Source organism: Uliginosibacterium sangjuense (genome assembly GCF_059132465.1).
Genome location: NZ_CP101132.1, coordinates 4,292,396 through 4,403,173, shown reverse-complemented (window position 1 = coordinate 4,403,173; position 110,778 = coordinate 4,292,396). Strand labels below are relative to the sequence as shown.

111 protein-coding genes (2 of these 111 only partly in view) are annotated in these 110,778 nt (G+C 66.2%); 50 read left to right on the top strand and 61 right to left on the bottom strand.

Features of this window, described 5'->3' with window-relative positions; genetic code table 11:
• From atpD to NMB43_RS20360, 9 genes are all read right to left on the bottom strand, one after another.
• Nucleotides 1-147 carry the 5' portion of a F0F1 ATP synthase subunit beta gene (gene atpD / locus NMB43_RS20400; RefSeq protein ID WP_494350013.1) on the bottom strand. Its footprint begins 1,257 nt before the window's first position, so the window shows 147 of its 1,404 coding nt (coding positions 1-147); the start codon lies at nt 145-147; its stop codon lies off the left edge, out of view.
• Nucleotides 148-171: 24 nt separating this feature from the next.
• Complete coding sequence (atpG, locus tag NMB43_RS20395; RefSeq protein WP_494350012.1) at nt 172-1,041, bottom strand: F0F1 ATP synthase subunit gamma; 870 nt, start codon at nt 1,039-1,041, stop codon at nt 172-174.
• Nucleotides 1,042-1,060: 19 nt separating this feature from the next.
• Complete coding sequence (gene atpA, locus NMB43_RS20390) at nt 1,061-2,599, bottom strand: F0F1 ATP synthase subunit alpha (RefSeq protein ID WP_494350011.1); 1,539 nt, start codon at nt 2,597-2,599, stop codon at nt 1,061-1,063.
• Between the two features lie 11 nt (nt 2,600-2,610).
• A complete protein-coding gene (locus NMB43_RS20385; RefSeq protein WP_494350010.1) occupies nt 2,611-3,147 on the bottom strand; it encodes a F0F1 ATP synthase subunit delta in 537 nt (178 codons plus the stop codon).
• A gap of 3 nt (nt 3,148-3,150) precedes the next feature.
• A complete protein-coding gene (locus tag NMB43_RS20380; protein ID WP_494350009.1) occupies nt 3,151-3,624 on the bottom strand; it encodes a F0F1 ATP synthase subunit B in 474 nt (157 codons plus the stop codon).
• Between the two features lie 47 nt (nt 3,625-3,671).
• Nucleotides 3,672-3,914: a F0F1 ATP synthase subunit C gene (gene atpE, locus NMB43_RS20375; RefSeq protein WP_345533349.1), complete on the bottom strand. Its 243-nt coding sequence runs from the start codon at nt 3,912-3,914 to the stop codon at nt 3,672-3,674.
• A 61-nt stretch (nt 3,915-3,975) separates the two neighbouring features.
• The gene (atpB, locus tag NMB43_RS20370) at nt 3,976-4,863 is read right to left on the bottom strand and encodes a F0F1 ATP synthase subunit A (protein ID WP_494350008.1); all 888 of its coding nucleotides are present in this window, start codon (nt 4,861-4,863) and stop codon (nt 3,976-3,978) included.
• Between the two features lies 1 nt (nt 4,864).
• The gene (locus tag NMB43_RS20365; RefSeq protein ID WP_494350007.1) at nt 4,865-5,206 is read right to left on the bottom strand and encodes an ATP synthase subunit I; all 342 of its coding nucleotides are present in this window, start codon (nt 5,204-5,206) and stop codon (nt 4,865-4,867) included.
• A gap of 289 nt (nt 5,207-5,495) precedes the next feature.
• Entirely contained in the window at nt 5,496-7,139 is a 1,644-nt protein-coding gene (locus NMB43_RS20360; protein WP_494350006.1) for a pectinesterase family protein, read from the bottom strand.
• Nucleotides 7,140-7,280: 141 nt separating this feature from the next.
• Between NMB43_RS20360 and NMB43_RS20355 the strand changes: the two genes are divergently transcribed.
• From NMB43_RS20355 to NMB43_RS20325, 7 genes are all read left to right on the top strand, one after another.
• On the top strand, nt 7,281-7,610 hold the full coding sequence (locus NMB43_RS20355) for an ArsR/SmtB family transcription factor (RefSeq protein WP_494350005.1): 330 nt from the start codon (nt 7,281-7,283) through the stop codon (nt 7,608-7,610).
• A gap of 69 nt (nt 7,611-7,679) precedes the next feature.
• On the top strand, nt 7,680-8,345 hold the full coding sequence (locus NMB43_RS20350) for a YiiX/YebB-like N1pC/P60 family cysteine hydrolase (RefSeq protein WP_494350004.1): 666 nt from the start codon (nt 7,680-7,682) through the stop codon (nt 8,343-8,345).
• Nucleotides 8,342-10,480 (top strand): bifunctional acyl-ACP--phospholipid O-acyltransferase/long-chain-fatty-acid--ACP ligase, encoded by a 2,139-nt coding sequence (gene aas / locus NMB43_RS20345; protein WP_494350003.1) that lies wholly within the window; start codon nt 8,342-8,344, stop codon nt 10,478-10,480. The genes NMB43_RS20350 and aas overlap by 4 nt, the downstream gene beginning before the upstream one ends.
• A 16-nt stretch (nt 10,481-10,496) precedes the next feature.
• Complete coding sequence (gene rhlP, locus NMB43_RS20340; RefSeq protein WP_494350002.1) at nt 10,497-11,357, top strand: rhombotarget lipoprotein; 861 nt, start codon at nt 10,497-10,499, stop codon at nt 11,355-11,357.
• Between the two features lie 15 nt (nt 11,358-11,372).
• Nucleotides 11,373-11,981 (top strand): rhomboid family intramembrane serine protease, encoded by a 609-nt coding sequence (locus NMB43_RS20335; RefSeq protein ID WP_494350001.1) that lies wholly within the window; start codon nt 11,373-11,375, stop codon nt 11,979-11,981.
• Nucleotides 11,978-12,376: an endonuclease domain-containing protein gene (locus tag NMB43_RS20330; protein ID WP_494350000.1), complete on the top strand. Its 399-nt coding sequence runs from the start codon at nt 11,978-11,980 to the stop codon at nt 12,374-12,376. Before NMB43_RS20335 ends, NMB43_RS20330 begins: the two co-directional genes overlap by 4 nt.
• Nucleotides 12,373-14,253: an MFS transporter gene (locus tag NMB43_RS20325; protein WP_494349999.1), complete on the top strand. Its 1,881-nt coding sequence runs from the start codon at nt 12,373-12,375 to the stop codon at nt 14,251-14,253. The genes NMB43_RS20330 and NMB43_RS20325 overlap by 4 nt, the downstream gene beginning before the upstream one ends.
• Nucleotides 14,254-14,306: 53 nt before the next feature.
• Here the strand turns inward: NMB43_RS20325 and ggt are convergent, their stop codons facing one another.
• On the bottom strand, nt 14,307-16,094 hold the full coding sequence (gene ggt / locus NMB43_RS20320; protein WP_494349998.1) for a gamma-glutamyltransferase: 1,788 nt from the start codon (nt 16,092-16,094) through the stop codon (nt 14,307-14,309).
• Nucleotides 16,095-16,275: 181 nt separating this feature from the next.
• Nucleotides 16,276-17,070, bottom strand: coding sequence for a sulfite exporter TauE/SafE family protein (locus NMB43_RS20315; RefSeq protein ID WP_494349997.1), 795 nt, complete (start codon nt 17,068-17,070; stop codon nt 16,276-16,278).
• Nucleotides 17,071-17,334: 264 nt separating this feature from the next.
• On the opposite strand from NMB43_RS20315, the gene NMB43_RS20310 reads away from it, so the two are divergent.
• From NMB43_RS20310 to NMB43_RS20275, 8 genes are all read left to right on the top strand, one after another.
• Nucleotides 17,335-18,114, top strand: coding sequence for a GntR family transcriptional regulator (locus NMB43_RS20310; protein WP_494349996.1), 780 nt, complete (start codon nt 17,335-17,337; stop codon nt 18,112-18,114).
• Nucleotides 18,115-18,205: 91 nt separating this feature from the next.
• Nucleotides 18,206-19,936, top strand: coding sequence for a fumarate reductase/succinate dehydrogenase flavoprotein subunit (locus tag NMB43_RS20305; protein WP_494349995.1), 1,731 nt, complete (start codon nt 18,206-18,208; stop codon nt 19,934-19,936).
• Nucleotides 19,937-19,955: 19 nt separating this feature from the next.
• Nucleotides 19,956-20,189, top strand: coding sequence for a 4Fe-4S dicluster domain-containing protein (locus NMB43_RS20300; RefSeq protein ID WP_345533239.1), 234 nt, complete (start codon nt 19,956-19,958; stop codon nt 20,187-20,189).
• A gap of 66 nt (nt 20,190-20,255) precedes the next feature.
• A complete protein-coding gene (locus NMB43_RS20295) occupies nt 20,256-21,215 on the top strand; it encodes a HEAT repeat domain-containing protein (RefSeq protein WP_494349994.1) in 960 nt (319 codons plus the stop codon).
• A gap of 77 nt (nt 21,216-21,292) precedes the next feature.
• Nucleotides 21,293-22,717 carry an ABC transporter substrate-binding protein gene (locus NMB43_RS20290; RefSeq protein WP_494349993.1) on the top strand — a complete coding sequence of 475 codons (1,425 nt, stop codon included), beginning with the start codon at nt 21,293-21,295 and terminating at the stop codon, nt 22,715-22,717.
• Between the two features lie 63 nt (nt 22,718-22,780).
• Nucleotides 22,781-23,716 (top strand): ABC transporter permease, encoded by a 936-nt coding sequence (locus tag NMB43_RS20285; protein ID WP_494349992.1) that lies wholly within the window; start codon nt 22,781-22,783, stop codon nt 23,714-23,716.
• A 1-nt stretch (nt 23,717) separates the two neighbouring features.
• Nucleotides 23,718-24,599 (top strand): ABC transporter ATP-binding protein, encoded by an 882-nt coding sequence (locus NMB43_RS20280; RefSeq protein ID WP_494349991.1) that lies wholly within the window; start codon nt 23,718-23,720, stop codon nt 24,597-24,599.
• Nucleotides 24,596-24,901, top strand: coding sequence for a gamma-butyrobetaine hydroxylase-like domain-containing protein (locus NMB43_RS20275; RefSeq protein ID WP_494349990.1), 306 nt, complete (start codon nt 24,596-24,598; stop codon nt 24,899-24,901). The genes NMB43_RS20280 and NMB43_RS20275 overlap by 4 nt, the downstream gene beginning before the upstream one ends.
• Here the strand turns inward: NMB43_RS20275 and NMB43_RS20270 are convergent.
• Nucleotides 24,891-26,867: a UvrD-helicase domain-containing protein gene (locus tag NMB43_RS20270; protein ID WP_494349989.1), complete on the bottom strand. Its 1,977-nt coding sequence runs from the start codon at nt 26,865-26,867 to the stop codon at nt 24,891-24,893. The genes NMB43_RS20275 and NMB43_RS20270 overlap by 11 nt on opposite strands.
• A gap of 401 nt (nt 26,868-27,268) precedes the next feature.
• Here NMB43_RS20270 and NMB43_RS20265 point away from each other — a divergent pair, with 401 nt between their 5' ends.
• From NMB43_RS20265 to NMB43_RS20250, 4 genes are all read left to right on the top strand, one after another.
• On the top strand, nt 27,269-27,781 hold the full coding sequence (locus NMB43_RS20265; protein WP_494349988.1) for a hypothetical protein: 513 nt from the start codon (nt 27,269-27,271) through the stop codon (nt 27,779-27,781).
• A gap of 141 nt (nt 27,782-27,922) precedes the next feature.
• Nucleotides 27,923-28,867 carry an NAD(P)H-dependent flavin oxidoreductase gene (locus tag NMB43_RS20260; RefSeq protein ID WP_494349987.1) on the top strand — a complete coding sequence of 315 codons (945 nt, stop codon included), beginning with the start codon at nt 27,923-27,925 and terminating at the stop codon, nt 28,865-28,867.
• Nucleotides 28,868-28,944: 77 nt separating this feature from the next.
• Nucleotides 28,945-29,619: a response regulator transcription factor gene (locus tag NMB43_RS20255; RefSeq protein ID WP_494349986.1), complete on the top strand. Its 675-nt coding sequence runs from the start codon at nt 28,945-28,947 to the stop codon at nt 29,617-29,619.
• A complete protein-coding gene (locus NMB43_RS20250) occupies nt 29,600-30,946 on the top strand; it encodes a sensor histidine kinase (RefSeq protein WP_494349985.1) in 1,347 nt (448 codons plus the stop codon). Before NMB43_RS20255 ends, NMB43_RS20250 begins: the two co-directional genes overlap by 20 nt.
• Before the next feature lie 171 nt (nt 30,947-31,117).
• Here the strand turns inward: NMB43_RS20250 and NMB43_RS20245 are convergent, their stop codons facing one another.
• From NMB43_RS20245 to NMB43_RS20230, 4 genes are all read right to left on the bottom strand, one after another.
• Nucleotides 31,118-31,939, bottom strand: coding sequence for a mechanosensitive ion channel family protein (locus NMB43_RS20245; protein WP_494349984.1), 822 nt, complete (start codon nt 31,937-31,939; stop codon nt 31,118-31,120).
• Nucleotides 31,940-32,081: 142 nt separating this feature from the next.
• On the bottom strand, nt 32,082-32,582 hold the full coding sequence (locus tag NMB43_RS20240) for a putative toxin-antitoxin system toxin component, PIN family (RefSeq protein ID WP_494349983.1): 501 nt from the start codon (nt 32,580-32,582) through the stop codon (nt 32,082-32,084).
• Between the two features lie 78 nt (nt 32,583-32,660).
• Nucleotides 32,661-34,472, bottom strand: a complete 1,812-nt coding sequence (gene phaC, locus NMB43_RS20235; RefSeq protein WP_494349982.1) for a class I poly(R)-hydroxyalkanoic acid synthase — start codon at nt 34,470-34,472, stop codon at nt 32,661-32,663.
• A gap of 76 nt (nt 34,473-34,548) precedes the next feature.
• Nucleotides 34,549-35,598, bottom strand: coding sequence for an MBL fold metallo-hydrolase (locus tag NMB43_RS20230; protein WP_494349981.1), 1,050 nt, complete (start codon nt 35,596-35,598; stop codon nt 34,549-34,551).
• 149 nt (nt 35,599-35,747) lie between these two features.
• Between NMB43_RS20230 and NMB43_RS20225 the strand changes: the two genes are divergently transcribed.
• From NMB43_RS20225 to NMB43_RS20210, 4 genes are read left to right on the top strand one after another with little or no spacing between them, the layout of a single operon-like run.
• A complete protein-coding gene (locus tag NMB43_RS20225; RefSeq protein WP_494349980.1) occupies nt 35,748-36,425 on the top strand; it encodes an SDR family NAD(P)-dependent oxidoreductase in 678 nt (225 codons plus the stop codon).
• The gene (locus NMB43_RS20220; RefSeq protein ID WP_494349979.1) at nt 36,370-36,681 is read left to right on the top strand and encodes a DUF1289 domain-containing protein; all 312 of its coding nucleotides are present in this window, start codon (nt 36,370-36,372) and stop codon (nt 36,679-36,681) included. Before NMB43_RS20225 ends, NMB43_RS20220 begins: the two co-directional genes overlap by 56 nt.
• 54 nt (nt 36,682-36,735) lie before the next feature.
• Complete coding sequence (rapZ, locus tag NMB43_RS20215) at nt 36,736-37,575, top strand: RNase adapter RapZ (RefSeq protein WP_494349978.1); 840 nt, start codon at nt 36,736-36,738, stop codon at nt 37,573-37,575.
• 1 nt (nt 37,576) lies between these two features.
• Complete coding sequence (locus tag NMB43_RS20210) at nt 37,577-37,963, top strand: NusG domain II-containing protein (RefSeq protein ID WP_494349977.1); 387 nt, start codon at nt 37,577-37,579, stop codon at nt 37,961-37,963.
• 15 nt (nt 37,964-37,978) lie between these two features.
• On the opposite strand, the gene NMB43_RS20205 is transcribed toward NMB43_RS20210, so the two are convergent.
• Both NMB43_RS20205 and NMB43_RS20200 read right to left on the bottom strand, forming a co-directional pair.
• A complete protein-coding gene (locus NMB43_RS20205) occupies nt 37,979-38,353 on the bottom strand; it encodes a hypothetical protein (protein WP_494349976.1) in 375 nt (124 codons plus the stop codon).
• Nucleotides 38,354-38,502: 149 nt separating this feature from the next.
• Nucleotides 38,503-39,753 (bottom strand): BaiN/RdsA family NAD(P)/FAD-dependent oxidoreductase, encoded by a 1,251-nt coding sequence (locus NMB43_RS20200; RefSeq protein WP_494349975.1) that lies wholly within the window; start codon nt 39,751-39,753, stop codon nt 38,503-38,505.
• A gap of 239 nt (nt 39,754-39,992) precedes the next feature.
• Here NMB43_RS20200 and pta point away from each other — a divergent pair, with 239 nt between their 5' ends.
• Nucleotides 39,993-42,041, top strand: a complete 2,049-nt coding sequence (pta, locus tag NMB43_RS20195) for a phosphate acetyltransferase (RefSeq protein ID WP_494349974.1) — start codon at nt 39,993-39,995, stop codon at nt 42,039-42,041.
• A gap of 132 nt (nt 42,042-42,173) precedes the next feature.
• Here the strand turns inward: pta and NMB43_RS20190 are convergent, their stop codons facing one another.
• A complete protein-coding gene (locus NMB43_RS20190; protein ID WP_494349973.1) occupies nt 42,174-43,553 on the bottom strand; it encodes an MATE family efflux transporter in 1,380 nt (459 codons plus the stop codon).
• 59 nt (nt 43,554-43,612) lie between these two features.
• Entirely contained in the window at nt 43,613-44,221 is a 609-nt protein-coding gene (locus NMB43_RS20185) for a YitT family protein (protein ID WP_494349972.1), read from the bottom strand.
• 406 nt (nt 44,222-44,627) lie between these two features.
• Between NMB43_RS20185 and NMB43_RS20180 the strand changes: the two genes are divergently transcribed.
• Complete coding sequence (locus NMB43_RS20180) at nt 44,628-45,803, top strand: hypothetical protein (protein WP_494349971.1); 1,176 nt, start codon at nt 44,628-44,630, stop codon at nt 45,801-45,803.
• Here NMB43_RS20180 and NMB43_RS20175 read toward each other — a convergent pair.
• A complete protein-coding gene (locus tag NMB43_RS20175) occupies nt 45,800-46,207 on the bottom strand; it encodes a ribonuclease HI family protein (RefSeq protein ID WP_494349970.1) in 408 nt (135 codons plus the stop codon). The genes NMB43_RS20180 and NMB43_RS20175 overlap by 4 nt on opposite strands.
• A 115-nt stretch (nt 46,208-46,322) precedes the next feature.
• On the opposite strand from NMB43_RS20175, the gene NMB43_RS20170 reads away from it, so the two are divergent.
• Nucleotides 46,323-47,246, top strand: coding sequence for a DMT family transporter (locus NMB43_RS20170; protein WP_494349969.1), 924 nt, complete (start codon nt 46,323-46,325; stop codon nt 47,244-47,246).
• 42 nt (nt 47,247-47,288) lie between these two features.
• Here the strand turns inward: NMB43_RS20170 and NMB43_RS20165 are convergent, their stop codons facing one another.
• Both NMB43_RS20165 and NMB43_RS20160 read right to left on the bottom strand, forming a co-directional pair.
• Entirely contained in the window at nt 47,289-48,266 is a 978-nt protein-coding gene (locus NMB43_RS20165; protein WP_494349968.1) for an MBL fold metallo-hydrolase, read from the bottom strand.
• 104 nt (nt 48,267-48,370) lie between these two features.
• Nucleotides 48,371-49,204 carry a helix-turn-helix transcriptional regulator gene (locus tag NMB43_RS20160; RefSeq protein WP_494349967.1) on the bottom strand — a complete coding sequence of 278 codons (834 nt, stop codon included), beginning with the start codon at nt 49,202-49,204 and terminating at the stop codon, nt 48,371-48,373.
• A 172-nt stretch (nt 49,205-49,376) separates the two neighbouring features.
• Here NMB43_RS20160 and NMB43_RS20155 point away from each other — a divergent pair, with 172 nt between their 5' ends.
• Nucleotides 49,377-50,837, top strand: a complete 1,461-nt coding sequence (locus tag NMB43_RS20155; protein ID WP_494349966.1) for a sensor domain-containing diguanylate cyclase — start codon at nt 49,377-49,379, stop codon at nt 50,835-50,837.
• Nucleotides 50,838-50,859: 22 nt separating this feature from the next.
• On the opposite strand, the gene NMB43_RS20150 is transcribed toward NMB43_RS20155, so the two are convergent.
• From NMB43_RS20150 to NMB43_RS20105, 10 genes are all read right to left on the bottom strand, one after another.
• Nucleotides 50,860-51,306, bottom strand: coding sequence for a hypothetical protein (locus NMB43_RS20150; protein ID WP_494349965.1), 447 nt, complete (start codon nt 51,304-51,306; stop codon nt 50,860-50,862).
• A gap of 26 nt (nt 51,307-51,332) precedes the next feature.
• Complete coding sequence (locus NMB43_RS20145) at nt 51,333-52,742, bottom strand: M12 family metallopeptidase (RefSeq protein ID WP_494349964.1); 1,410 nt, start codon at nt 52,740-52,742, stop codon at nt 51,333-51,335.
• Nucleotides 52,743-53,049: 307 nt separating this feature from the next.
• Entirely contained in the window at nt 53,050-54,870 is a 1,821-nt protein-coding gene (locus tag NMB43_RS20140) for a DUF6600 domain-containing protein (RefSeq protein WP_494349963.1), read from the bottom strand.
• A gap of 277 nt (nt 54,871-55,147) precedes the next feature.
• Nucleotides 55,148-55,558 (bottom strand): GFA family protein, encoded by a 411-nt coding sequence (locus NMB43_RS20135; protein ID WP_494349962.1) that lies wholly within the window; start codon nt 55,556-55,558, stop codon nt 55,148-55,150.
• 28 nt (nt 55,559-55,586) lie between these two features.
• Nucleotides 55,587-56,210 carry a LysE family translocator gene (locus NMB43_RS20130; RefSeq protein WP_494349961.1) on the bottom strand — a complete coding sequence of 208 codons (624 nt, stop codon included), beginning with the start codon at nt 56,208-56,210 and terminating at the stop codon, nt 55,587-55,589.
• The gene (locus NMB43_RS20125) at nt 56,207-56,500 is read right to left on the bottom strand and encodes a YciI family protein (RefSeq protein ID WP_494349960.1); all 294 of its coding nucleotides are present in this window, start codon (nt 56,498-56,500) and stop codon (nt 56,207-56,209) included. The genes NMB43_RS20130 and NMB43_RS20125 overlap by 4 nt, the downstream gene beginning before the upstream one ends.
• A gap of 89 nt (nt 56,501-56,589) precedes the next feature.
• Nucleotides 56,590-57,105: a GFA family protein gene (locus NMB43_RS20120; RefSeq protein ID WP_494352173.1), complete on the bottom strand. Its 516-nt coding sequence runs from the start codon at nt 57,103-57,105 to the stop codon at nt 56,590-56,592.
• Between the two features lie 19 nt (nt 57,106-57,124).
• Nucleotides 57,125-57,613 (bottom strand): pyridoxamine 5'-phosphate oxidase family protein, encoded by a 489-nt coding sequence (locus NMB43_RS20115; protein WP_494349959.1) that lies wholly within the window; start codon nt 57,611-57,613, stop codon nt 57,125-57,127.
• 63 nt (nt 57,614-57,676) lie between these two features.
• Entirely contained in the window at nt 57,677-58,519 is an 843-nt protein-coding gene (gene fghA, locus NMB43_RS20110) for an S-formylglutathione hydrolase (RefSeq protein WP_494349958.1), read from the bottom strand.
• A gap of 10 nt (nt 58,520-58,529) precedes the next feature.
• Nucleotides 58,530-59,654: an S-(hydroxymethyl)glutathione dehydrogenase/class III alcohol dehydrogenase gene (locus tag NMB43_RS20105; RefSeq protein ID WP_494349957.1), complete on the bottom strand. Its 1,125-nt coding sequence runs from the start codon at nt 59,652-59,654 to the stop codon at nt 58,530-58,532.
• Nucleotides 59,655-59,777: 123 nt separating this feature from the next.
• Here NMB43_RS20105 and NMB43_RS20100 point away from each other — a divergent pair, with 123 nt between their 5' ends.
• Nucleotides 59,778-60,680 carry a LysR family transcriptional regulator gene (locus tag NMB43_RS20100; protein WP_494349956.1) on the top strand — a complete coding sequence of 301 codons (903 nt, stop codon included), beginning with the start codon at nt 59,778-59,780 and terminating at the stop codon, nt 60,678-60,680.
• Nucleotides 60,681-60,730: 50 nt separating this feature from the next.
• On the opposite strand, the gene NMB43_RS20095 is transcribed toward NMB43_RS20100, so the two are convergent.
• From NMB43_RS20095 to rnk, 8 genes are all read right to left on the bottom strand, one after another.
• Nucleotides 60,731-61,441 (bottom strand): class I SAM-dependent methyltransferase, encoded by a 711-nt coding sequence (locus NMB43_RS20095; RefSeq protein ID WP_494349955.1) that lies wholly within the window; start codon nt 61,439-61,441, stop codon nt 60,731-60,733.
• 338 nt (nt 61,442-61,779) lie between these two features.
• Complete coding sequence (locus tag NMB43_RS20090) at nt 61,780-62,394, bottom strand: hypothetical protein (RefSeq protein WP_494349954.1); 615 nt, start codon at nt 62,392-62,394, stop codon at nt 61,780-61,782.
• A gap of 268 nt (nt 62,395-62,662) precedes the next feature.
• Nucleotides 62,663-63,409 carry an SAM-dependent methyltransferase gene (locus NMB43_RS20085; RefSeq protein WP_494349953.1) on the bottom strand — a complete coding sequence of 249 codons (747 nt, stop codon included), beginning with the start codon at nt 63,407-63,409 and terminating at the stop codon, nt 62,663-62,665.
• A gap of 142 nt (nt 63,410-63,551) precedes the next feature.
• Nucleotides 63,552-64,475 (bottom strand): AbiTii domain-containing protein, encoded by a 924-nt coding sequence (locus NMB43_RS20080; protein ID WP_494349952.1) that lies wholly within the window; start codon nt 64,473-64,475, stop codon nt 63,552-63,554.
• 52 nt (nt 64,476-64,527) lie between these two features.
• Nucleotides 64,528-66,363: a hypothetical protein gene (locus NMB43_RS20075; protein WP_494349951.1), complete on the bottom strand. Its 1,836-nt coding sequence runs from the start codon at nt 66,361-66,363 to the stop codon at nt 64,528-64,530.
• A gap of 144 nt (nt 66,364-66,507) precedes the next feature.
• Nucleotides 66,508-67,149, bottom strand: coding sequence for a hypothetical protein (locus tag NMB43_RS20070; RefSeq protein ID WP_494349950.1), 642 nt, complete (start codon nt 67,147-67,149; stop codon nt 66,508-66,510).
• A 709-nt stretch (nt 67,150-67,858) separates the two neighbouring features.
• The gene (gdhA, locus tag NMB43_RS20065; RefSeq protein WP_494349949.1) at nt 67,859-69,199 is read right to left on the bottom strand and encodes an NADP-specific glutamate dehydrogenase; all 1,341 of its coding nucleotides are present in this window, start codon (nt 69,197-69,199) and stop codon (nt 67,859-67,861) included.
• Between the two features lie 259 nt (nt 69,200-69,458).
• The gene (gene rnk, locus NMB43_RS20060; RefSeq protein WP_494349948.1) at nt 69,459-69,770 is read right to left on the bottom strand and encodes a nucleoside diphosphate kinase regulator; all 312 of its coding nucleotides are present in this window, start codon (nt 69,768-69,770) and stop codon (nt 69,459-69,461) included.
• 187 nt (nt 69,771-69,957) lie between these two features.
• On the opposite strand from rnk, the gene NMB43_RS20055 reads away from it, so the two are divergent.
• On the top strand, nt 69,958-70,854 hold the full coding sequence (locus tag NMB43_RS20055; RefSeq protein WP_494349947.1) for a LysR family transcriptional regulator: 897 nt from the start codon (nt 69,958-69,960) through the stop codon (nt 70,852-70,854).
• Nucleotides 70,855-70,867: 13 nt separating this feature from the next.
• On the opposite strand, the gene NMB43_RS20050 is transcribed toward NMB43_RS20055, so the two are convergent.
• Both NMB43_RS20050 and NMB43_RS20045 read right to left on the bottom strand, forming a co-directional pair.
• A complete protein-coding gene (locus tag NMB43_RS20050; protein ID WP_494349946.1) occupies nt 70,868-72,427 on the bottom strand; it encodes a diguanylate cyclase in 1,560 nt (519 codons plus the stop codon).
• Nucleotides 72,428-72,653: 226 nt separating this feature from the next.
• Entirely contained in the window at nt 72,654-73,553 is a 900-nt protein-coding gene (locus NMB43_RS20045) for a LysR family transcriptional regulator (protein WP_494349945.1), read from the bottom strand.
• A gap of 132 nt (nt 73,554-73,685) precedes the next feature.
• Here NMB43_RS20045 and NMB43_RS20040 point away from each other — a divergent pair, with 132 nt between their 5' ends.
• The 6 genes from NMB43_RS20040 (at nt 73,686) to NMB43_RS20015 (ending at nt 77,790) form a co-directional block, all read left to right on the top strand.
• The gene (locus NMB43_RS20040; protein ID WP_494349944.1) at nt 73,686-74,780 is read left to right on the top strand and encodes an NADH:flavin oxidoreductase/NADH oxidase; all 1,095 of its coding nucleotides are present in this window, start codon (nt 73,686-73,688) and stop codon (nt 74,778-74,780) included.
• Nucleotides 74,781-74,999: 219 nt separating this feature from the next.
• Nucleotides 75,000-76,022, top strand: a complete 1,023-nt coding sequence (locus NMB43_RS20035; protein WP_494349943.1) for a zinc-binding alcohol dehydrogenase family protein — start codon at nt 75,000-75,002, stop codon at nt 76,020-76,022.
• 260 nt (nt 76,023-76,282) lie between these two features.
• The gene (locus tag NMB43_RS20030; RefSeq protein ID WP_494349942.1) at nt 76,283-76,774 is read left to right on the top strand and encodes a helix-turn-helix transcriptional regulator; all 492 of its coding nucleotides are present in this window, start codon (nt 76,283-76,285) and stop codon (nt 76,772-76,774) included.
• The gene (locus NMB43_RS20025; RefSeq protein ID WP_494349941.1) at nt 76,771-77,178 is read left to right on the top strand and encodes a VOC family protein; all 408 of its coding nucleotides are present in this window, start codon (nt 76,771-76,773) and stop codon (nt 77,176-77,178) included. The genes NMB43_RS20030 and NMB43_RS20025 overlap by 4 nt, the downstream gene beginning before the upstream one ends.
• Before the next feature lie 16 nt (nt 77,179-77,194).
• Nucleotides 77,195-77,407 carry a hypothetical protein gene (locus tag NMB43_RS20020; RefSeq protein WP_494349940.1) on the top strand — a complete coding sequence of 71 codons (213 nt, stop codon included), beginning with the start codon at nt 77,195-77,197 and terminating at the stop codon, nt 77,405-77,407.
• Nucleotides 77,404-77,790, top strand: a complete 387-nt coding sequence (locus NMB43_RS20015) for a class I SAM-dependent methyltransferase (RefSeq protein WP_494349939.1) — start codon at nt 77,404-77,406, stop codon at nt 77,788-77,790. The genes NMB43_RS20020 and NMB43_RS20015 overlap by 4 nt, the downstream gene beginning before the upstream one ends.
• Here NMB43_RS20015 and NMB43_RS20010 read toward each other — a convergent pair.
• A complete protein-coding gene (locus NMB43_RS20010; protein ID WP_494349938.1) occupies nt 77,787-78,698 on the bottom strand; it encodes a LysR family transcriptional regulator in 912 nt (303 codons plus the stop codon). The genes NMB43_RS20015 and NMB43_RS20010 overlap by 4 nt on opposite strands.
• A gap of 142 nt (nt 78,699-78,840) precedes the next feature.
• Between NMB43_RS20010 and NMB43_RS20005 the strand changes: the two genes are divergently transcribed.
• The 6 genes from NMB43_RS20005 to NMB43_RS19980 all read left to right on the top strand — a co-directional run bounded on the left by NMB43_RS20005 (nt 78,841) and on the right by NMB43_RS19980 (nt 85,706).
• Entirely contained in the window at nt 78,841-79,776 is a 936-nt protein-coding gene (locus NMB43_RS20005) for a DMT family transporter (protein WP_494349937.1), read from the top strand.
• A gap of 91 nt (nt 79,777-79,867) precedes the next feature.
• The gene (locus NMB43_RS20000; protein WP_494349936.1) at nt 79,868-80,365 is read left to right on the top strand and encodes a GNAT family N-acetyltransferase; all 498 of its coding nucleotides are present in this window, start codon (nt 79,868-79,870) and stop codon (nt 80,363-80,365) included.
• 105 nt (nt 80,366-80,470) lie between these two features.
• Nucleotides 80,471-80,992, top strand: coding sequence for a sigma-70 family RNA polymerase sigma factor (locus NMB43_RS19995; RefSeq protein ID WP_494349935.1), 522 nt, complete (start codon nt 80,471-80,473; stop codon nt 80,990-80,992).
• Nucleotides 80,989-81,972 (top strand): FecR domain-containing protein, encoded by a 984-nt coding sequence (locus tag NMB43_RS19990; RefSeq protein ID WP_494349934.1) that lies wholly within the window; start codon nt 80,989-80,991, stop codon nt 81,970-81,972. The genes NMB43_RS19995 and NMB43_RS19990 overlap by 4 nt, the downstream gene beginning before the upstream one ends.
• 69 nt (nt 81,973-82,041) lie before the next feature.
• A complete protein-coding gene (locus NMB43_RS19985) occupies nt 82,042-84,504 on the top strand; it encodes a TonB-dependent siderophore receptor (RefSeq protein ID WP_494349933.1) in 2,463 nt (820 codons plus the stop codon).
• On the top strand, nt 84,504-85,706 hold the full coding sequence (locus NMB43_RS19980; RefSeq protein ID WP_494352172.1) for a PepSY-associated TM helix domain-containing protein: 1,203 nt from the start codon (nt 84,504-84,506) through the stop codon (nt 85,704-85,706). The genes NMB43_RS19985 and NMB43_RS19980 overlap by 1 nt, the downstream gene beginning before the upstream one ends.
• 40 nt (nt 85,707-85,746) lie before the next feature.
• Here the strand turns inward: NMB43_RS19980 and cowN are convergent, their stop codons facing one another.
• Together cowN and NMB43_RS19970 are read right to left on the bottom strand one after the other, a co-directional pair.
• Entirely contained in the window at nt 85,747-86,070 is a 324-nt protein-coding gene (gene cowN, locus NMB43_RS19975; protein ID WP_494349932.1) for a N(2)-fixation sustaining protein CowN, read from the bottom strand.
• 64 nt (nt 86,071-86,134) lie between these two features.
• Nucleotides 86,135-86,818 (bottom strand): Crp/Fnr family transcriptional regulator, encoded by a 684-nt coding sequence (locus NMB43_RS19970; protein ID WP_494349931.1) that lies wholly within the window; start codon nt 86,816-86,818, stop codon nt 86,135-86,137.
• Nucleotides 86,819-87,163: 345 nt separating this feature from the next.
• Here NMB43_RS19970 and NMB43_RS19965 point away from each other — a divergent pair, with 345 nt between their 5' ends.
• Both NMB43_RS19965 and NMB43_RS19960 read left to right on the top strand, forming a co-directional pair.
• Entirely contained in the window at nt 87,164-88,801 is a 1,638-nt protein-coding gene (locus NMB43_RS19965) for a methyl-accepting chemotaxis protein (protein WP_494349930.1), read from the top strand.
• 119 nt (nt 88,802-88,920) lie between these two features.
• The gene (locus tag NMB43_RS19960; protein ID WP_494349929.1) at nt 88,921-89,856 is read left to right on the top strand and encodes a right-handed parallel beta-helix repeat-containing protein; all 936 of its coding nucleotides are present in this window, start codon (nt 88,921-88,923) and stop codon (nt 89,854-89,856) included.
• 43 nt (nt 89,857-89,899) lie between these two features.
• Here NMB43_RS19960 and arfB read toward each other — a convergent pair whose 3' ends face one another.
• Both arfB and NMB43_RS19950 read right to left on the bottom strand, forming a co-directional pair.
• Nucleotides 89,900-90,304: an alternative ribosome rescue aminoacyl-tRNA hydrolase ArfB gene (arfB, locus tag NMB43_RS19955; RefSeq protein WP_494349928.1), complete on the bottom strand. Its 405-nt coding sequence runs from the start codon at nt 90,302-90,304 to the stop codon at nt 89,900-89,902.
• A gap of 1 nt (nt 90,305) precedes the next feature.
• A complete protein-coding gene (locus NMB43_RS19950) occupies nt 90,306-90,785 on the bottom strand; it encodes a cupin domain-containing protein (protein ID WP_494349927.1) in 480 nt (159 codons plus the stop codon).
• A 143-nt stretch (nt 90,786-90,928) separates the two neighbouring features.
• Between NMB43_RS19950 and NMB43_RS19945 the strand changes: the two genes are divergently transcribed.
• The gene (locus tag NMB43_RS19945; RefSeq protein WP_494349926.1) at nt 90,929-91,702 is read left to right on the top strand and encodes a M48 family metalloprotease; all 774 of its coding nucleotides are present in this window, start codon (nt 90,929-90,931) and stop codon (nt 91,700-91,702) included.
• A 95-nt stretch (nt 91,703-91,797) separates the two neighbouring features.
• Nucleotides 91,798-92,706, top strand: coding sequence for an EamA family transporter (locus NMB43_RS19940; protein ID WP_494349925.1), 909 nt, complete (start codon nt 91,798-91,800; stop codon nt 92,704-92,706).
• 237 nt (nt 92,707-92,943) lie between these two features.
• On the opposite strand, the gene NMB43_RS19935 is transcribed toward NMB43_RS19940, so the two are convergent.
• The 9 genes from NMB43_RS19935 to NMB43_RS19895 all read right to left on the bottom strand — a co-directional run bounded on the left by NMB43_RS19935 (nt 92,944) and on the right by NMB43_RS19895 (nt 103,181).
• Complete coding sequence (locus NMB43_RS19935) at nt 92,944-93,894, bottom strand: glycoside hydrolase family protein (RefSeq protein WP_494349924.1); 951 nt, start codon at nt 93,892-93,894, stop codon at nt 92,944-92,946.
• Nucleotides 93,894-96,101, bottom strand: coding sequence for a di-heme oxidoreductase family protein (locus NMB43_RS19930; RefSeq protein WP_494349923.1), 2,208 nt, complete (start codon nt 96,099-96,101; stop codon nt 93,894-93,896). Before NMB43_RS19930 ends, NMB43_RS19935 begins: the two co-directional genes overlap by 1 nt.
• Nucleotides 96,102-96,640: 539 nt before the next feature.
• The gene (locus NMB43_RS19925) at nt 96,641-97,552 is read right to left on the bottom strand and encodes an SMP-30/gluconolactonase/LRE family protein (RefSeq protein WP_494349922.1); all 912 of its coding nucleotides are present in this window, start codon (nt 97,550-97,552) and stop codon (nt 96,641-96,643) included.
• Nucleotides 97,549-99,069 carry a tripartite tricarboxylate transporter permease gene (locus NMB43_RS19920; RefSeq protein WP_494349921.1) on the bottom strand — a complete coding sequence of 507 codons (1,521 nt, stop codon included), beginning with the start codon at nt 99,067-99,069 and terminating at the stop codon, nt 97,549-97,551. The genes NMB43_RS19925 and NMB43_RS19920 overlap by 4 nt, the downstream gene beginning before the upstream one ends.
• Before the next feature lie 12 nt (nt 99,070-99,081).
• Complete coding sequence (locus NMB43_RS19915; protein ID WP_494349920.1) at nt 99,082-99,588, bottom strand: tripartite tricarboxylate transporter TctB family protein; 507 nt, start codon at nt 99,586-99,588, stop codon at nt 99,082-99,084.
• Between the two features lie 108 nt (nt 99,589-99,696).
• Nucleotides 99,697-100,662, bottom strand: coding sequence for a Bug family tripartite tricarboxylate transporter substrate binding protein (locus tag NMB43_RS19910; protein ID WP_494349919.1), 966 nt, complete (start codon nt 100,660-100,662; stop codon nt 99,697-99,699).
• 73 nt (nt 100,663-100,735) lie between these two features.
• The gene (locus tag NMB43_RS19905; protein WP_494349918.1) at nt 100,736-101,383 is read right to left on the bottom strand and encodes a 2-dehydro-3-deoxy-6-phosphogalactonate aldolase; all 648 of its coding nucleotides are present in this window, start codon (nt 101,381-101,383) and stop codon (nt 100,736-100,738) included.
• Nucleotides 101,380-102,363 carry a 2-dehydro-3-deoxygalactonokinase gene (locus NMB43_RS19900; protein ID WP_494349917.1) on the bottom strand — a complete coding sequence of 328 codons (984 nt, stop codon included), beginning with the start codon at nt 102,361-102,363 and terminating at the stop codon, nt 101,380-101,382. Before NMB43_RS19900 ends, NMB43_RS19905 begins: the two co-directional genes overlap by 4 nt.
• Entirely contained in the window at nt 102,360-103,181 is an 822-nt protein-coding gene (locus NMB43_RS19895; protein ID WP_494349916.1) for an IclR family transcriptional regulator, read from the bottom strand. The genes NMB43_RS19900 and NMB43_RS19895 overlap by 4 nt, the downstream gene beginning before the upstream one ends.
• 194 nt (nt 103,182-103,375) lie before the next feature.
• Here NMB43_RS19895 and NMB43_RS19890 point away from each other — a divergent pair, with 194 nt between their 5' ends.
• The 3 genes from NMB43_RS19890 (at nt 103,376) to NMB43_RS19880 (ending at nt 106,793) form a co-directional block, all read left to right on the top strand.
• On the top strand, nt 103,376-104,152 hold the full coding sequence (locus tag NMB43_RS19890; protein ID WP_494349915.1) for an SDR family NAD(P)-dependent oxidoreductase: 777 nt from the start codon (nt 103,376-103,378) through the stop codon (nt 104,150-104,152).
• Nucleotides 104,153-104,602: 450 nt separating this feature from the next.
• Entirely contained in the window at nt 104,603-106,105 is a 1,503-nt protein-coding gene (locus NMB43_RS19885) for a CoA-acylating methylmalonate-semialdehyde dehydrogenase (RefSeq protein ID WP_494349914.1), read from the top strand.
• Nucleotides 106,106-106,181: 76 nt separating this feature from the next.
• A complete protein-coding gene (locus NMB43_RS19880; protein ID WP_494349913.1) occupies nt 106,182-106,793 on the top strand; it encodes a glutathione S-transferase family protein in 612 nt (203 codons plus the stop codon).
• A gap of 66 nt (nt 106,794-106,859) precedes the next feature.
• On the opposite strand, the gene NMB43_RS19875 is transcribed toward NMB43_RS19880, so the two are convergent.
• Complete coding sequence (locus tag NMB43_RS19875) at nt 106,860-107,204, bottom strand: hypothetical protein (protein WP_494349912.1); 345 nt, start codon at nt 107,202-107,204, stop codon at nt 106,860-106,862.
• A gap of 271 nt (nt 107,205-107,475) precedes the next feature.
• Between NMB43_RS19875 and NMB43_RS19870 the strand changes: the two genes are divergently transcribed.
• Nucleotides 107,476-108,075: an NADPH-dependent FMN reductase gene (locus NMB43_RS19870; RefSeq protein ID WP_494349911.1), complete on the top strand. Its 600-nt coding sequence runs from the start codon at nt 107,476-107,478 to the stop codon at nt 108,073-108,075.
• 12 nt (nt 108,076-108,087) lie between these two features.
• Here the strand turns inward: NMB43_RS19870 and NMB43_RS19865 are convergent, their stop codons facing one another.
• Nucleotides 108,088-108,363 (bottom strand): metal/formaldehyde-sensitive transcriptional repressor, encoded by a 276-nt coding sequence (locus tag NMB43_RS19865; protein WP_494349910.1) that lies wholly within the window; start codon nt 108,361-108,363, stop codon nt 108,088-108,090.
• A gap of 77 nt (nt 108,364-108,440) precedes the next feature.
• Here NMB43_RS19865 and dmeF point away from each other — a divergent pair, with 77 nt between their 5' ends.
• Complete coding sequence (gene dmeF, locus NMB43_RS19860; protein WP_494349909.1) at nt 108,441-109,370, top strand: CDF family Co(II)/Ni(II) efflux transporter DmeF; 930 nt, start codon at nt 108,441-108,443, stop codon at nt 109,368-109,370.
• Between the two features lie 10 nt (nt 109,371-109,380).
• Here the strand turns inward: dmeF and pncB are convergent, their stop codons facing one another.
• Both pncB and NMB43_RS19850 read right to left on the bottom strand, forming a co-directional pair.
• Complete coding sequence (gene pncB / locus NMB43_RS19855) at nt 109,381-110,598, bottom strand: nicotinate phosphoribosyltransferase (RefSeq protein WP_494349908.1); 1,218 nt, start codon at nt 110,596-110,598, stop codon at nt 109,381-109,383.
• A 22-nt stretch (nt 110,599-110,620) separates the two neighbouring features.
• Nucleotides 110,621-110,778, bottom strand: the 3' portion of a protein-coding gene (locus NMB43_RS19850; RefSeq protein ID WP_494349907.1) for a cysteine hydrolase family protein. Its footprint extends 703 nt past the window's final position; 158 of the gene's 861 nt are visible here — the last part of the coding sequence; its start codon lies off the right edge, out of view — the gene reads right to left on this strand; it ends in the stop codon at nt 110,621-110,623.

Here is a 110,778-nt window from a genome sequence, read left to right as displayed (position 1 = left end):
CACTTCGAACGTCAGGCCAGCTTCGACCAGGGCGTTCTCTTCCGAGGCGTCGAGCTTCAACGCTTCATACACTTTCGGCATCGCATCGCGCGGGAACTGGATGTCCACCACGGCGCCGATACACTGAACAACGGATCCTTGACTCATTGTCATTTCCCCAATAGCTAAAACTTAAACCGCGGCGGCGCCGCCGACGATTTCCGAAATTTCTTTCGTGATCGCGGCCTGACGGGTCTTGTTGTAGACCAGCTGCAATTCCTTGATGACGTTGCCGGCGTTGTCCGACGCGGCCTTCATCGCCACCATACGCGCACTCTGTTCCGAGGCCATGTTTTCGGCCACGGCCTGGTACACCAGGGTTTCGAGGTAGCGCAGCAGCAGATCGTCGATGACCGACTTGGCGTCCGGTTCGTAGATGTAGTCCCAGGACGTGCTGGGCGTGCCCAGCGAGTCGCCCGCGAGGGGCAGCAGTTGCCGCAGCTTGGGCTCCTGCTTCATGGTGTTCACGAACTGGTTGTAGGCGATGTAGATGGCATCCACGCCGCCCGCCAGATATTCGTCGATCAAGGCCTTGACCGGCCCCACCAGGCGTTCCAGGTGAGGCGTGTCGCCGAGATGCGTGACGCTGGAGATGACCTTGGCACCCATGCGCTGCATGAAGCCGAGCCCCTTGTTGCCGATACAGGTCAGCTTGAGCTCGCTCACGCCCGAGTCTTGCCACTCGCGCATGCCATTGACCACCACGCGCAGCAGGTTGGTGTTCAACCCGCCGCACAGCCCCTTGTCCGTCGTGATGAGGATGATCCCGATCTTCTTGGGATTCTCCACATGCTTCAGGAAGGGGTGGGTGTAGTCGGTGATCTGGGCGTGCGCCAAGTGGGCCGCCAGGCGTGCCAGGGTCACTGCGTAGGGACGCCCGGCGCGCATGCGGTCCTGTGCCTTGCGCATCTTGCTAGCCGCGACCATCTCCATGGCCTTGGTGATCTTGCGCGTGTTCTGCACGCTCTTGATCTTGGTACGGATTTCCTTTCCACCAGCCATGCTGTGGTCCTCCGTCCGATTAGGCCCAGGTCTTCTTGAACTCTTCGATGGCGGCGGCGAGTTGCTTTTCGCCATCCGCGTCGAGGTCCTTCGACGTTTCGATCTTGTCCGCCAGCGCCGCGTACTTGGTCTTCACGAACTGTTGCAGCGCGGACTCGAAAGCCAGGGCTTTGGCGACAGGCACATCGTCAAAGTAACCCTTGTTGACGCTGAACAGCGTGACGGCCATGTCGGCCACCGACAGCGGGGCGTACTGGGCCTGCTTCATCAGCTCGGTCACCAGACGGCCACGCTCCAGTTGCTTGCGGGTCGCTTCGTCGAGGTCGGAGGCGAACTGCGCGAAGGCAGCCAGCTCACGGTACTGGGCCAGGGCCAGACGGACACCGCCGCCAAGCTTCTTGATGACCTTGGTCTGCGCCGCACCCCCCACCCGCGACACCGAGATACCGGCGTTGATGGCGGGGCGGATACCGGCGTTGAACAGGTCGGTTTCCAGGAAGATCTGGCCGTCGGTAATCGAGATCACGTTGGTCGGCACGAAGGCGGACACGTCGCCAGCCTGCGTTTCGATCACGGGTAGCGCGGTCAGCGAACCGGTCTTGCCCTTGATTTCACCGTTGGTGAACTTCTCGACGTACTCCTCGTTCACGCGGGCAGCGCGTTCGAGCAGACGGGAGTGCAGGTAGAACACATCGCCCGGATAGGCTTCGCGGCCCGGCGGGCGGCGCAGCAGCAGCGAGATCTGGCGATAGGCCCAGGCCTGCTTGGTCAGATCGTCATAGACCACCAGGGCGTCCTGGCCGCGGTCGCGGAAGTATTCGCCCATCGTGCAGCCGGCGTACGGCGCGATGTACTGCATCGCGGCGGAGTCGGAGGCCGAGGCGGCGACGACGATGGTGTATTCCATCGCGCCGTGTTCCTGCAGCTTGCGCACCACGTTGGCGATGGTCGAGGCCTTCTGGCCCACCGCCACGTAGATGCAGATCATGTTCTGACCCTTCTGGTTGATGATCGCGTCGACAGCGACGGCGGTCTTACCAGTCTGGCGGTCACCAATGATCAGTTCGCGCTGGCCACGGCCGACCGGCACCATGGAGTCGACCGACTTCAGACCGGTCTGCACCGGCTGCGACACCGAACGACGCCAGATCACGCCCGGCGCGACCTTTTCGATCTTGTCGGTCAGCTTGGCGTTGATCGGGCCCTTGCCGTCGATGGGCTGGCCCAGCGTGTTGACCACGCGACCGATCAGTTCCGGACCCACCGGCACTTCCAGGATGCGACCGGTCGTCTTGACCTTGTCGCCTTCCGAAATGTGCAGGTAGTCGCCGAGCACCACCGCACCGACGGAGTCGCGTTCGAGGTTCAGCGCCAGACCGAAGGTGTTGTTGGGGAACTCCAGCATTTCGCCTTGCATCACGTCGGTCAGACCGTGTACGCGGCAGATACCGTCGGTCACGGAGACCACGGTACCTTCGTTGCGGGCGGTGGCCGACAGTTGCAGGTTCTGAATGCGACTCTTGATGAGATCGCTGATTTCAGAGGGATTGAGTTGCATTTTGAATGCTCCTAATTCTGTAGGGCGGCGGCCATGGCGGCGAGCTTGCCACGCACCGAGGCGTCGATCACTTCGTCACCCACTGCGACGCGCACGCCACCGATCAGCTCGGGATCGAGCTGGACGACCAGGCGAAGCTTCGATTCGAAGCGCGCCTCGAGGTCGGACTGCAGGCGCGAAAGCGCCGCGTCATCGAGGGCGAAAGCAGAGGTCACGATGGCGTCACGAACACCTTCGTGCGCGTTCTTGAGCTGCTTGAACAGGTCGCGGATCTCGGGCAGGACGGCGGCGCGCTGGTTGGCCACCAGGACGCGCACGAGGTTGTCTTGCTCGGGGGCGAGCGTGATACCGACCGACTCGGTCAGCAGACGGATTGTCTGCTGGTCCGACACGTCGGGGTTGGCGATGCACTCGGCGGCGGCCGGGTCGATGACCACGGCAGCCAATCGCTCGAGCGCGGCCATCCAGGCATCCAGCGTGCTGTTCTCGCACGCCAGGGCAAACACCGCCTCGGCGTAGGGACGCGCGAGGGTGACGTTTTCAGCCATGGCTTACTTGAGCTCCTGTTTGAGGGTACTCAGCAGCTCGGCATGGACCTGGGCATTGATCTCGCGGCGCAGGATGCGCTCGGCACCGGCAACGGCCAGCTCGGCTACCTGGGCGCGCAGGGCGTCCTTGGCTTGCTGGGCTGCCAGCGCGGCTTCGGCTTCGGCAGCCTTGCGGGCTTCCGAGACGATGCGAGCGGCTTCGGCACGGGCGTCCTCAACCAGCTGGGCGGCTTGCTTCTCAGCGCCAACACGCAGCTCGGCGCCGGATTCGCGGGCCTTGCGCATTTCTTCCACCACCTTTTTCTCGGCGATGGCGAGATCCGTCTTTGCCTTGTCCGCCGCAGCGAGCCCGTCAGCGATCTTGCTTGCACGTTCGTCGAGTGCCTTGACGATCGGTGGCCACACGAATTTCATCGTGAAGAACACGAACGCCAGGAACACCACGATCTGCGCAATGAAGGTTGCGTTCAGATTCACGGCAGGTTCCTTTCCTGATATTTGAGTGTGAAACGTTCAGGAAAGGCTTACTTCAGGAACGTGGAGGTCGCGAACCACAGAGCGATACCGGTACCGATAATGAACGCGGCGTCGATCAGGCCAGCCAGCAGGAACATCTTGACCTGCAGGGCGTTCATCAGCTCGGGTTGGCGAGCGGAGGACTCCAGGTACTTGCCGCCCATCAGCGCGATACCGATACAGGCACCGATAGCACCCAGACCGATGATCAGACCGCAAGCCAGCGCGACGAGACCGTAAACTTGTTCCATGACAGCTCCTAAGTAAGTAGTGAGTAAGTGAAAAAGTGGGGGTTGAAACGAGACCGGTGAATCAGTGACTTTCGTGGGCCTGGCCGACGTACACCAGCGTCAGCATCATGAAGATGAAGGCTTGCAGCACGACCACCAGGATGTGGAACACCGCCCAGGCGAAGCCGGCGACGAAGTGGCCGAAGAACAGCAGGATGCTGGGCAGGTTGGCGCCGGTCCAGGCCGCGCCCATCAGCGCGATCAGCATGAAGATCAGTTCGCCGGCAAACATGTTGCCGAACAGACGCATGCCGTGCGAGATCGTCTTGGCGGAGAACTCGATGATCTGCATCGCGAAGTTCACCACGCCCAGCACCACGGCCAGCAGCGGGTTCTTGCTGGAGCCGAAGGGAGCGCTGACCAGCTCGTGTGCCCAGCCGCCGGCACCCTTGATCTTGACGTTGTAGTACAGGCAGATCAGCAGCACCGTGAAGGACATGCCCATGGTGGCGTTGATGTCGGCGGTCGGCACCACGCGCATGTAGGCGTGGTGGGGGTCGTGGCCCATGGCGCCGTAGATGGCGGTCCAGGCGTTGGGGATCATGTCCAGCGGCAGGAAGTCCATGGCGTTCATCAAGAACACCCACAGGAACACGGTCAGGGCCAGCGGGGCGACGAACTTGCGCGACTCGGCGCTGTGGATCAGGCCCTTGGCCTGGTCGGCGACCATCTCGACGAGGATTTCGACCGCAGCCTGGAAACGGCCCGGCACGCCGGCTGAGGCACGGCGCGCGGCCAGCCACAGCACGAAACCGCCCAACACGGCCAGGAAGGCGGCCCAGAAGACGGTGTCGTAGTTGATGAGGCTGAAGTCGATCAGATTCTTCTGAGCGGCCCCAGTGCCGTTGAAGAAAGTCAGGTGGTGGGCGATGTATTCGCCGGCACTCAGCGTGTGCTGTTCAGCAGCCATGTCAGGGTTTCACCAAAAAAGCCAAGAAATTCGCTTGCAGGGTGATGAACAGACCCATCACCACCGCACCCCAGTGAGCTTCGGGATACAAAAGCCTCACTGCGATAAGTATTCCCACCACTGACAGCACCTTGACCGCCTCGCCAAGCACGAAGGTGCTCACGTGGGTCGGTTCCGCACGGTGCGAGACCAGGCTCAAGCGCCATGCAAACCAGGCTGTCGGTACTACACAGGTCGCGCCTCCCAGCACGGCCGACAGGGCCGCTCCGCCACCCCACAATGCACCGCACAAAAGACCTGCAAGGCCAGCCAGGAAGAACTGGAGCTTTATTACCTTGTACATAGGGTCTTGGGGGCACGGAGGGGCACAGCAAAAAGCCCCGGGATATTAGTGTTCCGAGCGTTTTCCGTCAATCATTTGCGTACCGTCAAGGCGCGCTCTGCGGGATTTCCTGGAGCGCCTCCTTCAAGCCTGACAACTACTCATTTGTATGACGCAAAACATATCGCATTGCAGCAGGCACGGGAGGACTTTGGGCGTGGTAGAGCGGCAAGTCTTGACCTGAAGCAAGCGGGCAAACAACGAGGGCCCCTCAAGGGGCCCTCGTGTGTACCAAGGCGCAAGTACTGGTTCAGTTGGACACGGTGTTGTATTCCGCCAGGAAGGGCTCGACGGGGTTCTTCTGGCCACCGGGGTACAGCGTGGCCGGGTTCTTGCCTGCGTTGGTCAGAGCCGTCCAATAGGTCGCCGAGCTGTAGTGCACCAAACGATATGCGGCGGCCGTGGTGGTGTTACCCCAGTCAGCCCAGGGTGTGGTCGGGTTGATGTGGGCACCGATGCGGGAGTTGAGAATGATGACCTTGCCAACCGTCTCCAACGTCACCAGTTTGACGCTGCCGCCCGCTGGACTGCTGGGGTTGGTGCAGGTCGTGCCGCCCGATGCGATACCGCAGTCACCCGTGGTCGGAGAGTTGGTCGAGCTGTTGGTGGCGTCGATGACGACAGAAGCGCCATAGCTCGGGGAGTACGGACTGGCCCGTACGCCCTCGAACCATTGGCGGCCCAGGAAGGTGCCGGCCGTGCCGGAGGCGGCTACGCCCAGGCCGTCGCTGGTGAAGTCACAGTCGTTGAACACGAAGCCGTAGGTGGTGTTGTAGTTGGTGCTGGGTGCGGTGGCGTACACCGAGCTGCTGCGTGCGCCGAGCGACTTGATCGTGCTCTTGTTGAAGTAGATCGTGGCGCGCCCGAAGATGAAGTCCACGTCGCCCTCGATGTGCGACTTATTGACGAAGGCGCGCACCGTCTTCGCGGCAGCCGAGGACTTCGAATAAAACGTGTCCTGGTGGCCCAGGAAGCGGCTGTTTTCGATCTGCACCTTGTCGGCGCCATCAATCAGGAAGGCGACCGCCTGGTGGTTGCCGGTCGGGCATTGGCCGGCGCTATTCAGCGTGCCGGAGCAGGTGCCACGGTTTTCGTTGTAGGTGTTCTCCAGCGTCAGGTTCTTGAGCTGGAAGCCCGCATTCTTGGTCCACACCATGGCCGAGCCGCTGGTCCCGATGGTGCCGGTGCCGCGTACCGACTGCACGTCGTACATGGCCTTGATGCTGGCGTCTACGCCGGCATAGGCGGCGCCGAATTTGGTCACGTACTCGTTGCCAGGCATCCCGGCGTCGATGGCGGCGGCGATCTTGGTGTTGGCGGCGTTGCTGTCCTTGGAGAAAAGGGTGATCGGTGCGCCGAGGGCGGGCACGTACACCAGCTCGTTGTAGGTGCCGGGCTTGACCTCGATGTAGATGCGCGCAGTCGAGCCCGATGCCGTGGTGTCGACGACGGCCTGGTTGATGGCGGCCTGGATGGTTTTGAATGACTTGGCCGTGTTGGCGCCGAGTGCTGCATCTACCGTGTAATTGGCGGTGCCGGAGATCGTGCCGGTCATGCAGGTGTCGGCCAAGGGATCCCAGGGGTCATTGGTTTCCGCTCCGGCCGTGCCGGTCTTGGCCAGTACCTTGGCATAGGTATAGTCGGCGGCCTGGGTGCCAGTCAGCACGGGGCGCGTGGCTGATCCGGTCACCGCCGTGCCGCCGCTGGAGCTGGAGGAACTGGAGGAGCTGGCGGCTGCGCAGGTGATCGTATTGAGCGGCGTGCTGCCGCCGGAGGAGGACGAACTGCTGGCCGCCGTGTCGTCATTACCGCTGCCGCCACAAGCGGTGGCGAGGAAGGGAAGGACCAGCGCGGCCAAGAGGCCGGGCAGGGCGAGGCGAGGATGTTGGCGCACGACTTTGTCTCCTAGGAATGTTATTTGAAATATCTTGCTGCCGCCGCATTCTGGGAAGCGTGCCGGAGAATGCATAGTTCTGTATCGCTTTTCTCGCTGTATGTGATTTATGAACAATAGACGCTTGACCAAAGAGACGAAGTGTCTAAACATATCGACATGAGAAAGACATACTCACGCGCGATTCCGGCCGAGTGGCGGGCCATCTCCAAGGTGTTTGAAGCCCTGGGCGATGAGCACAGACAGCGCTTGCTGCTGAGTTTCGAGCCAGGAGAGCGACTCAACGTCGGGCAACTGGCGGAGCTGTCGACGCTGGCGCGATCCACCGTTTCACATCACCTGAAGGTGTTGCGAGAGGCCGGAGTGCTGCGGCAGGAAAAAATCGGCAAAGAGGTGTACTACTGGGTCAACAAGGCTTTTCTGCAGGAGGCCTTGGGTAATGTGCTGCAGTACCTGCGGGACCAAGCCTGAGTGACGGAACCTAGCGTTCCGTTTTCTTTCACCCAACGCGTCGAAGTTCATCGAAATGAGGAGAGCGCAATGAGAGGGAGAGCCCGTGTCCTGGCCCTGGTGGCATGGCTGGCCTGCAGCTTGTCGGTGGCGCCGGTGTGGGCCTTGCAGCGGGCCGAGCGAGCGGAGTTGGCGCGCACGCTGCAGGTGGGTGACGTGGTGTTCATCCAGGTGCCCTGGCTTCTGTTCCGCAAGGTGGGCGAGGCGACCGGGAGTTGGACCAATCATGTGGGCATCGTGGTGGACACCTCGGGTGCCGAACCCGTCATCGCGGAGAGCCGCTTGCTGCGTGCGGGAACCGCTCCCCTGTCCGATTTCGTGGAGCGCTCGCAGGATGGCCGATTGGCCGTGCGCCGCCCGACAGTCGCGTTGACGCCAGGACAGCAGGGCGCCATCGTGCGCGCAGCCCGGGCCCGCTATGGCCGCTGGTATGACACGGGCTTCGATCTGCACTCGTCGCGTCAGTTTTGCTCGCGCTTTGTGTACGAGGTGTTGCGGGAGGGAACGGGCCGCGAGGTCGGGCAGGTGCAGCGCTTCTCCGAACTGCTCGCGCAACGCCCGGCAACCGATCAGCAGTTCTGGCGCGTGTGGTTCTTGGGCCGCATTCCTTGGGATCGGCAGACCATCACGCCGGCCAGCCAGTTACACAGCCCAGCTCTTGAAACCTATTTCGATGGTTACGCCACCCAATCATGAAAGCCTTGTTCAAGCTTGCTCTGCGCCAGATCGCTCGCCTGCTGTTCCGCATTGAGATCAAGGGGATTCCACGGGTCGATGCCGCGCGCCTGCTGGTGATCGCCAATCACGAGTCCTTCCTCGACGGCCTCCTGCTGGGCCTGTTCCTGCCCCTGGATGCGGTCTTCGTGGTGCACACCACGGTGGCGCGCAATCCCCTGTTCCGTCTCGTGCTGTCCCTGGTCGACTACCTCGCGGTGGAACCAGCCAATCCGATGGCGATGAAGAAGGTGCTGCGTCTGGTCGAGTCCGGTCGGCCGGTGGTGATCTTCCCCGAGGGGCGGCTGACGACAACCGGAAGCCTGATGAAGGTATATGACGGGCCCGCCTTCATCGCCGCGCGGACCGGCGCCACCTTGTTGCCGGTGCGCCTGGACGGCGCTGCACGCAGCTATTTCTCGCGCGTGTCGGGGCGCTACCCGCGCGCCCTGTTCCCCCGCATCAGCTTGCACTTCCTGCCGACGACGGCATTGCCGATGCCGGAGGCCGCCACCGCCAAGGAGCGCCGCCGCAAGGCGGGTGAGCGCCTGCGTCGGTTGATGCAGGAGATGATCTTCGCGTCGCGCCCGGAGCACACGCTGTTCGACGCGCTGCTCGATGCGATCGAGATCCACGGCCGGTCGCAACTGCTGGTCGAGGACATGAAGCAGGTCGAGTACAGCTATCGCGACCTCTTGAAGATGGCCTTGATGCTGGGCCGCCTCGTGGCGCGTGAGAGCGTGGCCGGCGAGCGCGTCGGTGTGCTCCTGCCCAATCTGGCGCCGACCCTGGGCATGGTGTTCGGCCTCACGGCTCAGGGGCGCGTGCCAGCCATGCTCAACTACACCGCCGGTGTGGATGGCATGCAGGCCGCCTGCACGGCGGCGCAACTCAAACTGATCGTCAGCTCGCGCGCCTTCGTGGCGCAGGCCAAGCTCGCCGACAAGCTGGACGCGCTGCAAGGCGTGCGTATCGTCTATCTCGAGGATTTGCGCGAACAGGCCACGCTGGGCGACAAGCTGTGGCTCATGCTGTGGGCGCTGCACTTCCCGCGCTGGGCAACCCAGCATGCCGACCCGGAAGAGGCGGCGGTGGTGCTCTTCACCTCGGGCTCCGAGGGCAAGCCCAAGGGCGTGGTGCTGTCGCATCGCGCCTTGCTGGCCAACGTGGCGCAGATCCGCTCGGTCATCGACATCTCGGTAGACGACAAGATGCTCAACGCCTTGCCGCTGTTCCACTCCTTCGGCTTGACCGGCGGCGCCTTGCTGCCCGTGCTGAGCGGCGCCAGCGTGTTCCTGTATCCCTCGCCGCTGCACTACCGCGTGATTCCCGAGCTAGCCTACGACCGCGGCTGCACCGTGATGCTGGGCACCAGCACCTTCCTCGGCAACTACGCCAAGTTCGCTCATCCCTATGACTTCCACCGCCTGCGCTATGTGATCGCGGGCGCCGAGAAGCTGTCGGATGCGGTGCGCGGCACCTGGTTCGAGAAGTTCGGCATTCGCATCTTCGAAGGTTATGGCGCGACCGAGACTGCGCCGGTGCTGGCAGTGAACACCCCGATGGCCTATCGCACCGGCACCGTGGGTCAGCTCCTGCCGGGCATCCAGTCAAGCCTGGCACCTGTGCCGGGTATCGAGGGCGGCGGCATCCTGCATGTACGCGGCCCCAATCTCATGAGTGGCTACCTGCGTGTCGACAACCCGGGTGTGCTGCAGGCGCCGTCTTCCTCGGTGGGCGAGGGCTGGTACGAGACCGGCGACGTGGTCAACATCGACGCAGACGGTTTTGTGCGCATCGTCGGCCGCGTCAAGCGCTTCGCCAAGGTAGCCGGCGAGATGGTGTCGCTGGAATCGGTCGAGAAGCTCGCGGTGCAGGCCGCGCCCGGCGCGCAGCATGCCGCCAGCACGCAGCCAGATGCGGCGCGCGGCGAGGCCGTGTTGCTGTTCACCACCGATGCCACGCTCACCCGCGAAGCGCTGCAGAACACTGCACGCAGCGGCGGCTGGCCGGAGATTGCCGTGCCGCGCAAGATCGTCGTCGTGCCGGCGCTGCCGCTGCTGGGTACCGGCAAGACCGACTACGTCACGCTCAAGCAATGGGCCGAGCAGGCCTGATCCACCGGAGTCATTCATGGACATGCAACACCGATTGCACACGCGCTTTGCTGCCCTGTGCCTGATCCTGGCGACCAGCCTGCTGGCCGGTTGCGCGAGCTGGAACCAGAACGCCAACCAGAAGCAGACCGGCAGCATGGTGGAGTACCTGTTCCCCAACAACAGCAACGCCAGCATGAAGCCGGAGGCGAGCACCACGCTGCGACTGCCGCTGCGGGTCGGGCTGGCATTCGTGCCGTCCAGTAATTGGTCGCGTGACGCACTGCCGGAGGCCGAGCGCATGCGCATGCTGGGCCGCGTGCGCGATGCCTTTGCCTCGCAGACCTTCATTGCGGGCATCGAAACCATTCCCACGAACTACCTCGCGCCCAAGGGTGGTTTCGCCAACCTCGAACAGGCGGCGCGTATGTTCAACGTCGACGTGATCGTGCTGCTCTCCTACGACCAGGTGCAGTTCGCCGACAACAACATGTTCTCGCTGCTGTACTGGACCATCGTCGGTGCCTATGTGGTGCAGGGCGACCGCTACGACATCAGCACCATGCTGGACGCCGCCGTGTTCGACGTGCAGAGCCGCAAGCTGCTGTTCCGCGCGCCCGGCGTCAGCCAGGTCAAGGGATCGGCAACCTTGAACAACTTCAGCGAGCAGGCGCGCAATGCACGCCTTGAGGGCTACTCCAAGGCGCTTGATGCGCTGATCCCGGAGCTGGATCGGCAACTGGCGGACTTCAAGACACGCGTGAAGAGCGGTGCGGAGAAGACGGTCAAGGTCGAGTACCGCGCGGGCTCCGGTGGCGGGGCGCTGGATGCGGTGGGCCTGCTGGGCTTCGCGCTGCTGGGCGGCGTGGCGATGGTTCTGCGTCGTCGCCTGCGCTGAGCGTTTGAGACGGCAATGTCCTGCTCACGCCTGCCCTGGATCGGGCTGCTCCTGTCCCTGGCCTGCCTGCTGCCGCTTGCGGGCGGCGAGGCCGGGCAGCACGCGCTGGCCTTCGTGCGGGTGCGGGACGGTATCGGCGGGGCGCTGACGGCGCAGTTCTCCCATTGGGGCACCTGGCATGCGCTGGGCAACGCCATCGTGTTGCTCGCCTGCGGTTGTTACCTGGAGCCGCGCCTGGGGCATGTGCGCCTGGCTCTGTTCAGTGCGCTGGTGGCCCTGCTCGGCGCGGCCTGCGTGCTGTGGTGGGCGAAGGATCTGGGCGAATACCGCGGCGCCTCGGGTCTGGCAAGTGGCTGGCTGAGCATGGCCCTGATCGAGTTCAGCCACGTGCGCTCGCGCGGGGGGCGTTTCGTCCTCGGGTTGTGCGCAGGCCTGCTGTTCAGCCTGTCGGCCTGGCTGGGTGTCGGCTCCGGCGTGCTGCCGACCGGTGTGCGCCCGGTGTGGGAGCTTCATCTGCTGGCGGCTGTGCTGGCGGGGGGGATGGCTGGGCTGTGGCACAGGATGAGCGTACCGGCTTCCCCTCTCCCACTTGTGGGAGAGGGGCCAGGGGAGAGGGCGAAGTGAGCGAGGTGCTATTGCGAGCGAAGTCGTTGCGACGTCGTTCCACTGACGCTGAAAAGGCGCTTTGGTATCACTTGCGTGCCCGTCGTTTTATGGGCTTGAAGTTCAAACGGCAGAAACCGTTCGGTCCATATATTGTTGATTTCGCTTGCGTCGAGTACGGTCTGATCATTGAACTAGATGGCGGGCAGCACGCGGAGCAAACCGAGTATGACGAAGCGAGAACGGCAAACCTGAATCAGTCTGGCTTTACGGTACTGCGGTTCTGGAATCACGAAGTTCTGCAGCAAATGAGCGAGGTGCTGGAGCGAATACGCATGTTCGTTATCGAGCAGCCCTCTCCCCCCGCCCCTCTCCCGCATGCGGGAGAGGGGAGCAATCTTTCTGACTACCCATGAGCACCGCTTCCTCCAATCTGCTGTCCCAGCGTCGCTTCGGTCCGTTGTTCCTGACCCAGTTCCTCGGCGCCTTCAATGACAACGTCTTCAAGAACGCCTTGGTGCTGATGGTGGCTTTCCACAGCGGCAAGATCCTTGGCATGGAGCCCGCCGTGGTGGTGCAGTTGGCGGCGGGGCTGTTCGTGTTGCCCTTCTTCCTGTTCTCGGCCATGGCCGGGCAGATCGCCGACAAGTTCGAGAAGACGCGCTTGATCCGCCTCATCAAGCTGGTCGAGATCGGCATCGCCACGCTGGGGCTGGTCGGCTTCGCCACCGCACATGCCGAGATGCTGTTGGCCGCGCTGTTTCTGCTGGGCTTGCATTCCACCTTCTTCGGGCCGATCAAGTACTCGATCCTGCCGCAGCATCTGCACTCGGACGAGCTGGTGGCGGGCAATGCCTGGGTGGAGAGCGGCACCTTCGTCGCCATCCTGCTGGGCTCCATCCTGGCGGGCGTGCTGATGGCCATCAAGCCCTGGGGCGCAACGCTCTCCGGCATCGCCTGTGTGATCGTCGCGGTAGCGGGATACCTGGCCTCGCGCTCCATTCCGCTCGCGCCGCCCAGTGGCGAGCAGCCACCGATCAACCTGAATCCCTTCAGCGAGATCTCCGCCAACCTGCGCATGGCCTACCAGAACCGCACCGTCTTCCATTCGATGATGGGCATCTCCTGGTTCTGGTTCTACGGCGCGATCTTCCTGTCGCAGTTCGCGCCCTTCGTGAAAGAGGTGCTGGGTGGCAACGAGCTGCTGGTCACCGCGCTGTTGGCCACCTTCATCATCGGCATCGCCCTGGGCTCTTTCCTGTGCGAACGCCTGTCCGGCAAGCATGTGGAAATCGGCCTGGTGCCGCTGGGCTCCATCGGCCTGACCGTGTTCGGCGTTGACCTGTGGTGGAACTGCCCGGCGGCGCCCATGCCCGGCATCGGGGTGATGGCCTTCTTCGCCGACCCGGCGCACTGGCGTCTGCTGCTGGACCTGGTGCTGATCGGCGTGGCGGGCGGTTTCTACACCGTGCCGCTCTATGCGCTGATCCAGGAGCGCGCGAAACCGGAGGAGCGCTCGCGCATCATCGCCGCCAACAACATCCTGAACGCGGCATTCATGGTGGTCTCGGCCATCTTCGCGGGCGGCGCTTTGGCGGCAGGCGTGACGATTCCGCAGATCTTCCTGATCACCGCGTTGATGAACGTGGCCATCGCGCTCTACATCTACAAGCTGGTGCCCGAGTTCCTGATGCGCCTGATCGTGTGGGGCCTGATGCATCTGGTCTATCGCCTGCGCACGCGGGGTCTGGAACACATTCCGCAGAGCGGCCCGGCAGTGCTGGTGTGCAATCACGTGAGCTATGTCGACGCCCTGCTGATCATCGCGGCGTGTCGGCGCCCGATCCGCTTCGTGATGCACCACAAGATCTTCAAGCTGCCGGTGCTGAACTTCGTGTTCCGCGAAAACCGCGCCATCCCGGTCGCCTCGGGCAATGAAGATCCGGCGCTGCTGGAGCGCGCTTACGACGAGATCGCGGCCGCGCTGGCCGAGGGCGAGCTGATCGGCATCTTCCCCGAGGGCGAGATCACCTATGACGGCGAAGTGGCCTCGTTCAAGGGTGGCGCCACCAAGATCGTGCATCGCACGCCGGTGCCGGTGGTGCCCATGGCCTTGCGCGGGCTGTGGGGCAGCTTCTTCTCACGCAAGGATGGGCCGGCCATGCGCAAGCCTTTCCGCCGCGGGCTGTGGAGCCATGTCGAGCTGGTCGCCGGCGAGCCGGTGCCGCCGGCCGACGTGTCACCCGCCGTGCTGCGTGAGCGGGTGATGGCCTTGCGGGGGGATATGCGCTGAAGTGTTGAGGGGGCGGCGCAGTTCTCACTGCGCCCTACGCTGACACACACGGCTCAATCGCCCATCGCCACGCCTTCACGGCGCGGGTCGGCGCCGCCGAACCAGCCAGCCGGTGTGCGCTGGATCGCTTGCAGGCCGCTGGTCTGCACGATCACACGCACCTCATGGCCACGCGCCTTGAGGGCTTCGATCAGCTCGGGTGAGGTGCGATCCTGCTCCAGTTCGGTGGGGCCGTTGCGTGAGCCGAAGTTGGGCAGGCTCACCGCCTGCTGCGCATCCAGCCCCCAGTCCGTCATCGCCACCAGGGTCTTGGCCACGTAGTTGATGATGGCGGAGCCCCCCGGCGAACCCAGCGTCATGACCAGTCGCCCGCTGTCGCGCTCGAACACCAGCAGCGGCGACATCGAGGAGCGCGGGCGTTTGCCGGGCTCCACCCGATTGGCGACCGGGCGGCCATTCTCTTCCGGCACGAAGGAGAAATCGGTCAGCTCATTGTTGAGCAGGAAGCCGGCCGCCATGATCTGCGCGCCGAAACCGTTCTCGATGGTGGTGGTCATCGAGAGCGCGTGGCCCTGCGCATCGACGATCGAGATATGCGAGGTGGAGGGCAGCTCCGGGCTGCGGTCATCCGCCCAGGCCATGCGCGTACCGATAGGGTCACCCGCATCTGCCCGCCCCATGCTGCGCGGCCCGATCAGGGCGGCGCGCTGGCGCAGATAGGCGGGCGCCAGCAGGGCGGCCCCGCTGCCGCCGGGCAGCGGGGCGAAGTCCGGGTCTGCCACGTAGCGTGCGCGGTCGGCGTAGGCCAGGCGGCCCGCCTCGCTCAACAGGTGCACCGCGTCCGGCGCCGGCTCCAGCCCGAAGCTGCGCATGATGGGCCGCTGCTGCTCAAGGCCGGATGCCGACAGCATGCCCAGCATCTGTGCGATGGCCAGCGGCCCGGACGAGGGCGGCGGCATGCCGCAGACGCGCCATTGACGGTGATCGAAGCACAGCGGTTCGCGCTCTTTCGCGCGGTAGTTCGCCAGATCCTGCGTGTTCAACAGCCCGGGGTTGCCTGCGTGGTTGCGCACGCGGGCCACGATCTGGCGGGCGAGCTCGCCGCTGTAGAAGGCCTCCGCGCCCCCCTTGGCGATGGCCCGCAGGCTCGCCGCGTAGGCGGGATTCTTCAAGCGCGTGCCGGCTGCCACCGGCTGGCCATCGGGCTGGAAGAACAGCGCCGCCGCCTGCGGATCTTCACGCAGCCGTTTGCTGTCCGCCCCGCGTAGCAGTGTCGCCAGCCGCGGGCTGACCACGAAACCTTCTTCCGCCAGTTGGATCGCCGGTTGGAACAGGCTCGCCCAGGGCAGGCGGCCGTGCTGGCGATGCACGAGCTCCAGCATGCGCAGCACGCCCGGCGTGCCCACTGAGCGCCCGCCCACCACGCCGTCCATGAAGGCCATCGGCTTGCCATCCTTGAGGAACAGCGTCGGCGTGGCCTCGGCCGGCGCCGTCTCCCGCCCATCGAAGGCCTGCACGCGGCGGCCATCGTGATGCAGCAGGAAGGCGCCGCCGCCTATCCCCGAAGACTGTGGTTCCACCAGCCCCAGCACCATCTGCACCGCGATCGCGGCGTCCACCGCCGAGCCGCCGGCCTTCAGTACCTGGTAGCCCGCGTCGGTCGCCAGGGGGTTGGCGGCGGCGACCATGAACTTCGTGGCAGACCAGCCCGGCTTGGGCGTGTAGCCGCTGGCGGCCTCGGGCGGCAGCTGAGCTGCAGGCGGGGGCTGGTAATGGAACGAGGGGCTGCTGACGCAGGCGGCCAGCAGCAGGATTATCAGGAAGCGGGGCAGGCGATGCATCGGTCATCCCTCATGCAGAGCCGCCCTGCGGCGGCTATCGGTTCAGCATAGCCGGCAAACCCAAGCAAGCACATCACCCCATTGGAAAGGGGGCTCGCCAGAATTCCCGCCCAAGATCGCTGAAGCCGGTAGGGGGCGCGTGATGCCACTGGCCGGGATCGGCACGCAGCGGTCACCTCGCTCAGTGGCGCAGCCCGGCAACCAGCATGGTGCAGCTCATCAGCAGTACCAGGGCGGCGAAGGTGCGCTGCATGAGCGCCGAGGGGAGTTGGTGTGCCAGGCGTCGCCCGACGACGAGTCCGAGTGTCGTTGACAGCGCAAAGCTGGCCGTCAGCGGCAGCGGAAAGTGAATGCCGTGTGCCAATGCGGCCATCGCGCCACCGCCGCTGACAAGCGCCATCACCAGGAGCGATGTGGCCACGGTGCCGCGTATCGAAAGGTGGGTGAGGCGGCGCAGCATGGGCACGATGACAAAGCCGCCGCCTACCCCGAACAGTCCCGTCATCATGCCGCTGGCGGCGCCCACGCAAGCCATGATGAAGGCGGTGGCCGCGGACCACAGGAAGCGCCCGGTCTGCGGATGGATGAGGCCGACGTTGCGCAAGGTTGGCGTGCCGTCGTCACGCATCGGCGCGAGCAGCATGCGCAGCGCCGAGACCAGGCAGATCAGCGCGAAGCCGAGCATCAAGGTGGTTTGCGACAGTCCCTCGGCCCAATAGATGCCCAGCGCCGAGAAGGGCAGGCTGGCCAGCGCGATCAATATGGCAGCCCGGTAGCGCGCGAGGCCTTGCCGCAAGCCATCGATGGCGCCGAGCGTGCAGCTGCTGCAGATGGCGATGAGGGAGATCGGCGCGGCTTCCTGCATGCGCAGGCCCAGGGTGGCGACCAGCAAGGGCACCGTGAGGATGCCACCCCCGGCGCCGCAGGTACCCATCAGCAGGCCGATCAGAAGTGCGCCGCACAGTGCGCTCAACATGATTGCGCCTCTCCGGGACTCACCCTCGATGCACGGAACTGGTGTGCACCCTGCACGAAGATCAGCGCTGCGGTTGAAATCGGTGCAGCGGATGGCGATCTGCCTGGCGCGTCGATTTCGACGTAAACAATTGTCTGCAATGGGTTTTTGGCAGAGCGGCGAAGCGGCGAAGTTGGTGGCATGGGGTTTGCTCGTCCTGACTCGTCATAACAAGTTGTCGTGGACGCAAGTTGCGTACCGCGACCGCACCCGACAGAGAGCTATATGAAGCAAACCAAGCCCAAGGCGCTTGGTGCGCAGGCGATCACACGTCTGTCGCCCCAACCCATGTACGCCCAGATCAAGGATGAGCTGCGTTCGCGCATCCTGGATGGCCGCTACACACCGCATGAGCGCCTGCCTTCCGAGAGCGAACTGATCGCGCTTTTTGGCGTGAGCCGCATCACCGTGCGCCAGGCACTGGGCGACCTGCAGCGCGAGGGCCTGCTGTTCAAGATCCACGGCAAGGGCACGTATGTATCGAAGCCCAAGACCTTCCAGGAATTGGGCCAGCTCGAAGGCTTTGCCGAGGCCATGAACAAGCGTGGCTTCGAGACCTTCAACCGTGTCGTCGCGCAGCGCACGGTGAAGGCGGCGCGCGATGTGGCCAGTCATCTGCAGCTTCCACTCAACACCAGCGTCACCGAGATTCGTCGCGTGCGCTTTCTCAACCGCGAACCGATCTCGCTCGACGTCAGTTGGTTCGAACGCGAACTGGGCGACCGCCTGCGCCGCACCGACCTCGCAAACCGCGACATCTTCTCGCTGATCGAGAACGAGTTCGGCATTCCGCTGGGCCGCGCCGAACTGCAGATCGAAGCCATGCTCGCCGACGAGACACTCGCCGGTCTGCTGCTTGTCGAGGAGGGCGCGCCCATCCTGCGCATGGAGCGTCTCACCTTCAGCGCAACCGGCAAGCCGCTCGATTACGAACACATTTACTACCGGGGCGATGCCTTCCAGTACCGCATGCACATTGAAAGACGCGCCGAGCGCTCACCCTGAGACAAGGCAGTCCGGCATATCGATAGACAGATTTCTTGGTTCGGCAACACGCGTCGCGACAGCAGGATGTCGGCGCAAAGGAGAAAGCCTCATGAACACTGTGGAATATGAAGTGGATGTGCTCATCGTCGGTGGCGGCACGGCCGGCCCGATGGCCGCTGTGAAGGCCAAGGAGCGCAACCCCAAGCTGCGCGTGATGGTGCTGGAGAAAGCCAACGTCAAGCGCAGCGGCGCCATCTCGATGGGCATGGACGGACTCAACAATGCGGTGATCCCCGGCCACGCCACGCCCGAGCAATACACCAAGGAAATCACCATCGCCAACGATGGCGTGGTGAACCAGGAAACGGTGTATGCCTATGCGAAGAACAGCTACCGCACCATCGAGGAGCTGGACCGCTGGGGCGTGAAGTTCGAGAAGGACGAGACCGGCGACTACGCCGTGCGCAAGGTGCACCACATCGGCACCTATGTGCTGCCGATGCCTGAAGGCCACCACATGAAGAAGGTGCTCTACCGCCAGCTCAAGCAGAAGCGCGTGGAGGTCACCAACCGCGTCATCGCCACGCGCGTGCTGCTCGACGAGAACGGCGCCGCAGCGGGCGTAATGGGCTTCGACTGTCGCACGGGCGACTTCGTGCTGATCCGCTCCAAGTCGGTGATTTTGTGCTGCGGCGCAGCCGGCCGTCTCGGCCTGCCGACCTCGGGCTATCTGTTCGGTACCTACGAGAACCCGACCAACGCCGGCGATGGTTACGCCATGGCGTACCACGCCGGTGCCGAGCTGGCGAACCTCGAGTGCTTCCAGATCAATCCGCTGATCAAGGACTACAACGGCCCTTCATGCGCCTACGTCACCGGCCCCTTCGGCGGCTACACCGCCAACAACAAGGGCGAGCGCTTCATGGAGTGCGACTACTGGTCGGGCCAGATGATGATGGAGTTCTACAACGAACTCTCCAGCGGCAACGGCCCGGTGTTCCTCAAGATGGACCACCTCGCCGAGGAAACCATCCAGACCATTGAGACCATCCTGCACAGCAACGAGCGGCCAAGCCGTGGCCGTTTCCACGAAGGGCGCGGCACCAACTACCGGCAGAAGATGGTCGAGATGCACATCTCCGAGATCGGCTTCTGCTCGGGCCACAGCGCATCCGGCGTGTGGGTGAACGAGAAGGGCGAGACGACGGTGAAGGGTCTCTATGCCGCTGGCGACATGGCCGCCGTGCCACACAACTACATGCTGGGTGCCTTTACCTACGGCTGGTTCTGCGGCGAGAACGCGGCGGACTATGTGGGCACGCTGGGCGAGCAGGTCGTCGACCCGGCGCAGATTGAAGCCGAGCGTGCGCGCATCGCGGCACCGCTGGGGCGCGTCGACGGCCTGCCGCCAAACCAGGTCGAGTACAAGCTGCGCCGCGTGGTCAATGACTACCTGCAACCGCCCAAGGTCACCCGCAAGATGGAACTGGGCCTGGAGCGCATCGCGCAGATCCGCGAGGACCTCGAACACATGTCGGCGCGCAATACGCACGAGCTGCTGCGCGCGATGGAGGTCTATCACATCGCCGACTGCGCCGAGATGGCCGCCAAGGCATCGCTGTTCCGCAAGGAAAGCCGCTGGGGCCTCTACCACTACCGTGTCGACTACCCACAGAAGAACGATGCCGAGTGGTTCGTGCATTGCCATCTGAAGAAGGGTGCGAATGGCGAGATGGAACACCTCAAGCGCGCCATCGAGCCCTATGTCGTGCCGCTCGAAGAAAGCGAGAAGAACGCCTACGACAAGCTCCGCATTCCGCGCCAGGCCGTCGCGGCCTGAACAGACGAAAGGATTGATCATGCCTCTTGCCGCCACCCTCACCAGCGTTCCCGTCGTCATCGACGAAGAGAAGTGCATTGCTCACAAGGGCTGCACGGTCTGCGTCGATGTCTGCCCGCTCGATGTGCTCGCCATCGACCTTTCCAAAGGCAAGGCCTTCATGAAGTTCGACGAGTGCTGGTACTGCATGCCCTGCGAAACCGACTGCCCCACCGACGCGGTGAAGGTGAGCATTCCCTACTTGCTGAGATAGCCCATACCCCGTCATTCCCGCTTCCGCGGGAATGACGGAGTCGAGACAAGACTGAGAGACCGGAACATGAGCCATCCATTCACCGAACCCAACAGCCTGCGCGCCCGCCTCGCCGACCCCGATCCCGAGGTGCGCCGCGTCGCCGTGCTCGACCTGCCCTACGGTGACGACGACGACTACATCGAGCTGCTCACCGCCGCACTGGCCGACGAGGCTGCCAGCGTGCGCGCCGAGGCCGCACATGCACTCGAAGGCGTGGAGGAAGAGCCTGTCGTTGCCGCGCTCGTGCCCATGCTCAAGGACCCGGACCACGCGGTGCGCCAAGCCGTTGCCGACACGCTGGCCGAACTCAAGGATTCGCGCTGGGGCAGCCTGCTGCTGGACATGGCCAGCGACGCCGAGCCAGGCGTGCAGGCCTCGGCCCTGCGTGCCCTGCGGGCCTTGCGCGTGCCCGAAGCCTTCGCGCCCGCGCTCGCCGCCAGCGCGTCGGACGATGCCGGCGTGCGCCGCGAAGCCGTGGGCGTGCTGGCCTACCTCAAGAACCCCGAGGCGCTGGGCCGCCTCATGCAGTTGGCAACCGCTGACAGCGAGGCCGAGGTACGCAAGGCCGCCGTCGGCGCAATGGGCTTTGCCGGCACCAGCGATGTCAGCCGTGCCCTTGAGGCGGCGCTGGCTGACAGCGTCTGGCTGGTGCGCGAAGAAGCGGCGCACACCCTGGGCAAGCTCAAGGCGGGCAGCGCCGTGGCCATGCTCATCACCACCATGCAGGACGACTACTGGCAGGTACGCGTCGCGAGCGCGCGTGCGCTCGGAAAGATGAAGGCCGTGGAGGCGCTGCCGGTGTTGTTGCAGGCACTGGGCCACGAAATGAGCAATCTGCGCAAGGAGGCGGCGATTGCGTTGGGCGGCCTGGGCGATGCGCGCGCGCTGCCGGCGCTGGAGGCGGCGTCGAATGACCCGGACCCCGATGTACGCAAGCTCTCACGACTGGCGGTGGCGAGCATTGCAGCGGCGCAAGGCGCCTAGGAATTCAAGTCCGCATCAATGCCGATGCGGAGGTGTGGCTATCAAGGTTGGTAGCGTGTTGGCAAAGGGAGAGTGTCATGGTGAGCAAATGGATCAAGCGTGTGAGTTGCGGGCTCACGCTGGTGCTGATGGCGGGCCTGTCAGTGAGCACGCAGGCGCAGCAGGAAGTCGTGGTGGGCATCGGTACCCAGAACACCACGACCAATACTGTGACGGGTGGCATCGTGCTCGAAAAACTGGGCCTGCTCGAAAAACACATTCCCAAGACCGGCAAGTACGCCAACATCAAGTTCAAGATCGACTGGCAGAACTTCACCTCCGGCCCCCCCGTCACCAACGGCATGGTCGCCAACAAGCTGCAGATCGGCATGATGGGTGAGTATCCCTTGCTGGTGAACGGCGCCACCTTCCAGGCAGGCACTGAAACGAAAAGCCGCTACATCGCCACGCTCGCATACAACCAGTTTGGCGCGGGTAACGGCGTGGTGGTGCACAAGGACTCGCCCTACTACCAGCTCTCCGACCTGAAGGGCAAGAAGGTCTCCGTGCCCTTCGGCTCCGCCGCCCACGGCATGATGCTCAAGGCCATGGAAGACCGGGGCTGGAAGGAAGACTTCTGGGAACTCTTCTCGCAATCGCCCGAGGTGGGCACCACCAACCTGCAGGAGAAGAAGATCGACGCCCACGGCGACTTCGTACCCTTCGCCGAGCTGCTGCCCTTCAAGGGTTTCGCGCGCAAGATCTTCGACGGTGTCGAGACGAAGCTGCCGACCTTCCACGGCGTGGTGGTGCGCGAGGACTTCGCCAAGCAGTATCCGGAATTCGTGGTGGCCTACCTCAAGGCCGTGATCGAGGCCAATGAGTGGGTGAACAAGAACCCCAAGGAAGCCGCCGAGAAGATTGCCGAGTGGACCAAGATCGACAAGGAAGTGGTCTACATGTTCCTCGGCCCGGCCGGCATCCATACGCTTGACCCGACGATCAAGCCCAAGTGGATCGAGACCATCAAGTACAACACCGGCGTGCTGCAACGTCTCGGACGCGTGAAGACCTTCGATGCCGATGCCTGGGTCGACGAGACCTACATCCGCCAGGCCTTCAAGGAGCTTGGTGGCGACTATGACAAACAGAAAGCCAGCTTCGCCGGCACCGAGGTCAAGGGCACCGATGCCTTCTGCAAGAAGCCCATCGCCAAGAGCATCGAAGCCGGCGAGGTGTGGCTCAAGAGTGGTGAGCTGACGGCCTACAGTTCGGCCGCCTGCACGCTGGGCGCGGTCAAGGCATTCCAGGCGGCGGGCAAACCCATCGGTGTGGCCTTCCTGTTCGACCAGAACCTCAACATCAAGCTGTTTGCCGAGCATGCCTTCTTCGCGGTCAGCGACAAGGATCCGAAGAGCCTGGTCATCGAACCCTTCCTGCTGAAGAAGGACGCCGAAGCGCACGCGACGAAGATCGGCGGAAAGGTTCTTGGGTACGACCAGGTATTGGCAGTGTTGAAGTAGCAGCGCGCTCGCGCAGCACCTGTCGGTGCTGCGCGAAGCCTGCAGGCAGACAGGGAGCACACGATGCTGATGGCACATCGAATCGAACAGGACGTCGCCGATACGGTGACGCAGTTGGCGGCACCGCCGATCGCAGCGCAGATCGGCACCACCCCGCCCGCAAGCGCGGCACAGAAGCTCAGTCAGCCAGTGCCGCGCAAGCTGCCCCTCATCCCACCACGCATGCTGCTGACCTGGTTCTTCGCTGCACTCTCGCTGTGCATCCTGATCACGGCGTGGCACTTCGCGGTCAAGTACCGACTGGACTTCTACATCCGTTTCAACAACATCCCTGCGCCGCAGGCCGTGCTCGAAGATGCCATGGCACTGTTCAGCAACTCGCGCTTCCATCGCCATATCGGGCTGAGCCTGCAGCGCATCCTGACCGGTTTCACGATCGCCGCCTTGCTGGCCATTCCGCTGGGCATGCTGATGGGTCGCAACCGCGTCGCGCGAGAGCTGGTGTTTCCCACGCTGGAAGTGCTGCGCCCCATCCCAGCCATTGCCTGGGTACCGATGTCCATCATGCTGTGGCCGACCAACGAGGTGAGCATCATCTTCATCACCTTCCTCGGCTCCTTCTTTCCCATCCTGCTCAACACCATCCACGGCGTGCAGGCGTTGGACAAGGTGCTGGTGCGCGCCGCGCGCTGCCTCGGCGCCAACCAGCTCGCCCTGTTCTGGCACGTCGTGCTGCCCGGTTCGCTGCCGCACGTCTTTACCGGGCTCACCATCGGCATGGGCGTGGCGTGGGTTTCGCTGATCGCGGCGGAGATGATCTCGGGCCAGTTCGGAATCGGCTACTTCACCTGGGAGGCCTACTCACTGGTGCGCTATTCGGAGATCGTGCTGGGCATGATCGTCATCGGCTTGCTGGGCCTTGCCTGCTCCGGCGTGATCCGCCTCATCGGCGGCTGGCTGATGCCCTGGGCTCACCGCACACAAATGGAGAACGACTGACATGAACGCCGCTGCTGTTGAAGCCGCACAGACAGGCTGGATCCGCGTCGAAGATCTGGTGGTGAAGTTCGCCACGCGCAGTGAGGAAGTGCTGGCTGTTGATCACGCTTCCATCGATGTCAAACCCGGCGAATTCGTCACCCTCATCGGTCCTTCGGGCTGTGGCAAATCCACCCTGCTCAACGTGGTGGCGGGCTTCCTCAAGGGCAGCGCGGGCAGGGTCACCGTCGATGGCGAGCCGGTCGACGGGCCCAGCGTCCAGCGCGGCGTGGTGTTCCAGCAATACTCGTTGTTCCCCTGGCTGACGGTGCGCAAGAACGTCGAGTTCGGTCTCAAGATGAAGGGTGTCGGCCGCTCGACACGCGAGGCCTCGGCCCGCACCCTGCTCGGCCTCGCCGGGCTGCTGGCCTTCGAGAATCACTATCCCGATCAACTCTCCGGCGGCATGAAGCAGCGCGTCGGCATCGTGCGTGCGCTGGCCACCTCGCCGCAGGTGCTGCTGATGGACGAGCCCTTCGGCGCACTCGATGCGCAGACACGCGTGGTGATGCAGGAGATCCTCACCAACATGTGGCAGAAGTTCCGCCTCTCGGTGCTGTTCATCACCCACGACATCGACGAAGCCGTGTTCCTCTCCGACCGCATTTACGTCATGACCGCGCGCCCCGGCCGCATCAAGGCCGAGATCAAGATCGAACTGCCGCGCCCGCGTACGGCGGCGATGACCTCATCACCCGAATTCATCGCTTACGTGCAGCGCCTGCGCCAGTTGATCCGCGAAGAGAGCCTCGCCGCGATGGGCTCGGAGCTGCAGCACGGCGGGCTCGGTGGCTTTGGCGCCGAGGTGGGGCCGGATGGTGTGCGCAGCATCGTCAGCGCATGAACCCGGCGCGCATCGCCTCAATTGAAAATCTCAGGCACGACGGCGAACTCGCTGTGGTGCTGGATGACGGCAGCCGTTACGCGCTGCCCTGGGCCAAGCTCCGCACGGCTTGCCGGTGTGCCGAGTGTGCGGCGGCGCGGTTGCGTGGCGAGGCCGCAGCAGATCGCTCTGGCGTCGAGCTGAGTCATATTGCGGTGCTCGGCAACGGGGACCTCAACCTGCATTTTTCCGACGGTCACCGGCGCGGTATCTACCCCTTGGCCTTCCTGCTCGAACTGGCCGGGGTGGCAATCAGCGCTTGAGCATCGCCCGCAGGCTGGCCAGTTTGGCCTTGGCGTCTTCGGCGCCCAGCGGCGGGGCGTCCTTGCCGGCGCGCTTGAGGCCGTCACCCATCTCCTCGATGAAGCGCGAGGGTTCCACGGTGTGCACCTCGCCCGCCATCTTGCGGCGCTCGCAGTAGGTGATGGTCAGGCTGCGCTTGGCGCGCGTGACGCCGACGTACATCAGGCGACGTTCTTCTTCGACGGTGTCGGCGTCGATGCTGCTCTGGTGCGGCAGCAGGCCTTCTTCGACTCCGACCAGGAATACGTGCGGGAACTCCAGCCCCTTGGAGGCATGCAGGGTGGCGAGCTGCACCGCGTCGGCGTCTTCATCGCCCTTGTCGAGCATGCTGATCAGCGCGACGGTCTGGGTCAGCTCCAGCAGGTTCTTCTGGTCTTCCTCGCCCTTGCGCGACAACCAGTTCACCAGGTCGCGCACATTGCTCCACTTGGTCTCGGCCTCGCGCTGCTCGCAGGTCTCCATCAGGTGCGCCTCGTAACCGATGCTGCGTAGCAGGTCTTCGAGGATCACGCCGGCCGGCTCGCGCGTGGCGCGGTGTTCCAGGCCGTGGATGAATTGGCCGAACTGGCGGACGATTTCGAGTTGGCGGTGTGGCACATGTTCATCTGCCCCATGCTCGAAGGCCGCCGCGAACAGGCTGATGTGACGCATGCCGGCGTACTTGCCCAGCGCTTCCAGCGTGGCGCCGCCGACGCCGCGCTTGGGCGTGGTGACGGAGCGGATGAAGGCCAGGTCGTCGTCGCCATTGAGCAGCAGGCGCATGTAGCTGAGGATGTCCTTGATCTCGGGCTTCTCGAAGAAGCTCTGGCCGCCGGACATGACATACGGGATCTTGTGGTTGCGCAGGTACTGCTCGATCAGGCGCGCCTGGTGGTTGCCGCGGTAGAGGATCGCGTAGTCGCGGAACTCGGTGCGGTGCTCGAACTTGTGGGTGGAGATCTTCATCGCCACCAGCTCGGCCTCGTGCTCGGCCTCGCGCGCGGCGACGATGCTGATCGGCTCGCCCATGCCGTGCTCGCTCCACAGCTTCTTCTCGAACAGCTTCTCGTTGTTGGCGATCAGCGTGTTGGCGGCGTTCAGGATGCGGTTCGAGCTGCGGTAGTTCTGCTCCAGCTTGATGACCTTGAGCTTGGGGTAGTCAACCTGCAATTGGCGCAGGTTCTCCACATCGGCGCCGCGCCAGGCATAGATGGCCTGGTCGTCGTCGCCCACTGCGGTGAAGGCGCCACGCACCCCGGCCAGGAGGCGCAGCAACTTGTACTGGGCGCGGTTGGTGTCCTGGTACTCGTCGATCAGCAGGTAGCGCAGCTTGCTCTGCCAGCGCTCCAGCGCCTCGGGCTGCGTCTCGAAGAGCTGCACCGGCAGCGCGATGAGGTCGTCGAAGTCGACCGCCTGGTAGGCGCGCAGGGTCTTCTCGTAGTCCGGGTAGAGCTTGGCGGCCAGCGAGCTGGCTTCGTCCTTGACCAGCTTGACGGCTTCGTCGGGCGTGATCAGCGCGTTCTTCCAGCCCGAGATGGTCCACTGGATGCTGCGCGTGGTGGCCTTGTCGGTATTGCCGGCGATCTCGTTGATGATGGCCAGCACGTCGGAGGAGTCGAGGATGGAGAACTGCGGCTTGAGGCCGACCAGCTTCGCTTCCTGCCGCACGATGCGCACCCCCAGCGCGTGGAAGGTGCACACGGTCAGCCCCTTGGAGGCGCCCCCTTCGAGCAGCTTGCCGACGCGCTCTTCCATCTCGCGCGCGGCCTTGTTGGTGAAGGTGATGGCGGCGATGTTGCGTGCTTCCATGCCGCATTCCCGCACCATGTAGGCGATCTTCTGCGTGATGACGGCCGTCTTGCCGCTACCGGCACCGGCCAGCACCAGACAGGGACCATCGAGATAGCGCGCGGCTTCGCGCTGCGGCGGGTTCAGCTTGGACAGCATGCGTGTGGGGGCGTGGGCGTTCTGGGGTGAGTCTGGCGGGGCGCCGGGGGCGAGCGGAAAGATTTTACCGGAGCACTCCGGGGGTCGCCCGTTCGTCCGCCTGTCGGATGGCGGATGGAATTTATCCACAGGCTCCCGCTGTTTATCCACAGCTTATGCGCAAAGTTATCCCGGCTTGCCGATTGTTGCGTAGGAAGTCGTCCGACACATGCTGCGGTGCAGCGCACGACAAGCCAATAAGGTCGATAAATTCATCAAAATCGGCCTGGCGTGGTGTGGATAAATCCCGGCTGGACGCGTCTGGCTGGCCTTTTCGGGCAGGTGCACATCGGGGCAGGACTTCTAAAGTAAAGCCATGTTGCGCCGCAATCCCCTCTCAATAACCCCGAGGGAGAAAAACGATGTTCGAATCGCCCATCAGCCGCACCTATATCGCCCGCAAGACCCAACTGGGCGCGCATACCGTGACCCAGCGCGACAGCGGCCTGCCCACCCATCTACGCCGCCTGCTGCTGCTGGCCGATGGCCGTCGCGGCCTGACCGAGCTGGCCGGCCTGGTGCCCGGCCGCAACGTGGTGGCCGACCTGGGCGAGCTGGCGATTCGCGGCCTGATCGAGGATGCCACTGCGGTGCCGGGCCCGCAGACCGTGATCGAGGGCGGTGACGAACGCCTCGCCGAGAACTGGATGGTCGCCAGCAACTTCATGATGAACCGCGCCAAGGAAAACCTGGGCGTGATGGCAGCCGACGTGATCGCCGAGCTGGAGAACGCCCGCGACCCCGACGCGGTGCGCCAGGCCATGTCGAGCTGGTACCGCGCCATGCGCAACTCGCGCAACGGCCGCGAAACCGCCGACGCCGACCGCGTGCACGCCTCCATGCTGCTGCGCCAGGCCAATCGCGCGCAGTTGTAGCCCTGCTTCGCTTCCTCCCCTGGGCCTGACCGGCACCGACGCCGGCAGGCCCTTTTTATGGCTGAGCGAATGCGGGCTGTCCCGCATTGTCCATACTCATGCGTATGGTAGGCTGCGCCGACCCACCCGGAGAGCCCGCCCATGTCCCTGCCCCCGCTCCTGCAAGGCCGTCTGCGCCTGCCTGTGATCGCCGCCCCGATGTTCCTGGTGTCCGGCCCCGAGCTGGTCATCGCTGCCTGCCGCAGCGGCATCGTCGGCAGCTTCCCCGCGCTCAACGCGCGACCGGCGAGCCAGCTCGATGAGTGGCTGAGCCAGATCACGACCGCCTTGCGCGACGAGGCCGGCGGCGCGCCAGCGCCCTTTGCGGTCAACCTGATCCTGCACCCGAGCAATCCGCGCCTGGCCGAGGATGCGGCGCTGGTGGCCAAGCATCGGGTGCCAATCCTGATCACCAGCCTGGGCCACCCGGGCGAGATCGTGAAGATGGCGCACGACTATGGTGGCCTGGTGTTTGCCGACGTGATCCATGCCCAGCATGCGCGCAAGGCCATCGAGGCCGGGGTGGACGGCATCATCGCAATCGCCGCCGGCGCTGGCGGGCATGCCGGCTCGCAGAGCCCCTTCTCCCTGGTGCGCGAGATTCGCGAGTTCTGGGACGGCCCACTGGTGCTGGGTGGGGCCATCAGCGATGGCTACGCGATCCGCGCCGCCCAGGTGCTGGGCGCCGATCTCGCCTACATGGGCACGCGCTTCATCGCCACCCGCGAAGCTGCCGCCGCGCAGGACTACAAGGACATGCTGGTGGCCAGTGGCGCGCAGGACATCGTCTACACCGATGCGATCTCCGGGGCCAACGCCAACTTCCTGTGGCCCTCGCTGGAACGCGCCGGCTACAAGCGGGAAGACCTGCAGCCCGCCGCCGGCAAGGCGCGGCTGAAGGAGATCGCGGATGAGGCCCGCGCCTGGCGCGACACGTGGAGCGCCGGTCATGGGGTGGCGGGCATCCACGACCAGCCGCCGGTGGCGGAACTGGTCGCGCGCCTGGCGACCGAATACGCCGCTGCCGGCCGCCCGCTGCCGACCTGAGGGCTCGCGCATGGCCGCGGGCGGGCCGGACGGATAGAATCGCCGCGTCGGCAACCACGGCGCTCTGCCATCCACCCATGCACGTACTACTGGTCGAGGACGACAACGAACAGGCGGACTTCGTGATCCGCGGCCTGGGCGCCGCCGGGCATAAGGTCAGCCTGGCGCGGGATGGGCGGGATGGGCTGACCCGTGCGCGCGCAGAGGATTTCGATGCGCTCGTGCTCGACCGCATGCTGCCGCAACTCGACGGCCTGTCGCTGCTGCGCCAGTTGCGCGCCGCAGCGGTCACTACGCCGGTGCTGATCCTCAGTGCGCTGGCCGAGGTCGACGACCGCGTCGAGGGCCTGCGTGCCGGCGGCGACGACTACCTCGCCAAGCCTTTTGCGATCGTCGAACTGCAGGCGCGGCTGGAGGCCATGGCCCGTCGCAACGCACCGGTGAGCCGCGTGCTCAAGGTCGCCGACCTGGAGCTGGACCTGGGGCGCCATATCGTCACCCGCGCCGGCCGCCGCATCGAACTCAAGCCCAAGGAATTGCAGCTCCTCACCTACCTGATGCAGCACGCCGACCAGGTCGTGACGCGCAGCATGCTGCTGGAGGGCGTGTGGGGTTACCACTTCGACCCCAGCACCAACGTGATCGACGTGCATATCTCCTACCTGCGCGCCAAGCTGGACGCGCCGGGGCTGGCGCCCATCATCCATACCGTGCGTGGCGCGGGGTACCGCCTTGGCCCACCGCTGGCATAAGAGCCCCTTCCTGCGCATTGCCGTCATCCTGCCGCTGGTGACGGGTCTGCTGATCGGCGCCATGCTCGTCCCGGTGTATGACGAAGCCATCAACTACATCCGCAAGAAGATCTACGGCAATGTGCTGATCGAGACCAACGAGCTGCTCGATCGCGCCCTGACGCCTCCCAGCGAGGATCTGGTTGAGTTGCTGCGCAAGCGCATCGCCGAGCCGATCGAAGATGACGCGATCTATCTCTACGCCCGCGGGAACCGCATCGTCATCGGCAACCTGCCGTACTGGCCGGTGGATGTGCCCTACGCAGACGGCAGCACTTTCCACATCTATCTTGAGGACGGCCGGTCCTTGATCGGTCGCGTGTCGGCGATCCCGGAGGGTGGCTTCCTGCTGGTTGGTCGGCGTGGTCCCCTGGCCGAGTTTCGCCAGCACATGGGGCGCCAACTGGTGCTGTCGGCCATCGGGGTCACCCTGCTGTGTGGCTTGATCACCTTCTTCTTCATGCGCCAGATGCAGCGCCGTCTGGCCCAGTTGGCGCGCGACGCGGCCATCGTCGGTGGGGGCGACGCTTCCTATCGCCTGGCCACGCGGCCGGATGGGGACGAGCTGGACGAGTTGGCGAGCCGTTTCAACGACGCCCTGGCGCGCATCGAACAGCTCATGGACTCGGCGCGTCATGTCTCCTCGGCGATTGCCCACGATATGCGCCGCCCGCTCATCCGCCTGCGCAATCACATCGAGCAGGCTCAAGGCCTGCCCCTGGGCGAGAGCGCGCTGGACGACATGCGCGCCGAGACGGACTACGTGTTGCGCAGCTTCGCCGCCCTGTTGCGCTTGGCGCGCATCGAAGCCGGCACCTTGGAGAGCACCTGGACCCCGCTGGAGATGGGCAGCCTGCTGGCCGACATCGCCGAGCTGTTCGAGCCGGCGGTGCAGGATCGCGGCCGGCGCCTGATCGTCCACAGCCAGCCCTGTCGCGTGCTGGGCGACCGAGAACTGCTGCTGCAAGCACTCAGCAACCTGATCGAAAACGCGCTGACCTATGGCGAAGGCGACATCGAGCTGCACCTGGAACAGGCGGAGCAGGGCGGGGGCGTGAACCTGGGCGTGCGCGATCACGGCAAGGGCGTGCCCAACGAAGCCTTGCCGCACTTGTTCGAGCGCTTCTACCGGGTGGACACCAGCCGCAGCGAGGGCGAGGGCGCCGGCATCGGGCTGGCCCTGGTGGCCGGCATTGCGGCCCATCACGGCGGCCGCGTCAGCGCGCAGAATGCGCAGCCGGGCCTGCGCGTGAGCTTGCATCTGCCGGCCGCCAGCGCAGCGGCCTGAAGAAAAACAGCCGGCATAGGCCGGCTGTCGGGAATGAAGGGAGCGGCGTTGATGCACGCTGTTCCGAAGGCCTCGCCGCCATTGCCGGAAGCATGCCGCCGCTCAACTGCTCTTTACGGCGACAGTCGCGCCGACTTGAGCATTTTGTTTTCTTCCAATGTTGCGCCTCGCTCAGCCCTGGGGCTGGCGCAGCACCTGATGCGGTGCCGGGATGGCCCAGCCGGCTTGGGCCCCGACTTCGAGCACGGCCTTGTTGGTGTCGAAGTACACCTGCCAGTAATGGTCAGTGTGGCAGTAAGGGCGCACCACCAGCTTGGTGCCGGCCGGGTTGAACTCGAGGATCTCCACGTCGGGCGCGGGGCTGGTCTTCACGTTCGGGATCTGCGCCACGCGCGCCTTGAGCAGGGCGATGGCCTGCGCCACGTCCACGCTGTGGGCGAGTTGCGCCGTGAGGTCGACGCGGCGGAAGTCATTGCTGCTGTAGTTCACGATGTTGTCGGCGAACAGCTTGTTGTTGCCGACCACCGTGCGCACATTGTCCGGCTGGTCGATGACGCTGGCGAACATGCCGATCTCCTTCACGGTGCCGGTGATCCCGGCAGCGGTGATGAAGTCGCCCACACGGATCGGCCGCAGCAGGATCAGGAACACACCGGCCGCGAAGTTCGCCAGCAGGCCCGACCAGGCCATGCCGATGGCGACGCCCGCCGCCGCGATCAGCGCCGCGAAGGAGGCCGTCTCCACGCCGAACAGGCTCAGCACCGCGATCACCAGCAGCACGCGCAGCAGGATGCCGATGGCCGACTCCAGGTACTCGATCAGGGTCGAGTCCAGGCCGCGCGCATGCATGCCGCGGCGTGACAGTGTCTTGACCAGGCGGATCACCCAGCCGCCGACGATCCACAGCGCGATGGCGCCGAGCAATCGCGTGCCAAAGGGCACCAGGTTCTGCAGGATCAGGTGAGGGACATCCGACATCCAGCTTGCTTCCATGACGCTCTCCGTTCTAGTTAGTTGGAATGGGCTCTGCCAGTGGACGGCATAGCACGCAGGCATTGTGCAGGCCAGCAGACACAGCTTGGCAAACTCGTGTTGCATTCTGCGTGCCCATACGGGTAGGCGGGGGTGGGCGAGGTCAGGCGCCGAGCAGGGTTTCGCCGCCGATGTTCTTGATCAGGCGCTCAGGCGTCAGGATGTTGGTGCGCTCGCGCAAGGGTGGGCGGCGCGCCAGGCCCAGCAGCAGCTTGTCGCGCGTCAGCAGCAGGTGAGCTTCACCCTCCCAGGCGAGCTGGACGAACTTCTGGTCGTCGCGGTCCTTGCAGCGCGGCAGGCTCTGCGCGGCCGCCATCTGCGCCTCGTCGGGCTCGGCCAGGCACAGCGTGCGCGCCTGGTAGTCGGCCAGGATTTCTGCCTGGCGCTCCGGCGCGATGCCGAACTGCACGTAGGCCAGCACGCGTTGCAGCTCCTCCAGGCAGGCCGCACGGGTGAGGAACACCGCCTGCCGTCGCTCCAGCCAGGCGAGCAGGCTCATCAGCTTGGCGTCGCGGAAATGCCAGAAGGCCATCACCACATTGGTGTCGAGCACCACGCGCAGCGGCGTGCCCTCGGGCGGCAGGGGAAGGGGATTCAGGTGCATGGCGCAGAGGCGTGCGGGACAAAAAGAAGAGCGGGCACGATCAGCGTGCCCGCCCAATTGTGCGGGTCAGCCGGCTCGTTAGCGCACCGTCTTGTCCAGCCGCGCCTTCACATAGCTGCCGGGCGCGTCCTCCAGCGCCTTGAGCTTGCCGGCGGCTGGATCGCGGGCGTCGACCGGGGTGGCGTCCTGGGCGCTGAGCCAGGCCTGCCAGTCGGTCCACCACGAGCCGTGGGCGTGGGTGGCACCAGCGAGCCAGTCTTCCGCGCCCACCTTGAGGTCACCGCGTTCGTTGACCCAGTAGCCGTACTTGTTGGCGGCCGGCGGGTTGACGATGCCGGCGATGTGGCCGGAGCCGCCCAGCACGAAGCGCGCGGGGCCGCCGACGATCTGCGCCCCGAGGTAGGTGGTCTTCCAGGGCGCGATGTGGTCTTCCACCGTGGAGATGAAGTAGCACGGCACCTTGATCTTGCTGATGTCGATCGGCGTACCCATGATCTCGATGCCGCCTGGCTCGCGCAGCGCGTTCTTAAGGTACATGTTGCGCAGGTAGAAGCTGTGCATCTTGGCTGGCATGCGCGTGGAATCGGAGTTCCAGTACAGCAGGTCGAAGGGGAAGGGGTCGCGCCCCAGCAGGTAGTTGTTCACCACGAAGGACCAGATCAGGTCGTTCGAGCGCAGCATGTTGAAGGTGTTCGCCATGTCGGTCCCTTCCAGGTAGCCGCGCTCGAACATCTTCTTCTCCAGGCCCTGCACCTGCTCCTCGTCGATGAACACGCCCAGCTCGCCGGGCTGCGAGAAGTCCAGCAGCGAGGTGAAGAAGGTGGCGCTGGCGATGCGCTTGTCCTTCTTCGCCGCCATATAGGCCAGGGTGGTGCCCAGCAGGGTGCCGCCCAGGCAGTAGCCGGCGGCATTTATTTCCTTGGATCCGGTCTGTGCCACGACTTGTTCCACCGCGTCGAGCACGCCTTCCTGCACATAGTCCTCGAAGCCCTTGTCGGCCAGGCGCGAATCCGGGTTCACCCAACTGATCACGAACACCGTGTTGCCCTGGTCGACGGCCCACTTGATCAGTGAGTTCTTCTCGCGCAGATCCAGCACGTAGTACTTGTTGATCCACGGCGGCACGATCAGCAGCGGCCGCTTCCATACCTTCTCGGTGGTGGGCGAGTACTGCAGCAACTGCATCAGGTCGTTCTGGTACACCACCTTGCCGGGCGTGGTGGCCACGTTCTTGCCCAGCTCGAAGGCGCTGGTGTCGGTCATGCGGATGCGTAGCTGGCCGTCGCCATCCTCGATGTCACGCAGCAGGTTGTTGAAGCCCTTGATGAGGTTCTGGCCGTGCGAGCGCATCGTCTCGCGAAAGACCTCGGGGTTGGTCAGCGCGAAGTTGGAGGGCGACAGCGCATCGATGTACTGGCGGGTGAAGAAGTTGACCTTCTTGGACGACACATCGTCCATGCCGTCCACGCTGCCTACCACGTCATGCACATGGCGCGCGGCAATCAGGTAGCTCTGCTTGATGAAGTCGAACAGGAAGTGGTCCTGCCAGTCCTCGTCCTTGAAGCGCTTGTCATCCTTGGCCGGCTTGGCCACCGGCTCCGGCTGCATGCCCACCAGGCGCAGCATGCTGTTCTGCCACAGCGCGAAGTAGTCCCACACCAGGTTCATCTGGGCCTGGGCCAGGCGGTAGGGGTTGGCCAGCAGCTTGCCCATCATGTCCATGAAGGCCTGCGCCACGCCCAGCTCGTCCACCGGCGGGGTGATGCCACGCGCCATCTGGCGCTGCATGTAGTCGTTGATCAGGCGCGAGCTGCGTTGCGCCACTTCGGCATAGGTGCGGGCCAGCGCATCGGTATCGACGGCCGGGGTTTCCTTGTCTTGCGTGCTCATCGCCACACTCCCTGTGTCTTCGTGAACCGGTCACCCAGACTTTACGGCCGGCGACCGCCGATCCTGCAGACCTGCCTCAAATGGCGGGATGGTCCCGCGCCGCCACGAATCGTATCAAGCCCTGCTCGTCGATGCGCCGGTAGGCCAGGCCGCGGTGCATCAACTGGTTCAGGTGGGCGATGGCCTCGCCCATGGCGAACATGACCTGATGCGCATCGAGCGGCCGCGAGAACAAGGTCTCCAGCAGCTCGCCGGCACTGCGCGGCTCGCTCAGCGCTTTCAACAGTACCGCGTCGCGCTCTTCGTGGTGCGCCTCCAGTTGCGCCACGCGTGTCGCGATGCCACGGAAGGGCAGGCCATGGGAGGGCAGCACCAAGGTGTCGGCGGGCAGGCCGGAGAAACCCTGTACCGAGTCGATGAAGCGCGTGACCGAATCCTCATCCGGCGCCGCAGCCGGTACGTTTACGTTGGTCGTGATGCGCGGCAGCAGCATGTCGCCCGAGATCAGCACGCCGCGTGCGGCGCAGTGCAGCGCGATGTGTTCCGGCGAATGACCGTAGCCCACGATGGGCAGCCAGTCGGCGCCGCCGATCTCGACCACGTGGCCGGCAATGAGGCGGCGGTAGCGCGTGGGCAGCTCGGGTGCGGCACGCTTGTAGACGTTGCCGCGCGTCAGCAGCTTCTGGCAGCGGGCCTCGTCCAGGCCGTGGCGGCGGAAGTGATCCGTCATGGCCACGAAATCGTAGCCGGCCACTTCATTGAAGATCGCGTGCGCCAGCAGGTACTCGCCGGTCGAGATCCACACCGCCGCGCCGGTCTGCTCCGCCAGCCAGGCCGCGTTGCCGATGTGGTCCGGGTGGTAGTGGGTCACGATGATGCGGCTGATCGGCCGGTCCAGCCCGGCCAGCACGCGCGACCAGATCGCCCGGCTCGCCTCGTCGCCGACCCCGGTGTCGACGATGGCCATGCCATTGCCATCGTCGATCAACCACAGGTTGATGTGGTCCAATGCGAAAGGCAGGGCCATGCGCAGCCAGTACACGCCGGGCGCGACTTCCGCCACCTGGGCCGCCTCGGGCGGATTGGGAAAGGGGTAGTCCAGGTTCAGGTCGAGGGGCTTGTTCATCGGCTGGCGACCCGCCGTGCGTCTGAGGCAGGCGTGGCTAAGTGGCTGAAATGCTGGGTATCTGCTTGATTGTAAACAGTCAGCGCGCGGCTTGCCGACAAAATGTCGCATAGCAGCAAGAGGGCATTACTGAACATGGAGAACCGTGCATGGCCCCCAAGGTAGTGATTGCCGGCGCCAGTCGTGGCATTGGTCTGGAGCTGGCGGTGCAGTACGCGGCCGACGGCTGGGAGGTGGTGGCGGCCTGTCGCAACCCCGAAGCGGCGCGCCACTGGCTGCCGCCAGGGGTCGACCTGCAGAAGCTGGACGTCACCGTCGCCACCTCGGTGGCCGCCTTGGCCTGGCATCTCGACGATGCACCGCTCGATCTGCTGATCCTCAATGCGGGCGTCTATGGTCCCGATGCCGAGCGCTTTGCCGCGCCCGGCAACGAAGAGTTCGACGCCGTCATGCACACCAATGTGCTCGGCCAGGTGCGCTTGATCCAGGCCTTCGCGCCAGCGGTGGCGCTGGCGCGCGGCAAGATCGTGGCGATCACCTCCAAGATGGGCTCGATCGGCGAGACCACCGGCAGCGGCGCGCTGGCCTATCGCTGTTCCAAGGCGGCCCTGAACATGGTGGTCAAGAGTGCGGCCAACGAATACGGTCCACAGGGGGCGACCGTGATTGCCCTGCATCCCGGCTGGGTGCAGACCGACATGGGCGGCCCCGACGCCTTGCTGGGCGTGACCGAGGCGGTGGAGCAGATGCGCGGGGTCATTGCCGGCCTGGATGCGGGCGACAACGGGCGCTTCTACGATTACAGCGGGCGGCAGTTGCCATGGTAGGTCGTGTGTTCGTCCCCCACGTCGACGCGGGAGGCCGCTGAGCATGTCCGGCCTGCCCTCTCCCTGCGTGCGCAACTGCTGCCTGCACCCGGAAACCGACGTTTGCCTGGGCTGTTTCCGTAGCCTGGAAGAAATCCTCGTGTGGCACAGTTCCAACGACCTCCTGCGGCAGGAGATTCTCGATCGTGCCCGCCAGCGTCGCGCAGATGACGAAGCTACACGCCTAACGCGCCAGCAGGGTGCGGGATCAGGCTGACGGCGGGCGTGACTCGGGTATCCTCGGGTTGACCCCTAATCCACACGAATCCTCATGCAACTGACCCTCATCAGCGGCCTGTCCGGTTCCGGCAAGAGCATCGCGCTCAATGTGCTGGAGGACGCCGGCTACTACTGCGTCGACAACCTGCCCGCCACCCTGCTGCCGCAGCTCGTGTCGCACCTGCGGGCGGCCGGCTACCAGCGCGTGGGGGTGGCCATCGACGTGCGCTCCGGCGCCAGCATCTCGGCCATGCCGCAGCTCACCGAGGCCTTGCGCACCATGGTCGCCGACCTGCGCTTCATCTTCCTCGACGCGCGCGACGACACCCTGGTCGCACGCTTCTCCGAGACACGTCGCCGCCATCCGCTGGCCCATCCTGGCGTCACCATCGAGGAGGCCATCGCGCAGGAGCGCGAGATGCTGGCCCAGGTGGCCGAGCTGGGCCATCGCATCGATACCAGCACGGTGCTGCCCAATACCCTGCGCGGCTGGATCAAGGACCTCATCAGTGTCGCCCCCAGTGCCGGTCTGACCCTGCTGTTCCAGTCCTTCGGCTTCAAGCATGGCATTCCGGTCGATGCCGACCTGGTGTTCGACGTGCGCTGCCTGCCCAATCCCTACTATGACCCGGTGTTGCGCCCCCTCAACGGGCGCGACGAGCCTATCGTGGCCTTCCTCGAGAAAATTCCCGAGGTGGGGCAGATGGCCGAGGACATCCGCCGTTTCGTGGCGACCTGGCTGCCCTCCTTCGAGCGCGACGGTCGCGCCTACTTCACGGTCGCCATCGGCTGCACTGGTGGCCAGCACCGCTCGGTCTACATCAGCGAATGGCTGGCGCGACACTTCCGCGAGGCGCGCAACGTGCTGGTGCGCCATCGCAACATGAAGTGACATGGACGGCTGGCGACAATGGCGCAGCCTGCTGCAGCCGGGTGACTTCCTGAGCATCGGACTGGCCGCAGCCGCGGTGGTGTGGCTGGGGCTGTCGCTGTGGGGACCACAGCGACCCCAGCGCGCGGTGGTGCGGGTGGCCGGCGCGGTGCACGCCACCTTGCCGCTGGATCGGCCCGGCAGCGCCGAGGTGCGCGGTCCGCTAGGCCTCACCCGCATCGAGGTTCAGCCCGGTCGCGCGCGCGTCGCAGCCGATCCCGGGCCGCGCCAGTATTGCGTGCTGCAGGGCTGGCTCACGCGGGCCGGCGCGGCGGCGATCTGCGCGCCCAACCAGGTGACGCTGACCCTCGAAGGCGCGCAGGCGCCCTTCGATTCACTCAGCTATTGAAGCCTGGTGGGTGGCTCAGTGCGAGCCGCGCGAAAAGAAACTGAACAGCCCGCCTTGCCCGTCGGAGCGCTCATCGCGCGCGGCCTGGGCGAGCATCTGGGCTTTCAGCGAGTTGTCCGACAAGGGCGGCTGCAGGCTCGCAGACTTCGGTGTGTTGCTTTGTGGCGTGCGCACCACGTGCATGCCCAGCTTGGCCAGCTCGCGGATATAGCGATCCGCTTCTTCCTCGCTGAGGCCGCGCTTGAGCACCACGCGGCGGCCCGAGAACACCAGGTCCAGCTCGCTGGGCGACATGCCCAGGCGCCGCTCGGCCGCGCGCCGCACGTCGTCAATGTAATGCCCGTCCAAGGTCTCGCCGGTGAAGACGATCTTGTTCAGCAGCGTGCTCATCCCTGCTCCTTTGTTCACCGGGGTAGGGGCTGGACGGTGTCACCCGGTGGTCGTGATGTGTAGTAATCGTTTTATGTTCTGGTTTGCCCGTATTCAAGCAGAAGCCTCGCGCGGTCACGAGTACCCGCTCGGGCAGCCTGTGAAGGGCTTCACGTGGCCGGCCGCAGCCATTGGGCGGCGCCACGGCCCGCGGCATGGCCGGTGGCGAAACAGGCGGTCAGCAGGTAGCCGCCGGTGGGGGCTTCCCAGTCCAGCATCTCGCCGGCGCAGAACACGCCGGGCAGGGCACGCAGCATCAAGCCTTCGTCCAGCGCCTCGAAGCACACCCCGCCAGCGCTGCTGATCGCTTCGTCCAGCGGGCGTGTGGCGGTGAGGCGCAAGGGCAGGGCCTTGATGCCGGTGGCCAGGCGCGCCGGATCCTGAAAGTCCGTGGCAGGCAGGCATTCGTGGAGCAGCGCGAGCTTGGCGCCCTTGAGACCCAGCCGGCTCTGCAGATGGCTGGCCAGCGAGCGGCTGCCCCGTCCGCGGGCCAGCTCGGCCTCCACGCGGTCGATCGGCCAGTCCGGCAGCAGGTCCAGGTGGAGCCAGGCTTCGCCCTGCCGGTCGAGGGCCTCGCGCAGCGCAGCGGACAATGCGTAGATCAGGCCGCCCTCGACGCCGTAGTCGCTCAGCACGAACTCGCCCTGGCGGCTCAAGGTTTCGCCCTGCAGGCCGCGGTAGCTTGCCCGCACCGGCTTGATCGCCTGGCCGGCAAAGCGCTGGCGCAGGTAGTCGCTCCAGGCCAGTTCGAAGCCACAGTTGGCCGGGCGCAGTGGCGCCAGGTCGATGCCGTGGCGGGCCAGCCAGGGCAGCCAGGCGCCGTCCGAACCGAGACGCGCCCAACTGCCGCCGCCCAGGGCCAGCACCACGGCGCGCGCCGTCACGGTCTGGGCACCGGCGGGGGTGTCGAAATCGAGCCGCCAGCCACCTTCGGCGCGGGCCAGCCCGCCCTGCCAACGCTGGCGCACCGCGAACTCAACCCCCGTTTCGCGCAGGCGGTGCAGCCAGGCGCGCAGCAGCGGCGCGGCCTTCATGTCGGTGGGGAACACGCGTCCCGAGCTGCCGATGAAGGTTGCGATGCCCAGGCCGTGGATCCAGGCCTGCAACTGCTCAGCGCCGAAGCGGGCGAGGAGTGGGGCCAGCCGTTCCTGGCGCGCGCCGTAGCGGGCGAGGAAGGCCGCTGCCGGTTCGGAGTGGGTGATGTTCATGCCGCCCTTGCCGGCCATCAGGAACTTGCGCCCGAGCGAGGGCATGGCGTCGCACACACGCACGCGCAGGCCCGCAGCGGCGCCCTGCTCAGCGGCCATCAGGCCAGCCGGTCCGCCGCCCACCACCAGCAGATCGAGGCCGGTCTCAGGCATGGCAAGAGGCTCGCCATAGGCGGCCGGAGGAGCTAAAAAGAGGGTTGCGGCAGTGCAATAGATTCATCGGCGCGTAATAGCAGGGGATTATCTGGTTCAGATCAAATGATTGAGTTTCTCTCTACAAGGCCCTTGTCAGACATACTAAGATCGTTCGCGCTACGAGTTCACCCAGGGATTGTGCAGAGCCGCAGTCCAGACCCGTGGCTCCCGTGTTCCTAACTGGTTAACTCACGATCATGCAGACATTCTTCATCTCGCCCACCCGCCAGAACGTTGGTCTGACTTCAGTTGCCCTCGGGGTCGTGCGGGCCCTGCAGCGCCAAGGGCTGCGCGTCGGTTTCTGCAAACCGTTGGCGCAGGATGATACGACCAACGAACGCTCGGTCCATTTCGCGCGCGAGATCTGCCAGGTCGAGGCCTCGCATGCGCTGCCGATGGATCAGGCTTCGGCGCGCCTGGCCGCGGGGCAGGAGGCGGAACTGCTGGAAGAGATCGTGAGCCTGTGCATGAGCGCGGCTGACGGCGCCGATGTACTGGTCGTGGAAGGTCTGCACACCGACCCCAACTATCCCTTCACGCCGCGTCTGAACGCCGAGATCGCGCGCAGCCTGCAGGCCGAGATCGTGCTGGTGGGCAGCGAGAGCGAGGGTGTCGATGCCGCCGCTGAGATCGCGCAGACCGCACAACGCGTCTCGAAGATCGGCTGCCATGTGGCCGGTGCCATCGTGAACAAGGCCCCGGCCGACTACGATGCGGCTGCCGCGCGTGCCAAGCTGGGCGACATCGCGCTGTGGGGCGTGGTGCCCAACAACCCGGCCCTGCAGGCGCCGCGCACGCTGGACGTGGCGCGCCACCTGGAGGCGCGCATCATCAATGAGGGCGAACTGGCCTCGCGCCGCATGCTGGAAACCGTGATGGCCGGCCGCTCCGCTGCCGAGCTGATCGACCGCCTCAACCCCTGTTCGCTGATCGTCAGCTCGGGTGACCGCGACGACGTGATCCTGGCCACCGCGCTGGCGGCCACCAAGGGTGTGCAACTGGCCGGCCTGGTGCTGACCCATGGCTCCGACATCCACCCGCAGATCCGTGAGCTCGCCTCGCAGGCCTTCGATGGCGGCCTGCCGATCCTGGGCGTGGATACCGACAGCTTCCAGACCATCACCAACATCAGCCACATCTCGCCGGCCGTGGCGGCCGACGACGTGCAGCGCATGAACGCGGTGCTCGACGCGGTGGCCGAGGAACTGTCGCCCGAAGTGTTGCTGGGCAGCGTCAAGGTGCCGACGTCCACCCGCATGAGCCCGCCGGCTTTCCGCTATCAACTGATCCAGAAGGCGCGCGCCGCCAACAAGCGCATCGTGCTGCCGGAAGGCGACGAGCCGCGTACCGTCAAGGCCGCCGTCATCTGCCAGGAGAAGGGAATCGCGCGCTGCGTGCTGCTGGGCAAGCCGGAGGCCATCAAGGCGGTGGCTGCCGCGCAGGGCGTGACCCTGCCGTCCTCGCTGGAAATCATCGACCCGGACGAAGTGCGCGAGCAGTACGTCGGCCCCATGGTCGAGCTGCGCAAGAGCAAGGGCCTGACCCCGGGCCAGGCGCGCGAGCAGATGCAGGACACCGTCGTGCTGGGCACCATGATGCTGGCGCAGGACGATGTCGACGGCCTGGTCTCCGGCGCGGTGCACACCACGGCCAACACCGTGCGCCCGGCGCTGCAACTGATCAAGACGGAACCGGGTTCGAGCATCGTCTCCTCCGTGTTCTTCATGCTGATGCCCGACCAGGTGCTGGTCTATGGCGACTGCGCCATCAACCCGGACCCGAACGCCCAGGAGCTGGCCGAGATCGCGCTGCAGAGCGCCCACTCGGCCAAGGCCTTCGGCGTAGATCCGAAGGTGGCGATGATCTCCTACTCCACCGGCAGCTCCGGCGCCGGGGCCGATGTGGAGAAGGTGGCCGAGGCCACGCGCATCGCCAAGGAGAAGGCGCCCGAGCTGGCGCTGGACGGCCCGCTGCAGTACGACGCCGCTTCGGTCATGGACGTAGCGCGCTCCAAGGCGCCCAACTCCAAGGTCGCCGGCCAGGCCACAGTGTTCGTGTTCCCCGACCTGAACACCGGCAACACCACCTACAAGGCGGTGCAGCGCAGCGCCAACGTGGTGTCGGTGGGCCCCATGCTGCAAGGCCTGCGCAAGCCGGTGAACGATCTGTCACGCGGCGCCCTGGTCGATGACATCGTGTTCACCATCGCGCTGACCGCGATCCAGGCCCACGCCCGCCAGAGCTGAGCCCGGCGGCGCTTGGGCCGGAACAAGAAGCCCTCGCGTGCGAGGGCTTTTTCTTGGCCGGCGGGTGTGTCTTCACCGCTCAGGATGCGCCCATCGCAAGACGCCGGATTCCCGCGTGCGTGGGCAGGGCGCTCAGGCCGCGCGCTCGCGCTGGCGGGCGCGCACCCGGTGCCGCATGCGTCGCGCCGCCGGCGTCCACCCCAGGCGCCACCAGCGCCAGGCCATGGCCAGGCCGCGCAGGCATTCGTCGGCCACATAGCCCAGCCACAGGCCCAGCAGGCCCCAGCCCAGATGCACCCCGAGCAGCCAGGCCAGGCCCACGCCCATCACCAGGTTGATCGCCATGCTCACCACGATGGGGTAGTGCACATCGCCGGCCGCGCGCAGCCCACCCATCAGCACGATGTTCAGGTTGCGGCCCTGCGAGGCCACCATCTCCAGCAGCAGGATGCTGCCCAGCAGCGCCGCGATGCCGGTGCCCGGGCTGAGCTGGGCCACCGCCCAGGGCCCGATCAGCCAGGCCAGCAGCGCTGCCACGGCGGTGGCCAGGGCTCCCCAGCGCATCGCCTTGAGCGCGGTACGGTGGGCGAGCTGCGGATGCCCCGCGCCGACCGCATGGCCGACGATGATCTCGGTGCCGGCGCCCAGCGCATTCATCGCCATCGACACCAGGCCCATCGCCGTCATGGCATAGGCATGGGTGGCCAGGGCCTCGGTGCCCATGGTGCCGACCATCGCCACTGTCATCATGAAGCACAGGCGGAAGCTGATCTTCTCGCCCGCGCTGGGGCCGCCGATGGCGAGGATGGCGCGTAGCGGCTCGCGCGGGACCCACAGGGCGTGCGAGAAGTCGAGGCGGATGAACAGGCGGCGCGCCCAGATCGCCACCAGCAGCATGAACACGACCAGGCGCGAGGCGAGCAGGCCCCAGCCCAGGCCCATCAGGCCCAGCGCAGGCACGGGTCCGACGCCGACGACCAGCGGGAAGGCCACCAGCACGTGCAGCGCGTTCTGCGCCATTACCAGGCGCATCGAATCGCGCGTGTAGGTGAAGGCGCGCAGCACCGAGAACATGGTGATGTTGACCGACTCCACCGCCAGCGCCGCGCCCAGCAAGACGGTGAAGGGTACGGCCAGCGCCATTAGCTCGCCCGGCAACTGCATCAGGCGCAGCAGCGGCCCGGCCAGGCCGGCGACCAGCAGCATCGCGACACTGCCCAGCCATAGCGCAGCGGCGAAGCCGGCCAGAGCCAGTTCGCGCGCCCCCTGTTCGTCGCCGGCGCCACGGTGCTGCGTCACCAGCACGCTGCTGCCCATGGCGACCACGCGGAACACGCGGTCCAGCATCAGGCGGATCTGGTTGGCCAGGCCGTAGATGGCGACCGCCGCCGGCGACACCATGCCGGCCATCCACAGGCCCAGGGTGCCGATCAGGGTCATCAAGGCCATCTCGACGAAGACCGGCCAGGAGAGGGCGAACAGTTCCAGCTCGTGGTGCTTGGAGGGGCGCATCGGGCGATCTTAACGCGGGGCAACGGCAGCGCTGTGACGGGGCGCTGGACGCACGGTTCTCAGAAGCCTACGTAGCGCCCCGGCCGGTGGTTGATCGCGATCACCAGATTCAGCGCGACCGCGCCGAGGATGGACAGCAGCACGCGCTCGGCATCGACCACGAAGATCGCGCCGAGCACGATGGCGCAGTCGGCCACCAGTTGCACCTTGCCGGCGCGCATGCCGTGGCGTTCCTGCAGGTAGATCGCCAGCACCCCGATGCCGCCCAGGCTGGCCTTGTGGCGGATCAGCATCAGCAGGCCCACGCCGGCCAGCAGGCCGGCCATGACCGCGGCGAACGCCGGGTCCAGGTAGTCCAGGTGGAGCAGGCGCGGCAGCCATTCCGAGTAGAAGGACATCAGCGCGACGGCAGCGAAGGTCTTGACGGTGAAACGCCAGCCCAGCGCGCGTACCCCGAAGGCATAGAAGGGCAGGTTGATCAGGAAGAAGACCAGGCCAAAGCGCCAGCCCGACAGGTAGTGGAGCAGGAAGGCCAGCCCCGCCGTGCCGCCGGTGACCAGGCCGGCGTGGCGGAACAGCACCACCGACAGGGCGACGAACAGGGTGCCGATGAGCAGGGCCTGCAGGTCTTCGAGCGGGGTATGCGGAATGGCTTGGGGAGCGGACATGGTGGTGGCGTGAAGAAATGCGGTGCCTGATTCGGCGATCGCGCAGTATCGCAAGGCACGACCATTCGCGCAGCCGACCAGATCAAGGGGGCGGCACTGTCGGCAGGGCTGACACCGAAAGCCTGTGCGTAAACCCGCGGGCCGCCGCGCAGCATCCTCACAACATGTCGGTGACATGACGTGCCAAGCCTTGCCGCAGCGGGCATTCGACCATTCAAACCATGCAGCCGGAAGGCCTCTGGCGGAGTGTTTCAGTGTTTAACAGTCGACCTGTTTTACAGCTTATGCGAGACACACAAGTTATCACTTTAAGTTGTTGAATATAAAGGGTTGACCGGCCTGGCACGGAAGTCGCGAAAGGAGGCTTGGGCAGCGTCCCGCAGCTCCTGAATCATCGAGGTCAGTCATGAAGAACCGTCTCCAATCCTCCCTTGCCTGCCCTGAGCGTGCGCCGGCCCTGATGCCCCGCGTGCGACACCTGCTGGGTGTGGCCTTTCTGGTCACAACCGGCGGTGCCCACGCGCTTCTTTTGCCTAGTACGGGCTACCTGCAGTTCGGCGATGTGCTGACCTATTCCCTGCCCAGCCTCGCCATCGCCTACGACACCGCCAACAGCGGCGGCACTGGCCCGGGCAACCCGTATTACGTGGATTCCACGCCCGGCTCGATCAAGGACCTGATCGTCGTCTACACCGGCGCCAGCGGGGTGCCGGTCACCACCAACACCGCCGGCATGGACGACGCCTTCGCCGCGCCCAACGGCACCATTCCCTACTTCGCCACGGCGGCGGGCAACGATCCCGGAGGGGGTGGTCAGTTTGCGGGCGACCTGGTCACGAGCTGGGATACCACGCTGTCCGCGTTGAAGAGCTTCCAGGGCGGGCAGCCGCTGGTGTTCTTCTTCAACAACAACGACACCAACGAGGACCAGAACCTTGGCATCTGGGCGCGCACCTGGGTCACCAACGCGGCCGGGGCGACGGTGGGACAGGTGTTCTGCCTGTCCAATGCCGGCAACACCTATGGTTTCCCGACCCTGCCCGGCGACCCGCGCGACAACGGCGATCCCGGCAGCTACGCCTGCACCGCGGCCGAGGCGGCCGGCAACCCGGCGGTGAATCCGCTGTCCGGCACCAGCGACTTCGTGCTGTCCGGCGGTCAGGTGTGGGTCAACGCGCAAGGCTACCCGGTGGCGCCAAACACGCCCGGGGCAACCCTGCTCAATCACAACCTGGGCGCGAACCAGGCGGCCTATGCCGCCATCATCCCCGAGCTGGATGCTCTACTGGCCGGGCTGTATGCCGACCCCACGCTCGATCTGGACGGCCTCACGCTGCACATCGACCTCAAGCTGGGCTGCGCACCGGCCTGGGACAGCACGGCCACGACCGACAAGGCGCTGGCCGACTCGGCCGCCTGCGTGAACAAAAAGATCGACAACGGCTACGAGCAGCTCTTCATCGGTGTGCTCGACCGGCCCGGCACCAATGTGCCGGAACCGGCCTGGTTGTGGCTGTTGGGTCTGGTGTTGCTGGCCGGCGCGCGGCGCATGCAGCGCAGCCTCAAGCAACACCACCGCTAAGCCGCCGGTAGCCCCAGCACGCCGCGCGCCAGCGCGTCGGACTCGCGGTTGCGGTGACGCGGCACCCAGCGCAGCGACACTTGTTCGAAGCCGGCCAGGGCCTGGCGCAGTTCCTCCAGGCAACGCGCCAGCGCCGCCACGCGCACCGGGGCGAGGCCGCTCAGATGATCGACCAGCACGCGGCTGTCGCAATGCACGGCGAGCGCGCGGGCGCCCAGCCGCTGCGCCTCAGCCAGGCCCAGCAGCATGGCGCGGGCCTCGGCCTCGTTGTTGCAGCCATGACCCAGCGCGCGCGCCAGCGCGTGGCGTTGGCCATCCGGCGCCACCAGCACTGCGCCGACGCCGATGCGGCCAGGGTTGGGCAGCGCCGTGCCATCGCAATGCAGGGTCCAGGGCTCGTTCATGGGCGGATTCTAACTGTGCCGGCGCGCCGACCGGGCCAGATCGGGCGCACTGTGTCTGCCACCCATGGCCTGCGCTGCCTAGACTGCAGGACTGCAGCGCTCACCGGATTCCGTCGTGCCCGCCCACCTGCCCAGCAGTTCCCTCTACCTCCTGGCGACCCTGATCTGGGGCTCGACCTGGATGGCCATCACCTTCCAGTACGGCGTCGTCTCGCCGGCCGCCTCGGTGGGCTACCGCTTCCTGCTGGCCGGCCTGCTGTTCCTCGCCTGGGCGCGCTGGCGCAGCGAATCCCTGCGCCTGCCCTGGCGCGAGCTGCGCTGGGTGCTGGGCTATGGCGCACTGCTGTTCGGCGTGAGCTACACCTGCGTGTATGAAGCCGAGCGCCACATCGCCTCGGGCCTGATGGCGGTGCTCAACTCCAGCATGCTGGTGTTCAATCTGATCGGTATGCGCCTGTTCTTCGGTCGCCCGCTGACGCCACGCGCGCAGTTGGGTGCGGCACTGGGTGTGACCGGCATCGTGCTGGTGTTCTGGCCCGAGCTGATGCATGTGGAAGGCGGCTCGGCCTGGCTGGGCGTGGCTTTCGGGCTGGCGGCGGCCTTGCTCGCCTCGGTCGGTAACCTGATCGTGCAGCGCAATCACGAAGCCGGCCTGCCGGTGATCGGCAGCACCGGCGTGGCCATGCTGGCGGGCGGCTTAGTGGCCTTGCTGATCTCGCTGCTGCAAGGCGAACCCCTGGTCTTCGACGGGCGTCCGAGCTACCTCGCCTCCTTGCTGTATCTGGCGGTGTTCGGCTCAGTGGTCGCCTTCGCCTGCTACTTCACCCTGATCGGCCGCATCGGCGCGGGCCGCGCGGGCTATGTCGCGGTGGCCGTGCCCATCCTGGCCCTGGTGTTGTCCGGGTTGTTCGAGGGTTTTGCGTGGACTGTCTGGACCGTCGCCGGCATCGCCTGCGCCGTCGTCGGCAATGTGATCACCCTGGGCGGGCCGGCGGCGGCGCGCAAGCCCGATGCCGCGCTGCAGGCTGAACGTGCATGAGGCGCAGGCCGATGGGGCCGGCCTGCGCATGACAATGAAATATCAACGATCGCTGCGGATCGGGCCGTACTCCACCGGCACCCAGGCGTAGCCCTTGTTCTCCTTGCGGATGTGGCCCAGCCCCGGGAAGGGCAGGTGGGCGCCGGCGATGGCCCAGCCGGCTTTGGTTGCGCGCTCGAACAAGGCTTTGCGCGTGGCGATTGCCTGCTTCTGGTCGACATCGAATTCCAGCGACACTTCCGGATGACGGAACTGCACGGCGTGGCTATGCACGATGTCACCCCATACCAGCAGCTTCTGCTTGCCCGACGAGAACAGGTAAGAGCTGTGGCCCGGCGTGTGGCCGTGCGTGCTCACCACCGACACGCCCGGCAGCAGCGCGTCGCCCGCCTTGAAGCTGCGCAGCTTGCCGGCTGCCTGGTAAGGCTTGGCGGCGTTCATCGCCATCTGGAAAAAGGGCTTGCTACCCTCCGCTGCGGCGGCGGCGACCTTCTCGTTGAGCCAGAAATCCACGTCTTCCTGCGCCGCCCACAGCGTGGCATTCGGGAAGGCCGGCTGGCCCGCCTTGTCCAGCACGCCGCACAGGTGGTCGGGGTGCAGGTGGGTCAGCAGCACGGTGTCGACATCTTCCGGCTTGTAGCCGGCGGCGCGGATGTTCTCCTGCACCTGGCCCAGCGTGGGGCCGAAGCAGCTCGCCGAGCCGGCATCGACCAGCACCAGGTGGTTGCCGGTGTGGATGAGGTAGGCATTCACGGCGGTCTGCACGCCCTTGCTGCTTTCGAGGAACATGCGTGCCAGCAGGCTCTGGATCTGCTCGGCGCGCAGGCCCTTGAGCAGCGGTGTGCCGAGATCGACGTAACCGTCATACAGCGCGGTCACCTCGAAGTCACCCGTGGCGTGGCGGTAGTAGCCGGGCACCTGGGTCTTCTGCACCGGCGGCGCGGCATGCAGGCCGAGGGTGGCGAGGGCAAGGCCGGCGGCCAGCAGGCCGTGGCGCAGGCGGGGCAATTCAATTCGCATGGGGGTTCTCCTTGTAGCAGGGCGTGTGCTGGCAGGGCCAGGCACGTGCAGCCAGTGTAGGCCGCCCTCCCTGCGCGAAGTGCTCAGAATCGCATGCGATCCGTTCAGTTGCTGCCGACGCGCGAGGGCTCTACCCCGTAGCGCTCGGCAAAACGCTTGCTGAAGCTGGCCGCTGACGCATAGCCGACGCGCTGCGCCACCGACTTCACCGGCAGGCGCGTGCTCTGCAACAGGGTCAGCGCCTGCGCCAGGCGCGCGCCGGCGATCAGTTCGCGCAGCGAGGTGCCGGCCGCCGCGAGCTGGCGCCGCAAGGTGGCACCGCTCATGCCCAGGGCATGCTCGATGTCGCGCGAAGTCCATTCGCGCGCGGGCTCCGCCGCCACCATGGAGCGGATGCGCTCGGCGAGCGTCGGCGCGGCCCGCGCCAGCAGGCTGCCGTAGCCCATCTGGTGCAGGCGCAGCACCACCCCTGACATGGCATGACAAGCCAATACGCTTTCCCCGCCCTGCAAGGCGTCCAGCCAGGCCAGCAGTGCCAGGGCCAGGCCATCCAGCGGCACGCTCGCAATCGGCCCGGGTTCGCTGAAGGAGACGGCGGACAGCAAATGGCGGGCGGCGCCCAGCACCGGTTCCTCCAGGCTGACCGCCACCGCGGTGTACTCGCCGCTGGCCTCGTCCGGAATGTTCTCCATGTCTAGGCGGCGCGCACCGGGTACCAGCAACAGCTTGCCGGGCGCTACCCGCAGCCAGTCGCCCTGCTCGCGCGCGCGTTTGAGGCCGCACAGCGGGATCACCAGCGTCGGTCGCACGATCTCCACCGCCTTGATGTGATGGGCATGCACCGCGCGCAGGCACAGGCAGGGCAGCCCGCCTTCCTGCCGGCTGAGCGTGCGCAGGCGGGCGAGCAGCGTGTCCTGGGGAGAGAGCGGAGCGGTCATGCGAGGGGCGGGTTTGGGAGGGCGATGGGTCGCGATGGCACGGCCCACGATAGCATGTCGTAGCGCGCGTCGCGCCGCTGCCATGCGGAGGGCAAATACTGACATTCACAATCTGCTGTGGGCGTGGGCGGTATGATTTCCACCTCCTTCCCGCAGCACCCCTTCGCCGATCATGTCCCAGCCCTCTGCCTCCTACGACACCGACCTGCTGTTCGAGCACGCGCCGATCAGCCTCTGGCTGGAAGACTTCAGCGCGGTCAAACGGCTTTTCGACGGCTGGCGTGAGCGCGGCGTCACCGATCTCTCCGCCCATTTCGCGGCCGACCCTGAGGCGGTGCGTGCCTGTGCCGCGGCGATCCGCGTGCTGACTGTCAATCGCCGCACCCTCGACATGTTTGGCGCAGCCAGCGCGGAGGCGCTGATCTCGCGCCTGGGCGAGGTGTTCCGCGACGACATGCACGACCAGCATGCGCGCGACATGGTCTCGCTGTGGTCCGGTGGCCAGGGCTTCTCCAGCCAGAGCGTGAACTACAGCCTGGCCGGCGCGCGCATCGACGTGCTGGTCAATGCGCGCATCCTGCCCGGCCATGAAGAGGACTGGAGCCGCGTGCTGATCGCGCTGGAGGACATTACGCCGCGGGCGCACGCGGAAGCCGAGCTGCGCCGCAGCCGTCAGTACGCGCAAGGCCTGTTCGATCATTCCCCTGTGTCACTGTGGGTGGAAGACTTCTCGGGTATCCGCCGCCTGATCGAAGACGTGCGCGCGATGCAGATCGAGGACTTCCGCACTTTCCTCAATGTGCACCCGGAGTTCGTCACCCGTTGCATGCAGGAGATCGTGGTCATCGACATCAACGAGCAGACCCTGCGCATGTTCGGTGTCAGCAGCAAGAGCGAGGTGCTGGGCAACCTGGGCCGCATCTTCCGCGACGATATGCACCACCATTTTGCCGAGCAGTTGATCGACCTGTGGAACGGCAAACTCTTCCAGCAGCGCGAGACCATCAACTACGCGCTCAGCGGCCAGGCGGTGAACGTGCACCTGCAGTTCTCGGTGCTGCCCGGCTGCGAGGCCGACTGGTCGCGTGTGCTGGTGTCGCTGACCGACATCACCGCGCGCAAGAAGGCCGAGGCCTACCTCGAGTTCCTGGGGCGCCACGACGCGCTGACCAAGCTCAACAACCGCGCCTACTACGAAGAGGAGCTGGCGCGTCTGGTGCGCAAGGGCAGCTATCCCGTCGGCATCATCATGGCCGACCTCAACGGGCTCAAGAATGCCAACGACGAGCTGGGGCATGCCGCTGGCGACGACCTGCTGCGGCGTGCCGGCGAGGCCTTGCGCAAGGCGCTGGGTGAGGAGGTCTGCGCCGCCCGCATCGGTGGCGACGAGTTCGCCGTGCTGCTGCAGAACTGCGACGAGGCGGGCCTGCGCGACGCCGTGGAGCGCCTGCAGGCGGTGGTCGACCTCAACAACCAGTTCTACACCGGGCGGACCCTCAGCTTCGCCCTCGGCACCGCCATCTGCCAGGGGCCGGGGGAACTGCCCGCCTGCGTACGCGCCGCCGACGAGAGCATGTACGCCGCCAAGCGCGCCTTCTACCTGCAGGAAGGGCGCGACCGTCGCAGCGCCTGAGAAGCGTGCGGCGGCACCTGCCTCAGCGCACGGCGCGGAAGCTGACCGTCACTTCCGCTGGTGCGCTGGGGGTGAACACGCCGCAACTATTGTTAGGCGCATGTGCGCATTCGCCGATATGTGTGCGTGTGCCCTGGTCCAGCACGAAGAAGGTGGCGTAGTAGCGTCGATCCGGATCGTAGGGCCGACTGAGCGGCAGCTTGAACGGCCGCATCGTCGTCTCGCCCGCCAGGTGGGAAAGACCCGCGATGTCCAGCGAGCCCACGACCTCTGCCGGCCGGTCCATGACATTCGGATCACGGCTGAACAGACGGATTTCCACCTGCCGGCCGGCGAAGCTCGCCTCGCTGGCGGGAATCCGCAACTCGCCCCGCAAGGCTTCAGGTGCGCCTGCTGCCATCGCCCATCCTCCCGCGATCAGACCCGCCAGCAACAGCGCTGGCGCCCAGGGTTTCGAAGATACACGCATGCTCACCCCCTTCTGACTACATCACATCAACGCCACCACCACCAGCCCGAGCGGAGCTGGTAGGAGCAACGGTTCGGCTTGCCGCCGGGGTCCTTGCCAAAGCTTGCGGCCGTGCAGCTCACCTGGCTGCCCGGTGTGGCCTTCAGCAACACCCACTTGCCGGCGCGGCCATAGGCCACCCAGCCGGTGCCGCCGACGCGGCAGCTCTGCCCTTCGTTGGCGCAGGCGCGGAAACCCCAAGGGTACTCGCCATTGCCCCACAGACGCGGCTGACCGCCCGAGGAAGAGCTGCTGGACGAGGAGCTGCTCGACGAAGAACTGGAAGAGGAAGAGCTGGAAGACGAGCTGCTGCTGGAAGAGGAGGAACTGGACGAGGAGGAGCTTGACGACGACGAGCTGCTCGAACTGCTCGATGAGGAACTGGAAGACGAACTCGAAGAACTCGACGACGAGCTTGAGGATGAGCTCGACGAGGAGGACGAAGAGCTCGACGAAGAACTTGAGGAAGACGAGCCGCTGCTGCTGGCCGGATAGAAGTGGTTCAGCGAGGCGATGTCACCCGCGCTGAGCGTGCGCGCGTTGCCGAAGGAGTTGAGCCCGATGCTGCTGCTCTTGGGCACCATCGTCGGCTGGCCGTTGGCCGAGAAGGCGTAGGCGCTGTAGATCATCACCGAGGCGAAGTCGAACTGACCATAGGGCTCCGCCACCGTGGTCGGAATCTTGTCGAAGTTGTACTCCATGCCGCTGGTGATGTTGGCGTAGTTGATCGTCAGGTGATCGTCGCGGTCCGCGCGCGACTGCTCGTGGTACCAGCCCAGCGCGTGCATCACCTCGTGCGCCACGACGAAGGAATACTCGCAGCCGCTGCCGATCGACAGATCCTGCTTGCCCCCCACCATGCCCACCGACGACCAGCAGCCACTGCCCGGGTAGAAGCGCACGTAATTGCTCTGCGTGGTGCGTTCGACGAACTTGATCGAAGAGCGCGAGGCGATCATGGCCAAGCCATCGGTCACGGCTTGCCGACCCTTCGCGTTCAACGCCGGGTCAACCGTGTAGTACAGCGTGTTGTTCGGCCAGATGCGGGCGCCGCGCGTCACACCGTTGCTGCTGCCATTGGGCCCCGGCAGCGACACGGCGGAGCTCTGCACATTGCCCGGCGCCGCGCTACCGTCGCCGCGCTCGCGCTTGAAGATGTTGCGCAGGCCGCGCTGGCGCACCGATTGCTCGTCGCCGACCACCATGTCGTCGATCATCGCGCGGCCTTCGACCAGGCGGTAACGCAAGCGGTGCGAGGTGCCCTCGATGTACGCCTCGCGCAGTTCGCCATCGGGTTTGCTGGTGCGGTGCGGGCGTTGCTCGCTGCCAGCCGCCTGGGCCAGGCCGGCCAGGCTGAGCGCAAGGCCCGCGAGGGCCAGTCGGGTACGTGTACGCATGCTCTTCTCTCTTCCCTGGATGTCCGGTCTGGCGGCATGCCTCAGGCATGGCCAGCGCGGATCGGTTTGACGGGGTGACGCAATTTCTTGCGCCGTTGATCTCGTGACAGGGACGAGAGAGGAGATGAAGCAGGACGGCGCCCGCACATGATTGGAGCGGCGCATGAAAAATGCATGGCAGCCGCGACCTGCGGCGGCCATGACGTGACGACGTACTGCGCGGCGGATAAGAGGGTACGAACGGTTGCCCGCCGTCCAGTGCCGATGGGCGAAGGCGTGTCAGTCCGCCTGCATAGCGGCAAGCCGTTTAACGCTCACGCGGAAAGCGCTGCGGGTCCGGCCCGGGCGGCGCGGCCGGGGCGGCGGGGCGGGGCGCCTCCTGCGCGCGCATCTCGGGGCGGCGCATCTCAGGGATGCGTTCCGGTACGCGCATTTCGGGCTGGCGCGGTGGCTGCATGTCGGGTCGCCCGCCGAAGCCGGCTTGCGGTGGCGGCGGTGAGCGATAGCGCTCTGGCGGATTGGGGTGCGGCAGGCCGCTGTCGGGCAGGGTTCGCAGTGGCGGAGTGTAGCCGCGCGGGGCGTCGTGGCGTGGCCAGTCGTTGCGTGATTCGGGGCGCGGTGGCGTGTCGCCGACGCCCGGCATCGTGTGCTGTTCACGCGGGAAGGCCTGGGTGGGCGGCGGGACCGGTGCCGCGCCGGGGAACTGGCCGTGGCGTGGCGGCATCGGCTGGGCGCCCGGGGGCCGCCCCTGCTCGCCGATGGCGGGCCGACGGAACGCCGTCTCCGGCGGACGCATGCGCATGGCATCGTCGCCGCCGCGCTCCACACGCACCGGGGTGAGCGGTGGCGGCGCTTCGCGCACCGGCAGGCGGGCCAGTTCGCGCTCGGGCAGCGCGGGGCCGGGGCGCACCCGGCGCTCGCGCGGGAAGTCTTGCGCCGGCACCGTGACCACCGCGTGCGGCTGATGCTGGAAGCGGTAGCTGGGCGGGATGTGGCTATGCGGGATGTGCGGGTTGATGCGCTCCAGGTAGTGCGGTCGATGTGCATAGCCGGGGCGATAGGCTTCGCCGGGCGCGAGCGGGAACCAGCCCACGGCGGGCCCGGTGGACAGCGAGATACTCCAGCTCACGCCGCCGCTGCCGCCGCCGACGAAGGCCACCAGCGCCGGCGCATAGACCGGGCGCCGCACGATGGGGCCGGGTACCCAGCACCAGCGCTGGCCGTACCAGGCCCAGCGCCCGTAGTGGAAGGGGGCGAAGCCCCAGGGCGCGTCATCCACCCAGGTCCAGCCCCATGGGGCGACCCACACCCAGCGGCCGTAGCGATAGGGCGCCCAGCCGACCACCGTGACGCGCGGGAACCAGGCCATGCCCACGCCCTCCACCGTCTGCCATTCGCCGTGCTCGTCGAGGTCTTCGTAACCGGTCATCTCGCGTGACACATAGCGGCTGCTGCGCAGCGCTTCCTCGCGCGCATCGCGCTGCGCGACCCAGTGGTCGAAGGCATCGCGCGGCGCCAGCCGGGCCGACTCGCGCAGTTGCAGATCGCGGCCCTCGTAGCGCAGGCGCTGGCCGCTCTGCACGCGCTGCACCGGGCGCGAGGTGTCATCGTCATACACCGCGCCGGCCCCGCTGCGCAGGCTCAGCGTCGTCGCCTCGCCGGCGGCCTCCACATCGAAGCGGTACTCGCCGGGCGCGCGCACGGTGAAGCCCAGGTTGGGCGTGTCGACCTCGATGTACTCGTCCTCCGGGTAGTCGCGCACGCGCAGCGCCAGCGTGCCCTCGGTCAGCTTCACCCGCAAGTCGAGGTCGCCCAGGTATTCGATCTCCAGCGCGCTGCCGCCATCCAGGCGCAGGGCCGTGGAGCCCACGCGCAACTCGGCCCGCCCGCCGGGCGCCACCCACAGGCGGTCGCCGCTGGTCAGCGGCCGGTTCAGCATCGCGCCCTGCCAGTCGTCCGAGCCGGCGGCGGCGAAGCTGACCTCGCCTTCGGCCAGGCTCAGGCGTGCCACCCGCGCGGGCGGGTCATCCTCGGCCAGCGCGGCGGCGGGCAGCAGCAGGGCGGCGAGGCTCAGGACCAGGACGAACAGCACGCGCACGCGGCGCAGGGCAAGAAATGGGGCGGACATTGCCAGTCTCCTCCAGCCGTCTCGGCGGCCGGTATCGGGATGGGCTCGCGCGCCTGGATGGCGCGCACCTCTTCGCCTTAACGCACCAGCGCAGGAGAGGTTGGCAATGACTTGTAACGCTTCGTAATCGGCGCCCCGAGTGGCCGGACTCCACCTTTACTGCGCAGGCGGGGAGCCAGCGGCTTGGCCTTGCTGGTCGGGCCCGCGCAGTGAGCTATGAAAGACAATCGATTCCGGCCTTCGCAGGAATGACGGGTGGTGGTGTCCGGGCGGGCGCTCAGCCGGGCGTAGTGGCACGATCCGCCGGGTGATTCACCCCGTCGCTGACCGGCACGTCCGGAATCAGGAAGGGGTCGACGCCTTCCAGGCAGCCCACGTTGTAGCCGTACTCATGCGGACTGGAGCGTCGCTGGTGGTGGGTGTAGATGCCGCAGATGGCGCAGAAGTAATGCTTCGCCTGCTGCGTGTTGAACTGGTACAGGCGCAGGTGATGCTCGCCCTTCACCACGCGCAGCCCGGCCAAGGGCACCGAGGCTACCACCGCGCCCTTGCGGCGGCAGATCGAGCAGTTGCAGCGGCGCGGGGCCACGATGCCATCGGGCAGCGTCAGCTCCAGTTGCACCGCGCCGCAATGGCAGCTTGCGCGGTGCACCGGGCGGATCGTCGTCTCGCCGACTTGTTTGATCATCGCGGACCTCCCGTGCCGGCGTGCATGTTCATTTCTCGCTCAGGGCCAGGCGCGCGCCCAGCGCGGCGAAGGCCGCCGCGAAGCCGTGGCGCAGCCAGGCCTGCACCCGCGCCGATTCGATTACATGGTGGCGGAAGGCATGCGCCACGCAGCCATACAGCACGAACACCGCGAAGGTCATCGCCATGAACACCGCGCTCAGCAGCAGCAGGTGCAGCAGCGGGTGCGCCGCGTCCGGCGCCACGAACTGCGGCAGGAAGGCGAGGAAGAAGAGGGTCAGCTTGGGGTTCAGGATGTTCAGCAGGAAGGCCTTGAGCATCAGCGCCGGCGCCCGCTGCCGGGCGCGCCCTGCCGTAGTTTCATCCACGGCGAAGGCGCTGCGCTCGCGCCAGGTGGCCCAGGCCACGTAGAACAGATAGGCCACGCCCGCATACTTCAGCACCTGGAAGGCCAGCGCGCTGGTGTGCAGCAGCGCCGCCAGCCCCAGCACCGTGGCGGCCAGGTGCGGCAGGATGCCGGCGGTGCAGCCCAGCGCGGCATACACGCTGGCGCGCCGCCCCTGGGTGAGGCCGGTCGACACCGTGTAGATCACACCGGTGCCGGGAATCAGCACCACCACCAGCGAGGTGAGCAGGAATTCCAGCGAGATCATGGCTGCTCCTGGGCGGGTGGGTCGCTCGCCAGCACCTCTGCCCACGGATGCAGCGTGACCTTGCCGACTACGCCATTCAGCACGAAGGGGTCGTTGCGCGAGAATTCCTCGGCCGCTTCCTGGCTGGTGAAGATGCCCAGTGCGCCTTGCGGTGGGTTGCCATAGGGGCCGACCATCAGCAGTACCCCGCGTTGGTGGAAGGCCTGGATGTGCGCCATGTGGGCGGGGTAGTTCTCCTGCACCTTGGCCAGCCCGTCGGCGGCCAGTTCGTAGAACATCAGCACTTTCATGGATGACTCCCTGTGGGCAGACCGCAACAAGCATAGCCGCGCCGCTGCGCCGCGTTCGTGACGATGGCGCGGACGGAAGGGCAGGCGCCTCAGCTTTCCCAGTGGCCGCCGCCCGCGCGCCACGCACGGACCTGCGGCTTCACCGCCTCCAGCCGCGCCAGGCTGGTCGCCGGCCAGTGCGCGCGCAGATCGTAGTACTCCGGCATGGCCGGCGTATCGGGTGGCAGCATCACCCAGGCTTGTTTCGTCGTGGTGAAGATATGGATGTCGGGTGGCGAACGGTCCGGCAGGTCCAGCGTGCCCACGCGCACGAAGCACACGAACGGGCCCGAGCCGCCGTAGTGGCTCCACAGCGCCACCAGGCAATGCGGGCAACGCGCCACCCACTGCCCCTTGCCGCTGGCCGAGGGCAGCAGCACGCGCTGCACTTCGCCACGCAGCAGTTCGAGCCGGTCACGCTCGATCAGCGCGTTGATGGCGAAGGCCGAGCCGGTCTCGCGCTGGCACCAAGTGCAGTGGCAGCAGTTCACGAACAGGGGCGCATCGAGCAGGCGGTAACGCACCTGGCCGCAGGTGCAGCCCCCTTCCTGAAAATCATCTGGCATGACTGACACGATCTGCCTCCTAGCCTGGCGCCGCTTCGCCGTCGCGCATCAGCGCGGCGAACTGGCTGGCGCTCAGCGAGTGCGCGCGGCCGAAGCCAGCCACGTAGCGCACCGCACTCACCTCGATCAGGAACAGCGAGAAATCCCCGAACGAAAACAGTTGCTCGCTCTCTGGCAGGCGCGCCAGATAGGCTGCGCGCGCCGTCGCGTACTCCGCTGCCTCGGGCGGGCAAGGTCGCGCCACGCCGCGCAGGCTGGCGCGCGGCAGCGCCAGCGGCGACACCTCGGGCGTCAGCGGCGCGGTCACCAGCAGGCTCACCGCCGGCTGCGTCAGCATGTCCTGCGTGTGGGTGGCCAGCCCGCTCACATGGATGACGCAGCGGCCGTCCGGCAAGCAGGCAAAAGGCACCATCGACACCGCCGGCTCGCCCTGGTGCAGGGTGGCCAGCGCGGCGACGGGCTGGCTGGTGAGCAGATCGTGCAGGGCGCTGAGGTCGGTGCTGGGCATGGGAGAGGTCCGCGTCGGTTCATCAGACCTTAGCAGATCCCTCTCGCGGTGGCGCCAGCCCGCTCAACCCAGCGCGCGGGCGTGGAAGCGCAGGTGCTCGTCTATGAAGCTGGCGATGAAGTAGTAGCTATGGTCATAGCCGGGCTGCAGGCGCAGCGTCAGCGGGTAGCCGACAGCGCTGGCGGCGGCCTGCAGCAGTTCGGGCCTGAGCTGCACGTCGAGAAAGCTGTCGCGGTCGCCCTGGTCGATCAGCATGGGCAGGCGCTCGGTGGCGCGGGCGAGCAGCAGGCTGGCATCCCACTCGCGCCAAGTGCTGCGGTCCGCCCCCAGGTAGCGGCTGAAGGCCTTCTCGCCCCAGGGGCAGGTGGTGGGCTGGCTGATCGGCGCGAAGGCCGACACCGCGCGGTAGCGGCCCGGGTTGCGCAGCGCGCACACCAGCGCGCCGTGCCCACCCATCGAGTGGCCGGCGATGCTGCGGGCATCCGAGGCCGGGAAGTTCGCCTCGATCAGCGCCGGCAGCTCATGCACCACGTAGTCGTGCATGCGGTAGTGCGTGCTCCATGGCGCTTCGGTGGCGTTCAGGTAGAAGCCGGCGCCGTGGCCGAAGTCCCAGGCGCCGTCCGGGTCGCCGGGCACTTCGGCACCACGCGGGCTGGTGTCCGGCGCCACGATGATGATCCCCAGCTCGGCGGCGAAGCGCTGCGCGCCGGCCTTCTGCATGAAGTTCTCATCCGTGCAGGTCAGGCCAGACAACCAGTACAGCACCGGCAGCGGCTTGCCCAGCTCGGCCTGCGGCGGCAGGTAGATGGCGAACACCATGTCGCAGCCGAGCGTGGCCGAGCGATGGCGGTAGCGCTTGTGCCAGCCGCCGAAGCTCTTGTTGCAGGCGATGTTTTCGAGGCTCATGGTGCGCCGCTCAGAAGTGGATGACCGTGCGGATGCTCTTGCCCTCGTGCATCAGGTGGAAGGCTTCGTTGATCTCGGCCAGCGGCATGTTGTGGGTGATGAACACGTCCAGCGGAATCTCGCCGCTCTGCGCCTTCTTCACATAGCTGGGCAGTTCGGTACGGCCGCGCACCCCACCGAAGGCCGAGCCGCGCCACACGCGGCCGGTCACCAACTGGAACGGGCGGGTGCTGATTTCCTGCCCGGCACCGGCGACACCGATGATCGTCGACTCGCCCCAGCCCTTGTGACAGCACTCCAGCGCAGCGCGCATCAGCTTCACATTGCCGACGCACTCGAAGGAGTAGTCCACGCCGCCATCGGTCATCTCCACGATAACTTCCTGGATCGGCCGCTCGAAATCCTTGGGGTTCACGAAGTCGGTCGCGCCCAGTTGCTTGGCGATCTCGAACTTCGCCGGGTTGATGTCGATCGCGATGATGCGGGCCGCCTTGGCCATCGTCGCGCCGATGATCGCAGCCAGCCCGATGCCGCCGAGGCCGAAGATCGCCACCGTGGAGCCCGCCGTGACCTTGGCCGTGTTGAGCACCGCGCCGATGCCGGTGGTGACGCCGCAGCCCAGCAGGCACACCTTGTCCAGCGGCGCATCCTGCGGAATCTTGGCGAGCGAGATTTCGGGCAGCACGGTGTATTCCGAGAAGGTCGAGCAGCCCATGTAGTGGTAGATCGGCTGGCCCTGGTAGGAGAAGCGCGTCGTGCCGTCCGGCATCAGCCCCTTGCCCTGGGTGGCGCGCACCGCCTGGCACAGATTGGTCTTGCCCGATTTGCAGAACTTGCACTCGCGGCACTCGGCCGTGTACAGCGGAATCACGTGGTCGCCCACGGCCAGCGAGGTGACGCCTTCGCCCACCGCCTCGACGATGCCGCCGCCCTCGTGGCCCAGGATGGCCGGGAAGATGCCCTCCGGGTCGTCGCCCGACAGCGTGAAGGCATCCGTATGGCATACGCCGGTGGCCACGATGCGCACACGCACCTCGCCTTTCTGCGGCGGGGCCACATCCACTTCAACGATCTTCAGGGCTTCGCCGGGGCCAAAGGCAACCGCGGCGCGGGACTTGATGGTGGTGGCGGACATGGGGCGTCTCCTGTGGGGTGTCAGTGTGAGGGCGAGTCTAATTGAAGGATGCTGGGGGATAATCCGCGAGGTGGAGAAAGACTGTTGTTGCCAAGGGATAATTGTCGGGGACGCGGGGGGCGCATGAATCGCTGGGAAGGGTTGGACGAATTCGTGGCGGTGGTCGAGTGCGCGAGCTTCTCGCGCGCGGCCGAGCGCCTGCGCCTGTCGACCTCGCATGTGAGCCGCCAGGTCGCGCTGCTCGAAGAGCGCCTGCAGGCGCGCCTGCTCTACCGCACCACCCGCAAGGTCTCGCTCACCGAAGCCGGGCAGACCTTCTTCGCCCGCTGCCAGCGCCTGATCGAGGAACGCGACGAAGCCTTCCTCGCCATCACCGACCTGCATCGCGCGCCCACCGGCCTGCTGCGCATGACGGCGGCCGTGGCCTACGGCGAGCGCTTCATCGTGCCCATCGTCAATGCCTTCATGGCGCAGCACCCGCAACTGCGCGTCGAGATCGAACTCAGCAACCGCGTGATGGACCTCGTGCACGAAGGCTTCGACCTGGCGATCCGCCTCGGCCGGCTGGAGAACTCCAGCCTCGTCGCCAGCCGCATTGCGCCGCGTGCGCTCTACCTGTGTGCGGCGCCGGCCTACCTCGAACGCTACGGCCGCCCGCATTCGCTGTCGGAACTCGCCGGCCACAACTGCCTGATCGGCACCGCCGACACCTGGCTGTTCCGCCAGGACGGCCGCGAGCAGCCCTTCAAACCCGCCGGCAACTGGCGCTGCAACAGCGGCCAGGCCGTGCTCGACGCCGCCCTGCGCGGCCTCGGCCTGTGCCAGTTGCCTGATTACTACGTGCTCGACGCCCTGCGCCGTGGCGAACTCGTCTCCCTGCTCGACGCCCACCAGCCCGCCGACACTGCCGTGTGGGCCGTGTCGCCCCAGCGCCGCTACCCGCTGCCCAAGGTGCGCCTGCTGGTCGAGGCGCTCAAGGCCGGGCTGGCGGATCTGCCGGAATACCGCACGCACCGCTCGGCCTGACGCGGCCTGACAAGCACCGCGACAAGCGCAAGCCGGCGGACGCGCCGAGACTAGCTCCCCGCGTTCCCCGCGCGCCTGGAGAACCAGGCATGCATCAGGCCGGACTGATAGAACTGGGTCGAGGACGCAAACCCCGCGGCCGTGATCAGGGCGGCGATATCCGCCGGCGGGAGGATGCCCACGTCCTTGGCATAGGCCGCCCGCGTCCTCTCCACAACCTCCGTCTGCACCCCGGAAGAGGACATCAGTTGAATCCACACGCGCAGGAGGTCCTGGTACGTGGCGGCGCTCACGTCCGCCGCGAGATCGGAACTGGCGAGCACGCCGCCCGCCACCAGTCGCTCCGCGATGCCACGGAAGAACTGGATGCGCGCCTCCCGCTCAAGAATGAACTGCGACACCAGGAAACAGGTGGCTCCGTCATACGGCTCGCTGGCCGGCAGGGAATCAAGATAGCCCTCGTGAAAATCGCAACGCGCCGCAAAGCCCTCATCGCTGGCCCGCTGCCGGCACAGCTCCAGCATCGGGCCCGAGGGTTCCACCGCGGTGAATCGCCAGCCAGGAAAGGTCTTGGCCAGGTACGACATCTCGATGCCCGTGCCCGCACCGACACAGAGAATGCGCGCCTCCTCCGGCAAACCCGAGAACACCGCATCCAGCAGGAAATACAAGCCCTCCCGCACCGGCGCCATGCGCGCCCACTGCTTGTCATAGCCCGCCGCCTGGCTGTCGAAGACGGCCTTGATCTCTTCACTTCGCATTGCACTGCCTTTCAATTTACAACTTGCTCTCTTGATGGGTCTGCTTGGCGCATACAGTCTTGGGGCGCGCCCGATCACCCGAAGATGATCTTCGCCTTCCTTTCACTCTGTGCCCCGCAGTAGATGCAGGACAGGTCTTTCGTGGAAATCGTTCTTCCACATGATGTGCATTGAATGGGTTCGTAACCGAGCTTTCCGTCCTGGATGCCGTCCCGCAAACCAATCTCCAGCATCTTCCTGGCCAGATTAATTTCAGTGACGAAGCGCTTCAGTTCAGGCCCCAGGGAGGTTCACCGGGAGGCCTGCTTAGCGTTGCACTTCAAGCTTGAGACGACGCATCATTCGCCGCCCCACTTGCACTGATTAAAACGACCAAGGTTGGTAATTCTTGCTCGCTGCGCATACGCCCCTGCGGAAGACGAATCTCCAATCACGACCGAGAAGTCGGAGAGCTCCGCTGTGGCGCTTACTTGCCAACAGTCTGCTTTGGCCAGGCTCGATGGCGGGGTGACGCGAACGGGCGGCTGCGCCCCATCCAACTTGATGCGGTTGAAGTTCTCCTTGAAGAACTTTCCGGTGCCTACAAAAGACTCCTTCGCGGGCCTGAACTCGAGTTCTCCGCCGTCATTGGGCTCAAACCGCAGGATGCCTGAAACCTTAAGCGTGCCCTTGAGCTGGATCGCTCCGTACAAGCTCGCTTGATCTGCAGATACGACGTTTGGGAGGCGCTCAGCGGGTTTGCACTCTGCAATAGCCGCCTCGCCTCGAATGGCAAGCTTGGTGTAGCCACGGATGGATTTGATCTCAAGGCCTGCGGGCAGCGATGCAAGCAAACGAGGGGGCATGACTTCGCAGTAGTATTCATTGCCGCAGGTCAGCAGATAACAGTCCTGAGCCAAGGCGGCGTTGCCCCAAGCAAACAGAAGACCGGATAGCCAGATACGTGATTTCATGATTCCGAATGTTTGACGTGAGTGTTCGCCGTCGCGGCGAAGTTGCGAAGGGGCCGCCACAAACGCAGTGTGTGGGTGGTCTGTCTCGACGGAATGGCCCGATTATCGACCACGAATTGGATTGAAGGCCGTTGGCGGTTTGGTGCACGCATCCATCGTTGAGCTGCCGTCAGTCATGGAAGAGGCTCTCATCGCAAAACGCCTTGGGTGAAAAATGCCAGCAGTGCGCAATGCGCGTAGCGAAGTGCGCCGAACGCTCGCGCCCCGCTCAGCGCGGCATCAGCGCGAACACGCCCCAGCCCAGATATTCCCGCGTGTAAGCCGCGTAGCGCGCGGGCTCCGAACGCAGCTTGGCCCGCAACTCTGCCGCCAGCTCATCGTCCGGATTCGCCTCAAGCCAGCGGCGCATGGTGAGCCACTTGGCCGCTTCGTACCGGTCCCAGCCATCCTGATCGGCCAGCACCATTTCCACCACGTCGTAGCCGAGCTGGTCGAAAGAGGCGAGCAGCTCGGGCAGCAGCAGAAAGTCCGCAATCGAACTGGCCAGGCAGCCCTGGGCCACCGCTTCCGTCGGTGGCAACTGTCGCCAGAAGGGTTCGCCGATGAGAATGATGCCGCCCGCGCGCAGGCTGCGTGCCAGCAGCGCGGCCGTCCCGGCCACGCCCCCGGCAATCCAGGTGGCACCCACGCAGGCGGCCACGTCGACCTGCTCCTCGGCGACGTAGCCCGCCGCGTCGCCATGGATGAACCTCACGCGGTCCGCGACACCCAGCTCCCGCGCGCGGCGCTTCGCCTGTTCGGAGAACACGCTGCTCATGTCGACGCCGGTGCCGGTGATGCCGTGATCGCGCGCCCAGGTGCACAACATCTCCCCCGAACCACTGCCCAGATCCAGCACCCGCGCCCCCGGCGCCAGACGCAGCGCCGCGCCCAGCGTGGCGAGCTTGTCGGGCGTAATCGGGTTATGGATGCGGTGCGCGCTTTCGGTGATGTTGAAGATGCGGGGGATGTCCATGGCGGAAGTTGTCTTGCTCGAGAAGAAATTTCTTAGCAATCAATTAGGGCGCAATGAGCGTAGCGGATTGCGCCGAATGCCGTGCCGCGAACACGGTGCAGCGCAATGCCATTTGGTTACTGCGCCTTACGTGCTGTATCTTTTACTTGAGACCGTAGTACTTGAGTAATGCTTCTTTGACCACACCCGTGGCTACAGCTACACCCATTTTCCAACTACCAGCCGCAGCCTTTTTTAAATTCTCAAGAAGCCAGTTACGAACCAGAGGACCCATGGGCTCTTCGTTGCTCTCTGGTGTTTCTGAAGCGGCCAGACGAGCCAGTTCTTGGGCGTCTTCCTCCTCCATACCAGAGCTAATCAAAAACTCGCTCAAGCTCTTTGCATCATGTGGTGCCACAGCGACTTGGATTGTTGCCCCGTCGCCGGTGGCGGCGATTGAGGTGAAGTTGCCATAGATGATCTGTTGGGCAATTTGAGTTGCTGTAGCTGCGCTCGGCACAGATGGCAAAGCGGCAGGGCCTATAGCTACAGCCGCAGCATCGGGTACAGACTTCTCAAGTTCGATCGTCAGTTCGAGCACGCGACTGCGCACTGCGTGCCGAATTGAGGCAAGTGATGAGCGAGAAATGCTGCCAGTGACGGAATTGCAGGCGTAGTCCGCATAGACCTTCCCTTGAAGCATAAGGATTAGATCGGCAGCATTTATACCTAAATGACCACCGTTCTGTGCGTTGCCTAGCAAGTCGTCCACAGCTGCGATGCTCTCCCGCATTCCATAGCGAACCCAATGCTCTCCGGCGAATTTCTTTACCAAATACGGTGAAATAGGCGCGTTTTGGATTCCGGACCCAAACGGGCCAGAAAAATTGGCTGTGTAGCTAACTGGAATAAATCGGTAGTCTGGGAGTTCCGCGTCCTTCGGATATCCCTCTGACTCGTGCCGCACCCACTCCGCAAGGGGTTGGCTGCCGATGCGAGCAGCCAAGAGCCGAAGTTTGAGAAGTATTGGCCCGAGGTCCGATCCATCTCGGAGCACTGCGGCTTGGATTTCGTGAAGCAGGCTCATGCGCGCTCCCTGTATGACGCCCAACGTTCTACGTAACCGGCGAGACGCTGCTTCATCGCGGCGCGTCCGGGTTGACGGAGGGGTTAGAACTCAATGTGCCTTGTTCTCTCAGAATGCCCATTTGGCTATGCTGGGGCGCAAGGAGAAAGTCACAGTTCGCCGATGACAATGGCTCATGCTCAGCGAGTTGCCGAGTAAAGGCCTGATATTGAATCTTTCCTATCTCAAAGACTTGCTCAAGAGTGCTTGCGCTGTATTCTCCGCAAGATATTTTCATCACTTCAAAGACGATCAAGTCAAGGTACGCGTGGCCGTTTTCAACAAGTGTGTCGACATATGGCGGTGGAGTTCGACCGGAGTGAACGATTAGATTTCTGGCGCGGTAAATTCGCCGAATCTGCCAGGCGACCTTCTTTTCGTGGTCTTCTATTAATTGTTGTATTTTTTTGCGATCCGAAAGCTTCTCACTAAGCTGGAACGCGCGATGACGAAGGAGATGAAAATCCTTGAGCTGCGCGTAGAGTTGGTCGCGAAGCGCCTCATTCTCGTTCAAGCACAACAAACGAAGACACTTACCTTTTAGAGATGTCTTAGGATCGCACGGCACCTTGTTGAAAAGTTTCTTCGCACGCCATTTATCCCAGTTCGTTAGGTCATATGCGAGTTGCTGTACCAATCGGTCCACATATGTGTGTAGGAGGAAGGGAAGAGCAGAGGTTGTGACATTCGATATCTTTGACCCACCTGAGTGCGAAGGTGCCAAAGTTTCCAATGCTGTCCAAAGATTTACCAGTTGATTTTCGATTATGTCGTGATTGATACAGATGCCGTGGATGTCTGCTACACGATTGAACTTTCGGAAGCTCATTCCCTTCGCTGAGAACGACTTTAGAAAAGCATTCAGTTCTTTGGCTGCCTTTTCTGGGCGCAGGTCTGAAGCCTTCTCCATAGGCCCTGTTGGCGGAGTAACCCATCGAACCTCCTCGGTGCAGCAGTTCTGGGCAACAACTGTTTCACGACGCCAAGTAATTCTGCTTCGATGTTGAAACAGAGACAGTAGGTCACTGAGATTGTCCAAGTTCCGAATCGCAAGTTGCCTTGCGCTATAAACATCATGGGCTCTGATGGCTGTCGCCAGAACATATGTCTCTTCGTCTGTCGGTTCAAAAGCGTGTTCCTGAGTGACATTTCTGAGCTTTTCAGAAATTTCTTCAGGCATTTTCAGTTGAAATGCTTCAATTGAAGTCGCGACAGACCTTATGTTGTCGCTTGTTAGTAAAAGAACGTCAAATCGATGCACCTTTGGAATCAAAGAATCCAAGAACGGGCGGAGTCCTGATAGGTCGGTGATTTTCGGTCCTTCTTGGAAAAAATTCTGAAGTACCGAGTTGTATAGGTGTTGCTTTGATACTTGGGAGTTTATTAGAGTAGTTATCAGGGTTCTCGCTAACGCATCTATTGCCTTCTTTTCCACTGCAGTAATTTTCTCTTCAAGCGCATCGAATACTGCATTGAGATAACGCGGTGGGTTTAGTGTTCTATCGAGAACTTCCAGGCGCAGTTTGAGCGAAGTGAGTTCGGCTTCATTTGCAATCGCTGTATAGTAGCCAATGTCGGTATCAAGAAGAGATTTGGCGACCTTATCGTTCTTAACAGACCACACGAGTTCGTCCAGCACATGGGCCAGAGTCGGGTACTCGATGTTCTCATTCTCTATATCGGATATTAGTGTCAGCGCCTCTTTCGCTAAGAAGGGGGCATTTAGCGCGGACGGCTTGTATGAGTCGAGCGTGTAGTCAAAGAGGAGTTCATCCAGGCGCTGTGCAAAAAATTTGAGACCATCGAGGGCTCCATCGGAAGTCCACCGAGCTAGGTTCCTGAAGCGCATTGGAGTCGTTGCCTCTTCTGAGTTCTAACGTTTGACGTGAGGGGCCACCGCAGCGGCAAAGCCGCGAAGGGTACCCACAAGCGAAGCTTGTGTGCAGCCCCTCTTGACTGAGTGGTTAGCTCGACGAGTCATCTTTTGATTTCTTTAAATCAATGGCTGCTTTATATATTTCAGCGATTTTTCCATCCACTGTGCAACTGTACTCATGCGAATTGCAAGGATATAAAGAAAAAGAAACGATATCGCAAGCCATTCCAGGCCGCCGAATGCAAGCAGCCCATCTTTGGCTGCCTTCAGATAGGCCATGTAGCTTGTTACTGCTACCGGAATAATTCCTACCTTATCAATTGCCCCAACCAACAGACCTAAGCGCTCCCTGAGTTGAGCAGCCATACGGCTGTAGTTTGCACGGGCGTAATCTAGGTGATGAATCTTGAAGTCGCATAGATCGTTCAGCAAGTCTAAATCGTCGTCGAACTCTTTAAGCAATGGTGATGAAATTTCCTTCTCTATATTTCGAAGCTTGCTAAGCTCTGGAATGGCGGCGGCGAGCTGATAGAGCATCGCAAAGATTGCACCTACAAGTAACAAAACTATGGCCACCAAAGCAACGTTCTTGTTTTCCCAATAGTAGGTAGCTAACGCCACAGCCGCGCCAGCGGCTGAGAAGCCGAGAGAAATAAAAAACATCCACATTTGAAGTGGTGTATCGTAAAACTGGAACTTGGACTTATTCGCTTTGCGTTCCAGAACAATTGAAATTACGCGCCTTGGTGTGATTACCATTTGAGAGAGCCAACGTTAAGTAGAGGACAAAGTGTCGGGAAAAACTGTCCGATAAAAAAGCGCAGCCTCTCAAGTTCTTGTTTTGAATCAATCGTCTTGGCCTCGCCGGCGAGACGGAAACCGTGGGATGAGGAGCATGTAGTCCGGGTTCGGACGGGCTGCGCGCTTCGCATGCCGCTGGTATGCGCAGCATGATGCGTCCGCGGGGAGTGCGTGTGAAGGCGGTGGAGTGGGTTTGCCCTTTTGGGGAGGTGGGGCAGGCGTTCCCCTCTCCCCCAGCCCCTCTCCCCTGCGGGGCGAGGGGAGCGCCGCCGTCCCTGCGTGGGCAGGGACCCAGTGGCTTTGGGGTGGGTTCGTGCGAGGGGAGAAAGTCGCTGGATTCCCGCCCCCGTTCGAGTCGGGGGCAGGCTCTGCGCGGGAATGACGTGGTGGGGGTGGGTGGGTGGTTCGCCTTCTGGGCGGGTGTTCCCCTCTCCCCCGGCCCCTCTCCCCGGTGGGGCTAGGGGAGTGTGGTTGGGGCGTGCGCGGTGGGTGTGTTACGGCTGTTCATGATCTTTCGCACGCCATGGAAACGCCGGACTTCAACCCCTCCCGACCTCCCCTTGTCAGGGGAGGGGCGCCTCAGATCGGGCCGAATCGACCTCCCTCCCCTGTCAAGGGGAGGGTTGGGGAGGGGTTTTATGACAAACGAAAGGTCGTGGACAGCTTCTTAGACCACGCCCTGGGCGAGCATGGCGTCGGCGACGCGCACGAAGCCGGCGATGTTGGCGCCCTTGGTGTAGCTGATGCGGCTGCCGCTGATGGCGCCGTAGGTGGCGCATTCGTCGTGGATGCTGAGCATGATCTTGCGCAGGCGCTGGTCGACCTCGTCGCGTGTCCATGACAGGCGCATTGCGTTCTGGCTCATCTCCAGGCCGGAGGTGGCGACGCCGCCGGCGTTGCTGGCCTTGCCGGGGGCGTAGAGCACGTCGTGCTCTTCGAACAGGTGGGCGGCCTCGGCGGTGGTGGGCATGTTGGCGCCCTCGGCGACGCAGCGCACGCCGTTGCGCAGCAGGGCGCGGGCGTCGTCGCGGTCGAGTTCGTTCTGGGTGGCGCAGGGCAGGGCCACGTCCATGGCGATCTGCCAGGGGCGGGCGCCGTGCAGGTAGCGCGCGCCGACGCGCAGGGCGTATTCGTCGAGCCGGCCTTGCAGGCGGTTCTTCACTTCCATCAGCGCGGCGAGTTTCTTGGGGGTGAAGCCCTCTTCGTCGTACACGGTGCCGCCGGAGTCGGACACGGTGATGACGCGCGCGCCCAGCTCCATGGCTTTCTCGACCGCGTACTGGGCGACGTTGCCGGCGCCGGAGACGCCGACGCGCATGCCCTCCAGCGCCATGCCACGGCGCTTGAGCATCTGCTCGGCGAAGTAGACGGTGCCGTAGCCGGTGGCTTCGGGGCGGATCAGCGAGCCGCCGAGGTGCACGCCCTTGCCGGTGAACACGCAGTCGCTGCGGTTGCTGAGCTTTTTCATCATGCCGACCATGTAGCCGACCTCGCGGCCGCCGACGCCGATGTCGCCGGCCGGCACGTCGGTGTCGGCGCCGATGTGGCGGTGCAGCTCGGTCATGAAGGCCTGGCAGAAGCGCATCACCTCGGCCGGGCTCTTGCCCTTGGGGTCGAAGTCGGCGCCGCCCTTGGCGCCGCCCATGTGCAGTGTGGTCAGCGCGTTCTTGAAGGTCTGCTCGAAGGCGAGGAACTTGAGGATCGAGAGATTCACCGTGGGGTGGAAGCGCAGCCCGCCCTTGTAGGGCCCGATGGCGGAGGAGTGCTGCACGCGGTAGCCGCGATTGACGCGCACCTGGCCCTGGTCGTCGGTCCAGCAGACGCGGAAGCTGATGATGCGCTCGGCCTCGACCAGGCGTTCGAGCAGCGCGTGCTCGCGGTACTCGGGGTGGCTGCCGAGAAAGGGCCAGATGCTCTCGATGACTTCGCTGACGGCCTGCAGGAATTCCGGCTGTTGCGGATGGTGGAGGGCGACGTGGGCGAGGAAGGCGGCGGAAGTGTGACGCACGGCAAGGCTCCGGCACGGCTGCGCACCGAGTGGGCGGCGGCCGGCGCGTGGGTGGAAAAGTGGGCTTAGGGGGTGTTTAGAGACTGTTTGCGAGCGCTGGTTTGTCGTGGTTCGCGTACCGATATGCGACAGAACCCCTCCCAGCCTCCCCTTTTAAAGGGGAGGAGACTCCATTGGGGCGCGGGCGGGCTCCCTCCCCTTCGTAAGGGGAGGGATGGGGAGGGGTTTGAATGACACACGAGAGCTCACGAACAGCCACTCAATGGCGCGGCGCAGGGAAGACGTCGAGCACCGTCAGCCGGCGCAGGCTGCCGTCGGGGAAGGCCCAGACGATGTCCTGCCCCACGCTGAGGCCGATCAGCGCGGCGCCCACCGGGGCCAGCACCGACACGCGGCCTCGTGCGGGGTCGGCTTCCTCGGGCAGCACGATCTCGACGCCGCGGCAGTCGCCGCTGGCTTCGTCGCGGTATTCCACGCGGGCATGCAGGGTCACGACCTGGCGCGAGATTGATTTCTTGGGGACAACAATGGCGCGGTCCAGCTCGGCCCGTAGATCGTCGGACAAGGGCATGGCCATGAGTCTGGAGAAATCGTGATCGCTGAGAATTAGGTCTTGGTCCTGCATATATGCCTCTTTTTAAAGTGGTTGACGCTCCGCGCGTAAGGGGATGGCCAGATCATAGGAGGCAGGGCGTGGCTTGATAAGCCGGGTACGGGGCACAATACTGTTTCCAAATGGAAACGATTGGGCTTGTGAAATGCCGGACGTGAAGGACATGCTGCTGTTCGCCCAGGTGGTGAAGTCGAAGAGCTTCTCGGCCGCGGCGCTGCAGTTGGGCGTGTCGAAATCGCATATCAGCAAGGCGGTGGCGCGGCTGGAGGCGGCGCTGGGCGTGCGCCTGCTCCAGCGCAGCACGCGCCGCCTGAGCCTCACCGAGGTGGGCGGCGCCTACTACGAGCATTGCGAGCGCATCCTCGACGAGCTGGCCCTGGCCGACGACACGGTCAACCGTCTGCACCAGGAGCCGCGCGGCACGCTGCGCATCAGCACCTCGGTGGCCTTTGGCACCCTGCATGTGGCGTCTGCCCTGCCGGACTTCATGCTGCAGCACCCCGACCTGAAGGTGGACATGACCATCAGCGACCGCCTGGTCGACCTGGTGGAAGAGGGTTACGACCTGGCGCTGCGCATCATCGCGGAGCCCAGCCCGAACCTGGTGGCGCGGCGCATCGCGCCGATCCGCCGGAAGATCTGCGCCAGCCCGGCCTACCTTGCGCGGCGCGGCACCCCGACCACGCCGCAGGCGCTGTCGGCGCACAACTGCCTGGACTACACGTATCAGAGCGAGGGCGTGTGGCACCTGCAGGGGCCGGACGGCAAGCAGGCGATCCCGGTCGGCGGCACGCTGCGCATCAACGACGACGAGGCGCTCACCGCCGCCGTGGTCGGCGGGCTGGGCCTGGCGATGCTGCCCACCTTCATCGCCGGCCAGGCGCTGCAGAGCGGGCAACTGGTCGAGGTGCTGCCGGGTTACCTGCCGGTCGACCGCTTCCTGTACGCGGTGTACCTGCCTAACCGCCACCTGCCGCTCAAGGTGCGCGCCTTCATCGACTACCTGCTGGCGCGCTTCGGGCCTGAGCCGTACTGGGATTGAGGCGGGGGGCGGCTTAGCCGGGCTCGGCCGCGCGGGTGGGGAGGTAAGGGGCGAAGCCCTGGTCGTCGATCAGCAGGTGTTGGATGGTGAACTCGTAGACCACGAAGTGCAGCAGATCCTGCGCGTCGAGTCGTCCGGCCAGAAAGCGCTCGCTCAGCCAGGTGGCGCGCTCCACCAGATTGCGGTGGAGGACGATATGGTGTTCGGCAGCCTCGGCGTCGATGGTGCGCAGGATGTCTTCCTCGCGGCTCATGTGCTGCTTCATATGGTTGAGGAATTCGAGCAGGCAGGCTTCCTGCTCGAACGGGGGGGCCTTGTTCAGCACCGCGCTCAGCAGGGCGTTGGCATGGCCGAAGAGCTGTTCGTGGTCGGCGTCGAGTGCGGCATGGCCGAGCTGGTACTGCGGGCTCCAGTGCAGTCGTAGTACGCCGGGCTGCGCCGGATCGCTGCCGACGTGATACGGCGCGTCGCCTTCCACCCGGTTGCGGCCCAGTTCCTTGGCGCGATACAGCGCGACGTCGGCGCGGTTCAGCCAGTCGGTCCAGCGCTCGTTGGTGACGCAGGAGGCGACGCCGATGCTGGCGGTCACCGCCTGGCCTTCGATGCTGAGCTGCTGCGCGATGTCGCGGCGGATGCGTTCGCCCAGCTCCATGGCGTCGGCGAAGCCGGTGGAGGGCAGCAGCACGACGAACTCCTCGCCACCCCAGCGGCCCAGCCGGTCGGTCTCGCGGATCAGCGCCGCCACGCGTTCGGCGAAACGTTGGAGCACCTCGTCGCCGCGCGCATGGCCGTGCGTGTCGTTGATTGCCTTGAAGTGGTCGAGGTCGAGCAGGAGCAGCGAGACCGGGGTGTTGTAGCGGCGCAGCCGGAGTATCTCGCGCTGCGCGTCGTGTTCGATGCCGGCGCGGTTCCAGCAGCCGGTGAGGCGGTCTTTCATCGCCATCAGGCGCATTTGTTCGTCTGCCTGTTCCTTGCTCATCAGCACGAAGCCGATGCTCACCAGGTTGAGCGAGATGAAGGCGCTGAGGTAGACCAGGGTCTGCGAGGGCGTGGCCTGCTGGAAATTGCTGATCTGCTCGATGCCCAGCATGAGGACCGCGTCGCGGAAGAACAGGGCGAACAGGCTCAGGCTGGTGCCGGCGATCAGCAGGTACTGACTGCGGCCGACGACGCGCCGCCGCCCGGTGATGAGGTAGGCGAGCAGCAGGATTTCCTGCACGACCAGCACGCCGCCAGCGATCAGGAAGCGTGCGGTGAGCTGGTCGATGAAGACCGCAAAGCCCACGCCGACCACGATGATCGGCCCCCATAGTGCGGTGCGTGGCACGCGCCGCCGCTGCGCGATGCCGACGGCGTGGATCAGCAGGGCCAGCGCGCTGGTGACGAGGACGTTGGCGCACCAGATGGACAGGACGTCGGGAATCGCCCCCCGCAAGGCCAGCAGGATGTAGCCCACGGCGTGCAGCCCGAGGGCGTAGGTCAGCGGGCGCAGACCGTTCTGGTCGTCGCGCGGGGTGACCCAGCCGATGGCGAGGAAGAGCGTGATGCTCATCGCGATGATGACGATGAACATGGTTGGAACGTGAAGCTGCATCAGGACCCAATCAGGTGTGTGTGGCCGCACCCGTCGGAGGGGGAAAGGCAGCGGTGACGTGGAGGTGACGGGTTGCCTCGACGGACTCGAATTCCCGCTTACCACTGCCTTGCGACGACACCCTCAAGCGAAACTTTAGCGCTCAGCTTCTGTGTTCCGTGACAACTTGTGCAAACGCAAGTGTGGGCGTCGGTGGAAGGCCATCTCAGCGGCTGACGCTGGCGCAGCGCGCGCGCAGGAAGTCGCGCAGCAGGCCCACGGCCGGCGTCAGCAGGCGGCGGTCGGCGCACATGAGGTAGAGCGGCGCGGGCTCGCCCTCCCAGTCCTGGCAGAGCGGGACGAGGCGGCCGGTGGCGAGCTCGCCGACGATGTCGAGCCGCGACTTGTAGGCGATGCCCTGGCCGGCCACGGCCCAGCGGCGCACCACGTCGCCGTCGTTGGCGACCTGGCTGGCCGGCACCTTGACGCTGAGGCGCTCGGCACCACGGCGGAAGCGCCAGCGGTCGTGCACTTCGTCGCCGGTGATGAAGCACAGGCAGTCGCGCGTCTTCAGCGCCTGTGGCGAGGCGGGGACGCCGTGGCGCGCGAGGTAGTCGGGCGACGCGCACAGCACGCGGCGGTTGTCGGGCGCCAGGGGCTGGGCGATCAGGTTGGATTCGCTGGGCTCACCGTAGCGGATCGCGATGTCGACCGGCTGGCGGTAGAGGTCGGCCATGCGGTCGGAGAGCTGCAGGCGGAAGCGCACCTCGGGGTACATCACGCGGAATTCGTCGAGCCAGCCCAGCAGGGCGTTGCGCCCGAGGTCCGAGGGCGCGGCGAGCTGCAGCGTGCCCTTGATCTGCTGGCGCCCGCTGGCGAGGGCTTCCTGGCCGTCGCGCAGCGCGTCCAGCGCGACCCGGCAGTAGGCGAGGAAGCGCTCGCCCTCGTGGGTGAGGCGCAGGCTGCGCGTGGAGCGCACGAACAGCGGCGCCTGCAGCTCGGCCTCCAGGCGCTTGAGCGCCGCGCTGGCGGCGGCCGGGGTGAGGTCCAGCGCACGCGCGGTGGCCGACAGGCTGCCGCTGTCCACCGTGCGCACGAAGATGTCGAGGTCGAGCAGGGCTTTCATCTTTCAAATAATTTTTGAAGATGGATCCCATTCTGCGCTGGTTTTTCTCAAATCAGAAAGCGCGGATCATGGCGTCCATCCACCCGGTCCGCCGGATTGCCGATCCATCTTGCTCGCTGAAGGAAGCCGCCCATGTCGCATCTGTTCTCTCCCCTTGCCCTGCGTGGCCTGAGCCTGCCCAACCGCATCGCCGTGTCGCCGATGTGCATGTATTCCTCGCAGGACGGGTTCGCCACCGATTTCCATCTGGTCCATCTCGGCAGCTTTGCGCTGGGTGGCGCCGGTCTCATCATCACCGAGGCGACGGCAGTGAGCCCCGAGGGGCGCATCAGCCCCGACGACCTGGGGATCTGGAGCGATGCACACATCGAAAGTCTGTCGCGCATCACCGGTTTCATCCGCGCCCAGGGCAGCGTGGCTGGCATCCAGCTTGCGCACGCCGGGCGCAAGGCCAGCACCGCCGCACCCGGCAAGGGCAGTGGCGAGGTGAAGCCGGCAGACGGTGGCTGGCAGACGGTGGCGCCCTCGGCGGTGCGCTTCTCGGAGACCTACCCGCTGCCAGTGGCGCTGGATGCCGCGGGCATCCGCAAGGTCATCGACGATTTCACCGCCGCCGCCCGCCGTGCGCTGGCGGCCGGTTTCGAGGTTGCCGAGGTGCATGCCGCGCATGGCTACTTGCTGCATCAGTTCCTGTCGCCCATCGCCAACCAGCGCAGCGACGAGTACGGCGGCAGCTTCGAGAACCGCATCCGCCTCGTGCTGGAAGTGACGGCCGCGGTGCGTGCCGTGTGGCCGCAGAACCTGCCGGTGTTCGTGCGCCTGTCGGCCACCGACTGGGCCGAGGCGGGCGGCTGGACGCCGGACGAGACGGTGGCGCTGGCGGCCCGCTTGAAGGCGCTGGGCGCCGACCTGATCGACGTGACCACGGGCGGCATGCTGGCCACGGCGCAGATGCCCATCGGCCCCGGCTACCAGACCGCCTTCGCCAGCCGCGTGCGCCACGAGGGCGGCATCGCCAGCAGCGCGGTGGGCCTGATCACCGGCGCCCAGCAAGCCGACCACATCGTGCGCACCGGCCAGGCCGACCTGGTGATGCTGGCGCGCGAGCTGCTGCGCGATCCGCACTGGCCGCTGCGTGCCGCGCGCGAGTTGAACCAGACCACCGCCTGGCCGCGCCAGTACCTGCGTGCCGGGCCGCATGGCAGTGCGGCGCAGGCGGCACGCTGACATCGTGACGCAGCTCCCTCCCCAGCCGTCATTCCTGCGCAGAGCCCGCCCTCGACCCGATCGGGGGCAGGAATCCAGCGTCTTTCGAGGCGGCCGGAGGAGTGCGCTAACGCCACTGGGTCCCTGCCCCCGATCGGGTCGAGGGCAGGCTCTGCGCAGGGACGACGACCCAGGCGCATCTGGCCCATACATCTCTACATCCATGAAGGAGTCCTGACCATGAAAGCCATCGGTTACACCAGCGCCCAGTTCGGTCTGGGCATAGACAACCCGGAAGCCCTGCTCGACCTCAACCTGCCGGACCCGCTGCCCAGTGGGCGCGACCTGCTGGTCGAGGTGCGCGCCATCGCGGTGAACCCGGTCGATACCAAGGTGCGCAAGAGCGCCAACCCGCCGGCCGGCGACACCAAGGTGCTCGGCTGGGATGCCGTTGGCATCGTGCGTGCGGTTGGTCCGGAGGCCACGCTGTTCAAGCCCGGCGAGCGCGTGTGGTACGCCGGTTCGATCACGCGGCCCGGGGCCAACAGCCAGTTGCATCTGGTGGATGAGCGCATCGTCGGTCATGCCCCCGCCTCGCTGAAGGACGCGGAGGCGGCCGCATTGCCGCTGACCGCGCTGACCGCCTGGGAGATGCTGTTCGACCGCCTCGAAGTCGCGCCCGGCAAGGGCCTGGGCCAAAGCCTGCTGATCGTCGGCGCAGCCGGTGGCGTGGGTTCCATCCTGGTGCAACTGGCGCGCCGCCTCACTGGGCTGACCGTCATCGGCACGGCGTCGCGGCCGGAGACGCAGGCCTGGGTGCGCGAGCTGGGCGCGCACCACGTCATCGACCACAGCCAGCCGCTCTCAGCCGAACTCAAGCGCATCGGCCAGGCGCCGGTCGACTACGTGGTGAGCCTGACGCAGACCGACCAGCACATCGCCGAGATCGTGGAGAGCCTCAAGCCGCAGGGCCGCTTCGGCCTCATCGACGACCCCGCGCCCTTCGACATCAAGCTGCTCAAGCGCAAGGCCCTCTCGCTGCACTGGGAGCTGATGTTCACGCGCGCCATCTTCCAGACGCCCGACATGATCGCGCAGCATCGCATTCTCGAAGACGTGGCCTCGCTGGTCGATGCCGGCGTCATCCGCACGACCCTGGGCGAGCACTTCGGCGCCATCAATGCCGACAACCTGCGCCGCGCCCACGCGCTGCTGGAGTCCGGCAAGGCACGCGGCAAGATCGTGCTGGAAGGCTGGGGCTGAGCGCGCCGAGCAGGTAGCCCGGATACCGGCTGCGCGGCCAGAATCCGGGAGGCGTCCCGGCGCCCCCCAGGATAGTAATACGTAGGGTGGGCACGCTGTGCCCACGCGGATTTATAACGGGCGTGCGTCGAAACGCGTGGGCTCGCCGAGCCCACCCTGCCGGACGCATTGGCGCCCTACGGATCGCTTCGGCCGTGGGGCGTTGCTCCGATACGGGCTCCGGTGTACTTTGGGCAGGGAGAGACCCGCTCGGAGAAGCCATGAATGATCGCCCCGCCAGCCTGCCCCCCAGGCTGCTGCGCCGCCTGCTGCGCGCCAGGGACAGGATGGACGCCGCCTCGCACGAGGATTGGCCGGTGCGTCGGTTGGCGCGCCTGGGCGGCGTTTCCGAGGCCCATTTCGCGCGCGCCTTCAAGCAGGCTTTTGGCCTGCCGCCGCATCGTTATCTGCTGACCCGCCGCATCGAGCGCGCACTGGCCTTGCTGCGCGACACCGACCTGCCCATTACCGACATCGCACTGCAGGCGGGCTGGTCCAGCCTGGGCACTTTCGGCCGTACCTTTCGCGACATCACCGGCGAGACGCCGGGTGAAAGCCGCGCCCGCCTGCAAGGCATGCGCGATGCATTGGCGGGCGTGCCGCCTTGCTTCGTGGCCGCTGCCCAGCGACCTGACCTGAAGACCGCAGTTCTGGAGAAGCGCCGTCGCGAGGGCGCCCCGCACAATGCGGCGCCAATCAAGGAGGCCCCATGAATCAAGGTGTGCAGGTCGTCGGTGTGTATGTGCAGGACCAGGAGGAAGCCTTGCGCTTCTATGTCGACAAACTCGGGTTCCGGGTGCACACGGATGTGCAGAACGGCCCCTTCCGCTGGCTCACGGTGCAGCACCCGGAGCAGCCGGATTTCCAGCTCGGTCTGTTCGTGCCCGGTCCGCCGATGCTCGACGAGGCGAGCGCGCAGGCGCTGCGCGAGCTGGTGGCCAAGGGCGCGATGCCGCCCCTGGTCATGATCGTGAACGACTGCCGCGAGGCCCATGCCCGCATGCTGGCTCTGGGCGTCGAATTCACGCAGGAGCCGATCGCCCGCTACGGCAGTGTGGATGCGAGTTTCCGCGACCCTTCGGGGAACGGCTGGAAGCTGATCGAGCATCGCCGTTGAAGCCTCAGGAGAGCATATGAACCCGCTGCATCACCTGATCCGGCAGACCCATCGCTGGCTGTCGCTCGCCTTCACGCTGACCGTCATCGCCAACTTCGCGGCGCGCGCGGCCGACGGTCAGGAGCCCGCCGCCTGGCTCACCTATTCGCCCTTGCCGCCGCTGGCCTTGCTGCTGCTGTCGGGCCTCTACCTCTTCGCCCAGCCCTACCTGCGGGCGCGCAAGCCATGAGCGAGCGGATCATCCGCTGCGTGACGGCGATGGATATCCAGCCGCATGAGCGGATCCTGGAGATCGGTTGCGGCCATGGCGTGGCGGCCACGCTGATCTGCAGCAAGCTGGTGGAGGGACGTTACCTCGCGATCGACCGCTCGGCGAAGATGATCGAGGCCGCGATCCGGCGTAACCAGGTCTTCGTCGAGTCTGGCGTGGCCAGTTTCCGGCAGGCCGTGTTCGAGTCGCTCGACCTGGGGGCGCTGCGCTTCGACAAGATTCTGGCGATGCGGGTGCGCCTCTTTCACGACGAGCCCGAGCGGGCACGCGCGCTGGCCGAGCGCTGGCTTGCGCCGGGCGGGCGGCTGTTCGTGGAATACGACGAGCCTGGGCAGGCCTAGCGCGGGGGTTTGGTGCGGCCGGTCGTGCCGCGCGCTGGTAGCAGGAAGTCGATGAAGGCGCGCGTCTTGGCGGCCAGCAGGCGGTCCGGCAAGGTCACCAGGTAGACCTGGCGTGCTGCCACACGGTGGCGGGGCAGCAGCTCGACCAGCTCGCCGCGCTGCAACTCGGCTTCCACCAGATAGCGTGACATCGCGATGATGCCCAGGCCACCGAGCGCCGCGCCGCGCAGCACGTCCACGTTGTTGGTCACCAGGCTGCCGCTGACCGCGATGCTGCGCTCCTCGCCTTCCGGTGTGGTGATGTGCCAGGGGTTCTGGATCACTTCGCCGGCGTAGAACAGGCAGTTGTGCTGGCACAGGGCGTCCACGCTGCGTGGTTTGCCATGGCGCGCGAGGTAGGCCGGGGCGGCGCAGATGACGTAAGGCAGATCGGCCAGGTGGCGGGCCACCAGGCCGGGGGCTGGCGTGTTGGTGAGCCGCACGGCGATGTCCACCGCACTGCCGGCGAGATCGGTCAGATGGTCGCTGAGTTGCAGGTCGACGCGGATCTGCGGGTGCAGTTGCAGAAACTCCGCTAGCTGCGGCCCCAGTACGCGACTGCCGTAGGAGTACGGGGCGGCCACGCGCAGGGTGCCACGCGGGGTATCCGCCAGCTCCAGCACACGCGCCTCGGCATGGCTGGCCTCGTCGAGCATGCGGCGGCAGTGCGCATACAAGGCTTCGCCCGCTTCGGTGAGGCTCTGGCGGCGGGTCGTCCGGTGCAACAGGGTGACGCCGAAGTCCTGCTCCAGCGCCGCAATGCGCTTGCTGAGCACGGCGCGCGAGCAATCCAGCTTGGCCGCTGCGGCGGAGAAGCCGCCACATTCGACCACCTCGGCAAAGCTCGCCATGTTGATCAGGCGCTCCATGATTTGCTCTTCTCAAGAAACAATCCTGAGCGACTGTAGCGCTTTTTCTACAAGTTGTCGGCCACTAGACTGGGCTTCTCCCTCCCCCGACAGAACAGGTTAAGCCATGTCTTCCTCAGACAATCCTCACGCGCCGGGCCGCATGCTTCCTGCGAGCCTGGCCATCACGCTGGCGGCCGTCACCTGGGGGGCGGCCTTCCCGGTGGCCAAACATGTGCTGGCGCAGATGGACCCGCTGAGCATGACCCTGCTGCGCTACGGCCTGGCTGCGCCGGTGTTCCTGTTGTTGCTGGCCTGGCGCGAAGGCGCTGCCGCGCTGCGCAGCGAGGGCGCGGGCTGGCGACTGCTGGGCCTGGGCACGCTGGGATTCGTGGGCTTCAACCTGTTGATGTTCTATGGCGTCGGCATGTCGCGGCCTGAGTTCGGCGCCATCGTGATGGCGCTGCAACCCCTGATTGCGGTGCTGATCCACGCCGTACGCAGCGGCACCCGGCCCGCCGCGCGCAGCCTGTTCGCGCTGCTGTTGGCAGTGCTCGGCGTGGTGCTGCTGACCACCGATGGCGAACTGGCCCGCCTCACCGAACATGCCGCCGTGCTGCCCACGCTGATGATGATCGCCGGTGGCAGTTGCTGGGTGCTGTACTCGATGGGCGCAGCCGCGTTTCCGCACTGGTCGCCCCTGCGCTACACCGCGCTGACGAGCAGCGGCGGCGCGCTCGCCCTGGTGGTGGGCTGGCTGCTGCTGGGCCTGGCCGGCGGCGTGCGCCTGCCCGCGGCCGAGGCCTTGCCGGCCCTGCTGCCGGCCTTGCTGTTCCTGACCCTGTTGGCCGCCGTGCTGGCGGTGCTGTGCTGGAACCAGGGCATCCGCCGGCTGGGTGCGCAACGCGGCATGCTGTTCATCAACCTGGTGCCGCTGACCGCGCTGCTGATCGGTGTGCTGCGTGGTCATGCGCTTGGCCAATGGGAACTGGTCGGGGCCGGCCTGGTGCTGCTGAGCCTGGTGCTCAACCAGTTGGGCGGTCAGGTGAGTGCGCGCACCGCGGCCACCGGGCGGGCGGCGCTGGCGGGCGCCAAGTAGGCCGGCCCGGCGGCGTGTCGGGCAGGGTGGTCGTGCAAGCCAGTGTCATGGCCTACGATGGATTACCCACGACCCCAGCGAGTGCTGCCCCATGCTCCACATCCGCCCCTTCGAGCCCGCCGACACGCCCGCCATCGCGGCACTGATCCTGCCGATCCAGCAGCAGGAGTTCGGCATCCCGATCACGCTGGAGGCGCAGCCCGACTTGGCGGACATCACCGGTTTCTACCAGCAGGGCCGTGGCAATTTCTGGGTCGCCGAGCTGGCGGGCGAGGTGGTGGGCACCATTGGCCTGCGCGACATCGGCCACGCTCAGGCCGCGCTGCGCAAGATGTTCGTGGCGGCTGCGCATCGCGGCCGCGAGCGGGGCGTCGCACAGCAGTTGCTGGCCACGCTGCAAGCCTGGTGTGCCGCGCAGGGCGTGGCCGAGGTCTACCTGGGCACCACCGCCAAGTTCCTCGCCGCGCATCGCTTCTACGAGAAGAGCGGGTTCTGTGAGATCGGCGTGGAAGCGCTGCCGGCGGCCTTTCCGGTGATGGCGGTGGACACCAAGTTCTATGCGTTGACGGTGCCGCCAGCGCCGGTTTGAGCGGTCCGCCGGGCATGGATTGCGAAAGGGCGCATCTCCTGCCAGAATGAGAACTGTTCTCATTTGGCTCGGGCTTCATCCCGTGCGTACCGTCCGGGGGAAGTCATGGCGGCAGCCGAATCCACGCCCAAACCACATTTGCATGCGCTCTACAGCGAGCATCACGGCTGGCTGACCGCCTGGTTGAGGCGCAAGCTGGGCGATGCGCATCAGGCGGCGGACCTGGCGCAGGACACCTTCCTGCGCATCCTGGCCGGGCGCGATCCGGCCGCCATCAGCGAGCCGCGCGCCTACCTCACCACGGTGGCGCACGGCCTGCTGGTCAACTGGTACCAGCGTCAGGCGCTGGAGCGCGCCTATCTCGATGCGCTCGCCCTGCTGCCGGAGCCGCAGGTGCCCTCGGCCGAGCAGCGCCTGATCGTCCTGCAGACCCTGTACGAGGTGGATGCGATGCTCGATGCGCTGCCGACCATGGCGAAGCGCGCCTTCCTGTTGTCGCAGATCGAGGGGTTGCGTTACGAGGAGATCGCGCAGCGCCTGGGCGTGTCGCTGATCAGCGTGAAGCGCTACATGAAGCGCGCCTTCCTGGGTTGCCTGAGTCTCATGGATGAGGGCTCGGCGGTATGAGCGCGCTCGCCCCCATCGACCCGCGCATCCTCGAAGAGGCAGCCGACTGGCTGGTGCGTCTGCATGACAGCGCGGCAAGCGACGTGGACCGCCAGGCCTGCGCCCTGTGGCGCACACGCAGCAGCGAGCATGCGCGTGCCTGGGCGCAAGCCGAGCGCCTGCTCGGCAAGCTCGGCAGCCTGCCGCCCAGCCTGGCCCTGCCGGTGCTGGACCGGCCGCGCCGGCTCAACCGGCGCGCTGTGCTCGGCATGCTGCTGGCATTGCCGTCAGCAGGCCTGGGCTGGCATCTGGCACGCGAAGAAGGGTGGACGGCGGACTATCGCAGCGCCACCGGCGAGCGCCGGAGCATCGCGCTGGCCGACGGCACCCGACTCCTGCTCGGCACCGCCAGTGCCATCGACGTGCGCTTCGATGCGCAGGCGCGCTTCGTCCGCCTGCGCCGCGGCGAGATGCTGGTCGACACCGGCCGCGATCCGGCCTTCGCCGGGCGCGCGCATCGTCCGTTCAGGGTCGGCACCGCTCATGGCGTGATGGAGGCCCTGGGCACGCGCTTCACGGTGCGACGCGACGAGGCCGCCACGCGCATTGCGGTGCAAGAGGGTGCGGTGCGCATCACGCCCGCGATGGCGGGGCCAGCGGTGCAACGGGTGCTGCAGGCCGGTGAGCAGGCCGCTTTCAGTGAGAACGAGATCGGTGCGGTGACGCCGGCCGAGGCCGCCGATCCGCCGTGGACGCAGGGCATGCTGCTGGCCGACAACATGCGGCTGGGGGACTTCGCGCGCGAACTGGCGCGCTGGCGCGGCGGTTTCATCCAGTGCGATCCGGCGGTGGCCGGGTTGCGCGTTTCCGGCGCCTTCCCGCTGGACGACACTGACCGCGCGCTGGTCATGCTCGTGTCCACCTACCCACTGGTGGCGGCCACGCGTCTGCGTGGCTACTGGGTGAGCCTGGGGCCGCGCGGGGCTGCGCACGGGGGCTGATACTTTTTTCGATCCTGGCTGGCAAGGCGAGTGAAACCCTCCATGCCTCATCCAGAAAGGATTCATCAGATGACCCGCCCCCAAGCCAGGTTCCGCCTGCGTGCCGTGCCGCGCGCCGTCCCCGTCCTGTTGCTCGGCCTGGCCTGTGCCCAGGTGCCGGCGAAGGCCGCCGAACTGCGCGCGCTCGACGCCGTGCCGACCCAGAGCTATGAGCTGGCGGGAGGACCGCTCGGGCGGGCCCTGTCGGCCTTTGCGGTGCGTGCCGGCATCGCGCTGTCCTTCGACCCGGCGCTGACCGAGGGGCTCAGCAGCCCGGCGGTGTCCGGCACCTATGCGGCACCGGATGCGCTGGCACGCCTGCTGGCGGGTAGCGGGCTGGAACTGGTGCGGCGCAGCGATGGCAGCTACGGCCTGCGCAAGGCGAGCATGCCTACGTCATTAGCGCCGGCAGCACCACGCAGCGAGGCGCTGTTGCCGGTGGCCACCGCCAGCGCCACGCAGGAGCGGGCCAGTGAGCCGGTGCAGGGCTATGTGGCAACGCGCAGCGCGACCGCCAGCAAGACCGACACACCGATCATCGAGACGCCGCAGTCGGTCACGGTGGTGTCGGCCGAGCGCATCGAGACCATGGCGGCGACCAATCTGAAGGATGTGCTGGCCTACACGCCGGGCGTCGACGTGGCACCCTACGGCACGGACTCGCGCTATGACTGGATCACCATCCGTGGCTTCGAGGCTTATTCGCCGGGCTTTTATCAGGACGGCCTGCAGTGGCGCAACAACGCCTGGTGGGCGGTGTGGCAGACCGAGAACTACGGGATGGAGCGCATCGAGATCATGCGCGGGCCGTCGTCCGTGCTGTACGGGCAGAACGGTCCCGGCGGCATGATCAACCTGGTCAGCAAGCAGCCCACGGCGGAGCGCCAGAACGAGCTGCGCCTGCAGGTGGGCAGCGATGCGCGCAAGCAGCTCGCGGCGGACATGTCGGGCGCGCTGGACCAGGAGGACAAGCTGCTCTACCGCGTGGTGGGCCTGGCGCGCGATGCCGAGCTGCCCAGTGGCGAGATGCCGGACGATCGCCTCTATCTGGCGCCCTCGCTGAGCTGGCAGCCCTCGACCGACACCCGCCTGACCGTGCTGTCGCATGTGCTGCGCACGCGTGCCGGCGTCTACCTGCGCTCGCTGCCGAAGGAGGGCACCTTGCTGGCCACGCCGGCGGGCACCCACATCCCGCAGGACGTGGACGTGGGCGAGCCGGACTTCAACCGCCTGGACCAGGATCAGTGGTCGCTGGGCTATCTCTTCGAGCATCGCTTCAACGACACCTGGTCGGTGCGCCAGAACCTGCGTTACGGCGAGCTGGACGTGGACTACCAGCAGGCCTACCAGGCGGGCTACCTGACCCAGAACGCGGCCGACCCGGCCGACCCGGCGAACTACCGCATCCTGCAGCGCACTGGCGGGGGCAGCCAGGAGAGCATCCGCTCCTTCACCCTCGACAACCAGGTGCAGGCCCAGGTGCGGACCGGCGCGGTGGCGCACACCCTGCTGGCCGGGCTGGACTACCAGCGCAGCCGCTATGACCAGCGCTCGTTCTACAGCGCCACGGTGGCCGACCTCGACCTCTACAACCCGGTCTATGGCCAGCCCGTCACCCCCGGCGGCACCGACGTCGACACCCTGACCACCCTGACCCAGAGCGGGCTGTACCTGCAGGAGCAGGCGCGCATCGGCTCCTGGGCGCTGACCCTCGCCGGTCGCTATGACACGGCCAAGGTCACCACCGACGACCGCCTCGCCAGCAGCCGCAGCGAGCAGACCGACAACGCGCTGACCGGGCGTGCCGGCGTGGTCTACCTGCATGCGAGCGGCTGGGCGCCCTATGCCAGCTATGCCACCTCCTTCTCGCCCAACACGGCGGTGAATCCGGATACCGGCCAGGCCTTCGACCCGGAGACCGGGCGCCAGATGGAACTGGGCGTGCGTTACCAGCCGGTCGGCCAGAAGGCGATCTACAGTGCCGCGCTGTTCGATCTGCGCCGGCGTGACTACATCACCTACGAGCCCGGCACCTTCGCCGCCAAGCAGAACGGCGAGGTGGTCGTGCGCGGGCTGGAACTGGAGGCGGTGGTCTCGCCATTGGCCGGGCTCAACCTCACCGCGGCCTACGCTTTCACCCCCAAGGCTGACGTGACCAAGAGCGCCGACCCGGAACAGATCGGCAAGCAGGCCAGCGCGGTGCCGCGCCATCGCCTGTCGCTGTGGGGGGACTACCGCTTTCCCTTCGGCCTGAAGCTGGGCCTGGGCTTGCGCTACAACGGCGAGACGCGCGGCATCAACGAGAGCGTGGACAGCGGCGTGCCGGACTACACCCTGGTCGATGCCATGCTGGGCTATGACCTGGGCCGTTGGAGCCTGGCGCTGAACCTGCAGAACCTGACGGACAAGACCTACATCACCAGTTGCAGTGGCAACAACTGCTACCTGGGCAATCAGCGTCAGGCGCTGCTGACCGCAGCCTACCGGTGGTGATGATGCGCCAGGCACTGGTGGTGGCCCATCGCTGGGCCGGTTTGTTCACGGCCTTGTTCCTGTTCGTCGCCGGCGCGACCGGCGCCCTGATCGCCTGGGATCACGAGCTGGACGAATGGCTCAACCCGCATCTGTTCGAGGCAGCGAGCGGCGGGCAGGGGACGCCGCAGTCGCCGCTCGACCTGGCACGCCAGGTCGAGGCGGCCGACCCGCGCCTGCATGTCACCTACCTGCCGCTGAGCATCGAGCCCGGGCACGCCCTGGGCCTGTTCGTCAGCCCGCGCATCGACCCCGCCAGCGGCAAGCCCTATGCCCTTGGCTTCAACCAGGTGGCGGTGGACCCGGTCAGCGGCGTGCCGCAGGGGTGGCGCGAGTGGGGCGCCATCTCGCTGTCGCGCGAGAACCTGCTGCCATTCCTGTACAAGCTGCACTACAGCCTGCACATCCCGGATGTGGGCGCGCTCGAACTGGGGCTGTGGGTCATGGGCATCGTGTCGGTGGTGTGGATCCTCGACTGCCTGGTCGCCCTGTGGATCTCGTTCCCGACTCTGCGTAGCTGGCGCAAATCCTTCAGCTTCCGCTTTGGCCAGGGCGGCGCCAAGCTCAACTTCGACCTCCACCGCTCCGGCGGCGTGTGGGTCTGGTTGCTCCTGCTTATGCTGGCGATCACCTCGGTGTCAATGAACCTCGGCCGCGAGATCATGCGGCCGGTGGTGTCGCTGTTCTCGCCCGTCACGCCCACGCCCTTCGAGCAACGCGTGCCGCAGTTGCCCGATGCGCCGATTACCCCGCGTCTAAGCCGCGAACAGGTCCTGCCGCTGGCCGAAGCGGAAGCGCGGCGGCGTGGCTGGCGCGAACCCGCCGGCTCCTTGTTCTACGCCGAGCAATACGGCTTCTACGGCGTGGCCTTCCATGCGCCGGGGCAGGACCATGCCGACGGTGACCTGGGCCCGCCCTGGCTCTACTTCGACGGTGACAGTGGCGCGTACATCGGCGATCAAGTGCCCGGCACGGGCAGCGCGGGCGATCTCTTCATGCAGCTCCAGTTCCCGCTGCATTCCGGACGCATACTGGGTTTCGGCGGCCGCCTGATCATCTCCATCATGGGCCTGGTGGTCGCCATGCTGAGCGTCACCGGTCTCATCATCTGGCTGCGCAAGCAGCGCGCCCAGCGCTTCGCCCGCGAGTTGGGCAGGGCCTAGGGCCTGTTCACATTTACCGGCGGGGAATTGTGAACAGACCCTAGCAACACTCCTGCTCGATCTTGTCGAGCAGCTTGAGCGCCTCGGCATCGGCCTTGTCCTCGAACAGCTCGCGGATCTGGTTGAGGTTGCTGTGCACCAGGAACAGGTCGTCGGGGCGCGGGCCGCTGCCGCCCTCGGCCTTCTTCTTGAAGTATTCCCAGAAGGCGTTGCTGTGCTGAGGGTCGTCGATGTAGCGGCGGATCTGGCGCATCAACTCGGCGGCCTTGGCGTCGCAATCGAGGCCGATGAAGCTGACATAGCGGTCGGGCTTGTTCTCGTCGCTGGGGGCGGGCGTGGGGCGGAGCGGGCAGGTGCTGGACATGGCGGGACGGGGAGGGAGTGGGTGATGTCCCATCCTAGCCAGCCCGCGTGGACCGCGTTGTCGGCTAGCCGACAGTGGCGCCGCTGCCTTCCGTTTCGCCCTCCTGCCAGCGCAGCAGGGCCTCGGGCTGCAACAGCACGAGCTGGCGCCGCGCCGGGCGTTGCAGGATGCCCGCGCGCTCCAGGCGCTTGAACAGGCTGGACACGGTCTGCCGCGTGCAGCCCAGCAGCAGCGCGATCTCGCCGGCCGACAGATCGAGCGCGAAGCGCATGCCGGGCGCCTGCGCCACGCCCTGGCGCCGCGCCGATTCCAGCAGGAAGCGGGCGAGTCGACCGGCCACGTCGCGGAAGGCGAGGTCTTCGATCAGCGCGATGCTGTTGTCGAGGATGCGCCCCAGCACCGGCATCACCAGCCCCAGCAGGCCCGGCTCATGGGCCATGCCGCGTGCGAACTCGGCGGTGGGCAGGCTCAGCAGGGTGCAGGCCGTGTCGCAGCGCAGATAGGCGCGCGTGTGGGTGCTGAACAGTTCGCCCGGGCCGAGGTAGGCCAGTGTCAGCTCCTTGTCTTCATTCGCGACAAACACGCGCATGCGCCCTTCCTCCAGCAGCAGGACGCGGTTGTGCAGCGCACGCGGTGTGGCCACCAGGTAGCCGCGCGGCAGGCGCTGGCGGGTGAAGCGTTCCAGCAGGGCGGGGGGCAGGCCGGCGGGGTGGGACGGCGTGCTGTGAGGAGAGGCCTGATCATGCATGGGGGCTCACCTGCAAGGAGCGTGCCGTGCTTTGGCACGCCGGTGGCGCCGGCTGCGGTTTGCGCAGGGTCAAGGCCGGTGGCCGGTCACCGCGCGGCGGCGGCCCACACCGGAGCGAGGACGACCTGACGCCAGGCGCGCCAGGCCTGGTGATGCCGGCGTCCTACGCGGCAACCCCTAGTCTTCTTACGTAGCAACACGTAGAGGTTTTCCGGCCACAAGAAACCGCCGCGCGTGACGTAAGCAGCGGCAGCAGAGGCGGGAGCCCTTCCTTGGGTGGCCACGCGCTGACCGGGCCGGATCGGCGGCCCGCGACCAACACAACGAGGAAGAAGGGGGCATCGCGTGCTCGATCACATCAAGCTCAAGACCAAGATCATGTTGCTGGTCGGCATCTCGCTGATCGGGATGCTGGGCCAGATAGCCTTCTCGACGATCCAGACGCGGCACAACCTGGAAGAGGGCCGGCGCATGGAGATCCGCTCGGTCACCGAGGCGCTGTACACCACGATCTCCCGTCTGCAGGAGCAGGAGGCGGCCGGCAAGCTGACGCGCGAGCAGGCGCAGGCCGCCGCGCTGGAGGCTGCGGGCGGCTTCCGCTACGGCGGCGCGGACGGCAAGACCGAGTACTTCTACATCTACAACCTGGACGGGGTGAACCTCTTCCATGTGAAGAAGGAGCTGATCGGGCAGGACCTGCGCGAGAAGATCCGCGACGGCAAGGGCGGCTACCCGGTCAAGGACCTGCTGGCGGCCATCGCCAGCGAGCCGCGCGCCTTCGTCGAGTCCTCCTTCCCCAAGCCGGGTAGCGACGTGGCCGTGCCCAAGCTGCAGTTCGTCATGAAGTTCGCGCCCTGGGGCTGGATGATCGGCACCGGCGTCTACATCGACCAGATGGAGAAGGACCTCGCGCGGCGCCTGTGGATCGACCTGTCCATCGCGCTGGCCATGCTCGCCGCCCTGATCGGCGTGGGCTACGTGATCGCACGCGGCGTGATGCGCCAGGTCGGCGGTGAGCCGACCGAGGCCATCGACTTCATGCATCGCGTGGCGGCTGGCGAACTGGGTGGGCGCATGCCGGATGCGCCGCGCGGCAGCATGCTGTATGCCATCGGCGAGACGGTCAGCGCACTGCGCCAGATGGTGCAGGACATCAGCCGCATCGCGGCCGAGCTGGTACAGGATGCCGACCGCATCAGCAGCGCTTCGCACGACGTGGCGGACGCCTCGCGGCGGCAGTCGGACGCGACTTCATCGATGGCCGCCGCGATCGAGGAGATGACGGTCAGCATCAATCACATCTCGGACAACAGCCACGACTCGGAACGCAATTCGATGGAGTCGGTGCGCCTGGCCGAGGAGGGTGTGTCGCGCGTCGAAGCGGCGGCCGGGCGAATCCGCGAAATCTCCGGCAGCGTGAGCGGCGCCTCGGAAGGCATCCACAAGCTGGAGACACGTGCTGCGCAGATTTCCTCCATCACCGGCGTGATCAAGGAGATCGCCGGCCAGACCAATCTGCTCGCGCTCAACGCCGCCATCGAGGCGGCGCGTGCCGGCGAGACCGGGCGCGGCTTCGCGGTGGTGGCCGACGAGGTGCGCAAGCTGGCTGAGCGCACCGCCTCCGCCACGCTGGAGATCGAGACCATGATCGCCGGCATCCAGGGCGACACCGTGGGCGTGGTCGAGGTCATGAACGCCGCCCTGCCGCAGGTCGAAGAAGGTGTGCAGGCGGCCGAGGAGGCGGCGGCTTCCCTGCGCCTGATCCAGGACGGCACGCGCCTGACCCTGGAGCGCGTGCGCGAGGTGAGCGTGGCCACGCGCGAGCAGAGCAGCGCCAGCAACAGCATCGCGCAGAAGGTGGAGGAGATCGCCAACATGGTCGAGGCCAATGCCGGTGCCATGCAGGAGGCGGCGCGCACGGCCGAGGGCATGGAGAAGATCGCCGGCACGCTGAGCGCGCTGGTGAGCCGCTTCCGCTGCTGAGGTCTGCGGACTGATTGATGGCCCGTCGCCCGCGTCGCACGGCGCGGGCGGAGCTGGCCGGGCTGGGTAGGATGCTCCGTGTTCCACACACACGCTTCCTGCGCCCCGAGGGTCCGCTCATGCTCACTTCGCTCGCCCGCCTGTCACCCAGGCCCCAGTCGCTTGTCATCCTCAGTCTCACGGGCCTGGTGGCCTGCGGCGGCGGGGGTGGCGATGGCGGTCCCGGCGCCGGGGCTTCCGCCAGTAGCTCGTCGGGCTCGTCCTCATCGAGCAGTGGTTCGTCCTCGTCCAGCTCCTCAAGCTCTTCGTCCAGCAGTTCCTCTTCGGGCGGCCCTGGCGCGCACAACACCGGCGTCCCCGCCGGCACCGTGCTGACGCCCAGCGGCTCGCTGGTGTTGAACACGCCGGGGCAGGTCGTCGACGGCCTGGACGTGACGGGTTGCGTGGCGGTGCGCGCGCCCAATGTCACGATCCGGCGCAGCCGCATCCGCTGCGACTCGTACTACCCGGTGGAGGTCCACGCCGGCGCCAGCCTGTTGATCGAGGATTCGGAGATCGACGGCTCGCCGGCCGGTGGCTTCGCCACCTCTGGCATCGCCTTCGCGAACTACGTGGCGCGGCGCGTCAACATCCACGGCTCGGCCGACGGCGTGAAGGCGGATGACAACGTGCTGGTCGAGGATTCGTGGATTCACGACCTGTGGCTCGGCGCCGGCGACCATGCCGATGGTGTGCAGGGCACCGGCGGCAGCAATGTCACGATACGCAACAACCGCATCGACATCCGCGACACCGGCAAGGGGCACGGCGGCGAGCCCAACTCGGCCATCCAGCTCGGCACCGAGTGGGGCGCGAATTCGAACTGGCGCATCGAGGGCAACTGGTTCTACGGCGGCGGCTGGATCCTGAACCTCGCGGCCGGTGCGGGGAGTGGCAACGTGGTGAGCGGCAACCGCTTCGGCGACGGCACCGCCGGCTATGGCCCGATCTCCACGCAAGGGAGCTGGCAGCGCAGCGGCAACATCTGGGTTCCGTCGCTGAAATCGGCGGACTGAGCGGCGGACTGAGCGGCGGACTGAGCGGTGGACTGCGTGCTACCTACTCGCTGACCTTGCCGCGATTCGCCTTCACCGAGGATCGCCGCGCCTTGCCTTCGAGCCGGCGCTGCACCGCGCCGCGTGTGGGTTTCGTGGCGCGCCGCGGTTTGGGCGTGTGGGCCACGCTGGCGATCAGCTCGTGCAGGCGGCGCATCGCTTCGTCGCGGTTCTTCTCCAGGCTGCGGAATTCCTGTGCCTTGATGATCAGTACGCCGTCCTTGCTGATGCGCTGATCGCCCAGCCGCAGCAGACGCTCGCGCAGCCATTCGGGGAGCGAGGAGGCGGCGATGTCGAAGCGCAGGTGCACCGCGTTCGACACCTTGTTCACGTTCTGCCCGCCCGCGCCCTGGGCGCGGATCGCGCTGATCTCGACTTCTTCTGGCGGGATCAGGATGGGGGTGCTCATCTCAGTACGGCGTGCCGTCGCGGTGGAGATACCGCCAGCGGCCGCCCTCGAACACCGCCTGCAGGTCCTCGTCCGGGTAGTCGACGCGGTCACCCGGGCTGCGGTCTCCGACCTCCAGATACAGCACCTCTTCCTCGGTCTGGTTGAGCAGGCGGTGCGCATCGCCCGTGCCGGCCGGGAAGCCGGCGCACATGCCCGGCTCCAGTTGCGTGAAGCCGGCGTCGGTATGCAGGGTGGGTCGCCCTTGCAGGATGTAGATGAACTCGTCCTGCGTGCGGTGCGCATGGCGTAGCGCGGAACTGGCGCCCGGTGCGATGCGGGTGAGGTTCACGCCGAAGTTGGCGAGACCGAAGACCTCGCCGAGCTGGCGTTTCTCGCGGCCGGCCATGCGCTCGGCGAAGGGGGGCGGGTAGCTGGAGGGCGTCGTGCGTGGCGCGACCTCCAGGGCTTTGATGGCGATGGGCGCGGTGTTCTGTTTCATCGGGGCTTCCTGGTGTGCGGGTCCGCCGTGCGGCGCTTATACGTTCCGGCATATGTTCGGGCATGTGCCCTGTCATTGTGACAGTCGTGTGACTAAGGTGAAGCATGCCGGCACAGACCGGTCTTCGCTGAGGGACCCGCCCCATGAGAGCCTGCCTGTCGTTTGTCATTGGCGTGCACCTGCTGGGTATGTCTGCGCTGCATGCCGAAACCCTCTTCGCCCTGCAACCGAATCCGCACTGGCGTGCCGAGTTGCAGAAGCAATCGGCCGAGATGGCCGAACGCCAGAAGGCTGCCGCGCGTGCCGCTGGCCAGCTCGGCTGCGCCACGCAGTGCGCGCGCCTGGCGGCGATCTTCCATCGTTTGCGCGTGGTGAGCGACCACCAATTGCCGTACAGCGCCGATCAGGCCTGGGCGCTGGTGGTTACACGTCAGCCGGGCATGCAGGCCTGGGCGCTACCGGACGGGCAGGTCTTCGTGTCGGAGGACTTCATCCGGCGCGAGGGCCTCAACGATGCCGAGCTGGCCTTCGTGCTGGCGCACGAGTTCGCGCATGTGGCGCTGGCGCATGAGGCGGACACCGTGGACATCGTGCGCCGCCTCATGCCATTCGGGTTCTCGGCCTCGGTGGCCGATGTGTATGCCGCACTGGACTTCGACCTGGGCCTGCTGTTGCAGGCCGCGCCCCTGCTTGCCGGCATGGAGCAGGATGCCGACCACCTGGGCCTGCTGCTGGCCGCGCTGGCCGGCTACGACCCGGACGAGGCGATCGGCCTGCTGCGCAAGTTCGCGGCGCAGGGCGAGGCGCGCGCGATGATCGCCACCCACCCGGCCAGCGCGGCGCGCCTGCAGGCGGCCGAGGCCGTGCTGCCGGTGGCGCGGCGGTTCTACGAGCGGCATCGCGAGCTGAAGCGCTGAGCGCTCATTCAGCGTCGGGCATGTGCGTCATCCAGGCTGCACATGCGCGCTCACGGTGTCGTGCCAGCAGCCTCTGCTAGCATGCGGCTCCAGCCTTGTTCCCGCAGTGCGACGGTGCGATCCCGGCCTTCGCCTCCTCCCGCATGTCTCCCGCTTCGTCCCGTCCGAGTCTGTTCCTGTCCGTGCTGGCCCTGCTGGGCAGCATGACCGCGCTGTGCGTCGGCTCTTCCTTCGCCAAGCAGCTCTTCCCCCTGCTCGGTGCCGCCGGCACCACGGCCTGGCGCCTGACCGGCTCGGCGCTGATCCTGGCCCTGCTGTGGCGACCCTGGCGTCATTGGCCGGAGCGCGCCACGCTGGGCCGTGTCCTGCTGTACGGCGCGGCATTGGGCGCGATGAACCTGTCCTTCTACCTCGCCTTGCAGCGCCTGCCCTTGGGGGTGTGCGTGGCGATCGAGCTGACCGGGCCGCTCACCGTGGCCCTGCTGGCGGCGCGCCGGGTGCAGCACATCGCCTGGGTGGCTTTGGCGGCGCTGGGTATCGTGCTGCTGCTCGACCCCTTCGGCCACAGCGCGCGGCTGGACCCGGTGGGGGTGGCCTTCGCCGCGCTGGCGGCCTTGTTCTGGGCGCTCTACATCCTCGCCGGCAAGCGCGTGTCGCATCTGCACGCGGGCTTGTCGGTGTCGTTGGGCATGCTGGTTGCGGCCGCGCTGGTGGTGCCCGTCGGCGCCTGGAGCGCCGGCCCGCAATGGTTCAACCCCACGGTGGCCCTGCTCGGGCTGGGCGTGGCCCTGCTGTCGAGCGCGCTGCCTTACTCGCTGGAGATGATCGCGTTGCGCGGCCTGTCCACGCGCGCCTTCGGCACCCTGGTGAGCCTGGAGCCCGCCATCGGTGCAGTCTCTGCCTTCGTGATCCTTGGTGAGCGCCTGACCGGCCTGCAATGGCTGGCGATTGCCGCCGTCATGGCAGCCTGCGCCGGCACGGTGGGGACGGCGGCGCGGGAGTGAAGGGGGAGAGGGGGCGCTCGCCGCCACCCCACCTGCCGTCATTCCTGCGCAGAGCCTGCCCTCGACCTGATCGGGGGCAGGAATCCAGTGTCTTACGTGGGGTCCCGCCCGCCCGACAGGAAAATCAAAGCCGCTGGGTCCCTGCCAGCGCAGGGACGACGTAGTGGGGTGCGAGCGGTGGGTTGTCGCTGCGCGCCGAATCCACCCTACGGTTTGAAGCGGGACGGTAGCCCGGGATCAGTACGGCAGCGACAGGTAGTACTGCCCCAGCTCTGTCAGTTGCCCGTTGGCGCCGAGCAGGCTGGTGTAGTGCGTGTCATTGCTCCAGCGTCCGGTGAACCAGGCGTAGCGGAACACGTCGCTGCGCGTCTCGCAGGTGGCGACCATGTCCTGCATCTGCGTCTTCTGCTTGGCCACGCTGTCGATCTGTGCGCTGCCATCGCCCGTATGCCAGTTGGCAAACTCGGTGACCCAGAAGGGCTTGCCGTATTTCTTCAGGCGATCCAGTTGCGCGGCGAGGCCGTAGTCGTACCAGTGGAAGGCGAGGTAGTCGATCTGCGGGTCGCGCTGCGCGTTGGCGGCGCGGTAGGCGGCGTAGAAGGCGTCCAGCCATACGACCGGATCGCTGTAGCCGCTCAGCGTGCCCCAGGTGATGGCGGGGCCGACGATCTTTACGCCGGTCTTGGCCGCCAACGCCTCGTAGCCGGGCCAGATGGCGGCGGCCTGTGCCGGCGTGAGGTTGGCCTGGTCGGTCAGGTTGGGCTCGTTCATGACGAGCAGATACTTGATGTGCGGGTTGGCGAGCAGGAAGGCCTCGACCTTGGCGGCATCGTAGTTGCCGTTCCACAGCATCGGGATGAAGTCCATCGCGTAGCGGCTGCGGTAGTCGGCGGGCACGCCGGAGCTGGGCTGCGGGCTCCAGTTGTACCACCAGCTCACGCCGGGCGAGAGGGCTGCCATGTCTTCGGCGGTGGCCAGGTCGTAGGCGATGCCGCGCTTGGCACTCTTGCTGAGCGTGCCGCCGCTGCTGGAACTGCTGCCCGAGCTGGAACCCGAACTGGAGCCGCCGCCGGCCACCGGCAGCGGATCGGCACCGCCGCCTCCGCCGCAGCCGGCGAGCATCAGCAGGAGTGCCAGCATCAGGCTGAACAGGGCGCCCATCAAACGGGCCTGGTTAGGTGTGCGCATCACAGGGACTCCAGGAAGGCGATGAGAGAGGCGCGGTCTGCCGCTGGCAGGGCCTCGAACTTCTTGCGGATGGACTCGGCTTCGCCGCCGTGCCACAGGATGGCCTCCAGCAGCGTGCGGGCGCGGCCGTCGTGCAGGAAGCGCGCCTTGTCGGCCCCGCCCTGGGTGAACTTCAGGGTGCCCACACCCCACAGCGGCGCGGTGCGCCACATGGACGGCAGGGCCTTGTTCTCCTGCACTGTGTCGGCGAGGTCGGGGCCCATATCATGCAGCAGCAGGTCGGTGTAGGGACGGATGGTCTGGTTGCGTAGCTCTGCGAAAGGATGGGTGTTGCCGGTCTTCAGCTCGCTCACGTGGCAACTGGTGCAGCCGGTGCTGGCGAACAGCGCGGCGCCCTTGGCAATGTCGGCCGGATTCACATCGTGCTCGACCGCCACCCGCATGCCATCCGGGTATCCGCTGCGCACGCTGCGTTGGGCCGGCACGCCCAGCAGCGACAGGTAGTGGGTGAGGCGTTGCAGTTCGGCTTCGGTCAGCGCGGTAGCGCCAGGAGGGTTGCCAACCGAGCTGCGACAGTCGGCCGCACCGCGCTGGCAACTGTGCTTGGGATAGCTCGTCGTCGTGACGCTCATGTCGTTCATCATGGCCTCGGCGGCCTGATGACGGATGCTCGCCTTGCCGGCCTTCCAGCCGAAGCGGCCCAGGCGCGGCTGGCCGGTCTCGGGGTCGGGCACGAGGTTGTAGATGCCACGCACGCCGTCGCCGTTCTTGTCCTCCGGGTCGGCCAGGGCGACGATGCTCTGCTCCGGGACCGCCTCCAGCAGCCCCATGCCGATCACCTGCGGTGCCTGGCGCACCGACAGCAGCGCGGGCACCGGGCCCTTGAAGGCGTACACGGGTTTGCGCAGCTCGACCTGCGTGCCATCCGGCAGCGTGCGCGTCTGCGTGTCGAAGCGGCTGATCGTCACGTCATAGTCATTCGCCTTGCTGCCGGTGACGTGGTGCTGCACGTTGAAGCCGTAGTCCGGGTGCGCCGTGCGGCGGCCGTCGACGATGGCGCTGCCGGTGGCGACGACCATCTGGTCCAGCGGCACGCCCACTTCCGGCGCGGCGCCGCGACCGTTATTCACATGGCAGGCGATGCAGCGCTCCTGGTTGTAGCGCGGGCCTTGCTGGCCGATGTGGGCGGTGAAGACCGGGTTGGTCCGGTCATGCTCGGAGTGGGTGCCGTCCTTGAACGAGGTGTGGAAGATGCGGCGCCCTTCGACGAAGCGCTGCACGTTCTTGATGCCGATGTTGTTGGCCGGTTGCTGGAACACGCGCATCGGCTCATCGGCGTAGTTGTACGAGATGCTGGTGTCGCCACCCAGCAGGGTGGCCTCGGGTAGCGGCTCGGAATCGAGGTTAGGTGCGATCCCGTACCACGGTCGCAGACCCTTGCCGACGACGTAGAGCTGTTCCAGCGAGTAGTAGCGGCTGCCGCCGCCGTCGATGATGGCCTTGCCGTTCTTGTCGGCATCGGTGGTCGGCTGCGAGTAGTAACGCGTGCCATTGAGCAGCGGCCAGCCGGCCTTCTTTGGGTCCTGGTTGGTCTCCCAGCGCGCCAGGCGCACGGCCGGGGCCAGCTCGATCTTGTCGCCGATCTTCAGTGGGCTGTGCGGGTCGGTGCGCCAGTTCGAGTTGAACTCGATCATGCAGTCTTCGCGCGGCTGATCGGTATGGCAGAAAGGCAGGGCCTCGCCGCCGGGGCTCTTCTCCGTCGGGTTGTTGAAACCGGTGTTCATCGACCAGCCGTAGTCGCGCACTTCCGGGTTCTGGATGTTGCGGAACAGGCTGAAGGTGGTGCCGTCGAAGCTGCCGCCGTTGGCGCGCAGGAAGATCTGGATCTTCTTGCCGCCGGCCGGGATGGTGTCGCGGATTTCCAGGCCCAGGGTCCGGTTCTGGAAATAGAAAGTGGGAAAGGTGAAGTAGGCGCCCGGCCCCTTGTCGGCCTCGAACCAGCCCTCGCCGCGCTCGCGCGCATGACGATCGGTGGTGCGGAAGCCGGCCAGGGTGACCAGGGTGCCGTCGGCCTCGGTGTACTGCAGTTGTTCGAGGATCTGGCTGCCCTCGGGGAACAGCGGCACGTAGCCCTGCGGTGTCACCGTGCCATAGCCGGGCACGCCCTCGTTGGGCGTGGCGACCGGGGTGGTCGGCGTGGTGGGCATGGTTCCGCCCGCGCCGCTACTCGCGCTACCGCTGCCACCTCCGCCGCCGCAAGCGGATAACAGGAGGGTGGCGCACAGGGCGCTCAGCATCTGTCGCGGAAAGGCGGGATGAACAAAGGCGTGACGAAGGGGCGGGCGGCGCAGGGCCGATCCGGTGGGTGCTGGGTGCTGCATCGCTGGGTCCTCGGAGTGTGCGTCGGCTTCTGTGGCCGCTCGGGTTGTCCGGGACAGTGTGGTATGGCAGCCGGCGTTTGCCGCTGGAGTTAACGATTGGCGTCCGCTGGCGGTCGATGAACGTCTTGACAAAAAATGACGTTGTCAACAAGCGTCAGCGAGGTGACGTTTTGCGGCAGTGGGGCGATGTGCTGACCACCCGCCCGTCATTCCTGCGCAGAGCCTGCCCTCGACCCGATCGGGGGCAGGCTCTGCGCAGGGACGACGGGGTGGGGCAGATTGGTACCCCTCTCCCCGGCGGGAAGAGGGGCAGGGGGAGAGGGGTTCTTTGCGGTTGCGGGGAAACAGGCGCGCGATGGCCCGGCTCAGCCTGCCAGGCGCGGTTCCGGGATGCCTTGCGCGCCGGGGCGCAGCATCAGCACGCGGCCGCCATCGGGGTCAGTGATGAGGTCTTCCGGGCCGCGGCTCAGCGAGGTGACCAGCAGGGTGCGCAGGTCGGGGCCGCCGAAGGCGCACATGGTGGGCTTGAGCATGGGCGTCTTCCACACCTGGTCGAGCCGGCCCTGCGGGGTGAAGCGCTTGATGCAGCCTTCGTCGAGGCAGCAGATCCAGTAGCAGCCGTCGCTGTCCACCGCCGCGCCATCGGGGCGGCCGATCATTTCGCGCATGTCGACGAAGACACGCCGGTTGTGCGCGCGGCCTTCGTCGATGTCGTAGTCCCAGGCCCACAGCATGCGCACGTCGCGGTGCGTGTCGGAGCTGTAGAAGGTCTTGCCGTCGGGGCTGAAGGCCGAGCCGTTGGGGATTACGTAACCCTGCTCCATGCACTGCAAGCCATCGGCACGGGTGAAGCGGTACCAGTTGCCGGCCGGGCTGGCGAGTGAGATGTCCATCACCATGCTGGACACCCACAGCCGCCCCTGGCGGTCGCAGCGGCCGTCGTTGAAGCGCATGCCGGGCTGGGCATGTTCGACGCTGGCGATGCGCCGCTGCACCGCCTGCTCGCCGTACTCGGGCAGGTCCACATCGAAGATGCCGGACACGCAACTGCAGGTGAGCCCGCCGTCGGCGCGCAGCACCATGCTGCCCAGGGTCTCGTCGACATACCAGCGGCGTACCTGGCCGCTGGCCGCGTCGAGGCGGAAGACGGCACGTGCCGGCAGGTCGATCCACATCCAGCCCTGCTGCTCGGCCACCCACACCGGGCCTTCGCCGCAGGCGTTGCGCGGCTCGATGTCGAGGATGGCCTCGCGGCCGATCTGGAATTGCTCTGTCATTGCGCGGCCTCGGCTTGGGGGAGCGCGTCGCTTGGCGCAGCGGCCCCTTTGCGCTTGCGCAGCAGCGGCAACAGCATGCTGAACAGCGCGACCAGCAGCAGGCCGGCAGTGATCGGGCGGGTGTACAGGAAGTCGTAGCTGCCGTTCGACAGGGACAGCGCGCGGCGGAAGCTGGCCTCGGCCATGGGGCCCATGATCAGTGCCAGCACGATGGGCGAGGCGGGGAATTCCCACTTCTGCATGAAGTAGCCGATGAAGCCGGCGATCAGCATGATGCCCACGTCGAACATGCTGTTGTTCAGCGCGTAGGTGCCGACGATGCACAGGGCCAGGATGATCGGCGTCAGCACCGCCTTGGGCAGTTGCAGGATGCGCCCCATGAAGCGCAGTGAGCCCAGGCCCATGGCGAGCATGAACACGTAGCAGATCAGCATGCCGGCGAACAGCGTGAACACCATGTCGGCGTGCTCGCGGAACAGCAGCGGGCCGGGCTGCAGACCTTGCAGGGTGAGTGCGCCGAGCATGACGGCGGTGACCGCGTCGCCCGGAATGCCCAGGGTCAGCATCGGCAGCAGCGCACCACCGGTACAGCCGTTGGCGCCGCTCTCGCAGGCTGCGACGGCCGCCAGTTCGCCCTTGCCGTAGTTCTCCGGCGTCTTGGAGAAGCGCTTGGCCTCGTTGTAGGCGACGAAGGCGGCGATGTCGGCACCGGCACCGGGAATCGCGCCGATCAGGATGCCCAGGCCGGTGGAGCGGCCCACCGTGCCGAGCATGCGCTTGTAGGTGCTCCACGGCGGGATGATGCGGCCCAGCGCGGCGGCCACGGCCTTCTGCACGCTGCGGTCCTCCATCGCCTTGAAGGCCTCGGCGGTGGCGAACAGGCCGATCATGACCGGGATGAAGGGCACGCTGAACAGCTCGGTGAAGCCACCCGTGTAGCGCGGGAAGCCGCCCATGGGGTCCATGCCCACGGTGGCGATCAAGAGGCCCAGGAAACCCGAGATCAGGCCCTTGACCACCGAGGCGCCGGAGATGCTGGCGATGATGGACAGGCCGAAGACCGCCAGCGCGAAGGTCTCGGCGGCGGAGAATTCCAGCGCGATGCCGGCCAGCAGCGGAGCCATGAAGATCAGCACGATCACGCTGATCGTCCCGCCGATGAAGGAGGAGAAGGTGGCGGTGCCGAGCGCGATGCCGGCCATGCCCTTCTTGGTCAGCTCGAAGCCGTCCATGGCGGTGGCGGCGGCGGCCGGCGTGCCGGGAATCTTGAGCAGGATGGCAGTGACCGAACCGCCGTAGATGCCGCCGAAGAACACACCGGAGATCATCAACAGGCCGGACACCGGATCCATGCCGAAGGTGAAGGGCAGCAGGATCGCCACCCCCATGGTGGCGGTGAGACCGGGCAGTGCGCCGATCACGATGCCGATGGCGACCCCCAGTGCTGCCAGGACCAGCGCGAAGGGCTGGTTCAGCAGGTTCTGGAAGCCATTGAGGAGCATGCCGAGTTCATACATGGCGATACCTCGTCAGGAAGCGACTTGCTCGAACAGGCTGCCCACGGGCAGCGGCACGTTCAGGCTGTAGGAGAAGAGCGCATAGAGCAGCGCGGTGACGACGATGGCGACCAGCGGCGTGGCGAGCTTGCGGCGCCAGCCCATCATCCACATCAGGCCGGTCAGGTAGAGTACCGTGGTCAGCGCGTAGCCGATCCAGTCCATGGCGAAGATGCACAGGCCAGTGGCGACGACACCGATGGCCACGCACACGTAGCCCAGCAGATCGACGCGTGCGGCGTCCTGGCGCGGCGGGGAAGGCTGGCGCAGGCTGCCGGCCATCATGACCAGGCACAGCACGATCAGCACGCCGGCATACAGCGTGGGAAAGCGTGCGGGGCCGACGTCGGTTTCGAGATTGGTTGCCGGGAAGCTCTGCGCGGTCACGATGGCGAGGACCGCCACCATGATCAGGATGCAGCCCACGACGATGTTGGCGGCGCGCGGCACGGCGGCGGCCGGGGTGGATGAATTACTCATGCTTGTCTCCTGCATGCATGCCCGGTACCTGCCCGCCGCCGGCCGCCCTCCGGCGAGGGAGGGTGTCGGCGGGCGACGCGGCGGGGAACAGGTCCGGTGGCGGCGTGCTTACTTGGCCAGGCCCAGCTTGGTCATCACGGCCTTGAAGAAGGCGTTGTCCTTGTCCATCGTGGCCTTGAACTCGGGCCCGTCGGCATAGGCCCAGGTCAGGTTCATCTTGCTCAGCGCGTCACGGAAGGCCTGATCTTCGGCGGTCTTCTTGGCGGCGGCGCGCAGGGTGTCCACGATGGGTTGCGGCGTCTTCTTGGGCACCACGATGCCGCGCCAGGTGTAGACCGAGACATCCACGCCCTTCTCCTTCAGCGTCGGTACCTGGTCGAAGTTCTTGGCACGCGCGTCACCGGCTACCGCCAGGATGCGCAGCTTGCCGGCGGCCACATGGGCCACCACTTCGGCCGGGCTCACCGTGACCGCTTCGATGTGGTTGCCGAGCAACGCGGTCACCGCGGGGTTGGCGCCGTCATACGGGATGTGGTTGAACTTGACGCCGGCCTTGTCCTCGATGGCCTCGGCCGCGATGTGCCAGATGGCGCCGGTGCCGGAGTTGCCGATGCGCAGCTTGCCCGGGTTGCTCTTGGCATAGGCCAGGAACTCGTCGATCGTCTTCCATTGCGAGTCGGCATTCACCGTGATCGCGCTGGGCTCGGCGTTGAGGCGCGCGATCGGGGTGTAGTCGTCCACCGTGAAGCGGGCCACGCCCATGTGCGGCAGCATGGCGATCTCCACCGTGCCCATGCCGATCTTGTAGCCGTCAGGGCGCGCCGCCATGATCTCGGTGAGGCCCACGGCGCCCGCGCCACCGGTCTTGTTCACCACGCCGATGGCCTGCGGCAGGTACTTCTTGGCGGTGTCGGCGAAGGCGCGCGCCACCAGGTCGGTGCCGCCACCGGCGGCGTAGGGCACGATCAGCTCGATCTGTTTGGTCGGATAGTCCGCCGCCTGTGCGACGCCACCCACCAGCATGGCGGCCGACAGGCCCAGCACGAGCTTGGAAAAGGAACGACGAGTCTTCATGGTGCAACCTCCTTCGATGGATACGGTGAGTCCTGCGGGTCTGTGCCCGTTGATGACTGATGGGGGAAAAACCTCAGTGTTCGATGGCCCTCCAGGCGGCGACGAAGCGGCGCGCGCGCCAGCCCAGTTCGTCCACCGTGGTGCCCTTGCCGTACAGGGCTGAGCCAAGGCCGAAGCCAGCCGCGCCGGCGACCTGCCACACGGCTAGGTTGTCGGGGCTCACGCCGCCTACCGGCAGCACGCGCGCATCGGCCGGCAGCACCGCGCGCAGCGCCCTCACGGTGGCCGGGCCGGCCTGCTCGGCCGGGAACAGCTTGAGTGCAGTGGCGCCGGCGGCCAGCGCGGCGAAGGCTTCGCTCGCGGTGAAGAAGCCGGGCAGGCTGATCAGGCCGGCCGCATGGGCGGCGGCGATCAGCGCGGTGTCGGTGTGCGGCGTCACCATCAGGTCGGCGCCCATGTCGGTCAGGCGCTGTACCTGGGCAATGGTCATCACGGTGCCGGCACCGACCAGCACGTCCGGCGGCAACACGCGACGCAGCGTGGCGATGCTGGTGAAGGGGTCGGGCGAGTTCAGCGGTACTTCGATCAGCTTGAAACCGGCCTCCACCAGTACGCGGCCGGCAGCCTCGGCATCGCCGGGCGGCAGGCCGCGCAGGATGGCGACCAGGGGCATGGCCTGCATGGCGGCCTCGAAGCAGGCCAGACGCGCTGTTGCGTTCATGTGGAGGTTTCCTCTTGCGTGTTGCTCAGCAGACCGGCGGCGCGCGCGAAATCGAGCAGGCCGGCTGGCGCGGTGTTGTCCAGCACGGCGGCGGGGGCGCGCTCGAGCAGCGCCAACGCCTGCACGTAGCGCTGGCACAGCGCGGGGTCACCGATCAGCAGCAGTGGTGTCGTGGGCGCGGCGTCAGCCAGGCCGGAGACCAGCTCGTGACCGATCAACAGGCCGGACAGGTAGTCCTTCAGCGCGGCCGGGGCGAGCTGGCCAGTGAGGCCCAGGGTGCGTACTGCAAACAACTGGTGGCCCAGATCGCCAGGGCCGGCGGCGCGGGCGGCGGCGAGGCCCTGCGCGAAGGCTGCGCGTGCTTCGTCCGGCGTGGCGGCGGTGTCGGGGAACAGGCGACCGAGGATGCTGTGGCGGGCCAATACCGCGAACAACTCGCCCGTCATGTAGGTGGCGAAGCGCTGTACGCTGCCGCCCCGCACTTCCACCCATTTGGAATGCGTGCCCGGCAGCACCATGCGCGCATGCGCGGCCCACTCAGGATGGCGCGCCAGCGCACCGGCAATCTGGATCTCCTCGCCGCGCAGCACATCGGGTGCCGCCTCGGGCGGGCGGTGGATCAGGCCGGGCGCGATCAGCAGAGAGACACCGGCGATGCCGCTGTCGACCTGCACGCCATGCGCGGCGAGGGTCTGCAGGTCGGCCGGGCAGCTCACATAGGGCGCCTCGCGCCAGCCCTGGGCGCTGCCGACCATGCCGCCGGCCACGACTGGCAACTGCGGATGGGCGGCCAGCCAGGTGGTGGCAATCTCGGCGAAGGCGTGGCGGAAACCGGCCTCGCCGGGCTGCGGCAGGTTCTGGATGCCGTGCGCGCTGGCGCGGCTGGCGAGGATGCTGCCATCGGCGCCGAGCAGGAAGGCGCGCAGGCTGGAGGTGCCCCAGTCGAGCGCCAGCAGCGCGGGGCGGGTCGGTAGGTTCATGCGGGAATCCATCCCAGGTCGCGGGAAATCGCTTCGGCGGTGTCGCGCACCAGCGGGCCCAGCCGCAGCATGCGTTCCTCCGCCATGTAGGGCACCGCGCTGGCGATGCTGATGGCGGCCACCACCTTGCCGGTGAGGTCGCGCACTGGCGCGCCCACGCAGCGGATGCCCAGTTCGTTTTCTTCCAGGTCCATGACCCAGCCCTGACGCAGGTAGCCATCCATCTGCAGGGCGTACTCGGTCCATTCGATGACCGGGGCCGCGCCCTGGTTGCGGCGCACGTTCATCGCGTAGTCGTAGAGGCTGCGCCACTGCTCGCGCGGCACGCCCAGCAGCAGGGCCTTGCCGACGCCAGTGGACGCCACCGGCATGCGGTTGCCGACGCGCGAGCGCATCTCCAGGCCGCGCGTGCCGGGAATCTTGTCGAGGTAGAAGACCTCCAACCCCTCCATGACACCCAGATGCACGGTGTCGCCGGTGTGGCTGGCCAGCAGTTCGATGTGCGGCCGTGCCAGGGCCACCAGGGGGCGCTGTTCGAGCGCCTTGATGCCCAGCGCGATCAGCTTGGGCCCCAGCAGGTAGCCCTTGTAGGGCACGTGGTGCAGGTACTGCTGCTGCACCAGGCTGCCCAGCATGCGGTGGGTGGTGCTGCGCGGCGTGCCGAGGTGGGCTGCGATGCCCTTGACGTCGCTGATGCCGGCCGCCACGCATTCGAGCAGGGCCAACCCGCGCAGCAGGGTCTGCGTCCCGGCCGTGCTGGTCTTGTCTTCCTCCTTCGCGTTGCCGATGGCGTGCATGTTGTCGGTCTGTTCTGTCATGCGAGTGTCCTCATCCTAGGAATGCGAATTCGGTGTGTCAAATAATAGTGTTGTGCGCCAAATAGTGAGACAAAATGCATTAATTCGACAGGAGTCGCTCAAATCTGCATGCTTTGAGCGCAATTTATTCCAGCTTTTAGTTATTTGTCCCATCTATTGAGACAAAGAGCGCATTTGATATAAGGGAGAACCCTATGTTTGCTGACCTCAAGAACCGTCGCGTCCTCATCACCGGCTCCAGCCAGGGCATCGGCCTGGCGGCTGCGCAGGCCTTTGCCGCAGCCGGTGCGCGCGTGGGGCTCAATGGCCGGCGCCGCCCGGACGACATGGATGCCACGCTCGCCGCGATGCGTGCGGCCGGTGGCGAGGCCGAGTTCCTGCCCGCCGACCTGAGCCACAGCGACCAGTGCCACGGCCTGGTGGAGGCCTTCGTGGCGCGCTTCGGCGGCATCGACGTGCTGATCAACAACGCCGGCGGCCTGGTCGGGCGCAAACCGCTGCCCGAGATCGACGACGCCTTCTACGACGCGGTCATGGACCTCAACGTGCGCTCGATGCTGATGATGACCAAGTACGCGCTGCCGCACCTCAAGGCCTCGGCTGCGGCGAGCGGGCAGACCGCCTCGGTGATCTCGGTCGGCTCGATCGCCGGCTATGCCGGTGGCGGCCCGGGTGCCGGGCTGTACGGCGCGGCCAAGGCGTGGATCCACAACGTGCAGAAGAACTGGGTGAACTTCCACACCCAGGACGGCATCCGCTTCAATACCGTGTCGCCGGGCACCTTCGACACCGCCTTCCATGCCGACAAGGACGAGGCCACACGCGCCAAGGTCAGCGCGGGCATCCCGATGGGCCGCTTCGGTCGTCCGGAGGAAGTGGCGCCGGCCTTCCTGTTCTTCGCCTCGCACATGGCCAGCGGCTACATCACCGGGCAGATCCTCGACGTCAACGGCGGGCAGTACATGCCCTGAGCGGGCGAGGTATCGCCTTCGTCATGCCTGCGCAGGGACGATGAGCATGGGGGGCTCCCCTCGCCCCTGTGGGGAGAGGGGGAGGGGAGAGGGGCCGCGCCAACCCCTCCCTGGCCCTCCCCTTGTCAGGGGAGGGGACAACTGAGGGCTCGGCCTGGTTTGTTTCTCCCCGACCAGGGGAGCTCCGTAGGGTGGGCACGGGGTGCCCACGCGTTCGCAATGTTCGACGGTCCCACGTGGGCTCACCGAGCCCACCCTTGTATCTTTCCTTTACCAGCGGAGAGGAGGCCGTCAGCGTATCCACCGCCTCCCGTTATTCCTTCGCAGCACAGGCGACCAGGGCGGCCCTGTCACGGCCGTTCGCCGCATGAGGCTTATTCACATCGCCAGATCACCGACCCGGGGGAGCCCTGACACAATGCAGCAAGACCCTGTCAGGAGGACCCGCCCGTGAACACATCCGCGCTCATTCCGCATTTCATCGCTGGCCGCCGCGAGCCCCTGTCGGCTGCGCGCAGCGCGCCGGTCTTCAACCCCGCGAGCGGCGAGCAGTGCGCGCGCGTGGCGCTGGCCAGCGCCGCCGAGGTGGCGCAGGTGGTGGCCGTCGCCAAGGCGGCGCAAGTGGCCTGGGGCGAGGCTTCGCCGCTGCGCCGTGCGCGCGTGATGTTCAAGTTCAAGGAGTTGTTGGAACGGCATCAGGCCGAGCTGGCCGCGATCATCAGCCGTGAGCATGGCAAGGTGCAGGCCGATGCCTTCGGCGAAGTCACGCGCGGCCTGGAGGTCGTCGAGTTCGCCTGCGGCATCCCGCATCTGATCAAGGGCGAGTTTTCGGACCAGGTCGGTGGCGGTGTCGACAGCTACAGCCTGCGCCAGCCGCTGGGCGTGGTGGCGGGCATCACGCCCTTCAACTTCCCGGCCATGGTGCCGCTGTGGATGCTGCCGGTGGCGCTGGCCTGCGGCAACGCCTTCATCCTCAAGCCTTCCGAGCGTGACCCCTCGGCCAGCCTGATGCTTGCCGAGCTGTTGAAGGAAGCCGGTCTCCCCGATGGCGTGTTCAACGTCGTGCAGGGTGACGCCGAAGCCGTCAACGCGCTGCTGGAACACCCTGACATCGCGGCGGTGAGCTTCGTCGGCTCGACGCCGATCGCGCGCCACATCTACGCGACCGGCACGGCGAACGGCAAGCGCGTGCAGGCGCTGGGCGGGGCCAAGAACCATCTGGTGGTGATGCCGGATGCCGATCTCGACCAGGCCGTCGACGCGCTGATGGGTGCGGCCTATGGCTCGGCCGGCGAGCGCTGCATGGCGATCTCGGTGGCCGTCGCCGTCGGTGACATCGCCGATGCGCTGGTGGCGAAACTGGCTGACAAGGCGCGTGCGCTGCGTGTCGGGCCCGGCGACGATGCGGCCTCCGAGATGGGCCCGCTGGTCACGCGGGCGCATTGCGACAAGGTGCGCGGCTATGTCGACGCGGGTGTGGCCGAAGGCGCCACGCTGGTGGTCGATGGTCGCGCGCTGAAGGTGGCGGGGCATGAGGCCGGCTTCTTCCTCGGCCCCTGCCTGTTCGATCACGTGACACCTGACATGACGCTGTGGCGCGAGGAAATCTTTGGCCCGGTGCTGGCCGTGGTGCGCGTGGCGGATTTCGAATCCGCGCTGGCGCTGATCCGCAGTCATGCCTACGGCAATGGCGTCTCGCTGTTCACCCGCGATGGCGATTGCGCGCGCGAGTTCGTGCGTCGCGTCGAGATCGGCATGGTCGGCGTGAACGTGCCGATCCCGGTACCGATGGCCTTCCACAGCTTTGGTGGCTGGAAGCAATCCATGTTCGGTGACCATGCCATGCACGGCATGGAGGGGGTGCGCTTCAACACACGCCTGAAGACCGTCACCAGTCGCTGGCCGACCGGCATCCGTGCCGGCGCCGAGTTCGTGATGCCGACGCTGAAATAGCCGCGGGGGCGAACCTGGGGCGCCTTGCGCCGTATAGTGTTGGCATGCCCGTTTCCATGCCGACAAGGACGCCTTCATGCTGACCCTGTTCCACCACCCCGGGACCTGTTCCCTGGCCTCGCTGATCGCCCTCGAACATGCGGCTGCCGATTACACCGTGCAGCGTGTCGATCTGTCGCGGGGCGAGCAGCGCACGCCGGAGTATCTTGCGCTCAACCCCAATGGTCGCGTGCCTGCCCTGAAGACGGCGCGTGGCGTGCTCACCGAGACGCCGGCTATCCTGCTCTACATCGCGCAGACGCACCCTTCCGCTGCCCTGGCGCCGCTGGACGACCCTTTCGCGTTGGCACAGGTGCAGGCCTTCAACAGCTACATCTGCTCGACCCTGCATGTGGCGCATGCGCATCGTTTCCGCGGTGCGCGCTGGGCGGATGATCCGGCGGCCATCGAGGCCATGAAACGCAAGGTGCCGGAATCGGTGGGCGCGTGCTTTGCGCTGATCGAGGCGCAACTGCGACCCGACAGTTGGGTGTTCGGCGAGCAGCCGGGCATCAGCGATTTCTACTTGTTCACTGTCGCGCAGTGGCTGGAGGGCGACGGCGTGGACCCTGCTGCCTGCCCCAAGGTGGTCGCCCACCGTGCGCGGGTGGAGGCGCTGCCTGCGGCGCAGAAGGCGCTCGCGGGCTGAGGTCGTCGGACCATGCGCAGATGAAACGCCCCGCCAATGGCGGGGCTGTAGCAGAGCGCGATGTAATCAGGTTGGCAGGCCGCTCGCGGACATGCGATCACGGATCTTGTCGCGTTTGCCAAAGGTCGAGGCAAGCTGGCGATTCATCTTCTGCAGCGCGGAGTCGAGTGCCTGGGCCACGCTCGCGGCGTCGTCCGACACGCTCAGCGGCTCCAGCCCGGCGGGGCGGACCTCCAGCGTGCAACGGTGATCCACGCCGGCGCGCGGGCCGTTCAGGTCGCGGATGTGCACGGTGGCGCGGGTCAGGCGGGCGCGATGATGGCGTAGCCCGTCGGCTACGCCGGCGGTGATGGTCTGGATGACTTCCTGGCGCGCGGGGCTGTGGGTGTCGATGTGTACCTCGATCTGCATAGTTCGCTCCTCGATGATGGTCGGGACGGGTTCCCTCGTGGAGAGGGCCCTGAAGATGGGAGGCCTGGCGTGGCCAGAGGTTCCATCGGCGGGCGGCAGATTGAGCAAGCGCAAGCCCTGGGTCAGCCGTGGGAACTTTGCGCTGGGCAGGCCTGCCGCAGACGAGCGGCGCAGGATTCTGCGCTGCAGCAAACGACTGGGCGACTTGCTAAAGTGAATGGCGGCGCGGCTTTCCGGCGTGCCGACCCTTCACCTACGCGAGATAGTCAAGATGACCCCCAGCCGAATCCTCATCATCCCCGGTAGCCAGCGTGACGGCTCATTCAACCGCCAGCTCGCCCGCGCGGCCGCCGCGCTGGCTACCGCTGCCGGTGCCGAGGTGCGTGAGTTCGACCTGCGTGCTCTCAACCTGCCGGTCTACGACGGTGACCTGGAGGCCGCGAACGGCGTGCCGGCCACAGCCTGGACGCTGCTGCAGGCGATACAGGATGCCGATGGCATCCTGATCGTGACGCCCGAGTACAACGGCTTCCCGACCCCGCTGGTCATCAATGCCTTCGACTGGCTGTCGCGCATTCCGGCGGGCGAGGCGCATCCCTCGGGCCTGGCCGCCACCGCCAACAAGCCGGTGGCGCTGCTGGCCGCTTCGCCGGGCCCGCTTGGTGCGCTGCGCTCGATGAACTTCCTGCGTCAGTACCTGCAGATGGCCTTCGCCATGATCGTGTTGCCACAGCAGTTCGCGCTGGGCCGCGCAAGCGAGGCTTTCGACGAACAGGGCGCGCTGCGCGAGGCGCGCGCCCAGCAGTCGGTGCAGGGCGTGCTGGATGCGTTGCTGCGGCTGGCGCAGGCGCTGCGCCCGCCGCAGCCCTGAGGTGCGCCAGGACTACTTGAGATAGGCGCGCAGCGCCGTCACCACCTGCTCCACGTCTTCATGGCGCTGCGCCGGTGTGCTGTCCTGCGCGCCGAGGTGCTCGCGTACATGGCCTTCCAGCACCTGCGCCATGAGGCCGTTTACCGCGCCGCGGATGGCGGCGATCTGCTGCAGCACGGCGGCGCAGTCGGTCTCACCTTCGAGCGCGCGTTCCAGGGCGTCCGCCTGGCCACGGATACGGCGCACGCGTGTCAGGAGCTGTTTCTTGTTCTTGATGGTGTGGGCCAAGGTGGTTGCCTCTCTGGCTCGGTATATACTCCCCCCCAGTATATATCGAGGGGTGTGAGATGGAGCTGGCAGCGAGGATGCACGTGTGTCACAGCCGTGTGCACAACGAGGGCAATGCGCTGGCCGAGCGCAAGGTGCGCTGGGCCGTGCTGCTGACCGTGCTGATGATGATCGGCGAGATCAGCGGCGGCCTGATCTTCAACTCCATGGCCCTGCTGGCGGACGGCTGGCATATGAGTTCGCATGCCCTCGCGCTGGGGCTCTCGGTCCTGGCCTACTGGGCGGCGCGCCACTTCGCGCAGGACGGGCGCTTCGCCTTCGGCACCTGGAAGATCGAGGTCATCGGCGGCTATACCAGCGCCTTGCTGCTGTTGGTGGTGGCGGCGCTGATGCTGGTGCAGTCGGTCGAGCGCCTGATCTCGCCGCGGCCGATCCACTATGACCAGGCCATCGCGATCGCCTTGCTGGGGTTGGTGGTCAATCTGCTGTGTGCCTGGCTGCTCAAGGACGAGCATCAACATCATGAGCACGATCACCACCATGAGCACGGCCATGACCACGGACACGCGCATCACCACGACCTGAACCAGCGCGCCGCCTACCTGCACGTGCTGGCGGATGCGGCCACCTCGGTGCTGGCGATCATCGCGCTGTTCTCCGGCAAATGGTGGGGGGCGGACTGGCTGGACCCGGTGATGGGCATCGTCGGCGCAGGCCTGGTGGCGGTGTGGGCAGGTGGTCTGCTGCGCGATACCGGGCGCGTGCTGCTGGATGCCGAGATGGACGCCCCGGTGGTGGCGGAAATCGAGGAGGTGATCGCGGCCAGCCCGCTGCCGGCGACCATCACCGACCTGCACGTGTGGCGCGTCGGGCGCGGCAAGTACGCCTGCATCCTGTCATTGCAGGTGCAGGGCGAAGCGACGCCGGAGATGTTCCGCCAGATGCTCGCCGTGCATGAAGAGCTGGTGCACGTGACGGTGGAGATCGTGGCGCCGGCTGCGGCCTGAACCGGCGGCCTCAGCTTACCGCCGGATGCTTGAACACCTGGCGCAGGTAGGCCAGGAAGGTCTGGTCCTCGCACAGGGTCTTGCCCGGCGAGTCGGACAGTTTGGCCACCGGCTGTCCGTTGCAGGACAGGATCTTCATCACGATGTTGAGTGCCGGCAGCGGCGTATCGTTCGTGAGGTCGGTACCGATGCCGAAGCTGGTGCCGATGCGCCCGGCGAAGTGGCGGTGCAGTTCGATCGCGCGCGGCAGGTTCAATCCGTCGGAGAACACCAGGCGCTTGCTGCGCGGGTCGATGCGCAGTTGCTGATAGTGCGCGATGGCCTTCTCGCCCCACGCGACAGGGTCGCCCGAGTCGTGGCGCAAGCCGTCGAAGAGTTTGGCGAAGTACAGATCGAAGTCGGCCAGGAAGGCGTCCATGCCCACCACGTCGGTCAGCGCCACGCCGAGGTCGCCGCGGTACTCCTGCACCCAGCCCTCCAGTGCCGCCTTCTGGAAATCGCGCAGGCGGAAGCCGAAGGCCTGGTAGGCCTGCAGATACTCGTGCGCCATGGTGCCGATCGGCGTCAGCCCCAGCTTGTGGGCAAGGTACACGTTCGAGGTGCCGCGGAAGTGCTGCGGCAAGCTGGCGGCCAGGGTACGCACCACTTCCTCCTGCCACGTGCCGGAATAGCGGCGGCGCAGGCCGAAGTCGAAGAACACGAAGGGGAAGCTCGGGTGGCTGCCCAGTTCGTCGGCATGTGCGCGGACGAACTGGATCTTCTGCTGCAGACGCGCGCGGGCGACGTCCAGGTTCTCGGCTATGTTGCCCAGGCGGCGGAAGTACAGCTCGTTGACGATGTACAGCACGAAGATCTCGAAGCCCATCACATGCACCAGCGGGCCGCGCGCGGTGATCTGCAGGGTCTCGCCCTCGGCGTGGACCTCGACGAAGCGGCGCTGGAAGCGGAACACCGTCAGGAAGTCGATGAAGTCGCTCTTCATGAAGCGCAGGCCGCGCAGGTAGTCCAGTTCTTCCTGGCTGAAGCTCAGCGAACACAGGTGATCCAGCTCCGCCTCGACCGCGGGCTTCAGCTCGGCAAGCGGAAACGCGGGCTGGTTGCGGCAGACGAAGGCGTACTCGGCTTGCGCGCCGGGATGGCTGTGCAACAGGGCCTGCCACATCGTGAACTTGTAGAGATCGTTCTCGATCAGGCTGCGCACCACCGGTGCGTCGGACGTGTAATTCATGTGTGCGGGTCTATGCGCGTGTTCAGGCATTGGCACGCCAGGCGGCCAGCGCGGTGTGGGCATCGGCAAGGCGCGCGCCGCGTCCGCGCATGTCGGCGAGGAAGGCCGCGTGCTGCGCCTCGAAGCCGGCCACCGGGCTCATGCAGTCGCTCAGCAGGACCAGCTTTCCGATCTGTGCCG

Coding starts and splice junctions, on each gene's coding strand:
- atpG (WP_494350012.1), bottom strand. CDS start 1,041: ATGGCTGGTGGAAAGGAAATCCGTACCAAGATCAAGAGCGTGCAGAAC.
- atpA (WP_494350011.1), bottom strand. CDS start 2,599: ATGCAACTCAATCCCTCTGAAATCAGCGATCTCATCAAGAGTCGCATT.
- NMB43_RS20385 (WP_494350010.1), bottom strand. CDS start 3,147: ATGGCTGAAAACGTCACCCTCGCGCGTCCCTACGCCGAGGCGGTGTTT.
- atpE (WP_345533349.1), bottom strand. CDS start 3,914: ATGGAACAAGTTTACGGTCTCGTCGCGCTGGCTTGCGGTCTGATCATC.
- atpB (WP_494350008.1), bottom strand. CDS start 4,863: ATGGCTGCTGAACAGCACACGCTGAGTGCCGGCGAATACATCGCCCAC.
- NMB43_RS20365 (WP_494350007.1), bottom strand. CDS start 5,206: ATGTACAAGGTAATAAAGCTCCAGTTCTTCCTGGCTGGCCTTGCAGGT.
- NMB43_RS20350 (WP_494350004.1), top strand. CDS start 7,680: ATGAGAGGGAGAGCCCGTGTCCTGGCCCTGGTGGCATGGCTGGCCTGC.
- aas (WP_494350003.1), top strand. CDS start 8,342: ATGAAAGCCTTGTTCAAGCTTGCTCTGCGCCAGATCGCTCGCCTGCTG.
- rhlP (WP_494350002.1), top strand. CDS start 10,497: ATGGACATGCAACACCGATTGCACACGCGCTTTGCTGCCCTGTGCCTG.
- NMB43_RS20335 (WP_494350001.1), top strand. CDS start 11,373: ATGTCCTGCTCACGCCTGCCCTGGATCGGGCTGCTCCTGTCCCTGGCC.
- NMB43_RS20325 (WP_494349999.1), top strand. CDS start 12,373: ATGAGCACCGCTTCCTCCAATCTGCTGTCCCAGCGTCGCTTCGGTCCG.
- ggt (WP_494349998.1), bottom strand. CDS start 16,094: ATGCATCGCCTGCCCCGCTTCCTGATAATCCTGCTGCTGGCCGCCTGC.
- NMB43_RS20315 (WP_494349997.1), bottom strand. CDS start 17,070: ATGTTGAGCGCACTGTGCGGCGCACTTCTGATCGGCCTGCTGATGGGT.
- NMB43_RS20310 (WP_494349996.1), top strand. CDS start 17,335: ATGAAGCAAACCAAGCCCAAGGCGCTTGGTGCGCAGGCGATCACACGT.
- NMB43_RS20305 (WP_494349995.1), top strand. CDS start 18,206: ATGAACACTGTGGAATATGAAGTGGATGTGCTCATCGTCGGTGGCGGC.
- NMB43_RS20300 (WP_345533239.1), top strand. CDS start 19,956: ATGCCTCTTGCCGCCACCCTCACCAGCGTTCCCGTCGTCATCGACGAA.
- NMB43_RS20295 (WP_494349994.1), top strand. CDS start 20,256: ATGAGCCATCCATTCACCGAACCCAACAGCCTGCGCGCCCGCCTCGCC.
- NMB43_RS20290 (WP_494349993.1), top strand. CDS start 21,293: ATGGTGAGCAAATGGATCAAGCGTGTGAGTTGCGGGCTCACGCTGGTG.
- NMB43_RS20285 (WP_494349992.1), top strand. CDS start 22,781: ATGCTGATGGCACATCGAATCGAACAGGACGTCGCCGATACGGTGACG.
- NMB43_RS20280 (WP_494349991.1), top strand. CDS start 23,718: ATGAACGCCGCTGCTGTTGAAGCCGCACAGACAGGCTGGATCCGCGTC.
- NMB43_RS20275 (WP_494349990.1), top strand. CDS start 24,596: ATGAACCCGGCGCGCATCGCCTCAATTGAAAATCTCAGGCACGACGGC.
- NMB43_RS20270 (WP_494349989.1), bottom strand. CDS start 26,867: ATGCTGTCCAAGCTGAACCCGCCGCAGCGCGAAGCCGCGCGCTATCTC.
- NMB43_RS20265 (WP_494349988.1), top strand. CDS start 27,269: ATGTTCGAATCGCCCATCAGCCGCACCTATATCGCCCGCAAGACCCAA.
- NMB43_RS20260 (WP_494349987.1), top strand. CDS start 27,923: ATGTCCCTGCCCCCGCTCCTGCAAGGCCGTCTGCGCCTGCCTGTGATC.
- NMB43_RS20255 (WP_494349986.1), top strand. CDS start 28,945: ATGCACGTACTACTGGTCGAGGACGACAACGAACAGGCGGACTTCGTG.
- NMB43_RS20245 (WP_494349984.1), bottom strand. CDS start 31,939: ATGGAAGCAAGCTGGATGTCGGATGTCCCTCACCTGATCCTGCAGAAC.
- NMB43_RS20240 (WP_494349983.1), bottom strand. CDS start 32,582: ATGCACCTGAATCCCCTTCCCCTGCCGCCCGAGGGCACGCCGCTGCGC.
- phaC (WP_494349982.1), bottom strand. CDS start 34,472: ATGAGCACGCAAGACAAGGAAACCCCGGCCGTCGATACCGATGCGCTG.
- NMB43_RS20230 (WP_494349981.1), bottom strand. CDS start 35,598: ATGAACAAGCCCCTCGACCTGAACCTGGACTACCCCTTTCCCAATCCG.
- NMB43_RS20225 (WP_494349980.1), top strand. CDS start 35,748: ATGGCCCCCAAGGTAGTGATTGCCGGCGCCAGTCGTGGCATTGGTCTG.
- NMB43_RS20220 (WP_494349979.1), top strand. CDS start 36,370: ATGCGGGCGACAACGGGCGCTTCTACGATTACAGCGGGCGGCAGTTGC.
- rapZ (WP_494349978.1), top strand. CDS start 36,736: ATGCAACTGACCCTCATCAGCGGCCTGTCCGGTTCCGGCAAGAGCATC.
- NMB43_RS20210 (WP_494349977.1), top strand. CDS start 37,577: ATGGACGGCTGGCGACAATGGCGCAGCCTGCTGCAGCCGGGTGACTTC.
- NMB43_RS20205 (WP_494349976.1), bottom strand. CDS start 38,353: ATGAGCACGCTGCTGAACAAGATCGTCTTCACCGGCGAGACCTTGGAC.
- NMB43_RS20200 (WP_494349975.1), bottom strand. CDS start 39,753: ATGCCTGAGACCGGCCTCGATCTGCTGGTGGTGGGCGGCGGACCGGCT.
- pta (WP_494349974.1), top strand. CDS start 39,993: ATGCAGACATTCTTCATCTCGCCCACCCGCCAGAACGTTGGTCTGACT.
- NMB43_RS20190 (WP_494349973.1), bottom strand. CDS start 43,553: ATGCGCCCCTCCAAGCACCACGAGCTGGAACTGTTCGCCCTCTCCTGG.
- NMB43_RS20185 (WP_494349972.1), bottom strand. CDS start 44,221: ATGTCCGCTCCCCAAGCCATTCCGCATACCCCGCTCGAAGACCTGCAG.
- NMB43_RS20180 (WP_494349971.1), top strand. CDS start 44,628: ATGAAGAACCGTCTCCAATCCTCCCTTGCCTGCCCTGAGCGTGCGCCG.
- NMB43_RS20175 (WP_494349970.1), bottom strand. CDS start 46,207: ATGAACGAGCCCTGGACCCTGCATTGCGATGGCACGGCGCTGCCCAAC.
- NMB43_RS20165 (WP_494349968.1), bottom strand. CDS start 48,266: ATGCGAATTGAATTGCCCCGCCTGCGCCACGGCCTGCTGGCCGCCGGC.
- NMB43_RS20160 (WP_494349967.1), bottom strand. CDS start 49,204: ATGACCGCTCCGCTCTCTCCCCAGGACACGCTGCTCGCCCGCCTGCGC.
- NMB43_RS20155 (WP_494349966.1), top strand. CDS start 49,377: ATGTCCCAGCCCTCTGCCTCCTACGACACCGACCTGCTGTTCGAGCAC.
- NMB43_RS20150 (WP_494349965.1), bottom strand. CDS start 51,306: ATGCGTGTATCTTCGAAACCCTGGGCGCCAGCGCTGTTGCTGGCGGGT.
- NMB43_RS20145 (WP_494349964.1), bottom strand. CDS start 52,742: ATGCGTACACGTACCCGACTGGCCCTCGCGGGCCTTGCGCTCAGCCTG.
- NMB43_RS20140 (WP_494349963.1), bottom strand. CDS start 54,870: ATGTCCGCCCCATTTCTTGCCCTGCGCCGCGTGCGCGTGCTGTTCGTC.
- NMB43_RS20135 (WP_494349962.1), bottom strand. CDS start 55,558: ATGATCAAACAAGTCGGCGAGACGACGATCCGCCCGGTGCACCGCGCA.
- NMB43_RS20130 (WP_494349961.1), bottom strand. CDS start 56,210: ATGATCTCGCTGGAATTCCTGCTCACCTCGCTGGTGGTGGTGCTGATT.
- NMB43_RS20125 (WP_494349960.1), bottom strand. CDS start 56,500: ATGAAAGTGCTGATGTTCTACGAACTGGCCGCCGACGGGCTGGCCAAG.
- NMB43_RS20120 (WP_494352173.1), bottom strand. CDS start 57,105: ATGCCAGATGATTTTCAGGAAGGGGGCTGCACCTGCGGCCAGGTGCGT.
- NMB43_RS20115 (WP_494349959.1), bottom strand. CDS start 57,613: ATGCCCAGCACCGACCTCAGCGCCCTGCACGATCTGCTCACCAGCCAG.
- fghA (WP_494349958.1), bottom strand. CDS start 58,519: ATGAGCCTCGAAAACATCGCCTGCAACAAGAGCTTCGGCGGCTGGCAC.
- NMB43_RS20105 (WP_494349957.1), bottom strand. CDS start 59,654: ATGTCCGCCACCACCATCAAGTCCCGCGCCGCGGTTGCCTTTGGCCCC.
- NMB43_RS20100 (WP_494349956.1), top strand. CDS start 59,778: ATGAATCGCTGGGAAGGGTTGGACGAATTCGTGGCGGTGGTCGAGTGC.
- NMB43_RS20095 (WP_494349955.1), bottom strand. CDS start 61,441: ATGCGAAGTGAAGAGATCAAGGCCGTCTTCGACAGCCAGGCGGCGGGC.
- NMB43_RS20090 (WP_494349954.1), bottom strand. CDS start 62,394: ATGAAATCACGTATCTGGCTATCCGGTCTTCTGTTTGCTTGGGGCAAC.
- NMB43_RS20085 (WP_494349953.1), bottom strand. CDS start 63,409: ATGGACATCCCCCGCATCTTCAACATCACCGAAAGCGCGCACCGCATC.
- NMB43_RS20080 (WP_494349952.1), bottom strand. CDS start 64,475: ATGAGCCTGCTTCACGAAATCCAAGCCGCAGTGCTCCGAGATGGATCG.
- NMB43_RS20075 (WP_494349951.1), bottom strand. CDS start 66,363: ATGCGCTTCAGGAACCTAGCTCGGTGGACTTCCGATGGAGCCCTCGAT.
- NMB43_RS20070 (WP_494349950.1), bottom strand. CDS start 67,149: ATGGTAATCACACCAAGGCGCGTAATTTCAATTGTTCTGGAACGCAAA.
- rnk (WP_494349948.1), bottom strand. CDS start 69,770: ATGCCCTTGTCCGACGATCTACGGGCCGAGCTGGACCGCGCCATTGTT.
- NMB43_RS20055 (WP_494349947.1), top strand. CDS start 69,958: ATGCCGGACGTGAAGGACATGCTGCTGTTCGCCCAGGTGGTGAAGTCG.
- NMB43_RS20050 (WP_494349946.1), bottom strand. CDS start 72,427: ATGTTCATCGTCATCATCGCGATGAGCATCACGCTCTTCCTCGCCATC.
- NMB43_RS20045 (WP_494349945.1), bottom strand. CDS start 73,553: ATGAAAGCCCTGCTCGACCTCGACATCTTCGTGCGCACGGTGGACAGC.
- NMB43_RS20040 (WP_494349944.1), top strand. CDS start 73,686: ATGTCGCATCTGTTCTCTCCCCTTGCCCTGCGTGGCCTGAGCCTGCCC.
- NMB43_RS20035 (WP_494349943.1), top strand. CDS start 75,000: ATGAAAGCCATCGGTTACACCAGCGCCCAGTTCGGTCTGGGCATAGAC.
- NMB43_RS20030 (WP_494349942.1), top strand. CDS start 76,283: ATGAATGATCGCCCCGCCAGCCTGCCCCCCAGGCTGCTGCGCCGCCTG.
- NMB43_RS20025 (WP_494349941.1), top strand. CDS start 76,771: ATGAATCAAGGTGTGCAGGTCGTCGGTGTGTATGTGCAGGACCAGGAG.
- NMB43_RS20020 (WP_494349940.1), top strand. CDS start 77,195: ATGAACCCGCTGCATCACCTGATCCGGCAGACCCATCGCTGGCTGTCG.
- NMB43_RS20015 (WP_494349939.1), top strand. CDS start 77,404: ATGAGCGAGCGGATCATCCGCTGCGTGACGGCGATGGATATCCAGCCG.
- NMB43_RS20010 (WP_494349938.1), bottom strand. CDS start 78,698: ATGGAGCGCCTGATCAACATGGCGAGCTTTGCCGAGGTGGTCGAATGT.
- NMB43_RS20005 (WP_494349937.1), top strand. CDS start 78,841: ATGCTTCCTGCGAGCCTGGCCATCACGCTGGCGGCCGTCACCTGGGGG.
- NMB43_RS20000 (WP_494349936.1), top strand. CDS start 79,868: ATGCTCCACATCCGCCCCTTCGAGCCCGCCGACACGCCCGCCATCGCG.
- NMB43_RS19995 (WP_494349935.1), top strand. CDS start 80,471: ATGGCGGCAGCCGAATCCACGCCCAAACCACATTTGCATGCGCTCTAC.
- NMB43_RS19990 (WP_494349934.1), top strand. CDS start 80,989: ATGAGCGCGCTCGCCCCCATCGACCCGCGCATCCTCGAAGAGGCAGCC.
- NMB43_RS19985 (WP_494349933.1), top strand. CDS start 82,042: ATGACCCGCCCCCAAGCCAGGTTCCGCCTGCGTGCCGTGCCGCGCGCC.
- NMB43_RS19980 (WP_494352172.1), top strand. CDS start 84,504: ATGATGCGCCAGGCACTGGTGGTGGCCCATCGCTGGGCCGGTTTGTTC.
- cowN (WP_494349932.1), bottom strand. CDS start 86,070: ATGTCCAGCACCTGCCCGCTCCGCCCCACGCCCGCCCCCAGCGACGAG.
- NMB43_RS19970 (WP_494349931.1), bottom strand. CDS start 86,818: ATGCATGATCAGGCCTCTCCTCACAGCACGCCGTCCCACCCCGCCGGC.
- NMB43_RS19960 (WP_494349929.1), top strand. CDS start 88,921: ATGCTCACTTCGCTCGCCCGCCTGTCACCCAGGCCCCAGTCGCTTGTC.
- arfB (WP_494349928.1), bottom strand. CDS start 90,304: ATGAGCACCCCCATCCTGATCCCGCCAGAAGAAGTCGAGATCAGCGCG.
- NMB43_RS19950 (WP_494349927.1), bottom strand. CDS start 90,785: ATGAAACAGAACACCGCGCCCATCGCCATCAAAGCCCTGGAGGTCGCG.
- NMB43_RS19945 (WP_494349926.1), top strand. CDS start 90,929: ATGAGAGCCTGCCTGTCGTTTGTCATTGGCGTGCACCTGCTGGGTATG.
- NMB43_RS19935 (WP_494349924.1), bottom strand. CDS start 93,894: ATGCGCACACCTAACCAGGCCCGTTTGATGGGCGCCCTGTTCAGCCTG.
- NMB43_RS19930 (WP_494349923.1), bottom strand. CDS start 96,101: ATGCCCACCACGCCGACCACCCCGGTCGCCACGCCCAACGAGGGCGTG.
- NMB43_RS19925 (WP_494349922.1), bottom strand. CDS start 97,552: ATGACAGAGCAATTCCAGATCGGCCGCGAGGCCATCCTCGACATCGAG.
- NMB43_RS19920 (WP_494349921.1), bottom strand. CDS start 99,069: ATGTATGAACTCGGCATGCTCCTCAATGGCTTCCAGAACCTGCTGAAC.
- NMB43_RS19915 (WP_494349920.1), bottom strand. CDS start 99,588: ATGAGTAATTCATCCACCCCGGCCGCCGCCGTGCCGCGCGCCGCCAAC.
- NMB43_RS19910 (WP_494349919.1), bottom strand. CDS start 100,662: ATGAAGACTCGTCGTTCCTTTTCCAAGCTCGTGCTGGGCCTGTCGGCC.
- NMB43_RS19905 (WP_494349918.1), bottom strand. CDS start 101,383: ATGAACGCAACAGCGCGTCTGGCCTGCTTCGAGGCCGCCATGCAGGCC.
- NMB43_RS19900 (WP_494349917.1), bottom strand. CDS start 102,363: ATGAACCTACCGACCCGCCCCGCGCTGCTGGCGCTCGACTGGGGCACC.
- NMB43_RS19895 (WP_494349916.1), bottom strand. CDS start 103,181: ATGACAGAACAGACCGACAACATGCACGCCATCGGCAACGCGAAGGAG.
- NMB43_RS19890 (WP_494349915.1), top strand. CDS start 103,376: ATGTTTGCTGACCTCAAGAACCGTCGCGTCCTCATCACCGGCTCCAGC.
- NMB43_RS19880 (WP_494349913.1), top strand. CDS start 106,182: ATGCTGACCCTGTTCCACCACCCCGGGACCTGTTCCCTGGCCTCGCTG.
- NMB43_RS19875 (WP_494349912.1), bottom strand. CDS start 107,204: ATGCAGATCGAGGTACACATCGACACCCACAGCCCCGCGCGCCAGGAA.
- NMB43_RS19870 (WP_494349911.1), top strand. CDS start 107,476: ATGACCCCCAGCCGAATCCTCATCATCCCCGGTAGCCAGCGTGACGGC.
- dmeF (WP_494349909.1), top strand. CDS start 108,441: ATGCACGTGTGTCACAGCCGTGTGCACAACGAGGGCAATGCGCTGGCC.
- pncB (WP_494349908.1), bottom strand. CDS start 110,598: ATGAATTACACGTCCGACGCACCGGTGGTGCGCAGCCTGATCGAGAAC.